This window comes from Aeromonas sp. 61P (assembly GCF_051919545.1).
In the GTDB taxonomy this organism is placed as follows: Bacteria; Pseudomonadota; Gammaproteobacteria; order Enterobacterales; family Aeromonadaceae; genus Aeromonas; species Aeromonas veronii.
In genome coordinates this window covers 1,772,844-1,888,186 of the sequence record NZ_JBQBEL010000001.1, presented here as the reverse complement: position 1 = coordinate 1,888,186, position 115,343 = coordinate 1,772,844, and the positions used below count along the sequence as shown (strand labels likewise).

Genomic DNA, 115,343 nt, shown 5'->3' with positions numbered 1-115,343 from the left:
ATGGCCAGTGCCAGATGCTGGTGGATTTCAAGGATCGTCGGGTGCAGCCGCCCAAGGGGCCGGTACGGGGCCAGATTGCCCGCGCCTACCTCTACATGAGCCAGCAGTATGGGCTGCGTCTGGCAGCGCAACAGCGTAAACTGTTTGAAGCCTGGGATCGCCAGTACCCGGCAGAGGGCTGGGAGTGCGAGCGCAATCGCCGCATCGGCAAACTGCAGGGCAATACCAATCCCTTTATTGAAAAGCAGTGCCAATAACCCCATTTGACCAGGGAGGGGGATCGCCCCTCCTATCATGAGGCCCTTCCCCACTGCCGCGTGAGCCTTGCTCGCAGCAGGATATGAAGGGTTTCCAAGCAAGAGACTGACAAGCAGCCATGCGCATTCCACGTATCTATGAACCGGCCACCCTGCAAGTTGGCCAGACCATCGCCCTGTCGGAAGACGGCGCCAACCATATCGGCCGGGTACTGCGCATGCAGCCGGGCAAGCAGCTCGAGCTGTTCAACGGCGATGGCAATCAATATCCCGCCACCATCGCCAGCGTCGGCAAGAAGTCGGTGGAAGTGACCATCGACAGCTGCGACGTCCAATCGGTGGAGTCACCGCTGGCCATTCATCTGGGTCAGGTGATCAGCCGTGGCGACAAGATGGACTTCACCATCCAGAAATCGGTTGAGCTGGGCGTCACCTGCATCACCCCGCTCTTCTCCGAGCGCTGCGGCGTCAAGCTGCCGGCAGACCGGCTGGAGAAGAAGCGCGAACAGTGGCAGAAGGTGGTGATCAGCGCCTGCGAACAGTGCGGCCGCAACGTGGTGCCAGAGGTGCGCATGCCGATGGAGCTGGACGCCTGGCTGGCGGAAGAGACTAAAGAGCTCAAGCTCAACCTGCACCCGCGCGCCGAGTACAGCATCAACACCCTGCCCGTTCCCGAGCACGGTGTGCGCCTGCTGATTGGCCCGGAAGGGGGCTTGTCGAGCGACGAGATCGCCCGTACCGTGCAGGAAGATTTCAAAGAGATGCTGCTGGGGCCGCGGGTGCTGCGCACCGAAACTGCCGCCCTGACCGCGATTACTGCGCTGCAGTGCCGCTTTGGCGATCTCGCTTGATAAAATAGGCTGCATCGACGCAGCCTCAAGCGGACGATTACGCTGCGCTAATCGCCCCTACAACCCTATCGAGCCATTAAAAAGGAACAGCGGATGACCATTAAACTCGGCATCGTGATGGACCCCATCTCGGCCATCAACATCAAGAAAGATTCCAGCTTTGCCATGCTCGAAGAGGCGCAAAAGCGCGGCTATGAACTCTTCTATCTGGAGATGAAGGATCTCTACATGGAAGCCGGTCGCGCCTTTGGCACCATGCGCCCGCTAACCGTCAAATATGACTATGCCGACTGGTACACCCTGGGCGAGGTGGTCGATCTGCCCCTCTCCAACCTCGATGTGATCCTGATGCGCAAGGATCCGCCGTTCGACACCGAATTTATCTACGCCACCTACATGCTGGAGCGGGCCGAGGATGAGGGTTGCCTCATCGTCAACAAGCCGCAGAGCCTGCGTGACGCCAACGAGAAGCTCTACACCGCCTGGTTTGCCGAGCACACCCCGACCACGCTGGTCACCCGCCGCGCCGACAAACTACGCGCCTTCCACGCGAAGCACAAAGACGTGATCTTGAAGCCCTTGGACGGCATGGGCGGCGCCTCCATCTTCCGCATGAAGGAAGATGACGCCAACGTCGGCGTGATTATCGAGACCCTGACCGCCCACGGCAGCCAGTACTGCATGGCGCAGACCTATCTGCCCGCTATCAAGGATGGCGACAAGCGGGTACTGGTAGTGGACGGCGAACCGGTACCCTACTGCCTGGCACGCATTCCGGCGCAAGGTGAGACCCGTGGCAACCTGGCGGCCGGTGGCCGTGGCGAGGCCCGCCCCCTGAGCGAAGCCGACTGGGCTATCGCCCGCGCGGTGGGCCCGACGTTGAAAGAGAAGGGCCTCATCTTCGTCGGTCTCGACATCATCGGCGATCGGCTGACCGAGATTAACGTCACCAGCCCGACCTGCATTCGCGAGATTGAAGCCGCCTTCGATGTGCACATCACCGGCATGCTGATGGATGCCATCGAGCGTCGGCTGGGCAAATAATCACCAGGAAGGCTAACCGGCCTGTTGAGGGGTAACCGCCCCCGACAAGCCCGGAAAAAGAGAGGGTGGCCCGGCGCCACCCTCTCTGTTTCAAGACAATCCGGAAAGGGGCGGGATCTCGCCCAGCCCAAAAAGCGGTTTTTCCCATGGGGATCAACTGCCATAATTGACCTCAAATACCTTTGCACTATTTGGCCTCTATGCAAACACTGCAAAATCACTTCCTGCTTGCCATGCCAAGCCTGACGGATCCCTACTTCGAGCGCTCGCTGGTCTATCTGTGCGAGCACAACGAAGAGGGCGCCATGGGACTGGTCGTCAACATTCCGGTGGAGATGTCGCTGGAAACCATGCTGACCCAGCTCCAGCTCAATCCGCCCAACAACCCGGAACTCAAGCAGCCGGTGCTGCAAGGGGGGCCGGTTCACGCCGATCGCGGCTTCGTGCTGCACAGCTTCCGACCCGGTTTCAACTCCACCCTGCAGGTGGGGGATGAGATGATGGTGACCACCTCCAAGGATATTCTGGAAACTCTGGGTACGAGCGAGGCTCCTGCCCATTGGCTGGTGGCCCTTGGCTATGCCGGCTGGAGCGCCGGGCAGCTGGAGCAGGAGCTGGTGGATGGCGCCTGGCTGGTGATCCCCCCCAATCCGGCTCTGGTGTTCAAGACCCCCATTCACAAACGTTGGCAGCAAGCTGCCGCCAGCATAGGGGTGAACCCGGTTCACCTCTCCAGCGATATCGGCCACAGCTGATCGGCTGGCCCGCTCCGCTCTCTATTTCGAGGATTTATCAGTTATGTCATCACGCAGCATCATGGGCTTTGACTATGGCACCAAGAGCATTGGCGTCGCCATCGGTCAGGAGCTGACTGGCACAGCCCAGCCTCTGCGCGCCCTCAAGGCCAACGACGGCATCCCCAACTGGGACGAGATTGAGAAGCTGCTCAAGGAGTGGCAACCGGACCTGCTGGTGGTCGGTCTGCCGCTGAACATGGATGGCACCGATCAGGAGATCACGGTACGGGCCCGCAAATTCGGCAACCGGCTGCATGGCCGTTTCGGCAAGCCGGTGGAGTTCAAGGATGAACGACTCACCACCACCGATGCCCGCGCCCGGCTGTTTGAGCGAGGCGGCTATCGCGCACTGGAAAAAGGCAGTGTGGACGGGGTATCGGCGCAGCTGATCGTCGAAGCCTGGATGGAAGAGCAGTACAACTAAGCCATCAACAGCAAGGCAAGGGTCGCCGCCCTTGCCTAGTCTCGCACAATCCCCTCATTACGCCTGTGATTGTCCCGCTACCAGCCCTTCGGCCTCTGTCGGGTTCGCATTCATCATCCGGTTGAGCCAGGGCACCATCAGCCCCATCACCACCGCAATCAGCAGGGTCGCCATCCCGATCTTGCCAAATACGCCGGTGTAAATGGGCAAAGTTTGCAGCGGATCCGTCATCCCTTGCGGCACGGCGGTAAAGGTCGCCACATAGCCCCCCAGCAGGGACGCCATCGCCTGAGTCAGGAACCACATTCCGAGAATGAAGCCCATCAGGCGTTGCGGCACCAGCGCGGCGACCATCGCCAGCCCCAGCGCACTGATCATCAGCTCGCCCAGACTCTGGAACAGGTAGATAAGCACCATAAACCAGGGGGAGGTCAGCCCCTGCTCATCGGCAAACCACCAGCCGGATGCTGCCGCCGTCAAAAACCCCAGCGAGCAGAAGAACATCCCGAGGGTGAACTTGAGCGGCATAGTGAGATCCCGCCCCTTACTGCCCATCCGGGTATAGATCATCGCGAGTACCGGGCTGCCCACCACCACCCAGAAGGGGTTGAGCGCCTGGAAGCTGATGGGGTTGACGCTCATGCCCAGCATTTCGTGGTGCATGTTGTTGATGGCAAAGAAGTTCAGAGACGTCGGCATCTGGGCATACAGCACATAGAAGAGCACCGCCTCCAGCATCAGCACGAAGGCCACATACATCTTGTTGCGGCCCACGGTGTCGAGCCTGAACGCCTCGCGAAAGAAGAAGATCACCACGGCGATGGTTACCGTCATCAGCACCATGTTGGCGATCACCACGTGGTGCATCAGCCAGGCGCAGAAGAAGACCATGGCTACCGAACCCAATATAACCAGCAGCAACTTGCTGTAATTAAGTGGCAGGTGATCCGGCTCGGAGCCAATATCCTTGACCATATTGCGGCAGGCAAAGAAGGTGAGCAGCGCAATAATCAGCCCCACCCCGCACAGGTTATAGGTCACGGTATAGCCGTAGTGATCGGCAATCACCGGCGCGAGCGAGAGGGAAATAAGGGAGCCGATATTGATCGACATATAGAACAGGGTAAACGCCCCATCCAGCCGCGGATCTTTTGGCTGGTAGCATTTTGACAGCAGGCTGGCCGGATTGGCCTTGAACAGACAGTTACCGACCGCGATGGTGCCTAGCGCATAGAAAATCAGGTCGGGATTGTAGATAGAGAGGCCGGTCATAAAGTAGCCTATCACCAGCACCACGGCCCCCAGCACCATGGTGCGCTTGGTGCCAAGCACATGGTCGCCGACATAGCCACCGACCGAGATCAGACCATATACCAGCGCCGAGAAGGCACCGAAGGTAATAAAGGATTGCTCTTGGGAAAACCCCAGTTGCTGCACAAAGAAAACCGCCAGGATCCCCTGCACGCCGTAATAACCGAAGCGCTCCCAGAGTTCGACGAAAAATATCATAAAGAAGGGTTTTGGTTGTTGTAACAACCCGGTGGGTGCTGTTGCTGGACGCATATCAACCTGCCTTTGCTGAGATTTATTTTTATTAATCTGGTGGTGGCTGCCGCACTATTTTTTGCCCGCCATTGCCATAACGGGGAGCACAGTCAGCCTGCCAATCTGGCTATTTTGGGTGCACGCGCCCCGTTCGATGAAAGGTGTTTTTCATCTAGCCAGTTTCAATTAGGGGTTATCGGGGGATGGTGAGTGGCGTCTCCCAGTACAGTTACCGGCTCCGGGTTCTACCTTTGCTGCATCCCTTCACTCAAGCCGGTTTATCAACCTTGATGCTTATTCCCCTCTGCTCCGTCACTCATGGCTGGTGGCCAGATAGCCGGGGCATGATATGGCCACAGACGACCTGTGGGGCTGGCTCACTCCGCGCTCTACTGGCTATCACACTACACAGGCGCTATCTAACCCCGCCATTCCAAGGGGTGTCATGCTATATCACTGCAAATACAGGAACTTAATGGTCGATCACACTTTAAAAGTGACCATCAGTGAAGTTTTCTAATGAAACCACATGAATTTTTTTCGTGAAAAGAGCTTCACTCGAGACGTGCAACCAAGGCCAATATGTGCATAAAGATAGTTGAATGGCACACAGCTTGAACCCGAACTCGGCACTTAAGTCGTGCCAAAGCCCACTCATCAGGGCGATGCGACAACAAAAAGCCGAAGCTGATGGCTCCGGCTGATCGATGGGCACCGTCACGCTCACATTAGCGTGGTGATTCGTCGTTGTAGAGCCGCCGGATCTCGTTGCGCAGCCACATCACCTTGGCATCCTGATTGTGCCGCTTGTGCCACAGCAGGATGAAGGCGATCTCCAGCTGGGCGTAGAGCTTCTCCGGTAACGGCAGCGGCATGGCGATCAGATTGCCATGATGCCGACTGGCATAACCACCGCAGTAGGAAGGGGCCACCGCAATCAGCTCATGGCTCGACTGGGAGGCAATATGCAGCGCCTGCTCGAAGCTGGAGACCATGATGGGCACCTCCCGCTTCAGCCCCTCGTCCTCCAGCAGACTGTCGAGGGCCCAGGTATCGTTCGCTTCCCACACCATGCTGATCTGGGGGCAGGCCAGAAAGTTCTCCAGCGACCACTTCTGCCCGAGCAATGGGTGATCCTTGCGCAGGAACACCACCGGGCGATCGGTGAACAGCACCTCGTGATCGATGTAGTAGGGCAAGCGGTTGACCTTGGCTTGGGAGCGGCCATGGGTCTCGCGGGCGCAGAAGCCGAGATCCGCATCGCCATTGACGATGTCGTTGAGGGAGTGGTGATCCCACCCCAGCATCCTGACCACCGAGTTGGGGTACTTCTGGTAGATGGTCATGGGCAGATCGCTCAGGAAGCTGATGTAGAAGGGGGACTCCATCACCAGGGTGAAGCGGGCACCGTCGGGGATCGCCTCGCTATTGAGCGAGGTGATGCTGTCGGTGAGCTGGAACCAGACCTTCAGCTCCTCCTCCAGGGTCAGGGAGAGGTTGGTGGGCTGCAACCCCTGCCGCACCCGCACAAACAGGGGATCGTCAAACCACTCCCGCAATTTGGCCAGAGATTTGCTCACCGCCGACGGAGTGACACAGAGCTTTTTGGCCGCCCCTGCCACACTGCGCTCCTGCATCAGGTACTTGAAGACCACCAGCAGGTTCAAATCGAGTTCACCCAGATTGCGCATATTCCCTCTCATCTTCCATCAGCCCTGCGACCGCGCTTCACGAAGCGCGAGCCATGGTAACAGCCCTTTGACAGCCAGGTAACTGAGCAATGCCAGCAGCAGGGCGCAGATCAGCATCTCGGACGGAGTAAAGCCAAGTTGACCCAGCAGCCAGATATAGAGGCCGGAGAGGCTGATCTGCATGATGCAGAGCACCGCGCTGGCAAAGGCCACGTTATGCTGACAACCATCGAGCGCCTCCCCCATCGCCACCCCGAAGCCACAGGAGAAGCCGACACAGACCAGCGCAAACCCCGGCAGCAGCAGATGGATATCGCCCCCCGTCTGCCAACTGCCGATCAGTGAGCACGCCGCCAGCAGATAGGAGAGATGAGACACCGCCAGCACCTTCTGTTTGCCCAGCCAGCGCAACAGCAACGGCGTCAGGAAGGAGGTGGACATACTCACGCCAGCCATCACCATCATCACGATGGAGTACTGCTCGGTAGTGAAGCCAAACTCCTTCATCAGGATCAGCGGCGAGACGCTGACATAGACCAGAATGGCGGTCACGCTGGCACTGGTCAGCAGGGAGAGCAGCATAAAGCGCGGCGAGCGCAGCAGGGCAAAAGGCAGCGCCGCGCCACTGCCCGGTTGCCGCGCCGGGCGGGTCTCCTTGAGCAGAAGCAAGTTCACCAGACCGCTAACGGCCGCCACCAGCGCCATCGCCACGAAGATCCCGCGCCAATCAAAATGTGACAGGATGAGGTAACCGAGCACCGGCGCCAGCACCGGGATCACGCAGATGACCCCGTTGATCATCGAGAGCGCCATCGCCAGCCGCTCCTGACACAGCACGTCCCGCAGCACGGTAAAGGTCATGATATAGAGCGCACCGGCCCCAACCCCCTGCCAGAAACGACCGAAATAGAACTGACTTATCCCCTCTGCGCTGCCTGCCACCAGCGAGGCGAGGACAAAAATCAGGGCGCCCCCGAGCACCACCCAGCGCCGCCCGAAGCGATCGGCAATCATCCCGCCCAGCAGCACGGTGGCCGCCATGCCGAACAGATAGATGGAGAAGGCGGTGTGGATCTGCGCCTCGCTCGCCTGCAGGGCATCGGCAATCTGGGGCACCGCCACCAGATAGAGATCGATCCCGACCGGATAGAGAATGATCATCAGAAAAGTGCACAACAGGAATACAGGCATGGATGCTCCATAACAGATTGGCGTGCCGATGCCTGCCAGATCACAGCGACAGGCGAACAATGGCGGGGCAAGGTGGTGACAAAGGTAGCAACGCAGCGCGTCGCAATGGGGCAACTATATGGGTGCCCACCGCCCTCACCTAGTGAAGAGATGGCGATCGGTACATTCCAATCAGGAAATATCATATTAAGTTGCGTGCCTAAGCGGCCATATTGAATCGAGCAGACTCACTAATAAACCGCGTCACCTCCCGCTCATAACCATCCCTGCACTGCACTTTTACCACCCGTCTGTTATCCGCCTTCGCCCTTGCGGGCGTATAAGCTGTAGGTGCGACGCAATACAGGAAATGTGTATGAAGGGAATGAAGAGAGAAGAGCAGATTGCCGGGCTGCTGGCGGCACTGGAGCAAGTCATTCTGGGCAAGCCGCTGCAACTGAAAATCGCGCTGGTGACCCTGCTGGCGCGCGGTCATCTGCTGATCGAGGATCTGCCCGGCATGGGCAAAACCACCCTGGCCCACGCGCTGGCGCAGGTGCTGGGGCTGGCATGCAGGCGGATGCAGTTCACCGCAGATCTGCTCCCCGCCGACCTGCTGGGGTTGCAGATCTTTGACCCCCAGCAGCAAACATTTCACTTTCACCCCGGCCCCATCTTCACCCAGGTGTTGCTGGCGGACGAGATCAATCGCGCCAGCCCCAAAGTACAGAGCGCCCTGCTGGAGGCGATGGCCGAGGGCAAGGTGAGCATTGAGGGGAATACGCATCCCCTCCCCGATCCGTTTTTCGTCATCGCCACCCAGAATCCGGCGGATCAGGCGGGCACCTATCCACTGCCGGAGTCCCAACTCGACCGCTTCGCCGTGCGACTCTCGCTGGGTTTTCCGCCGCGAGAGGCGGAGCGCCAGCTACTGCGGGGCAACCAACCGACTGACCCGTTGCCCGCCATGCTAAATGACGCCGAGCTGGCTGCCCTGCAAGCGGAAGGTGATGCTATCCATGTTTCCGATGCCACCCTCGACTACCTGCTGGCGCTGGTGCACCAGAGCCGCTTTGATGGGGATCTGCCACAGCCCCTCTCCCCCCGTGCAGCCCAGACCTTGCTGGCGGTGAGCCGGGCCTGGGCGCTGGTGGCGGGGCGGCACTTTGTCACGGTAGAGGATGTGCAGGCAGTCTTCCCCTATGTGGCCGAGCATCGGCTGCGGGGCAGCTTTGGCGTACAGCACGGCGAAGCCTGCCCCCTGAGCCAGCGATTGCTGGCCAAGGTCGATCCGGACAATCCCTGATGAGAAAATGGCTAAACCGTTGGCAGCAGTGGCGAGCCCGCTGGCAACGACGCTGGCTCGACCGTCGCATTCCCCCGGCCCGCCAGATCACGCTGGCTACCCGCAGCCTCTTTATCCTCCCCACCCGCATGGGGCTGCTCTATCTGCTGGTGCTGCTCGCCATCTATCTGCTCGGCACCAACTACCAGAACAATCTGGTGCTGCTGGTGGCCTACTGCCTCGGCAGCCTGTTTATGGCCGCCATGTGGCTCACCCACCGCAACCTGTTGGGGCTGGAACTGCTGGGTGGGCCGCTGGTGCTGGGGAAGCGGGTAGCCAGCTACCTATCCGTATCTTGGTGCAGAGCCCGCGCCCGGTGCAGGCGCTCCGGTTTAGCCTCAACGAAGGCACCCTCTGGCTGGCACAGGCCGACGCTGTGCCCAGCACAGTTATCCTGCCAGTATCGGGCTCGCGCCGTGGGCCACTGCACCTTGGTCGATTGCGGGTTGAGAGCCGCTACCCTCTCGGCCTGTTTCGCTGCTGGTCTCTGCTGGACTTGCAACTGGAGGGCTGGCTCGCCCCCAAACCGGCGTTCGGGGCGCTAAGAGGGGAACATGCGACCGAAAGCGAAGGGCATCAGGGCCAGCCCGCGCCAGCTCCCCTCGGTGACTTTGATACCCTGCGGACACATCAGGCCGGTGAGCCACTGAGCCGAGTCGCCTGGAAGCAACTTGCCCAAGGGCGCGGCCTGCTGACCAAACAGTTCCATGAACCTCAGCAGGATGACACTCACCTCACATTGCCGCGGGTCGCAGGCGGGGATCTGGAGCAGCGGCTGGCGGTGCTGGCCTGGTGGTGCGCCGATTACGGCAAGCGGGGCATCCCCTTCACCCTGACGCTGGCAAACCAGACGCTGGGGCCCGATAGTGGCGCCACCTTTGTGCAGCGCTGCCTGCTGGCACTAGCCCAGTTCGATGCCACACCACCGAAGAGCACGCCCGATGCTGCTCGATAACCGCCGCCTGCTGCCACTCATCGCCCTGCAACAGCTGCTGCTGGTCGCTGCGCTCTGGCCCCAGTTGCAACTCTGGGTAGTGACAGTGGGCGCCATCACCCTCGGCGTCCGGGCCATGATGCTGTGGCGCGGCTGGCAGCCCCTGCCTGCCCGCGGGTTGGCGCTGCTGGCCATCACTACTGTGCTGTTGCTGGGACTACAGTGGCGTGGCTTGGGCACCCTGCCCGCCCTGATCAATCTGCTCTGGCTCGGTTATAGCCTCAAGATGATCGAGGTACGGCGCGAGCAGGATATCGAGCTGGTGCTGCTGCTCACCTTCTTTCTTATCGCGCTGGCGCTGGTGCAGCGACAGAGCATCGGCTGGACGGCCGGAATGACAGTAGCACTCTGGCTGGCAGTAACCGCGCTGGTGACCGCCGTCGCCCCCGAACAGAAACGGCCTTGGCGCAGTGCGGGTGGTACCCTGCTGCAGGCGCTTCCACTGCTTATCACCCTGTTTTTGCTGCTGCCAAGGCTCCCGCCCCTCTGGCAGATGCCCACCACCAGCCGTGCCCTGTCGGGCCTCTCGGAAGAGCTGGCACCCGGCGATATCAGCGAACTGGTCAACTCCTCGGAACTGGCCTTTCGGGTCACCTTTGCCGATGGCCCGCCCCCGGCCCGCGAGCGCTACTTTCCGGTAATGCGCCAAGAGGTTTTCGATGGCCAACGCTGGTTGCTGAGCCCCGAGGTAAAAACGTGGCAACGGACAGTGCCGGTGCAAACCGGGCTCACCCTTCTGGCATCATCTTCACGGGCAAGCAATCAGCTGGCAGATAGTCCGTTACCCGCCGGGAGCTACGAGGTGATCGCCGAGCCCCAGCGCCACCGCTGGGCCTTTGCCATGAGTGAACCGACTATTCTGACTGGACCAGTGCTGATCACCCCCATCGACACCCTCTATCGTCAGGGGAGCGGTGAGGTGGCGATCCGCTATCGCATTGGCCGCGGCGAAGCGCAGCCAGAGGACGATAGCCAAGCCGCCCAGCGCAACCAGCAACTGCCAGCCGGAGGCAACCCAAGAGCGCGAGCCTATGGCAAAGAGCTTGCGGCACGCTATCCGGATCGCAGCGCGCTGGTCGCCGCCCTGCTCGCGCAGTTTCGCAGCCAATCCTATTACTACACTCTGACCCCGCCACGGCTTGGCAGTGACGGGGTGGATGAGTTCCTGTTCGATACCAAGCGCGGCTTTTGCGGCCACTACGCCATGGCGACCGCTTTCGTACTGCGCGCTTCCGGTATTCCGGCACGGCTGGTCACCGGTTATCTCGGCGGTGAGTGGAATCCAAGGGGCAACTATCTGGCGGTACACCAGTTCGATGCTCACGCCTGGGTAGAGTATCTCGATGAAGAGGGATCATGGCGGCGAATCGACCCCACTGCGGCAGTGGCACCGGAGCGTATTGAAGGCGGCGTGAGGGAAGCGCTGAGCGACGAGTTTACCGCTGCCGACCCGCTTGCTTTGCAGCGTTATCGCAACTGGGCCCTGCTCAATAAACTACGCTGGTGGGGCAACAATATCGACTACCAGTGGAGTCGCTGGGTGATTGGTTACGATGCGGGTCAGCTCTGGCAACAAATCGGCCTGCGCTGGCCCGCACTGGCGGGACACACTCCCTGGTTGATCCTCGCCAGCCTGATGCTGGTCGCCCTGCTGGTGAGCCTGCCCCTGCTGTTGCCCGCCCGCCTGCCGTCAGAGCGGCGTATCTGGCAGCCCCTGCTCAAACGGGGCAAACGCAGTGGCTACCCACCCCAGCCAGCCGAGAGCATGGGACATGGTGCGAGCGGCTGGCACGGCTGCGTCCCGACCTTGCCCACTCCCTGCTAAAGAGTGCGTGGCTCTATCGACTCTGGCGTTATGCCCCCCTCAGCGAACGGCAACAAGGGCGCTGCTGGCGCCAGTTGCGACGGCGTGTCAGACAGCTCGTCCAGCACTGGGATCAGCCGCCGAAGAGCGGCTCATAAAAGAAGGGGGAGCCACCGGCTCCCCCTTCAGGTTTTAATCAAGAGGTTTGATTTACCGCTTGTTACTTTTTGGTCGGATTGTCCCAGATCCCCTCTTCCAGCTGGGAGCGGATCTCGGGGTATTTGTTGGCATCGAAGGTGGGCACCTTGCCCAGCCGGAGCTGGTCGTTGTAATCCTTCGCCAGCTTGATGGCAACGCTGGAGAGCAGCAGGATCGCCACCAGGTTGACTATGGCCATCAGTCCCATGGAGACATCTGCCATCGCCCACACAATCGGCAACTCACCCACGGCACCGAACATCACCATCCCCAGCACGAACACCCGGAACAGCATCAGGCCACCCTTGTGGTTGTGCTCGAGGAACACCAGATTGGTCTCGGCATAGGAGTAGTTCGCCACGATAGAGGTGAAGGCGAAGAAGAAGATGGCCGCCGCAATGAAGATGTTGCCACCGCTGCCAATCTGGGAGGAGAGCGCCCGCTGGGTCAGCTCGACACCGGTCACGCCGGAGCCCGGCTCAAACTGACCGGACATCAGGATGATGGCGGCGGTACAGCTGCAGATGACGATGGTGTCCATAAAGACCCCCAGCATCTGCACATAACCCTGAGAGGCCGGGTGCGGCGGATAGGGAGTGGCAGTCGCCGCAGCGTTGGGCGCAGAGCCCATCCCCGCTTCGTTGGAGAAGAGACCGCGCTTGATACCGTTGATCATCGCCTGGGAGATGGCATAACCGAGCGCACCCGAGCCTGCCTGCTCAATCCCGAAGGCGGACTTGATGATCAGCATGAAGACATGGGGCAACTCGGTGATGTTCATCGCCACGATCACCAGCGCCAGCAGGATGTAGGCCAGCGCCATAAAGGGCACCACCAGCTCGGCAAAACGGGCAATGCCACGAATGCCGCCGAAGATAATCAGGCCGGAGAGCGCCACCAGCGCCAGACCGCTGACCCAGTCAGGAATGCCAAACGCCACCTTCATCGCCAGACTGATGGAGTTGGCCTGCACCGCGTTGAACACCAGACCAAATGCCAGGATCAGGCAGAGCGAAAACACCACCCCCATCCAGCGCATGCCAAGGCCTTTCTCCATGTAGTAGGCCGGGCCACCACGGTAGTTGCCATCCTCATCCTTGACCTTGTAGAGCTGGGCCAGAGTGCTTTCGACGAATGCGGTCGCCATGCCGATAAAGGCAATCAGCCACATCCAGAAGATGGCGCCGGGGCCACCCAGATAGATGGCGACAGCCACACCGGCCAGGTTGCCGGTGCCGACACGGGCGGCAAGGCTGGTACAGAGGGCCTGGAAGGAGGAGATGCCTGCGTTGTCCGATTTACGGCTGTTTTTCAGCACGGAAAACATGTGGCCAAAGTGACGGATCTGGATAAAACCCAGGCGGAAGGTGAAAAAGATACCGACCCCGATGAGCAGGTAGATGAGCACGGCTCCCCACATCAGGTCGTTTAGCATCGCAATCAAGGTGTCCATAATTCTCTCGTTGTTATTCACATCCATGGTCAGTCTGCGCTGACCGTTTTCTGTCTGTCGTTTAATTAGCGTTTCGCTAAAGGGGCGGAATCTAGCACAGCGGGAGAGCCCGGAATAGTGATCCCGGTCACGCGAGACACAAAAAACGAACGGTAAAAGCCCATAAAGCTCCATTTAAATCGCAAACTTTCAACAAACTCAATAATTCAATCAGACAGGCCACCATTAAGCCCCATAAGAGAACCATTTTGATATATCCCTGATGAGCTATCCGAAAACGCAAACGCTTGCATGAAATGGCTTTCAAACGGAAACATTTCGCCAAACGTTTTCGCTGTAATTAAATTTCAAGTACGTAGTGAGATAATTTATGTGATCGACGACACAAATATGGATATTGGCTAAAAAAGTTCAGCTGAAAGCAAACCGGAGCGAGGTCAGGATGAAATGTAAAAAACCTTACTAATCATATAGTTTCACGCCATAAAGCGGGATAACTCAACAGCCTGAATGTTTAACAACCAAGCGCCCCTATTGCAGGATGCAGCACATCAGTATTAATTAGGCAGGCAATGACGATGGGCCGCCCCCATCGCGCTTTTCTGAGCCTGAGGCACCAAGATCCTGTAATTTTATTTCAGAACCACCGTCTCAAGCCCGCAACCCAGGGATTACTCCCTCATTAAGAGATGATATTCGCTATGGCCGATAAATTAACCCAGCTGAAAGCCCTGACCACTGTTGTTGCCGACACCGGTGATATCGAAGCCATCAAACGCTATCAGCCCATCGATGCCACCACCAACCCCTCTCTGGTTCTGAAGGCTTCCGAGATCCCCGAGTACGCTCCGCTGATCGAAGACGCCATCAAGTGGGCCAAAGCCCAGAGCCAGGACAAGGCACAGCAAATCATCGACGCGGGCGACAAGCTGGCCGTCAACATCGGTCTGGAAGTGCTGAAGATCGTTCCGGGCCGTATCTCTACCGAAGTGGACGCCCGTCTCTCCTTCGATACCGAAGCCAGCATCGCCAAGGCCCGCAAGCTGATCCGTCTTTACAACGAAGCGGGTATCAGCAACGACCGCATTCTGATCAAGCTGGCCTCCACCTGGGAAGGGATCCGTGCCGCCGAGGTTCTGGAGAAAGAGGGTATCCAGTGCAACCTGACCCTGCTGTTCTCCTTCGCCCAGGCCCGTGCCTGTGCCGAAGCCGGTGCCTTCCTGATCTCCCCGTTCGTGGGTCGTATCCTCGACTGGTACAAGGCCAAAAATGGCCGTGATTACACCGCCAGCGAAGATCCGGGCGTGGTCTCCGTCACCTCCATCTACAACTACTACAAGCAGCACGACTACCCGACCGTGGTGATGGGCGCCAGCTTCCGCAACACCGGCGAGATCCTGGAACTGGCCGGTTGCGACCGCCTGACCATTGGCCCGGCCCTGCTGGAAGAGCTGAGCAAGACCGAAGGCGCCGTGGTACGCAAACTGGACTACACCGGTGAGCGCAAGGCCAAACCGACTCCGATGACCGAAACCGAATTCCGCTGGGAACTGAACCAGGATGCCATGGCTCACGAGAAGCTGGGCGAAGGCATCCGCATGTTCGCCATCGACCAGGGCAAGCTGGAAACCATGCTGGCAAGCCGTCTGTAATCAGTTCTTTTTTCTGATAAAAACCGGGCCCCTACCAAGGGGCCCGGTTTTTTTCATGGGCTTTTTTAGCGCTGTCATAGAGTCGTCACGAAAACGTTTTAATTTCAGATTCGTTATGTTATACGGGTGGTGAAAACGATAAAAACCAAGGAGGGAGCCATGGAAATGTTCAACTTCGATTATGACGAGGTGGTTGAACTCGGTTCGCGTAGCCGCGGGACAACGGGAAAAAAACGTAAATGGCGTGAAATCGAGGCGTTGAAAGACAAACATCGCCTGCAGAAGGAGCTGCAATCCATCGATATCGCCTATGAAGGTCTTACAGACGAGATTGAACTGTAATACTGCCAGACACCTGTAAAAGCGCTCCGCACAGTCGGGGCGCTTTTTTCTGCCGCAATCGGATGATCACGTGGCTTGTCATGCCATCGCCAGCGATGCCAAAGGATGCTGTAGGCTACTGACAGCCATCACCAACGGCATGGCATAAAGACCATGCACCTCACCCGCGAAGACTGAACTGCGCCGTTTCAGGGCGCGTTGGGGCAATCACCGCAAGACATGTCATCAGCAATAAAAAGCCCCCGTCGCTGACGGGGGCCTGAATACTCGGGGCTGTCGGCTGCGCTTAGCAGTAGCCGTAGCCCAGCAGACGCTGGTAACGCTGCTCCAGCAGCTGCTCGGTATCGAGCGGACGCAGTGCGTCCAGATCCTGCTTGATGCGGGCCTTGAGGTTTTTGGCCATCTTCTCCACATCGCGGTGGGCACCACCGAGGGGCTCGTCGATCACGTGGTCGATCAGCTTGAGCTCTTTCAGACGCTGGGCAGTGATACCCATCGCTTCGGCAGCCACAGAAGCCTTGTCTGCGCTCTTCCACAGGATGGAGGCACACCCTTCCGGCGAGATGACGGAGTAGGTGGAGTACTGCAGCATGTTGACGCGGTCACCCACACCGATTGCCAACGCGCCACCGGAGCCACCCTCACCGATCACGGTGCAGACCACCGGCACGGTCAGACCGGCCATCACTTTCAGGTTGCGGGCAATCGCTTCGGACTGACCACGCTCTTCGGCACCGACGCCGGGGTAAGCGCCCGGGGTGTCGATAAAGGTGATGATCGGCATCTTGAAGCGCTCGGCCATCTCCATCAGACGCAGCGCCTTGCGGTACCCTTCCGGACGCGGCATGCCGAAGTTGCGCTTGATCTTCTCTTTGGTCTCGCGACCCTTCTGGTGACCAATCACCATCACCGGCTCACCGTCGAGACGGGCGATGCCACCGACGATAGCCTTGTCATCGGCATAGGCGCGATCGCCAGCCAACTCGTCGAAATCGGTGAAGATATGCTCGATATAGTCAAAGGTGTAGGGGCGCTGGGGATGACGCGCCATCTGGGATACCTGCCAGGCACCCAGATCACCGAAGATCTTCTTGGTCAGCTCTTCGTTTTTCTTCTCCAGCCGGCGGATCTCGTCTTTCAGATCCACGGCGTGATTGCCTTCACTCACATGTTTGAGTTCATCAATCTGCGCCTGCAACTCGGCAATCGGCTGTTCAAAATCCAGAAAAAGACTCATAGGGCCTTAGAACCTCTAATCAAAAACCAATTCAACCCGCTCTCGTCCAAGCAGGACTCGCAAGTCATCTATCAGTTGATCGGTGGGCGTCACCCGCCACTCGGTACCGAGCGTCAATCGCACCCGGGAGCCGGGGCGACGATAGTTTACCTGAACCGGACAGACTCCGGCACGGGCGGGCTCCAAAATCTCGCACAAACGCGGGAAAAAGCGATCATCAATCCGCTGTTCATCGAGGGAGATGCGGATTGCTCTGGCAAAACGCTCCCTCGCATCGTTGATATCCAGTAATTCTCGAGCCGACATTTTAAGGCCACCGGAGAAGTCATCAAAGCTGACCTGTCCAGAAACCACCAAAATGCGGTCTTTTTGCATCAATTCTTCATATTTTTCCAGCGCTTCACTGAACAGGGTCACATCGAGGCGACCGGAACGGTCGTCCAGGGTGAAGATCCCCATCTTGTTGCCACGCTTGGTCACCATGCTGCGGGCCGCAATCACCAGCCCCGCCGCCGTGGTTACGGTATCGCGGGAGGTGGGATGCAGATCGCACAGGCGACCCGAGGTATAACGACGCAATTCGCTGCTGTACTGGTTGATGGGGTGGCCGGTGAGATAGAGTCCGAGGGTCTCGCGCTCCCCTTCCAGCCATACCTTGTCAGGCCAGTGCGGCACGTTGGCAAACGCCTTCTTGACGTCGTCAATCTCTTCGGTGAGCACGCCGAACATGTCGACCTGCCCCACCGCCTGCGCCTTGGCGTGCTGCTCGGCGGCACGCATCGCCTCCTCCAGCGTCGCCATCAGGGCGGCGCGGTGGGGGCCGAGCCGATCCATGGCGCCGGAGAGGATCAGCTTCTCCATCACCCGCTTGTTGAGCTTCTTGATGTCGACCCGGTTACAGAAGTCGAACAGATCGCGGAACGGGCCGTCCTGATCCCGGGCGCTCAAGATCGCATCGATGGGGCCTTCACCGACTCCTTTCACCGCCCCGATCCCGTAGACGATATGGCCATCTTCGTTGACCGAGAAGCGATAGCGGCCGGTGTTCACATCCGGCGGGATCACGGTGAGCCCCATCCGCTGGCACTCATCCACCAGGGTCACGATCTTGTCGGTGTTGTCCATATCGGCGGTCATCACCGCCGCCATGAACTCGGCCGGGAAGTGGGTCTTGAGCCAGAGGGTCTGGTAGGAGACCAGCGCGTAGGCGGCGGAGTGGGATTTGTTGAAGCCGTAGCCCGCAAACTTCTCCACCAGATCGAAGATCTTCATCGCCAGTTCGCCGTCGACGCCATTCTTGACGGCGCCCTCCTCGAAACCGGCCCGCTGCTTGGCCATCTCCTCGGGCTTTTTCTTGCCCATCGCCCGGCGCAGCATATCCGCGCCACCCAGCGTATAACCCGCCAGGGTCTGGGCAATCTGCATCACCTGCTCCTGATAGAGGATGATACCGTAGGTCGGTTCCAGAATCGGTTTCAGGCTCTCGTGCTGCCACTTCTCGTCCGGATAGGAGATCGCTTCATTACCGTGCTTGCGGTCGATGAAGTTATCCACCATGCCAGACTGGAGCGGGCCCGGTCGGAACAGGGCCACCAGTGCGATCATGTCTTCGAAACAGTCGGGGCGCAGCCGCTTGATGAGATCCTTCATGCCGCGAGATTCCAGCTGGAATACCGCTGTTGTCTCGTAGCGCTGCAGCAGGTCGAACGACTTCTTGTCATCGATGGGGATGGCGGCGATATCGACCGGCGGCTTGCCCTCTTTGGCAAGACGCGGGTTTATCATACCGAGCGCCCAGTCGATGATGGTGAGGGTCCGCAGACCCAGGAAGTCGAACTTCACCAGACCGGCGTACTCCACGTCGTTCTTGTCGAACTGGGTGACCGGGTGATGGCCTTCGTCATCGCAGTAGAGCGGCGCAAAGTCGGTGATCTTGGTGGGTGCGATCACCACGCCACCGGCATGTTTACCGGCGTTGCGCACCACCCCTTCCAGGCGACGTGCCATGTCGATGAGGTCTTTGACCTCCTCATCCTGCTCGTAGAGCTCGGGCAGCTTGGGCTCGGCCTCGAATGCCTTGGCAAGCGTCATGCCCGGATCCGGCGGGATCAGCTTGGAGATGCGATCCACAAAGCCGTAAGCGTGGCCCAGCACCCGGCCTACGTCCCGCACCACCGCCTTGGCCGCCATGCTACCGAAGGTGATGATCTGGGAGACCGCGTCCCGGCCGTACATGTCGGAGACGTGCTCGATCACCTCATCGCGTCGGTCCATGCAGAAGTCGACGTCGAAGTCGGGCATGGATACCCGCTCGGGGTTCAGGAAACGTTCGAACAGCAGGTCAAATTCCAGTGGGTCGAGGTCGGTGATCTTGAGGGCGTAAGCCACCAGAGAGCCCGCCCCCGAGCCCCGGCCCGGGCCAACGGGAATGCCGTTGTCCTTGGACCACTGGATAAACTCCATCACGATGAGGAAGTAACCCGGGAACCCCATCTGGTTGATCACTTTCAACTCGATGTCGAGACGCTCGTCATACTCGGGCCGGCGCTCGGCCCGCACTTGCGGATCCGGGAACAGGAACTCGAGACGCTCCTCCAGACCCTCTTTCGACTTGGCCACCAGAAAATCTTCGGTAGTCATGTCGCCAGTCGGGAAGTTGGGCAGGAAGTATTCGCCGAGACGCACCGTCACGTTGCAGCGTTTGGCGATCTCCACCGTGTTTTCCAGCGCTTCGGGAATGTCGGCAAACAGCTCCGCCATCTCCTCCTGACTACGCAGGTACTGCTGCGGGCTGTAGCGACGGGGGCGGCGTTTGTCCATCAGGGTATAGCCATCGTGGATGGCAACCCGGATCTCGTGGGCGTCGAAGTCATCGGCGTTGAGGAACACCACCTCGTTGGTGGCGACCACAGGCAGCTCGAACTCGGTGGCGATGGCCACCGCCATGTGCAAGTAGACCTCTTCGTCGGGTCGACCGGTACGCAGCAGTTCGAGGTAGTAGGCATCCGGGAAGTGGGTCTGATAGAAGGCGACACACTGCTCGGTCATCTGCCGGTTGCCCTTGAGCAGGAACTTGCCCACATCCCCCTCGCGCCCGCCAGAGAGGACTATCACCCCCTTGGCATGCTCGGCGAGCCAGCTCTTGTCAATAACCGGACGCCCCTGCACGTGGCCGCGCTGGTAACCGCGGGAAATAAGCAGGGTGATGTTCTGGTAGCCGTCGTTATCCATGGCGAGCAGGGTGAGACGGAACTGCTCGTCGCCGAGCTCATCGCTCTGCACCCAGAAGTCGGCCCCGACGATGGGTTTGATCCCCTTGCCGTGAGCTGCGCCATAGAAGCGCACCAGACCGCACATGTTCATCTGGTCGGTCAGCGCCAGCGCCGGCATGTTGTTGGCCGCCGCCGCCCCGACGATGGGATTGATCTTCTGCAGGCCATCGACCATGGAGAAGTCGGAGTGGACTCGCAGGTGGATAAAACGGGGTTCAGCCATCGTCATCTCCTCTCGCTGCTCAAACTAAATGGCATGGTCTACTCGATCCCCAGTGCGCGGCGCACCGGTTTGAAGCTCTTGCGATATTCGGGCAACGGGCCCCGTTCGGCCAGAATGGCGAGGTGCTCAGCGGTCGGATAACCCTTGTGGCGGGCAAAACCATACTCGGGATGACGGCTGTCCAGCTCGGTCATCTCCGCATCTCGTGTCACCTTGGCGAGGATAGAAGCGGCGCTGATGGCGGCCACCAGGCTATCGCCCTTGACCACGGCACGCGCTTCCATCGGCAATGCCGGGCAGCGGTTGCCATCGATAAAGACCAGCTCGGGGGTAACCTTCAACCCCGCCACGGCGCGCTGCATCGCCAGCATGGTGGCATGCAGGATGTTGAGCTCGTCGATCTCCTCCGGAGTGGCGCGACCGATGGCCCAGGCGAGCGCTTTTTCTTTGATCTCGTCAAACAGGGCGAGGCGCTTCTTCTCGGAGAGCTTCTTGGAGTCGTTGAGCCCCGCGATCGGATTGGCGGGATCGAGAATGACCGCAGCGGTGACCACGTCACCCACCAGGGGGCCACGACCCACTTCGTCCACACCGGCAACCAGCTTGTCGTCAGGAATATCGATCATCATCTTGTAGCCTTGAATCAAAACAGGCCCCGTGGGGCCTGACAAGGGTCGACTGGCGCGGCATTACCGCTCGAAAACGAATGAACGGGTAGCGCGGCGCAATCGACGGTCCGAAATAGCGTTATCTGCCGAGCAGATCCGCCACCGCATCGGCGGCCTGCGAGTCGGCATTGCAGCGGATCAGCTGGTGCAGCTCGGTGAAGGTGTTGACCAGCGCACTGTTGTCGTGCTCGAAGTACTTGCTCACCTCTTCCACCAGATTCTCCGGGGTGCACTCGTGCTGGATGAGTTCCGGCACCAGCATGCGACCGGCCAGCAGGTTGGGCAGAGAGACAAATTCGGTCTTCACCAGTCGCTGGGCCAGCCAGTAGCTGAAGGGCTTGAGCTTGTAACCCACCACCATCGGCTTTTTCACCAGCATGGCTTCGAGCGCTGCGGTGCCGGAGGCCAGCATCACCACGTCAGCGGCGATCATCGCCTCGCGGCCCTGCCCTTCCAGCAGCACCATGTCGAGACCCGGCGCTACCTCGGCCTTGATGGCCATAAACTGCTCACGCCGTTTCTGGTTGACCAGCGGCACGATGAAGCCGAGATCCGGATAGCGCACCGTCAGGTGTTTGCACGCCTCGAGAAACAGGGGGGACATAAAGCCCACTTCTGCGGTGCGGCTGCCCGGCAGCACCGCCAGCCAGCGGCGATTGGCATCGATACCGAGATTGCGACGCACGGCGGCCTGATCCGGCACCAGCGGAATATCATCCGCCATGGTGTGACCGACAAAACGGCAAGGGGCGTCGAAGCGGTCGTAGAAGGCTTTCTCGAATGGCAGGAAGGCGAGCACCATGTCGGTGGCGGCCTTGATCTTGTGAATGCGGTTCTGGCGCCAGGCCCACACAGAGGGGCTGACATAGTGAACCGTCTTGATACCGGCGCGGCGCAGTTTCAGCTCCACTCCGATATTGAAATCCGGTGCATCCACGCCGATGAAGATATCGGGCGGATTGGCAATAAAGTGGCGCAGCAGTTCGCGACGGACCTTGAGGATGCGCGGCAGACGGCCCAGCACCTCGGTGATCCCCATGACGGAGAGCTCTTCCATCTCGAACAGCGCCTTGACGCCGAGGGCCTGCATCCGCGGCCCTGCGATCCCTTCGAACTGCGCATCCGGGTAGCGGGCTTGCAGCTCGCGCACCAGACCGGCAGCCAGAATGTCGCCGGAGACCTCTCCGGCGACGATACCGATACGAACCTGATCAGGCACGGATGATCCCGCGCTCGTTATCTTTGAGGAAGTCCACATAGAGCTGGATGGCCGGTTCGGCTTGCGCCATCTCGATCAGCACCGGCAGCACCTCTTCGATGGTCTTGCCGGAACGGAAGATCTCTTTGTAGGCACGCTTGACGGCAGAGATGGCCTCGGCGCTGAAACCGCGGCGACGCAGACCTTCAGAGTTGACCCCGAACGGCTTGGCGTAGTTGCCGGCGGCCATTACGTAAGGCGGCACGTCCTTGTTCAGGGCGGCGCAGCCACCGACGAAGGCGTGGGAGCCGACGCGGCCAAACTGGTGAATGGCGGAGAGACCACCAAAGATCACGAAGTCACCGATCACCACGTGGCCCGCCAGGGTCGCGTTGTTGGCGAAGATACAGTTGTCACCGATGATGCAGTCATGGGCAACGTGAACGTTGACCATGAACAGGTTACCGCTGCCCACTTTGGTCAGGCTCTGATCCTGAATGGTGCCACGGTGGAAGGTGCAGTTCTCGCGAATGACGTTGTTGTCGCCGATCTCGAGGAAGGTGCGCTCACCGGCATACTTCTTGTCCTGGCAATCCTCACCGATGGAGGTGTGCTGGAAGATCTTGTTGCCGCAACCAATCTTGGTCGGGCCCTTGATCACCACATGGGAACCTACCCAGGTGTTGTCACCGATTTCCACCTCGGCGCCGATGACAGAAAAGGGGCCGATTTCAACCCCTTTACCGATCACGGCAGACTCATGGACGATGGCAGTATCGTGAATGATGGCAGTCTGGTCGATCACGTGTGTTAAACCTCGCGTTTGGCGCACATCAGCTCGGCGGTACAGACCACTTCACCGTCGACGGTGGCGACACCGGTGAACTTGGCAATACCGCGACGCTCTTTCAGGAACTCCACGTCCAGCACCAGTTGGTCACCGGGGCCGACTGGGCGCTTGAAACGAGCGTTGTCGATTGAGGCAAAATAGTAGAGTTCGTTGGGAGACGGCTTGCCCACCATGGTAAAGGCCAGGATACCGGTGGCCTGTGCCATCGCTTCCAGGATCAGTACGCCCGGGAACACCGGCTTGGCCGGGAAGTGCCCCTGGAAGATCGGCTCGTTGAACGAGACGTTCTTGATGGCGCGCAGGGTTTTGCGCTCATCGCTGATCTCGTAGTCGTCTACACGATCCACCATCAGAAACGGATAACGGTGGGGCAGCAGATCCATGATTTCCTGGATACCCAGGCTCTTCTTTTCAGTAGTCAAAACAGTACCCTATACCAATCGTGATTATTCTTGATCCAGCTTCTTCTCAAGCTTGCTTAACCGCTTGTGCATCTCTTCGATACGCATCACCCGGGCGGCGGTCTTGCGCCACTCTTTATTGGTTTGCAGAGGGATGCCGGAAGAGTAGACACCGGGCTCGGTAATGGGTCGCATCACCATGGCCATACCGGTAACGGTGGCCTGGTCGCAGATCTCCATATGCCCGTTAAAGACGGAAGCGCCGCCAATGATACAGTATTTGCCGACCTTGAGACTACCAGCCATCACGGTAGAGCCCGCTACGGCGGTGCCGTAGCCGATCTCCACGTTGTGGGCGATCTGGCACTGGTTGTCGATGATGACGTTGTCAGCGATGCGGGTATCTTCCAGCGCACCGCGGTCAATGGTGGTACAGGCACCGATCTCGACCCGGTTGCCAATGGTCACACCGCCGAGCTGGGGGATCTTGATCCACTCGCCACGCTCGTTGGCATAACCGAAACCATCGGCGCCGATCACTGTGCCGGATTGAACCAGACAGTCGGTACCCATGGTCACATTGTGATAGAGGGTGACGTTGGCCCAGAGCCGGGAGCGTGCTCCCAGCCGGGTATTTTTGCCAATAAAACAGCCCGGGCCAATGCGTACATCGTCACCCAGCACGACGCCGGATTCGATCACTGCATTGGCGCCGATGGCCACTCTCTCGCCCAGTTGCACGTCAGCCGCGATAACGGCGCTCGGATGAATATCCGTGGCCGGCTGCGGGGTAGTGTCCAGCAGTTGGGCTACCCGGGCAAAGCCCACATAGGGGTCTTTGAGCACCAGGGCATTGGTGGGACAAAATGGCAGATCCGCTTCGGTAATGAGCACGGCGGTCGCCTTGCTCTGCTCCAGATAGTGCCGGTACTTCTTGTTGGACAGGAAGGTGATATCCCCCTCCCCGGCCTTTTCCAGTGTCGCTACCTTGCGGATTTCCAGGGTTCCGTCGCCATGGACCTGGGCCCCCAGTTGCTGGGCCAGCTGTGCGAGAGTGAATGCCATCAATTAGTTGCTCTTGCTTACCTGAGAAATAACCTGGCCGGAGATGTCCAGCTTGCTGGCGGCATACGGGGCGGCATTGCGCTCCAGCACCAGATCGTAACCATTGCTCTTGGCGATGGAATCGATGGCAGCCTGTACCTTGGTCAGGATCTTGTTACGCTCTTCGGACTGACGGCGACCGTTGTCCTGCTCAAAGGCTTGACGCTTCTGGTTGAACTCCATCTGCAGCTTGGCCAGCTTCTCCTGGTTCTGCTTCTTCTGCTCGGCGCTCATGAAGGCTTCATCCTTGCGGAACTTCTCGACCAGCTTCTGGCCTTCCTGTTCCAACTTCTGCAGCTCACGCATGCGCGGCTCGAATTCACCTTTCAGCTTGGCTGCAACGGCTTCACGCTGGGGCAGCTTTTGGAAGACTTCGCCCATATCCACCACGGCGATCTTGGTCTCAGCGAAGGCAGAACCCATGCCGGCAGCCATCAGTGCAAAGCTCAAACCAGCTACTTTCAACGCTTTATTCACACTTACTCCTTGTTCCCTCATGGCGAGGGCTACCTGATTTACCCGATTATGCAAGCGGCGTTAGGACCGTCTTGTTACCTGGTGAGGCACGCATACCGCGCGTCCCATCATTGAAGCCCCCCACCGCATGGGTGGGGGCGAAACTCTGCTTAGAAAGTACGACCGATGTTGAAGGAGAAGACTTCGGTGCGATCCCCTTCGTATTTCTTGATCGGCTTGGCCAAGGCAAACACCAGCGGGCCCATCGGCGAGAGCCACTGCAGGGAGACACCGGCAGAGACCCGGATATTGCCCGGGTTGGAGTAGTCCTGGCTCAGATAGTTGCAATCAGAACCGGCGGCGCAAGGATATGCCCCGTTGGCAAAATCAGTGCTCCATACGGTACCTGCGTCCATAAAGACGGTTGAACGGATCTGCGGACGATAGGTCTCGGAGACGAACGGGGTCGGGAAGACAAGCTCCAGTGAGGCGACGGCCAGAGCGTTACCGCCCACCGAGGTGTCGGAACCTTCGTAGTAGCCAGTTTCACACGGCTGAGAACCCGTGCAACTGCCAGCACCCGGCTTGTTGTAGGTCTTGTAGATCGCCTTGGGACCAATGGTATTGCTCTTGAAGCCACGTACCGTATCGAAACCACCGGCATAGTAGTTCTCGAAGAACGGCAGCATGGAGTCATCGCCATAGCCGTTACCGTAGGAGACACGACCCTTGCCGATCATTACCCAACTGTGATCCGCATCGAGCGGGAAGTAGTGGGCATCTTCGGCAGAGAGCTTGTAGTACTGCAGCTCCATGCCCGGTACGGTCACCTTGGCGTTGATACGCTGACGATCGCCAGAAGTCGGGAACATCCCCTTGTTCAGGGTAGAGCGGGTCCAGCCAGCGGTGACATCGACGGTCACAAAGTCGAGGTTGGAACCATCCTGTGAATAGGCATTCCAGAACTGATCCATCTGTACCGACTGGCGGTTATCATTCCACTGATCCCAGCAGTAGGTATTGCCATCAGTATCCGGATTGTCCTTCAGACACTCCTGATAGTTCTGGGCATTGAATGACGGACGGCTCAGCTTGGTGCTCTCGATACCGGTACTGAAGTCGAGACGGTTGAACTCGTTGACCGGGAAGCCGCTGGAGAGACGGAAACCGATGGTTTCGTTCTCGTAATCGACAATATCGGCATCATCGGCGCGGAACTGGTTGTAGTAGACCCGACCACCCAGGCTGACACCATCCACGGTGAAGTAGGGGTCGTTATAGCTCAGGTCAACGTTCTTGGAGTAGTCGTTGGTGCTGGCGTTGATGGAGACCTTCTTACCGGTACCCATAAAGTTGTCCTGAGAGATCCCCGCCTGCAGGCTCAGACCCGATTCGGTGCCGTAACCGATACCGGCGTTGATGGAGCCAGCAGGCTGCTCCTTGACCTTGAAGTCGAGGTCAACCAGATCATCGTTGCCCGGCACCCGTTTGGTGTCCACTTCGACGCTCTCAAAGTAGCCAAGGCGGTTGAGACGGCTCTTGGACTGCTCGATGTTGTCGGAGGAGAGCCAGGTGCCCTCCATCTGGCGCATCTCGCGACGCAGTACCTGATCTTCGGTGGTGGCGTTACCGCTGAAGTTGATATTGCGTACATAGACACGGGGGCCCGGCTCAACGTTGACGATCAGCTCCACTTCCTTGGTCTTGTCATTGATCTGCGGGAAAGTGACCACTTTCGGATAGGCGTAGCCGTAACGGCCGAGGAACTTGGAGAGCACCTCTTCGGTATGAGTCACCTGACTGGCAGAGTAGGTGCTGCCGGCAGCAATCGGGATCAATCCCTTCATCTCGCCACCGCGATCGATCAGGTCCCCCTTGAGCTGGACACCGGAGACCTTGTACTGATCCCCTTCCTTGATGTTGAGGGTGACGTAGACGCCCTTCTTGTCGGGGGTCATGGAGACCTGGGTAGACTCCTGCTGGAAGCGGATATAGCCGCGGTCCATGTAGTAGGAGCGCAGGGTCTCGATATCACCCGCCAATTTTTGCTTCTGATAGCGCTGATCGGCGGTGAAATTCCACCAGGGCACTTCGTCGCGCAGGGAGAGCTGGGCAATCAGCTTATCTTCAGGGAAGACGCTGTTGCCGACGATGTTGATCTGCTGGATCTTGGCCGCTTCCCCTTCCACGAAGGTGAACTTGAGATCGACCCGGTTGCGCGGCAACGGGGTGACGATCGCCTTGACCTTGGCGGAGTATTTACCCACGCCATAGTAGAAATCTTCCAGTCCCTTCTCGAGGGAAGTGAGCACGGTGCGATCCAGCGGATCGCCCACACGGATACCGGAGGACTCCAGACTCTGGGTCAGTTGCTCCTCTTTGATATCCTTGTTGCCAGCAAACTCGATGCTGGAGATGGTCGGACGCTCCTTGACCATCACCTGCAGCACCTGGCCGTCACGGTAAACCTTCACATCCTCGAAGTTACCCGAGGCATAGAGCTTTTTGATGGCGCTGGCCAGAGCCACGGAGTCGACGGTATCACCGACCCGGATCGGCAGGTTCAACAGTGCGGCACCCAGGGTCACCCGTTGCAGACCTTCGACCTGGATATCTTGCACCACAAAAGAGGCAGGGGCCGCCTGGGCCAGGAAACTGGCACCCAGCAGGCAACTCAACACCAATGCTTTTTTAACAGCCATTTTGTTCTTATGTGTCCTTGTTGATGCTCTGGCCTCAGAGGCGAGCGAAATCGTTAAACAGCGCAATGCCCATCAATAACATCAGAATGGCGGCGCCGATCCTGAAACCCACTTCCTGTATTTTCTCTGATACCGGCTTGCCGGTGACCGCTTCGATAAGGAAATAGACCAGATGGCCACCATCGAGCACCGGCAGGGGGAACAGATTGATAATCCCCAGGTTGACACTGATCAGCGCCAGAAAACTCAAGAAATAGACCAGACCATAGTCGGCACTGCTGCCGGCGCCCTTGGCAATGGAGATGGGGCCACTCAGGTTGTCCAGCGACACGATGCCACCGATCAACTTGCCAATCATGTCAAAGGTGAGCGTGATCAGGCTCCAGGTCTTGTCCGCGCCATGCCACAGCGCCTGCAAAGGCCCATACTGTAACAGAATTCGATATTCATCCGGTAATGGAACCAGTTGTGGCGATAGACCGACGAATCCTACCAGCTTGCCCTGCACCTTGCGGCTATCCGGGGTCAGGGTCACGTTGAGATCACTGTTGTTGCGCTCAACCACCACTTGCAGGGGTTCGCCCGGTGCCTGCTGCACCAGCTCGACAAACTGGGCCCACGCGGTAATAGGCTGATCGCCGACCTGTTTGATACGGTCACCAACCTGCAGCCCCGCCTTTTCACTGGCACTCTTGGCCACCACGGCAGCCACGACGGGCAGCACTTTGCCACTCAGGGGGACGATCCCCAAGCTGCCGATGGGCGACTCTTTATCCGGATCGAAGGTCCAGCCGGTCAGCGACAAGGTTTTATCGGTGGCATAGCTGGTATTGGGTGCCTGCACCTTGAGAGTCACAGCATCGTCACCCAGATGGCTGATAAGGGCGTAAGTGACGCTCTCCCAGTCACCGGTCTGCTCATCGCCGACCCCGACAATCTCCATCCCCGGCAGCACACCCGCCTCGGCAACTATGGATGCCGGACGCACCTCACCGATCACCGGCTTGACGCTCGGCACCCCGATGATAAACATCAGCCAGAGGGCAAACAGGGCAAAGACGAAGTTGGCCATGGGACCTGCGGCGACAATCGCCATCCGCGCCCAGACACTCTTGTGGTTGAAGGCATACTGCTCGTCACCGGGCTTGAGTTCATCGACCCGGCCATCGAGCATCTTGACGTAACCACCGAGCGGGATCAGCGCCAGCACATATTCGGTGCCATCTTTACCCATCCGGCGCCAGATCGCCTTGCCAAAACCGATAGAGAAGCGCTCAACCTTGACGCCACAACGACGGGCCACCCAGAAGTGACCAAACTCGTGCACCGCGACCAGCAGGCCCAGCGCAACAACAAAGGCACCGATATTCCACAACACACCGCCCATCAGCCAAGCTCCTCAATCAAAGTGTGAGCACGGGCTCTTGCCGCACCGTCCAGGGCAAACAGATCATCGAGCGAGCCGACGGCGCTGCTCTCCAGCGCCAGCATCACTGCCTCGTTGATCCGGGCAATATCCATAAAGCCGATGCGCCCGGCCAGGAAGGCGGCAACCGCCTCCTCGTTGGCCGCATTGAGCGCAGTGGTCGCCGCTTGTCCCTTCTGGCAGGCATTGATGGCCAGCGCCAGACAGGGATAGCGATCATAATCAGGCCGGATAAAGCTGAACTCTCCGACACTGAAGAAATCCAAAGGTTCCACACTGGAGGGGATGCGATTGGGATAAGCCAGCGCATGGGCAATGGGGGTACACATATCCGGATTGCCAAGCTGAGCCAGCACGGAGCCATCCTTGTACTGCACCATGGAGTGGATCACCGACTGCGGGTGGATCACCACCTGGATCTGCTCGGGCGCCGCATTGAACAGCCAGCGCGCCTCGATGTACTCCAGCCCCTTGTTGATCATGGTGGCGGAATCGACCGAAATCTTGGCCCCCATCGACCAGTTGGGATGAGCGATGGCCTGCGCCGGCGTCACCTTCGCCAGCTCGCTGATCTCGGTGTAACGGAACGGGCCGCCGGAGCCGGTCAGCAAAATCTTGCTGATCCCCGCCGCCGCCAGATCGCAAAAACCGGGCTGGCGCTGCACGGCGGTCGGCAGACACTGGAAGATGGCATTGTGTTCGCTGTCGATGGGCAGCAGCTCGGCGCCATGTTCGCGCACGGCTTCCATGAAGAAAGCACCGGACATCACCAGCGCCTCCTTGTTGGCCAGCAAAATACGCTTGCCGGCACGTACCGCGGCCATGGTCGGGGCCAGTCCGGCCGCGCCCACAATGGCGGCCATCACGCTATGGGCGTCGGGGTGAGCGGCAACCTCGCAAAGGGCTGCTGCACCAGACATGACCCGGGTCGCACTGCCGTGCGCTTTCAGACGGGCAGCCAGTTCACGGGCGGCATCCTCATCGACCATCACGGCAAAACGGGGGGAGAATTCGAGGCAGTCCCGCAACATGGCATCCACGTTGCGGGCGGCGGTCAACGCCAACACTTGCCAACTGCCCGGGTTATGGCGCAGCACTTTCAAGGTACTCTGACCGATGGAGCCGGAGGCCCCCAGAATAACCAGTGACTTGTGCATCAAAACTCCTGACTGAGTAGCAGATAACTGAGCAGAAACACCGGCAGGGCGGCGGTCAGGCTGTCGATCCGGTCGAGAATGCCGCCATGACCCGGCAACAGGGTGCCGGAGTCCTTGATGCCCGCTTCGCGCTTGAACATGCTCTCGGTCAGATCGCCGAGTACGGAGGCAAGCACCGCCAGCAGGGAGCAAAACAGCACGGTGATCATCTTGGCAGGAACAAATCCCATCGACCAGGTAACGCCGATGGCCAGCAGGCTGGCGGTAAAGAGGCCGCCACACATCCCTTCGATGGTTTTGCCCGGACTCACAGCCGGTGCCAGCTTGTGCTTACCGAACGCCTTGCCGAAAAAATACGCGCCAGAATCTGCCGCCCAGACCAGTCCCATCACGAACAACAGGATCCAGGCGCCCATCATGGGGTCATGGTAAAAGTTGTAACCACGGATGGCGACCAGCGACCAGAAGAAGGGAACCAGGGTCACCAGACCAAACAGCGACTTGAGCCAGATAGACTCTTTCCACAGCTTGGCGCTTTGGGGATAACGCAGCACCAGCAGCAGACCCAGCAACCACCAGCTTACCGCGGTCCAGAGCACGCCCATCACGAGGGGGTGCAGGTGGGGCGTCCAGAGTTGCTCCACCGGCAGCCAAAAGAGGCTGGCACCGAGCAACAGACAAAATACGATGGGTAACCATTGCTGCGGAGCAGCAGAGACAAACCCACTCCATTCGCGACTGGCCAACAAAAACACCAGCGCAGCCAACAGGGCAAAAAATTTCAATGGCAGAAAGAAGAGCGCCCCCAACACCAGGGGGATCAACATCAAAGCAGTAATAATTCGTTGTTTTAGCAAAAGAAACCTCTCTCTTGGGAGCGGGGTTTAGCCGGTCTGCTGCTCGGCGATCAATTCCCGTATCTGTTCACCCGTGCAACCGAAGCGACGCTCGCGGGCAACGAAAGAGGCAACCGCCTCACTGAACTCGGCCTCGTTGAAATCGGGCCACAATACCGGGGTAAAATAGAGCTCGGCATAGGCGAGCTGCCATAACACAAAGTTGCTGATGCGATGATCGCCACCGGTGCGGATCAACAGGTCCACGGGTGGCAGATCGGCCATGCAAACCTCACGGGTCAACATGGATTCATCAATGTCGTCAGCGGCCAGTTCACCGGCCGCCACTGCTTTAGCCAGCTTGCGGGCCGCCTGGGCGATATCCCACTGGCCGCCATAGTTGGCCGCAATGTTCAGGGTCAACCCCTTGTTATTGGCGGTCAAGGCTTCCGCCTTGGCGATTTTGGCCTGCAACCGCTCACTAAAGCGAGCAGTATCGCCAATCACCTTGAGCCGGATCCCGTTGTTGTGCAGTTTCTGCACCTCACGACCCAGCACTGTGATGAACAGTTCCATCAAGGCACTGACCTCCCCTTCCGGGCGGCGCCAGTTCTCGCTGGAGAATGCAAACAGGGTCAATGCCTCGATCTTGGCACGCGCAGCAAAGGTAACGGCCTCGCGCACTGACTTGACGCCCGCCTTGTGGCCATAAACCCGCATCTTGCCTCGGTTCTGGGCCCAGCGACCGTTACCATCCATGATGATGGCGACGTGACGGGGTAAAGACGAGTTGGCACAATCACCCAACGCAGCCAAAAGCGACATGTAATTCTCCCACAAAGACAAAAGCGCCGTGCAGGGGCACTACACGGCGCTCGTAATATACCTTTCAGACGGTTAGATTTCCATTAGCTCCTTTTCCTTTACGGCAAGGGCCTCATCGACCAGCTTGATGTAGGAGTCGGTCAGTTTCTGGATCTCTTCCTGGGCGCGACGGTCGTCGTCTTCGGAGATCTCTTTGTCCTTCAGCAGCGCTTTCAGATCGGCGTTGGCGTCACGACGGATGTTGCGCACGGCAACACGGGCATTTTCCGCTTCGGCACGGACGATCTTGGTCAGGTCGCGACGACGCTCTTCGGTCAGCGGCGGCAGTGGCACGCGCAGGGTCTGGCCATTGCTGGACGGGTTCAGGCCCAGATCGGAGGTCAGGATCGCCTTCTCTACCGCCTGGATCATGGAGCGGTCAAAAATGGAGATGGAGAGGGTGCGAGCATCTTCTGCCACGACGTTGGCCAACTGTTTCAGCGGAGTGGCAGCACCGTAATACTCAACCTGGATGCCGTCGAGCAGGCTCGGGTGAGCGCGGCCGGTACGGATCTTGGACATTTGAGTCTTGAGCGCTTCTACGCTCTTGCCCATACGGTCCTTGGCGTCGTTTTTAATCTCGTTGATCACAGTGGTTTTCCTTTTGGCGAACGAGCCGCTACACGGCCCGTGTCTATCTTATTTACTGACGTGATGGATAGGATAAGAGCGCCAGGTGGCTCACTTTTATCTTATTTACCAACGTGGTGGATCAGAGTGCCTTCCGGTTCACCCATGACAACCCGGCGCAGGGCACCCGGTTTGTTCATGTTGAACACGCGGATCGGCAGATCATGGTCACGTGCCAGGGTAAAGGCAGCAAGATCCATCACCTTGAGCTCTTTTTCAAGAACTTCATCATAACTCAGTTCATGATACAGCACGGCATCCGGATTCTTGACCGGATCTTCGTTGTATACACCATCAACCTTGGTGGCTTTGAGCACCACGTCAGCTTCGATCTCGATCCCGCGCAGGCAAGCCGCAGAATCGGTAGTGAAGAAGGGGTTGCCGGTACCGGCAGAGAAGATAACGACTTTGCCAGCACGCAGCTGGCTGATTGCCTCGGCCCAGCTGTAGGAGTCGCAGACGCCTTGCAGAGAGATGGCAGACATCAGACGGGCATTCACATAAGCACGATGCAGGGCATCACGCATGGCCAGACCGTTCATCACGGTTGCCAGCATACCCATGTGGTCGCCCACCACGCGGTTCATGCCCGCTTTGGCAAGACCGGCACCACGGAACAGGTTGCCGCCACCGATGACCAGACCGACCTGAACACCCAACTCAACCAGTTCTTTGATCTCTTGGGCCATCCGCTCCAGCACCGCCGGATCAATGCCGAAACCCTCGGATCCTTGCAGGGCTTCACCACTCAACTTCAGAAGAACACGTCTGTATGCAGGTTTGGGATTGGTACTCATGTCACTGATTCCTGGTCATATAAAGACCGCGACATAAGTCGCGGTCTGGGGAAACGGAAAAACCGGTTCGATTAGGCCTTTTGAGCGGCCGCGATTTGGGCTGCAACTTCAGCAGCGAAATCGGTCTCTTGCTTCTCGATGCCTTCGCCCACTTCGAAACGGGTGAAGGAGACAACGTCAGCGCCTTCTTTCTTCAGCAGCTCGGCAACGGTCATGGAAGGATCTTTCACGAACGGTTGACCAGTCAGGGAAACCTCACCGGTGAACTTCTTCATGCGGCCTTCAACCATCTTCTCGGCGATCTCTTTCGGCTTGCCGGAGTTGATGGCGATGTCGATCTGGATTTCGCGCTCTTTGGCAACGACTTCAGCAGACACGTCTTCAGGCTTGACGAATTGCGGGCTGTTGGCAGCAACGTGCATGGCCAGATCTTTGGCCAGCTCGGCAGAACCACCGGTCAGCTTGGTGATAACACCAATGCGGGAACCGTGAACGTAGTACCCAGGTTGTCACCTTCAACCAGCATCACGCGACGCAGGTTCATGTTCTCACCGATCTTGGCGATCAGGTTGGTGATGGTCAGCTCGACGGATTCGCCGTTACCGAAGTCAGCGGCTTTCAGCGCGTCAACGTCAGCAATTTTCTGGGTCGCAGCGATGTCAGCGATCTTCTGGCCCATTGCCATGAAGCTGGCATCTTTGGCGACGAAGTCGGTTTCGCTGTTCAGCTCGATCATGACGGCAACGTTGCCTTCGGTACGAGCAAAGATAACGCCTTCAGCGGCGATACGGCCAGCTTTCTTGGCGGCTTTGGCCTGACCGGATTTGCGCATGTTCTCAATTGCCAGCTCGATATCACCAGCAGCTTCTTCCAGTGCTTTTTTGCAATCCATCATGCCAGCGGCAGTGCGCTCGCGCAGTTCTTTTACCAGGGCGGCAGTAACGTTAGCCATGTCCAGTATCCTCGGTCTTGAATTGACAAGAAACAGGGGCCACAGGGCCCCTGCTAACCAATTACATCAGCTTGGTTAATAAGGGCTTTACAGTCCTTATCAATTACTCAGCTTCAACGAAGCCATCTTGTTCGGCTTGAACAACGATGTCCTGAGCGCGAGCTTCCAGTACGGTGTCAGCAGCAGCATTCAGGTACAGCTGTACGGCACGGATAGCGTCGTCGTTACCCGGGATGACATAGTCAACGCCGTCCGGGTTGGAGTTGGTATCAACGATGGAAACTACCGGGATACCCAGGTTGTTGGCTTCTTTGATAGCGATGTGCTCGTGGTCGGCATCGACAACGAACAGAACGTCAGGCAGGCCGCCCATGTTCTTGATACCACCCAGGCTCTTCTCCAGCTTTTCCATTTCGCGAGTACGCATCAGCGCCTCTTTCTTGGTCAGCTTGTCGAAGGTACCGTCCTGGCTCTGGGTTTCCAGATCTTTCAGGCGCTTGATGGACTGACGAACGGTTTTCCAGTTGGTCAGCATGCCGCCCAGCCAGCGGTGGTTAACATAGAACTGGTCGCAACGCTCAGCGGCTTCTTTTACGGCTTCAGACGCGGCACGCTTGGTACCTACGAACAGTACCTTGCCTTTCTTGGCAGCTACGGAGCTGATGAAGTTCATGGCATCGTCAAACATCGGAACGGTTTTTTCCAGGTTGATGATGTGAACTTTGCTGCGAGCACCGAAGATGTAGGATTTCATTTTCGGGTTCCAGTAACGAGTCTGGTGACCGAAGTGAACGCCGGCTTGCAGCATGTCGCGCATAGAAACTTTAGCCATTTTATACCTCTGTATTGGGGTTAGGCCTCCACACATCCCATATAACCGACCCGTTAAGGCACCCCGGCATATGTGTCGATGTGTGTGTGTTGTTTAAGTAAGGGTGATGAAATCGGGACGCAAGTTCCCCATTCCGGCGCGCTTTATACCATAACTTTGTTCAGGACACCACCGGCCGACACCCTAAACAGGTGTAAATATGAATCCCGCCAGAGGATGCTGCGACGCCGATTTGACGTTGTGATGACAATCACACTGGAAGTACGCGGGGGTTGCGGATAAAATTTTGCCCTGATTGCAAACGCATCTATTTTTCATTACCTGTCCTGTCTGCCCTCGCAGGCCCAGCGGCAGGCCGCAAGAGAGATCCCATGTCCATTAAAATCAAGACACCGGAAGAGATTGAAAAGATGCGCGTTGCCGGCCAATTGGCCGCCGATGTGCTGGTCATGATTGCGCCCCATGTCAAAGCTGGCGTCACCACTGACGAACTGAACACCCTCTGCCACGACTATATTGTTGACGTACAACAGGCGGTTCCAGCTCCGCTCAACTACCACGGCTTCCCCAAATCCATCTGCACCTCGGTAAACGATGTGATCTGCCACGGCATCCCGAATCACAAGAAGCTGCGTGATGGCGACATCATCAACCTGGATATCACCGTCATCAAGGATGGCTACCACGGCGATACCTCGGCCATGTTCATCGTGGGGGAAACCACCCCGCTGCGCCGCCAGCTCTGCAAGGTTGCGCAAGAGAGCCTCTACGCCGCCATCAAGAAGGTGCGTCCGGGTGCCTGTATCACCGAAATCGGCGCAGTGATCCAGCCCATCGTCGAGAAGGCCGGCTTCTCCGTGGTGCGTGACTACTGCGGTCACGGTATCGGTGCCGAGTTCCACGAAGAGCCGCAGATCCTCCACTACCGCAACAGCGGCAAGCTGGAGCTGAAAGCGGGCATGTGCTTCACCATCGAGCCCATGGTCAACAGCAAGAAGTATCACTGCAAGGTCAATCCGAAGGATGGCTGGACCGTGACCACCAAGGATGGCGGCGACTCCGCCCAGTGGGAACACACCCTGCTGGTGACCGAGGATGGCTGCGAGGTGCTCACCTTGCGCCCCGATGACACTATCGACCGCTTCATCAAACACAGCTAACATCGAACCCCGGCCCTGAACTTCCAAAGCGCCGGGGTTTTTACTTGTTGTTTCAGCCGTTTGCCTGCCACTGTGTGTGAGATGCCATGGACGCCAGCCTGCTTTCCCCCCATTTGTTACCCGATGACCAGCTCACTCGCGACAACTGCAAAGAGTACCTGAGCCGCTTTCTCGGCTGGCTGCACGCCCGTTTTGATGCCGGCGACAACATCATCGAGCTGGTCGCCACCCGCTCCGAGTACATGGATCAGCTGCTCTGCCGGCTGTGGCAGAAGTTCGGCTTCGACAAGAGCGACCTCACCCTGATCGCGGTGGGGGGGTATGGTCGCGGCGAGCTGCACCCCCACTCCGATATCGACCTGCTGATCCTCTATGACGGCGACGAGCTGGACGAGGTGCTGGGGCTGCGGATCGGCGAGTTCATCACCTTGCTGTGGGATCTCAAGCTGGAGGTGGGTCAGGCGGTGCGCAACGTGGCGGAGTGTCTCGAGCAGGGGCGCGCCGATATTACGGTCGCCACCAACCTGATCGAAGCGCGCTACATCACAGGTCGCCAGGAGGGATTCAAGCAGCTCAAAGAGGCCACCGGCCCCCAGCACTTCTGGCCAAGCGAAGCCTTCTTTCGCGCCAAGCGCCAGGAGCAGGCGGAGCGTCATCAGCAGTTTCTCGGCACCGCCTACAAGCTGGAGCCCGATCTCAAGAGCAATCCGGGTGGCCTGCGGGATATTCAAACCCTCGCCTGGGTCGCCCGCCGCCACTTTGGCGCCACCACCTTGTTCGAGATGACCAGCCACGGCTTTCTCAACCGCGCCGAGTATCGTGAGCTGCTCGACTGCCAGAATTTTCTCTGGAAGGTGCGCTTTGCCCTGCATATGGCCATCAACAAGGGAGATAACCGCCTGCTGTTCGATCGCCAGCGCACCGTGGCCCAGATGCTGGGGTTCGAGGGGGAAGGCAACACTCCGGTCGAGCAGATGATGAAGCGCTTCTACCAGACGGTACGGCGGGTCTCCGAGCTCAACGAGATGCTGCTGCAGCTGTTTGACGAGGCGATCCTCGGCAACACCGCCATGGATGTGCGCCGCCTCTCCGACGAGTTCCAGCTCCGTGGCCGCCTCATCGATGCGGTGGATGCGGAGCTGTTTAGCCGTGAACCGGCCGCTATCCTGCGCCTTTTCTATCAAATGGCCCAGCATCCCGAGATTGCGGGCATCCACTCGGCCACCCTGCGCCAGCTGCGCGAGGCACGCCGCAAACTCAACTGCTGGTTGCAGGACTTGCCTGACTGCCGTCGCCTCTTTATGGCGCTGCTGCGCCACCCCAACGGCATCGGCCTGCCGCTCACCCTGATGCACAAGTACGGCATCCTCGCCGCCTATCTGCCGCAATGGAACCTGATCGTCGGCCAGATGCAGTTCGACATGTTCCACGCCTACACGGTGGATGAGCACACCCACCGGCTGCTCAAGAACATCCACCAGTTCCCCAATCCGGCCAGTCGCCAGAGCCACCCGCTCTGCCACGAGGTGTTCACCCGGCTGCGCAAACCGGAGCTGCTCAGCATCGCCGCCCTGTTCCACGACATCGCCAAGGGACGGCGCGGCGATCACTCGGAACTCGGCGCCGTCGATGCGCTGGAGTTCTGCCAGCTGCACGGTCTGGATCGCTACGAGAGCCGACTGGTCGCCTGGCTGGTGCGCCACCATCTGCTGATGTCGGTCACCGCCCAGCGCCGCGATATCTACGATCCCGACGTGGTCACCGACTTTGCCCAGAAGGTGCGCGACGAGCAGCATCTCGACCTGCTCTACTGCCTTACCGTGGCCGATATCTGCGCCACCAACGATACCCTGTGGAACGACTGGAAGGGCACCCTGCTGCGGGAGCTCTACTTCGCCACCCAGAAGGCGCTGCGCCAGGGGTTGGAGAACCCGCCCGACATGCGGCTGCGCATTCGCGAAAACCAGCGTCAGGCCAAGCAACTGCTGGCGCAACGGGATGTATCGGAAGAGGCAATCAATCAGCTCTGGGCCGATTTCAAGGCTGACTACTTCCTGCGTCACAGCCCGGAGCAGATCGCCTGGCACTGCCGCCACATCATTGAGCATGGTGACAATCCGGCTCCGCTGGTGATCATCGGCAAACACCCTACCCGTGGCGGCAGCGAGGTGTTTATCTACTGCCGCGATACCCCGAATCTGTTTGCCACCGTCGCCTCGGCACTGGATCAGAAGAACCTCAACATCCACGATGCCCAGATCATGAACTCGCGCAGCAACTTCGTGCTCGATACCTTTGTGGTGCTGGAGCCCAACGGCGAACCCATCAGTCCCAACCGCACCACCACCATCAAGAAGGCGCTGGAGAAGGCGCTGCAGGAGCCGGGCAAGCTGGTGCTGCGCAACAAGCCGCTGTCACGGCGCCACCGCCAGTTCAGCGTGCCGACCCGGGTCGTTTTTCTGCCGCACAAAGGGGAAAGCCGCCACACCCTGATGGAGCTGACCGCCCTCGATACTCCCGGCCTGCTGGCGCGGATCGGCGCCGTGTTCCAGCAGTGCGGCCTGTCGCTGCACGCCGCCAAGATCGCCACCTTCGGCGAACGGGTCGAGGACTTTTTCAGTCTGACCAGCCTCGATGGCGAGCCATTGACGGCAGAGCAGCAACTGCAGCTGGAAGAGCGGCTGGTGCATCAGCTCAATCCGCAGCAATTTGCCATGGAGTGAGTGCAATCTGATTCGAAAGAGGCTGTTTTCACCTCCGTTTTCCCATACCAAACAAATGGTTGGCTGGGAAATATGAAAGAAATGGTCGCTGGCCGGAAGAATTCCGGTCAGCCACTTAAAAACAGTCGGAAAAGTGTGATACAACAAACAGAATTTTTTAAAGGAAACCTGTCATGACCGAGTTGCAACAGATCATTGAAGCGGCCTTCGAGCGCCGCGACACCATTACCCCGAGCACTGTGGACAGCGCTACCAAATCCGCCATCCTGCAAGTCATCGAGCTGCTGGACTCCGGCAAGGCCCGGGTTGCCGAGAAGATCGCCGGTGAGTGGGTTGTTCATCAGTGGCTGAAGAAGGCGGTACTGCTCTCGTTCCGTATCAACGACAACGGCATCATCAAGGGCGACGACGCCCAGTACTACGACAAGGTTCCCCTCAAGTTCTCCAACTACACCGAAGAGCAGTTCAAGGCTGCCGGTGTACGCGTGGTGCCGCCGGCGACCGCCCGCAAAGGCTCCTTTATCGCCCCCAATACCGTGCTGATGCCCTCCTATGTCAACATCGGCGCTTTCGTTGACGAAGGTACCATGGTCGATACCTGGGCTACTGTCGGCTCTTGCGCCCAGATCGGTAAGAACGTCCACCTCTCCGGCGGCGTCGGCATCGGCGGCGTACTGGAACCGCTGCAGGCCAACCCGACCATCATCGAAGACAACTGCTTTATCGGTGCCCGATCCGAAGTGGTTGAAGGGGTGATCGTCGAGGAAGGTTCCGTCATCTCCATGGGCGTCTTCATCGGCCAGTCCACCCGCATCTATGACCGCGAAACCGGCGAGATCCACTACGGCCGCGTACCGGCTGGCTCCGTGGTCGTCTCCGGCTCCCTGCCCTCCAAATGCGGCAAGTACAGCCTCTACGCGGCGGTGATCGTCAAGAAGGTGGATGCCAAGACCCGCGCCAAAGTCGGCATCAACGCCCTGCTGCGCTCCATCGACGAGTAATCAGCATTGCTGTGATGAAAAGGGCGCCTGATGGCGCCCTTTTGATTTTGGCGCCCCTGTCACAGGCAAGCCATGAGGCATCGGTTAAGATGGATGGGACAGGATCGTTTCAAACCGAGGAAGCCTGATGTACGAGAATCTGAAGAGCCTGGGGATCCAGGATCCCGCCTCCGTCGACAGCTACACCCTGCGCCAGGAGGCCAACCACGACATCCTCAAGATCTACTTCAAGAAGCAGAAGGGCGAGTTCTTCGCCAAGAGTGTCAAATTCAAGTATCCCCGCCAGCGCAAGACCATGCTGGTCGACTCCGGTACCCATGAGTACAAGGATGTCACCGAGATCAACGCCAACCTCAAGTATGTGGTGGATGAGCTGGACAACCTGACCCAGGGCGTTCATCAACAGGCCGACCCGGACATCAAGCAGAAGATCCTGCGCGACCTGCGCCATCTGGAAAAAGTGGTGCAGAACAAGATCAGCGAAATCGAGCGGGATCTGGAGAAACTCTAATCCCCCCGACTCGACAAAAGAGCGCCCAGGTGGCGCTCTTTTTATTGGCTGATTACTGGATGACTTTATCTGGCTATAAGGTTGATCTGGTGATGGTGTGCGATAAGGCTAGCGAGGCACAACGCCAACATAGGGCATCCCGTTACATATCGCCCCTTGGGCAACGAGACTCCTGCCGAGATCGATCTACAGCGACTCGCACGCTCCATAACCACAAATAGCAAGAGGGAGGCTTTCGCCTCCCTCTTCAAACACGCTGATATTCAGGCAACAGGATTAGTTGCTCTTCATCCAGATGTCCATGTCGGTTTTCAGGTTGTCGGACTTGGTACCGAAGATGGCTTGAACGCCGGAACCAGCCACTACCACACCGGCAGCACCCAGCTTCTTCAGACCAGCCTGGTCAACCTTGGCAACATCTTTCACGCCAACACGCAGACGGGTGATGCAGGCATCCAGAGAAGCGATGTTCTCTTTACCACCGAAGGCGGCAACCAGAGCAGCAGACATCTCGTCTTTGCCTTGGCCAACGGCCTCTTCAGCAGTCTCGTCTTCACGACCCGGGGTTTTCAGGTTCATGGCACGGATAACGAAGCTGAATACCACGTAGTAGATAGCAGCGTAAACCAGACCCAGACCAACCAGCAGCAGCATGTTGTCGGCACGCGGTGATTGCACCACGAAGTCGATGAAGCCGTTGGAGAAGGTGTGACCGTGTACGATACCCAGAGAGTTGGTCAGCACATAAGCCAGACCAGCCAGTACAGCGTGTATTGCGTACAGAACAGGAGCGATGAACAGGAAGGAGAATTCAATCGGCTCGGTGATACCGGTCAGGAAAGAGGTCAGGGCAGCAGAGGCCATGATACCAACGATCTTGGCGCGGTTTTCCGGCTTGGCAGCGTGAGCGATGGCGAACGCAGCAGCAGGCAGACCGAACATTTTGAACAGATAGCCACCAGCCAGTTGACCGAAGCCGTTACCGGCAGCGCGGGACGCGTCATCAGCAGTCAGGAAGCAGGTCATGATACCGTGAACAGTTTCACCGGCACCGTTGACACAGGTACCCGCCTGATAGAAGAACGGTACGTTCCAGATGTGGTGCAGACCGAACGGGATCAGGGAGCGCTCAACCACGCCGTAGATACCGAAGGCCAGTACCGGGTTCTGGTTGGCAGCCCAGTCAGAGAAGGCACCGATGGCGCCACCCACTGGCGGCCAAATCACGGACAGGATCACACCCAGACCGATGGAGAGGAAACCGGTGATGATGGGTACGGCACGTTTGCCCGCGAAGAAGCCCAGGTACTCTGGCAGCTGGATCTTGTAGAAACGGTTGAAGGCCCAGGCAGCGATACCACCGGCCAGGATACCACCCAGCACGCCGGTTTCGATGGTTTCAACACCCATCACAGGTGCCATGACCTTCAGGGTTGCGACCATGATGCCGTAGCCAACGATGGCTGACAGACCGGATACACCGTCGTTATTGGTAAAGCCCAGAGCAACACCCACTGCGAACAGCAGGGCCATCTGGCCAAATACAGAACCACCGGCTTGCTCCATCAATTGGGAGACAATTTCCGGCATCCAGCTGAAGTGGGCAGCACCCACCCCCAGCAGAATACCTGCGACTGGCAAGACTGATACTGGCAGCATCAGCGCCTTACCAACCTTTTGCAGATTAGAGAAAGCATTTTTGAACATTGTGTGCGCTCCTGAATGGATTGTCGTCCCTGAACGATCTATCTGGATGAAATAAGCACTGATTCATTCAGATATCTTCGAGTCGGGCTTGTTTATTTTGACCATCAGAATATAACCCAGCGGGTCATAAATTGCTGCTTTCGAAGGCGGGGGAATATTGAATTTGGAGGGAAGATCACAACTTGTTTAGCGGCTAAAAAACGCATCTAATATAAGTTAAAAATGTGCATTATCACTCTATTACAAAAACATATAAATAGCAGTTTCACTTTGTATTTTAATAATACAATTCACATCAAACGGCAACTCATTGTAACCAAATGTAACGGTGTTATTTTTACTTATTACAGTCTACCGATTAAAAAGGCCTCCAACAAGGGAGGCCTCAATAAATATATCTGACCAGTAAATGGTCGTATTACTCTATTTTTGCGACCGCTTGACCGCATCAATAAACACGCTTTTTGCTTTGGTTGAACCAGCCCGTTCAGCCTCGTTCACCAGCTTCATCGCCTTGTCGATATCCCCCGCCTTGACCGCTTTTTCGATCTGACTCTGATAGAAGGTTTCAGTTTCACTCAACATGGCAGGAGCAGGTTTGGCAACTACCGAGGCACTGGTTGCGACAACCGCAGTTGCAGCAGGGACGACCAGCTTATTAGGAACCACTTCCACAGTTGAGCGTCTCGCTTGCTCTTTTATCTCATCAGTACCAATTGCATACGCTGGTTTGTACACATTTCCACCTCCTTTTCCTGCGCTAAGGTCTACAACAGAGAAACGGATAACCCCCCAAGGCGAATGTGGAATAACTGGGTCCTTGATGCCGTAATCATTGACAACCTTTGCTTTGGCCATCAACTTGGCATCACTGGGGATCGTTAGGGTCTCACTCAATCGCGATTCATCTGTATAGATAAGCAGGTAGCTCTCATTGTTCGGATTACCGATGTGACTACGGTCGACGGTAAAGGTTCCACTAACAGCATTCCCACTGATCAATCTCGCTGGGTCATACCTAAAAACGTTCCGACCCATCGTTCGGGTGACCTGAAAACGCGAGTCCAACATAACCACGACTGGCTCAAACATAGTCTGATCGATGATCCCTTCGACAGTGATACTGAGGTCACCAGAATGAGTAGGGAGACGATAAGCAGCAAAATAACTCTTGCCTTCAGAAAACGCATACACGGGAGAATTTGCATCAATGGCGGCTAGCTGAGATGTCCCAGGCACCATATCAACATACGGGATATTCGCAAAATCCTTGCAACACGCTTTAGCCAAATCCAGAGATTGCATGGCACGTTCTCGATCCGTAACGGCTGCTTTGAACCCTTTGGTTGGAGAGAGCTGTGCTTCGAGCGAGGCACACCCGCCCAACAACAAAGAGCCTAGCAAAACGACTGCGAGCTTGGTGTTATACATGATTCGACGCATCCATTAACAGAATAAACAAAGAAGCCCCCGACAAGCGGGGGCGTGACTATACAAGCATTTAATACACCTATTACCACCAAGCTTCTGCTTGCACACCGACGGTGAAAGCATCATCTTGCGGAACTCCATTGGAGTCTTTTTCAAGTGCACCGTCTTGCTGCAGGTAGCTAGCAAAAACCCGAATTTCCGGACGAGCCCAGTAGCCACGGCCAGCAGACCATGCCTGCGCGATAGTGTATTTACTACCTTCGGTAGACTTTTCTGCACTATTTTTAATCTTCTCATTATCCTTGAAGTAACCCAGCTCAAGGTAGGTCTTCATGGTATCAGTCCAGTTATAGGCAGGACGAACAACTACAGAGAAGGTATCAATGTCTGCGAGTTTTTTGTTAACGTAAACGTCATTGGCTTCACCATAGACCAGTTGATGGCCAACTTCGAAGTTACTTGCGCCCAAAGCGATGACACCGTGGTTGATTGCACGGAAACCTTTCCCATCACCTTGTTCGATAACCAAACCGTTTCCGTTACCAGCACCGTAACCAGCAGCTTGATTGGCCAAACCGCCACTCATGTACTGCAGAACTGTCTTATTAAAGCCGCCAGACAGACCCCAAGTCAGCTCTGCCGTACCCATTTGCCCATCTTCTGCATCATAACCAAGTCGAGCTTTCTGATCGTCAGTGACATTTGCTTGCGCAAAATCGTAACCCAGTTCCAAGCTGGCGTCTTTCCACAACGGGATACCAGCATAACGAACATCCAAAGTGTTGGTATCAACACGCTCTTTACCTGCTTTGAACTCAGCACTGGTATCAGATTGAATCAACGCAACAGATGCCTTACCAGGGCCAATGTTCACATTTTCCAGACCACCACCGATACCAGACACATCCCAGTAGTAGAAGTCACTAAGATGAATATCGTGGCGCTGATAGTAGCGCTGACCAGCCCAAAGGGTCTCGCCACCACCAAACAGATTCTTGGCCTGAACGTTAAATTGGCGACCTGCAATGTTGTCATTCCATGTGCTCTTGGCTGAATCGTCATCACCAAAAGCAATCATTGAGTCAACATAAAATGAAATATCATTTTTATTGTATACTTCTTGGCCAAGCTGAATTTCGCCGAAAACGTTTTTCTCGTTACCAAGACGACCAACTTTTTGCTGGCTCAGGGTCTGCTGACCGCCATTGTCAGAAACACCAAAACCACCACGCATATAACCGTGGAAATCTACGGCAAAGGCGGCTTGGGAAGCCAGGGCGGCAGTAACAGCTGCTGCAATCGGGAGCCACTTCATTTTCATTGTCATATTCCTTATTTCCCGCAGTGAGGAGTGTGATCCTGAATATTCAACTTCTTATCACCATGTAATCCTGTTGGTGATAACCGAGGTTGATTATAGGGAGCGTATTTCACGACAAATATGAAGCGACTCACAAAATGGCGACAAATCGCTCGGCAAACGATCTCTACAACACCAGAAAGCAAAAAACCGACCTGATAAGCAATAGAAAACCAATAAAACCACAAGACAAGCAATTATAGCAAACCTGAAAGCGTTACCAGCAATTAATTTGCGACTGAACCAAAGTCATTATTTTACGATCGAATGACAAAAACATGACTGAGATCGCTTTCAAGATTGAACTTTTATTTGGACGACGGGTCTGCGGTACGCTTGAAACCATTACGCCGATGGAATGCCAAAAGGGGAAAATATCCCTCCGCCACTATCGACAATAAGAGTGGAAAATATGCTTGCTGAGTGAGATGACATTTGTGCAAATAACAATCCCCTGCCGGTTAAGGAGCAGGGGATTGATATGGCTCTATTTCAGAGAATATTCAGGGCTGAATATCCCACTTTTTCAGCCAGCTGAGTGCCACCTGTTCGGGTTCATCGTGCACGGTGGCATCCAGCTCCAGCGGGGGCATCACTCGCGTGGCGCCCAGCTCTTGCAGCAATCCGTCCAGCCGACGGCCCGCGCCACAAAAATGGTCATAGCTGCTGTCGCCCATGGCAATCAAGGCATACCGCAGCCCCTTGAGCCAGGGCGCCTTGTCAGCCAGCTCGCTGGCAAAGGGCTGCAGATTGGGAGGAATGTCCCCCTGTCCGGTGGTGGCACTGACCAGCAATAAAAAACGGCCGGGGTCGATGTCCGCCAGCCGTGCTTCTTCGTGCAGAGAACAGTGATGCCCCTTGCGTTCCAGCTCATCTGCCAAGGTCTCGGCCACCAGCATGGCTGCGCCATAGACAGTTCCTACCACGATATCAATCTGCGCCATTTTCCTCTCCCTGCTTGAGTCACTCTTTTGAGCAACTCTATCAGCAAGCTGGCGTCAGATGCCACCGGTTCAAGGCTGAGGCTCAGGCGCTTAGTAGTCGCTCTCGCTGGCGGGCCAGCCCAGCTCGGCAAACAGGCGCAGCACATCCTGACCGAGTGGCGCCTGGATCCGCATCGGCACCTTGAGCACCGGATGGGTAAAGCTCAGGGTGCGGGCCACCAGCAGCAGCCGTTCGCAGCCAAAGTGCTCGCGAAAGAAACGGTTGTGACGACCATCCCCATGGGTGGTATCCCCGACGATGGGGTGGAACAGGTGATCCATATGGCGGCGCAGCTGATGCTTGCGGCCGGTCTTCGGGAACAATCTGACCAGACTGTAACGACTGGTGGGGTGCTTCTTGGAGACTGCATGGGGCAGCTCGACCTGATGCAAGCGCCGGAAGGTAGTGACGGCATCCTGCGCCGGGCGATCCGGGTTGCTCATGGCATCGGCAATCTTGTCCAGCTGCTCCTTGAGGGGATAGTCGATCACCCCCTGCTCGGGTGCCCAACCGCGCACCAATGCCAGATACTCCTTGTGCACCTGACGCTGGGTAAAGGCTTCGGTCAGCGCGCGGGCAATCACCGGATCGAGCGCAAACAGCAGCACCCCGGAGGTGGGCCGATCGAGGCGATGCACCGGATAGACATGGCGACCGCCGATGAGATCCCGGGTCATCTGCATGGCAAAACGGGTCTCGCCCTTGTCGAGCCAACTGCGATGCACCAGCAGACCGGACGGCTTGTTGACCGCCACCAGCCACTCATCCTGATAGAGCAGAGTCAGCTTCAGGTCACTCTCTTCTCGAGTTTGCGCAGGCATCATTGTTCGATCACTTTGCCGGAAAGCAGCAGATCGAAGCGGGCGATCAGGCGCAGCAGCGCTTCTGCCTCGGCCAGATCCTCTTTGTAGACTTCGCTGGCCATGGGATAGAGGGAGACGCTGGTGGGCAACGGCGCCTGCAACATCACCAGCTGCTCCATGCGCGGGATCAGCACGAACTGCAGCCACTGATCAAAGCTCAGGGTATCGACACAAAAAGGCAGGGTGCTTGCCAGGGCTTCGTCACCGGGATGGTCAGCTTGCCAGCGCTCAAGGCGCTGCAACTCGGCGGTGAGTTCCCCCAACAGGCCAGCTACCAGCAAATATTGATTCATCTCGCTCTCTTCCTCATAACCACAAATTGATCCGCCGACCCGACAGGGTCAGCCAGGATGCCGATACATTCAATCGCGCAGCACCGGCGATTCAGCCGACTCATCGACATACACGGCAACCAGCGCAGCCTGCCGCCTTTAAAAAAGGGCGATACTATACACCTCCCCCCGCATGGCTGCCATGTTGATATCTGCCGCAACGTGCGTCTGCTGCCACTGGCTATCCTCGGCAAGGGCCTTATAATCGGCCCGCATCACCATTAGCCGGATCTCACCATGTCTGCGACGCCTACTGCCATCAATACCTTGACCGAATTTCTGACTCAGGCTGGCACCCAGTTCCAGCTGTTTGACATGGGCCGCCAGGTGCGGCCACTGGCAAGCGACACCTTTGTCCGCATCGAACAGCAGCAGGAGCCCTACCCCTGGCCGCTGCAGCAGCACGCCTGGCTGGGTGTGCACTTCTTCCAGCCGAGCGAGTCTCGCCACTACCTCTGGTTCCTCAAGTTTGCCCTCGATGAGCGCGGCCTGCTGATGTCAAATGGCCCCAAGCTGTTCATGGATCAGGTGGTGGAGACCCTGGGCTACAAGCTCACCGGCGATCTGGATGAAGAGAAGGCCCAGCGCTTGGCCGACAATCCCTACACCTTCCGCCCGGCGGAGGCAAAAATGGCCAGTCTGCACGCCAAGCTGGCGCGCCAGCTGGAGCAGGCCCCTTCCGCCTATTACGATGCCCTCTGCCACTATCTGGCCGCCCCCAACGACACCGGTTGGCAAACGCTGGGGCTGCAGGGCTTTGCCGATCTGGCCGAGCGACTCCATGATGAGCGCAATCTGGCGCTGATCTGCAAGGCGCTGCCCAAACTACCGCAAGAGCCGCTCTATGCCCTCTGCCAGAGCCTTGAAAACGCCCCGCTGCCGCCAGCAGTACAAGGCGCCCTGCTCGAGCGGATCGGCAAGGAGCAGGAGTGCGCCGCCCCCAACCCGGAGACCCTGGCCTACCTCTGCCGCGCCATGGCCTCCTGTCCCGGCAGCTCTTTGCGCACCAACAAGCTGCTGACCCTGCTGCAAACCCAGCCGAGCCCGGCGCTGCTGCTCGCCATTGCGGGCCGGCTCTGGCCCGACCTGAAAGATGCCAATCTGCTCAGCCACTATCTGGAACAACTGGCACTGCAACCGACCAGTTCTTCAATCAGGTTTTTGCCGAGTTGGTCACTTTACCGGCCCTGCGCAATGATATGCTGGCCAGACTGCGTGACCCCAACCGCAGCGATGCGCTGGGCAAGGCCATCGGCCGTCTGTTTGCCTCGGCCTGATCCCTCGCCTCCCCCTCACGCCACGAGGCAACACGGCGGGAAATAGAAAAGGAGATCGGGAGTGCCGAGCAGGACTCCCGGTTATCGACATCACGATAAGGAAGCCCGCCTATGGGAGAGATGCTCGGAATTTTGTTGCTGATTGCCGTAGCCGGCCTGTTCTGGCTGCAACGCCAACAGGCAGAAGTGGCCTGGCAATACATGCGCCGCTACTGCCAGCACCATGATCTGCAACTGCTGTCACTGGCCCGCAACCGGCGGGAGCTGGCCCGCAATCCCCTGCGGCTGCTGACCCACTATCAGTTTGAATTCTCCAGCGATGGCGAGAGCCACTATCAGGGCACCCTCAAGATGCAGGGGCTGCACGTCGTGGGCGTTGATCTGCCACCCCATCGCATCCCCTCTGCCTGATCCCCAATCTCGTCTCTGCGCCCGATGGCTGTGCCTGTCTATAATCTCAGGGATTAAACAAAGGGAGAGACGAGATGGAACCCCTTGTCCACGATCTGCCAGCCCTGTTTGCCCAGCTCGGGATGGCCAACGACGAGCTGAGCCTGCACCGCTTTGTGCACGACCATCACCTCGACAATGAGACCCTGCTGCCGGAGGCCGGTTTCTGGAACGCCGCCCAGGCCAGCTTTCTGCGCGACGCCCTGTGGAACGACTCCGACTGGTGTGAAGCGATCGACCAGCTCGATGTGATGCTGCGCCAGCCCCGCTAAGCCGCCCTTTCCTCCCCTGCCGGCTTTGGTTAAGATCCCGCCCCGATATCGATCCCCCCTTCTCACCCAGAGCATGCTTATGTCCGCCCACGAGATCATCCGAATTGCCAACGAGCTGGCCGCCAAGGGCCTGACGCCCACCACCGCCATGATCAAGGCCCGCCTCACCCAGCCCGTGCCGATGGCCGAGCTGTTGAAAGTGCTGAGCCAGTGGAAGCAGCAGCCCGTCGCGACCGCCGAGAGCGAAAGTCTGCCCGAAGCGGCGCCCCAACCAGCACCGGCGCTCACCCTGCAGCAACTCGCCGAGCAGCTCGCACGCATCGAACAGAAGGTGGATCGTCTGACCGACCTGCTCCTCCAGCAGGGACAAGGCTGAGCCATGTATATCGTCGAACTCTGCTTTGAGTGTTACCGCGATACCTCCCTTGGCGAAGCCGAGCGGGCCATCGTCAACTACCTCGACATGCTGCGTTATCAGGGCCAGATCCTCGGGCGGGAGTTCCCCACCAGCATGCATGAAGGCTATTTCGTCAGTCGGGTGGTCTGTCCGGAGCAGGATAGTTTGCATCCGGACAACCAGAGCGATCAGGTCAAACTGGCTGAGCAGCAGCTCAACCAGGCCGGGCTGCTGGCGGCCGAAACTGCAGCTGCAGGGGGCGGATCTACTATCCGACAGCACAGATCCTTGCGGCCAGCAGGGCGAGCGGCCGAGCTGGATGATGCTCTACACCAGCTTCCTGCACACCTGCTCGCCGCTGCGCTGTGGCGACCACTTCGCCCCCATTCCGCTCTACCAGCTGCCCGCAGTCGCCAACGGCGATCAGAAGCAGATCATCAAGTGGCAGGAGGATTGGGAGGCGTGTGATCAGTTGCAGATGAACGGCTCCATCGCCGAACATGCGGCGCTGCACGAAATCGGCGAAGTGGGCAGCCGCCTCTACCGGCGCGGCAGCGATCTGGCCAAACGGCTGGAAGTGCTGAGCGGCATCCCTACCTACTACTACCTCTACCGGGTGGGCGGGCTGAGCGCGGCCGAGGAGAAGGCGCGCCCCTGCCCCAGCTGTGGCGGTGAGTGGGCGCTGGCAGAGCCGCTGCACGAGATCTTCGACTTCAAGTGCGACAGCTGTCGCTTGGTCTCCAACCTCTCCTGGGATTTCAAGGATTAATCGCGTTCCCTGTACGCGATGCCATAAAAAAGAGCCTTGCCGCATGGCAAGGCTCTTTTCGTTCCGATGGGTAACCATGGCTCGAACAGGTGCTATTGCGGCAACGTCTCCAGCCGCTCCAGAAACGCCGGTAGGGAGGGAGCCAGCGTCAGACGGCGGCCAGAATCGAGCCACTCCAGCCACACCTGACCACTCTCGTTATCCAGCGAGATGAGCGTCATCTCGTTGCGGGTGGTGGCAATAAAGATGGAGGGGGTTCGTTTTAGCTTGCGCAGCATCAGCAAGTGGCCGATGAGGTTCTCCTTGAGCAGGTCGAGATCTGTGTCGTTCCATGGCAGGATCAGTTCAAGGCGCAGCCCCTTGAAAAGGCAGGGGATGGGGCGACTGAACCAGTGTCCGAACAGGGCGATAGCGCTGGGATGAATTGTCAGCTCGAGGGCATCGGCCATGGCTGTAAAATCGGCGGATTCGGGGCGATGGTGAGGACGCCAGGCAACCCGACCATCGGCGGGCTCACCAAGCAGGCTGGGGGAACGCCAGTCCGCCTCCCACTCGCACAGGGGCAGGCCTCGTCTGGCCTCGCCATCCCGTTGCCAGCGGGCAAAAAAGTGCTCCAGGGCAGACAAAACTTGATCCGACATCGAAAATCCCCACAATTGCTGGCAAAGTCCGCTATTGCACCACCAAACCCGGTAACAGACAAGGTTGCTAGCCGACCTAGTGACCCGGGAAACAGAACCCGGGATACAGAGAGGCCGACGCCCAAGCCAAACGGCTGCAACCATCCGGCCCAGCAATGGCCCGTTTCATTCCACTCATCATTACGTGAGCAACCCTGTGAGCAAACAAGATAGATACGCCGGGGCCAGCGCCCTGACCGGCCTGAGTCTGGGCCAGCAATCCGATTACATCAGCCAGTACACCCCCGCCCTGCTGCAGCCGGTTCCACGTAGCCTGAACCGTGATGATCTCAAGCTGGGCGATGACCTGCCCTTTAGCGGTTGCGATGTCTGGACCCTCTATGAGCTCTCCTGGCTCAACGCCAAGGGCAAGCCGATGGTGGCGGTGGGTGAAGTAGCCATTCCGGCCACCAGTGCGAACCTGATCGAATCCAAATCCTTCAAGCTCTACCTCAACTCCTTCAACCAGACCCGTTGCGACTCTATAGAGGCAGTCGCCGCCATGCTGACCAAGGATCTGAGCGCCTGTGCCGGTGAAACCGTCAAGGTGACCCTGTTCCCACTCGACAAGGCGCCGCACCAGATTGCCCAGCTGCCCGGCGAGTGCATCGACGAGCAGGATATCGAGGTAGACAATTACGAATTTGATGCGTCCCTGCTGCAAGGGGCAGCCGGTAGCGATCAGGTAGAAGAGACCCTGCACAGCCACCTGCTCAAATCCAACTGTCTGGTGACCAGCCAGCCGGACTGGGGCTCTGTGGTGATCCGCTACAAAGGGCCGAAACTCGATCGGGAGAAGCTGCTGCGCTATCTCATCTCGTTTCGCCAGCACAACGAGTTCCACGAGCAGTGCATCGAGCGGATCTTTATCGACCTCAAGCACTATTGCCAGCCTAAGCAGTTGACCGTCTATGCCCGCTATACCCGCCGCGGCGGCCTCGACATCAACCCGTTCCGCTCCGATTTCGAAGCCGTGCCCGCCAACCTGCGTCTGATCCGCCAATAAAGTCGAGTTGCGACAGAGAGGGCAGTCGCACTGCCCTCCATGACTGGCAAAAAGGTTTCAATCGATGCTTTATGCAGCTGGGATAAGGGGGCTGGATAATAAAATCCAGACGAAACCCACTTGCCGGCCACCAGCAAACCACAGTAAACGCTGGACTCGCAGGGGGGGGCTTGGATAACATGCCAACACCTCTGCGCCGTCCTTAATCCAATGAATCAACTGTTTTTTCTGGCCATGATGATGTCCTCCCTGTCAGCTCCGAATCTGGATCTGGACAAGGAGCAACTCTCATCGATCTGCAACAAGCGCAATCGATGGTACTGACCGATCCTGCCAGATGCGTCCAGATCACCACCGCCTTCCTGACGCGCGCAGCCAATAATCCCCAGCAAATCATCAGCAATCGCCAGGAGTTCGGTTATCGCGAACCCATCCTGAGTTACAGCACGGCGGCCCAGACAATAGGCGCCCATCTGCTCAAAGGGGAGTGTCTGCTGCAACTGGGTCAATATCAGGCCACCCAGCAAGCGCTCGACAAGGCGATGGCGCTGGCAGACAAAGAGCGGCAACCGGAACTCAAGGCCCACGGCCTCTATCTCAAGATCCGCAGTCAGGCCCTCAAACCGGATAACCAGAGCACCAGCCGCGCCCTGATGGATCAACTGGACGAACAGCTGGCCGTCCCCACGCTCAAGCAGAGCCAGCTGCAGATTTATGGCCGCCTGCAACGCACCAGCTACGACATCGAGAACCAGCACTTCGATGATGCCAAGGCCCACTTGGCAGATGCGCGGATCTGGGCCGCCAAGACCCCCAATCCTCTCGCCAGTGCCTGGGTCAGCGCCATCAGCGGCGATCTTTATCGCGCGCTGCAGCAGCCACAACTGGCGCTGGGGGAATATATCGATGCCCAGCAACAGGCCAAAAGCCTCAATGACCCGCTCTTTCTCGGCCTGCTGTCGAACCAGATAGTCAAACTCTACCAGCAGGAGCAGGAGCCCCAGAAAGCGCTGCAGTATGCCAATGAGGCGGCCAATTACTTCCACTCCATCGGCAACCCCTCCCTGCTGTGCGACTCCCTGATGGTGCTGGCACGACTCAACCGCGAGCAGGGCGACCTCAATATGGCGCTGGTCTACTTCTTCAATGCGCTGGACCTGCTCGATGAGGGGAGCAACCGACCACAAGCCTCCCTGCTCAAATATGAAATTGGCAAAACCTACCTGCAAAGCGGCAACCTTTCGCTGGCCAGCAACTACCTCAATGCGGCCCGTCAGTCTCACGAACTGAGCGATGCCAAAGAGCCGCTGATCGATACCCTGCTGCTGCTCGGCGAGCTCTATCTGAAGAAGCAGGAGGCCGCCATCGCCATCCTGCAGTTGGAGAACGCCCGCGCGCTGGCCAATCAGCTCGGTGATACCCGCCGTCAGTACGAGGTATTCCGCCTGTTGTCGCTGGCCTACGAGCAGAAGGGGTATCTGCGTCAGGCTCTCGACAGCTACAAGCGCTTCCACCGTCTTGGCGAAGAGGTGCGCCAGCAGGAGCAAGCCATGGAGCAGGCGGCGATCCGCGACAACTATGTCCAGGTCGAGCGGGTGCAACATATCAAGGAGCTGGAGCAGCGACTTAACAACAGCCAGCACCAGCAGGAGCGCTATCTCTGGTCGAGTATCACCACCAGCCTGCTGTTGGCGCTCTTTATCTACCTCTTCTTCACCCTCTGGCTAAAGCTGCGTACTGCCCGCCTGCAACTGAAACGGACCAATGAGGCCCTGCTGATCGAGCCACGCTCGGGGCTAGCCAACTGGCAGCGTCTGATGAACCGCTGGCCGAGGGAGATGGCAAAGCGCCAGCTGAAATCGGATCGCTGGTACCTCAGTGAACAGCCCTCCAGCGAGTTCGATGACAAGCTGCACTATCTGCTGTTCCGGGTGCCCTTTCTGGTCAACACGCTGGAGCGCCACGGCTATCAGGCCAGCAGAGAAATCGAGCAGGCCTTTGGTGCCTATATGGACACCCTGACCCCGCAAGATGGCCGTATCTATGACTTGCGTGAAGGACACATGCTCTATGTGGTGCCACAGCGCCACGTGACCAACCTGCATCAACTGGCGGGAGACCTGCTGACCGCCATCGCCGCCTTCCCTTGCAACTATCCGCTGGATCGCCGGATCAGCCTCGGGATTGTCAGTCACCCCTTCCTGCCGAAAGCGGCGACCGCGCTCGATCACAATGGCCTGTTTGACCTCTGCTATCTCGCCCTGTCGGGAGCCATTCAGCTCAGTGAAAAATGCCAGCAAAACGCCTGGTTGGAGCTGGCGGCGATCGATTGCCAACAAGCGGCATTTTTTAATGGAGATGTGTGGCAATGCGGCCTGATGGCAATTGACAAGGGACTGGTAAAAGTCAATTCTTCTCATGAAAAGCAATGGGTTAATTGGCCCAGCCTTGCAAGGAAGCCGGCAGCCGATAACCATCAGGAAATAATGTAGATAACAGGCGAGGATCGAAACCAGGTTCGACCACTGTTGCTATCCAACACCAAAAACAATAATGACAACAGGGCGACCTGATAATGAATGACATCGCTGCCGTAGCAGGACAATTGGCAAGACTCAGGGAATCCCTTCAGCAGAAACAGCTGGAACTCGACGGCGTGCTGTCGTTTTCCGATGCAGAGCGTGCTCGCGGCATCCAGTTTATCAACAAGTTGATGCTCTCCTGCCGTGGCTTCGACCGCGAGCTGGACAATCGCTTCGCCAAGCTCAAGCAGAAACTGGATAACAATCCCGCATTTACCTCGCTGGACGCCGACCTGCTGGCCATTGAAAAATTGCTGCAGCAGCACAGCAATGCGCTGGAAGAGTCGATCACCCTGACCCAGACCGCCATCGATCTTGGTTCCAAACAGCTGAAAAACATCAAGGGCTTCCCGGAAGAGACCCGCAAGTCCCTCAAGGAATTTCTGGCAAGTCCCGCCGGTTACGGCATTGCCGATCACCAAAAGAAGGTGATCAAGCTGCTGGAGTTCTACCAGCAGGCGATCAAGATCCAGCTGCTGCCAAGTCAGCCCCTGTTGGCACCGTCAGGTGCAACTCAACAAGAAAGCGATACTGCCAGCAACGATGGCCAGCCCGATGTCGACCCGTTTGATCTCAAGGATCACGCTCGCATCGCCGATGAGCTGCAGCGGCTTATCACCGAACTCGACTTTGCAGGCGCCATCGGCGAGAGCCTGAGCGATATTCGCCGCCAACTGCTGATCGGGATCAACCCTGCCCTGCTGGCGGAAACCTGCCTGCAGGTGATCGAGCTCATCATCGAAGGCACCCGTGAGGAGCGCAAAGCCTCCCGCGCCTTCCTCAGCTCCCTCAACGAGAGCCTCTCCGCGGTACATGTCGGCTTTACCGAATCCCTCGATGAGGGTCGTGCGCTGCAAAACGAAACCCGAGAGACCCGCGAGGCACTGGTCAACGAGTTGCAGGCGATCGATCACTCTCTGGCCAGCCATAACTCCATCGATGCGCTCAAGCGCGCCATCTCCGGCCATATGGGCGCCATCAACCTGCTGCTTCAAGAACGGGAAAGTACCGCAGCACGGGAACGTCACCTGCTCACCCGCCTCTCCACCATGGAGTCCAAGCTGCGCTTGATGAAGGAGGAGACCGCCGAGTACAAGAAGCGGCTGACCATTCAAAAACACAAGCTGTTCCTCGACAGCCTGACCCAGGTACACAACCGGGCTGCCCTCGATGAACGGCTGGAGCAGGAGTACAAACGTTGGCTTCGTTACCGCACTCCGCTCTGCATGGCGATCATCGACATCGATCACTTCAAGAACATCAATGACAACTACGGCCATATGGCGGGTGACAAGGCGTTGAAAGTAGTCGCCAAGGCGCTGCAGAGCGCGCTGCGTGACACTGATTTCATCGCCCGTTTTGGTGGAGAAGAGTTCGTGGTGTTGCTGCCCAACATCAACCCGGACAAGTTCCAGAAGCCGCTGGAGACCCTGCGCCAGACCATCAAGAGCATCCCGTTCCGTTTTCGCGATGCCAAGGTGGAGATCACCATTTCCATCGGTGCAACCCTGTTCAAGGATGGGGACAACCCATCAGATGTGTTCGAGCGGGCGGACAAGGCGCTCTACCACTCCAAGCACACCGGTCGGGATCAAGTGACACTGGCCTGACAAGCGGCTAAAAAAACAGCGAACAGTCATCGCCCTATTTCCCTCCACCCTCTGTTACCACTACTATCGATCTCAGGGGATGCAACATAGCGTCCCCTTTTCTCCCCAGGGAAAAACACAACGATAACAAGTGAGTAAAGGGGAACCTATGATTACGCACATCAATCCCGTTGGCAGCATGGATTTGCTGTCACAGCTCGAGGTGGATCGCCTCAAGCAGACTGCCTCCAGCGATATCTATCAACTGTTTCGCAACTGCTCGCTGGCAGTGCTCAATTCCGGTAGCCATACCGACAGCTCCAAGGAGATCCTGGAGCGCTTCAAATCGTTCGATATTCATGTGATCCGGCGCGAGCGCGGGGTCAAGCTGGAACTGTTCAATGCCCCCGAGCACGCCTTTGTGGATGGCGAGATCATTCGCGGCATTCAGGAGCACCTCTTCTCGGTGCTGCGCGACATTCTCTATGTCTCCAACCAGCTTGAATCGAACCGGCTGGTCAACCTCACCAATTCGACTCATATCTCCAACGTGGTGTTCGCCATCCTGCGCAACGCCAAGGTGATCCTGCCTGGCGCCGATCCCAACCTGATCGTCTGCTGGGGTGGCCACTCCATCAACGAGATCGAGTACCAGTACACCCGCGCAGTGGGCAGCGAGCTGGGTCTGCGCGAGCTCAACATCTGTACCGGCTGTGGCCCGGGTGCCATGGAGGGCCCGATGAAGGGGGCCGCCGTCGGCCATGCCAAACAGCGGGTGCGCAACGGGCGCTACATCGGCCTGACCGAACCCTCCATCATCGCGGCCGAACCGCCCAACCCCATCGTCAACGAGCTGGTGATCCTGCCGGATATCGAGAAACGGCTGGAAGCCTTCGTGCGTCTGGGCCATGGCATCATTATCTTCCCGGGCGGGGTCGGCACCGCCGAAGAGCTGCTCTATCTGCTCGGCATCATGATGCATCCGGCCAACGAGCGGCAGCCGATGCCCATCATTCTGACCGGCCCGAAAGAGAGTGCCGACTACTTCCGTGCCATCGACGACTTCATCAAGGCGACCCTCGGTGAACCTGCGACCAAGCTCTACCGGATCATTGTCGGCGATGCGCCGGAAGTGGCCCGGGTGATGAAAGAGGCGATGCCGAAAATCCGCGAATACCGCAAATCGGTCGGCGATGCCTACTCCTTCAACTGGTCCCTCAAGATTGAGCCGGAGTTCCAGCTCCCCTTCGAACCGGATCACGCCAGCATGGCCAGTCTGGATCTGCACCGCAACCAGCCGCCCCAGTTGCTGGCCGCCAACCTGCGTCGTGCCTTCTCCGGCATCGTGGCCGGCAACGTCAAGGAAGGGGGCATTCGCGCCATCGAGAAGAAGGGCCCCTTCAAGCTGCACGGTGACAAGGAGCTGATGCACCTGATGGACAAGCTGCTGGAGAGTTTCGTCAAGCAGCAGCGGATGAAGCTGCCGGGCAGCCAGTATGTGCCCTGCTACGAAATCGTCCGCTAGGGTACAGATACATCATCGAAAGAGGGGCGCATAGGCGCCCCTCTTTGATTGGCGCTATGCCTTCCCAACCGCCATCAATCCCCCATAAGGCGAGCGGTTTGTTACAATGGGGCGTCCCGACCGCCAAGAGTGCCCCATGTCAACTATCCGGCCACACCTGCTCATCATCGATGCCCTCAACCTCATTCGCCGTCTGCACGCGGTACAGGCCCAGCAGGCACTGACCCCTGCCCAGGCGCTGGTTGCAACCCGCGCCAACCTTATCAATACCTGCCGCAAGCTGCTGGCCAATAGCGAGCCGACCCATGTCATTGCCGTGTTTGATGGCGAGGTGCATAGCTGGCGCAAGGAGGTCTATCCGGCCTACAAGGAGGGGCGAACTCCCATGCCCCCCGAACTGCGTGAAGGGCTGGCGACCCTGCAGGATGCCTTTTGGGAGTGCGGGGTCGATGCCCTGCTCTCCGAGACAGATGAAGCGGATGACCTTATCGCCACCCTCGCCTGCGGCATCGCCAGCCACGGCCATCAGGCGACCATCATCTCCACCGACAAGGGCTTCTGCCAACTGATCTGCCCGCAGATCCGGGTGCGCGACTACTTCAACAAGCGCTGGCTGGATGCCGCCTTCGTCCAGCAGCAATATGGGGTAGCCCCTGCTCAGCTGGTCGACTTCTGGGCCCTGACCGGTATCAGCGGTTCCAATATCAAGGGGGTTCCGGGGATCGGCCCCAAGACCGCCACCCAGCTGTTGCAGCAATATGGCAATCTGGCAGCCATGCTCGGAGCCTGCCAGCAAGAGGACGCCGCCAAGCCACTGATCAAGCTGCGCCAACATCAGGATGAGGCCCTGCTGGCCCAGCGGCTGGTGCGCTTGCAGCGGGATATTCCGCTGGGATTCAACCTGCGGGACATCCGCTACCCGCCCCAGCCAGACTAAAGTGCCGAACAAAAATGCAGGCAAGGGCGTGAACCATGACGAGACTCACCCTCGCTGTTGATAAAAGTGAGTAGAATGTAAAGGAATGTGGTTGGTTTGCTGAGTAAATGCTATAAAGCAGCCCCATCCTCCCCTATACCCTGGAAGTGGAACCCTCTCATGTCCAAAAGAAAAATTACCGTGATCCCCGGCGACGGCATTGGCCCCAGCATCATTGAATCAGCCATCCAGATCCTGACCCATGCGGGCTGTGACTTTGAGTACGAATACGCTGATGCGGGTCTGGTTGCCCTCGAGAAGCATGGCGAGCTGCTGCCCCAGGCTACCCTGGATCTGATTGAGAAGAACAAGGTGAGCCTGAAAGGGCCATTGACCACCCCGGTCGGCGGCGGTTTTACCTCCATCAACGTCTCCCTGCGCAAGAAATTCAACCTCTACGCCAACGTGCGTCCGGTCATCTCCTTCAAGGGCACCAGAAGCCGTTACGACAACATCGACATCATCACGGTACGCGAAAATACCGAGGGGATGTACTCGGGAGCAGGTCAGAAGCGCAGCGATGACAACAGGAGTGCCGAGGCGATGAGCATCATCACCCGCGAAGGGGCCGAGCGCATCGTCAAGTTCGCCTTCGAGCTGGCCCGTCAGGAAGGGCGCAAGAAGGTCACCATCATCCACAAGGCGAACATCCTCAAGTCGACCTCCGGCCTGTTCCTCGAAGTGGCACGTGAAATCGCCAGCCACTACCCAGATATCCAGAGCGAAGAGATGATCGTCGATGCCGCCTGCATGAACCTGGTGATGTACCCGGAGCGTTTCGATGTCATGGTCACCACCAACCTGTTCGGCGATATCCTTTCGGATCTTTGCGCCGGTCTGGTTGGCGGCCTTGGTATGGCGCCCGGCGCCAACATCGGCGATGGCGCCGCCATCTTCGAAGCGGTGCACGGCTCGGCACCGGATATCGCAGGCAAGAATATCGCCAACCCGACCTCGGTGATCCTAGCCTCCATCCAGATGCTGGAGTACCTCGGCATGCAGGATAAAGCAGAGCGGATCCGCGAAGCAGTACGAGCCACCATCGAATCCGGTGATCGGGTCACCCGCGATCTGGGTGGCACGGCTTCCACCAGCGAATTCACCCAGGCCATCATCGATCGTCTGTGAGTTAATTCATTGATTTTAAAAGGGAGCATCTGCTCCCTTTTTTATATTTCCGAATCCTTTGCCACTCCCCGAACAGCAACTATGTTCAATAGAGAAGAAGAACAGGGAGTGTCTTTCATGAAGGGATACGGGTGCTATCTGGTTTCGGGTCTGATGCTGGTTTGTGGTACTGCCAGTGCTTTCGAGCAGGATCAACAGACCCAAACCGCCAAACTGCCACAGCAGGAAAAACGGACTGCCACCGAGGTATGGCGCTCGAGCCTGAATACCAACGACCTGCTCAAGGCACCCAAACCCCTGTCGTTTGGTATTGAAGTCTCCACCGACAACTTTGGTAATCAAAAGATCACCTCCTACCCGCAGCTTAATCTGACCCCGGAAAAGAGCGTCAGTCTGTCGGTTGAACGCTTCAGACCCAAGGTCAAGTTCAAGGCTGGCGGAATGAACACCGCCCTCAGGCTGAGAGGAGACGGGATAAAGATGCAATTCAATCCGGTCGACAAAACCATCCCGCTACAGATCGAGATCAAGGTGACCGACGACGAATCCTCTCTGCGCCTCGATTACCGTTTCTGATATTTTCCGGCAGCCGAATAGCAAAAGGCCGACAGGTTTCCCTGTCGGCCTTGGTATTTATCGTACGGGCAGAACTGCTACATCACGCCTTGGGCTCGAGTTTGGAGACCCAGTACTTGTTGTAAACATGCACGGTGATCTCTTCCCGATCGTGATAGAGCTGCTTGGCCTGGATCACGAACGCGTTGTCGATCTCCTTGAGCATCTCGCGCAATACCTCGATATTGTGCACCGACTCGGCATAACGCTTCTTCATCGGCAGCTTGAGGTTGAACATCGCCTCCTGGCAGTCACCCTCACGGAACCAGTCCGCAATCATGTGAACGACCCGCGCCGGTTTATCGACCATGTCGCACACCAGCCAGTAGGTGTTCTTCTTGCTCGGACGCCAGACGAAACCGTCATCCCGGATATGCTTGACCTGACCGGTATCCATCAGGGATTGGGCCATCATGCCGTTGTCGACCGCCGTCACCATCATGCCACGACGCACCAGCTGATAGGTCCAGCCACCCGGGCAGGCGCCCAGATCCACCGCCTTCATGCCTGAGCAGAGACGCACATCCCACTCTTCCCGCGGCACGAACACGTAAAACGCCTCCTCCAGCTTGAGGCTGGAGCGGCTCGGTGCATCGGCCGGGAAGCGCAGGCGCGGGATCCCCATGTGGAATCCGGAGTTGTTGAACGAGTAGGAGTAACCCAGCAAGACATGATCATTGGCCATGAAGAAGGCGTGGAACACCGGACGGTTCGGCGTTTCCTTCTTGGTCAGGATCTCGTTGCTGCGCAGCGCCTGACGCAGCGGCACGGTGAACTTGCGGCAAAAGGCCGACAGCTCTTTCGCTTCGTTGGTGTCCGCGGTTTCGACCCGCAGATCGCCGCAAATGGTGTAGTCACTCACCGCCTCAAGGATGGGGGAGATCCTGTCCGCGACATCCAGATCCTTCAGCTCATGGGTCACCACCAGCATCTGACGGATGAAGATGAGCTCCCGGAATGGCAGCTTGCGAGCCAGCAGGTCCGCCTGCTCCTCGTCATACAGTTCGAAGATCACATAACCGCTGTCGTCCTTGACCCGGGCGAAACCGTAGCACTGCATGTTACCGGCACGCTCGGTGATCTCTGCAGCCGCCTCTTTCTCAAAACCGGGGCGGCAATAAAGCAGCAGATTATTCATTTTTTCCTCCAAGACGACAGCCAGCCCAGCAGAGGGCCGCCCATCCCAACATAAAACAGAGGCCACCGGCCGGGGTAATCAACCCCAGCCCCTTGCTGCCAAGCAGCACCATGGCGTAAACACTGCCGGAGAATCCGATGATCCCCAGCACAAAAGCGGTGCCAGCCAGGTGGATCACCTTGCTGCGCACACCACACCAGCCCAGAACCAGCAGGGCCAATGCGTGAAAAAACTGATATTGCACGGCGGTATTGAATGCCGCCAGACGCTCGGGCGTAATGCCGGTCGCCGCCAATCCATGGGCGCCATAAGCCCCCAGCATGGTGGCCGTCAACCCGAAGAGACCGGCCAGTATCAGCCAATGTCGATGGATACTCATCCTGACTCTCCTTCTGTAATTCCCCGATACGTCAAACCGGCACCGGCACAACACCAACGAATTGCCGTATCCGGCTGGCGGCCTGTTGCAGATTATCCTGCTCGCAAAGACCACTGCTCTTTCTCGGCTTGAAACCATGATCACCATCGGTCAGCCAGTGGACCGATACGGCGGATGAGAAAGGAAAATCGGCCAGTTCGACGCGAGAACCGAAAGTGTCGCGCTCCCCTTGCAGCAGCAGGGTCGGCGTCTTGATCTGCTTGAGAACCTCGCCCCGCCAACGGTCGGGCCGAGCCGGGGGGTGGAAAGGATACCCGAGAATGAGCAAACCTGCAGCATTCATCTCGCAATAGATCTCGTCACTGATCTCGGCCGCCATCCGCCCGCCCATCGACTTGCCCGCCAGAAACAGCCGTGGATGGGCAAACTCGCGGATCATGTCGCGCCAATGGGCTAGCAGCACAGGTGCTCTGTCCGGCGGGCGGCGCTTGCCATCCTGTGCACGCTTTGTCATGTAGGGAAAGTTGAAGCGCACCACTTCGATGTCGGGGCCAGCCAGCAGACGTGACAACTCGGTAAGAAAGGCATGATCCATCCCCGCGCCTGCCCCGTGGGCCAGCAAAATGCGAACGGGGGCATCAATTGCCCCCTCGCGGATTACATCAGGCATCGGCGAGCCTTGCCCTGCGACGCGCCTCTTCCTGCTCCACCAGCTCCAGCATCCAGTCGCGGAAGGCAACGATCTTGCCCTGATCCGACTGTTGCTCCTGACACACCAGATAGAAAGCATTTTTGCTCACCAGCACCTGCTCGAATGGGCAGATAAGGCGGCCGGCCTCAATCTCGGGTTGTGCCAGCACGCTGTGGCCAAGCGCCACCCCCTGGCCGTGGATCGCCGCCTGGATCACCATGGTGGAGTGGCTGAAGATGGGCCCCTGATTGACGTTGGGTGCATCGATATCGAGCTGGCGGAACCAGGCCTTCCAGTCGCGGCGGGAGGTATCGTGCAGCAGGGTATGAAGAGTCAAATCTTGCGGCGTACGCAACGGTTTGGGCCCGGTCAGCAGCAAAGGGGAACAGACCGGGATCAGGTATTCGGTATGCAGCTTGTCCGAGCGCAGACCCGGCCAGTTGCCGCGGCCGTAGTAGATGGCGACATCCACATCGTCGGTAAGCGACCCTTCATCGAGGTCAACCGCCTTGATCCGTACATCGATATCAGGGTGGCGCTCGCTGAACTTGACCAACCGCGGCACCAGCCACTGGATGGCGAAACTCGGCTGCAAACTGACAGTCAACGCCCCCTTGGCACTGCGGGCCAGCAGCTTGTCGGTCGCCTCAGAGATGGAGGCAAAGATGTCCTTGATATCCAGGAAATAGCCCTGCCCCTCTTCGGTCAGCAACAAGGAGCGATTTTTGCGGCGGAACAGCTTGATGCCAAGATACTCCTCCAGCGCCTTGATCTGGTGACTGATGGCAGCCTGAGTCACAAACAACTCTTCTGCTGCGCGGGTAAAGCTTAAGTGACGAGCCGCTGCTTCAAAGGCCTTGAGGGCATTGAGCGGGGGTAAACGACGAGACATGACACCAGCCGACGATGAGTTTTTCTAATGGGGCGCATTATAATTTGTCGGTTGCAGGTCGACCAGTGAATAAACATAATTCGCCCAGCAATCAGTCGTCATATGGCTCACATTTTCTACTACGTGTTGGTTTACATGTGTTTTTAGTGAGTCTTTCGACTGCGATTGTGGTGTTGTGTTTCTTCCTCTGCGGGAAGAGGGGCTCAAATCTCACCGGTTTGACCCAGTCTGTCATCTGAATGTGTTTGGCGCCTCCAGCTGGATGGCGCCTTTTTTCATCCCTTCTATACCTTGAACTGCCCCACCAGCTGCTGCTGCTTGTCCGCCAGCGCAGAGAGCTCGCGACCATTTTCGGCGGAGGTCGCCGCCTCGGCCCGAATGGTGTGGCTCACATCGCGAATGTTGCTGACGTTGCGGTTGATCTCGTCCGCCACCCGGCTCTGCTCCTGCGCCGCCCGGGCAATCTGCTCGTTCATCTGATGGATGGTGGAGACCGACTGGATAATCTGCTCCAGCACCTGTACCGAGAGATCTACCTTGGCAAGCGTCTCGTCAGCCTGACCATGACCATCTCGGATCGCCTTGACCACGGCGCCGGTACCGGATTGCAGTTGGCTGATCAGAGTCTGGATCTCGACGATGGCATTCTGGGTGCGACCGGCCAGATTACGCACCTCATCGGCCACCACGGCAAAGCCACGACCCTGTTCACCGGCCCGCGCAGCCTCGATGGCCGCATTGAGCGCCAGCAAGTTGGTCTGCTCGGCAATACCCTGAATCACGGTGAGAATATCGTTGATGTTGTCGCTGTTGGCCGAGAGCCGCTCCACCACCGGCTGGGCATCGTTGATGATGGTCATCAGCTTGCGCATCGCCTCCTGGGTGTCGGCAACGACATATTTGCCCTCTTGCGCTGCAGCGTCAGTGGTGTTGGCGGCCGCCACCGCCGAGCCGGCATTACCGGAGACCTGCAACGCCGTGGCGCTCAGCTCCTCAAATGCCGTCGCCACCAGATCGATCTCCTGATACTGGGCCTGCATGCCACTGCTGGTGCGCTCGGCCACTTGCGCGGCTCGCTCGGCACTGTTGCGCGTACCGGAGACGGTATCAATCACCTGACTGATGGTGGATTGCAACTTGTTGAGGAAGCTGTTGAACCACTTGGCCAGCTCGCCGATCTCGTCTTGCCGCTGGATCTCGATACGCTGGGTCAAATCCCCCTCACCACTGGCGATATCCTTGAGGCGGGCAACTACAGCGCGGATGGGCGCCACAATCTGGCGCGCCATCAACCAGATAAAACTCAGGGCCACCAGCGAGATCAGCACCCCGATTGACAACTGCGAAACCACGCTGCGATTGGCCTCACTGGCCAGCTCATCTTGCAGTTGCTGGGCCGAGGCCAGCACTACGGCCCGTGGCAATTCAATGTAGATGCCCCATTTACGGTCGGTGCCACGCATGGATACCGGGACAAAGGTCTGCAACAGGGTGCCATCGCTGCTCCAACGAGTCAGCTCCTGACCCTGACTGAGCCAGCCTTTCAGCTCGCTGGCCAGCCCCTGATACTTCTGATCCAGCCCACGCCCCATGGTCACATCGAACTCATCGGCTCCCGCCACGCGCCCCTCGTGACTGACCAGCAAGATTCTGCCCTTGCCCTCATAGAGCTCCTTGTCCATGGTGCTGACCAGACTCTGCAAAGTGGCCAGCGAGATATCGACCCCGACCATCCCCAGCAAGGTCTCCTGCTCCAGTAGCGGGACCGTCACCGAGGTCATCAATATCTGTTTATCGCCCACATCGTCCAGATAGGGCTCCAGCAGGCAGAGGGCACGGGTGCGAATGCTGCAGCGATACCACTCGTTTTCGATTCCACCTGCCTCGGTCGGGCTCTCATCGGCCAGTACATCCTCATTCTGCACTTCCGGCTCTATCTTGCCGTTGTCATAGGCCCAGTAACTGGAAAAACGCCCCTTGTCGTTGGAACCCAGCGCCGTTGAGCCCTGATAATTGCTGTCTTCCCCATCCAGCTGGTCAGGCTCGAACACCGCATAGACACCAAGCAGATTGGTCGATGAGGCAACGGCATCGTGCAGCTGCTGATTGACGGCGCTGCGCAGCGCCTCCGAATGGACAAAGTTCTCGGCCGCATTCTTGCGCTGGAACAACACGCTCTCTGCCAGCAAACTGGCGCGGAAATAGGCCTCATCGAGATAGCTGGTTACCTTGGCCGCCTGCTCCGAGCCCATCGCCTTCATCCAGTTTTCGGCAGACTGCTGCGCCTCGTGCATGGTGGCTTGCCGCACCTGCTGTTGCATCTTGTTCGCGTTGTAAATCGAAGAGGCAACCAGAGCGGCGGCTGTCACCAACAGACAGCAACCGGCGATCAGGGTAATCCGACCCTGGACAGAAAGAGCGCTCATGCCAATATTCCTACGTCATACAGATATGGATAGATTATCGACTTTATAAACAAAAACTTAACTCCCTCACAGCAAATCCAGCGAGAGTTGATTAACTTCACCCTCTTTTGGCAAACCCACCACCAAGCCCAGCAGGCGAACCGAACGCCCTTGTGCCCGCTGTAGCCCCTCTTTGAGCAGGGGAACGAACAAGGCTGGCTGATAGCCACCCTGACTGCGATAGACGGTGGTCTGGTGGAAGTCGGCAAACTTGAGTTTAATCCCCTGCCCCATCACCTGCTCGGCAGGGCACGCCAGCTGAAATCGCCGCTCAAGCTCCGGCAACAGTTGCTGCAATACCGTCAGGCAGGCGGCTTCGTCACAAACATCGCTCGCCAGGGTGGTCTCCACCCCGATGGTTTTGCGGATCCGGTGCGCCTGCACCGGCTGTTCATCCAGCCCCCAGATCCGGGTCGTCAACATCTCCCCCAGCTTGCCAAAACGGCTGCACAGCTCTTGTGCCGACAAGGCCCGCGCATCCTCACAGGTGTAAAGCCCCTGAGCCTCCAGCCGCTCGGCAGTCTTGCGCCCCACCCCGGGCAGTTTGCCGAGGGGCAACTGGCAGACAAATTCGGCCACTTCGTCGGGACGAATGACAAACAGACCATCAGGCTTGCGCTGCTCCGAGGCAAGCTTGGCGAGAAACTTGTTGGGAGCCACTCCGGCCGAGGCGGTCAATCCCAGTTCGGTGACGATGGCTTGCCGGATCTCTTGCGCCATCAGGGTGGCGCTACCGCCACAACAGCGACTGTGGGTCACGTCGAGGTAAGCCTCGTCCAGCGACAGTGGTTCAACCTGATCGGTATAGCGGAGGAAAATGGACCTGAGCTGACGGGAGATATCCTTGTACACCGCCATTCGCCCAGGGATCAGTACCAACGGCGGGCAGAGTTTTTTCGCCAGTGCGCTCGGCATGGCGGAGCGCACCCCGAATCGGCGCGCCACATAGTTGCAGGTCGAGATGACGCCGCGCCGCTCGGAGGCCCCACCGATGGCGAGCGGCACCTCCCGCAACGCCGGATTGTCCCGCATCTCCACCGCGGCAAAAAAGCAGTCCATGTCGATATGGATGATCTTGCGCATACTACTGTATAAATAAACAGACATGGCACCATCTTACCCCAAGGATAACCCCAGCTCTATCTCTCTCGTTGCGGCTAAAATAGTAGACTCCAAGGAGACCTTTACTACCACAATGACAAGGAGCGTTCGGGATGAAATATCTTTGGTTGGGACTCTGTTTGCTACCGTTGACCGGCATCGGCAAGAACAACCCGACGGCAGAGTGCCGCTGGCTGTACGACCGGATTGAGATACTGGAACAGGCTATCAAGAAAGGAGACAAGCTAGGCACAGAGCAAGAATTGGCACGCTGGAAAACTGAGTACAACAAAAAACAGTGCTCACAGTACGACTACTGAGCCGGACAAGATGGCGTGACCGACAACGGCAGATAACAAGCGGGCCCCGATCAAGATGACCGGGGCCCGTTTTCAAAGCATGGCCAGCTTGATTCTGCAGCAGAGTGCGCTCAAGGCAGCACCATAGGGCCAGCGACAGTGGCCGCCACCTCATCCCCACGCAGCACCCGGACCAGTTCAAGCGCAAACTCGATGGCGCTGCCCGGCCCCTGACTGGTGATAAGGCGATGAGCCTCATCCCTGACGACCCGCTCACGTGACAGCTGCGATGTCGGTAGTCGGGACTGAAAGCCGGGATGACAGGTGACGATGGCACCATCCAGCAGCGCGTGATGTTGCAAGAGCACCACAGGGGCGGCGCATATGGCAGCGCGCCAGCGGCCAAGAGCGGCCTGCTCTTTGAGCAGATCGATGGCCAGCGGGGTATCGCGGATCACTTCGCTGCCGGGCAGACCACCGGGTACCACGATGGCTTCAAAGTCCCGACGGGTCAGCTCGTCGATATGACAATCGGCCACCAGCTGTACCCCGCGCGACGCTTTTACCTGCCGGGATCCGGCAGGGCAGCAAGAGGCCAGCACCACCTCGATGCTGGCGCGCACCAGGGTATCGACAATGGCGACCGTCTCTATCTCTTCCGACCCGGGGGCCACCAGCACCAGTACACTCACGTTCGCCTCCTTGCAGCTTGCTCTGCCATGTAGAAGATCAGACGGCCTGACTCTTCTCTTTGATCGCCTGATAGAGACCCTGATTGACCGGTACGGCGATGCCATGCCGGGCTGCCTTGGCCAGCAGGAAGCCGGTGATGGCCTCAATCTCGGTCTCGCGTCCCAGCTCCATATCCTGATGCATGGAGGAGTAATTGTCAGCGGTCAGTTCCACCACTGTCATCACCCGACGTTGCAACTCCTCTGCCGTGGTCGCAACTCCTTCGGCACACATCACATCCGCCACTTCCACGCAGATCTGCTGCAGGGCATCGGCAAAACGGGGGCCAGCCAGCTCGCCATTTTTCAGCTTGTAGAGGGCCGTCAGGGGATTGATGGCACAGTTGATGGCCAGCTTTTGCCACTGGCGCGTCAATACCTGCTCATCCCAACCAGCCTGACCCAGTGCCAGCGCCAGCTCGTCCGCGAGCGCGGCATGGGCCTTGGCGGCATCGTTGATCGGGCCAAGCCAAGTTTCCCCCTTGCCAGTATGACGGAAGACAAAATGGCCGCACTGCATGGCGCCATGGCTGGTGACACCGGCAATCACCGGATTGTGCGGGAACATCTCGACCACCTGCTCGGCAATGCCCATCCCGTTGTGCAGCAGCACGATTGGCACGCTGGCATCGAGCTTACCCACCAGCGGCGTCAGTGCGGCAATCACCTGACTGGCCTTGGTCATCACCAGCAGACGCTGGATCTTGCCGGGTTTGCTGACAAACCCGCGCTCGATATTGAGCAGCTGAACATGCCCCTCCAGCGAGGTGAAATCGATCCCCGGATGGAGCGTGGACTTATGATGTTCGCGCAACAAGACACGGGTGGATTGACCACTCAGGGTCAACAGGGAGGCAAAAACGCCGCCGAGGGCGCCACAACCCAACAGTGACCACTTCGGAGTAACGGGTGGAATAACGGGCTGTCGGGAATTTTTTAATCCGCTTGGCATGGTGTGACTCTGTCAGGGTAAGGGTTGCAATCCTCTCAACCTGTTACCGGGGATAAGTGAAGATGTCGCTGGTGGACACTAACGGGTCCACCCGTCCTGTGCGCAGGGGATTCTAGCAGAGCAACCCCATCAAAATCAGCAAATTTGCCCGTTTTCTGGTAGATTTGCCCCCCGATAACGCAACATGAGGAGCTCCGGCTATGCCGTCATTCGATATTGTCTCTGAAGTCAAAATGAACGAGGTGTTGAACGCAGTCGACAACGCCAATCGTGAACTGGCCACCCGTTTCGATTTTCGTGGGGTAGAAGCCAGCTTCGAGTTGAACAAGGAAGAGGTAAAGCTGGAAGCCGATGCTGATTTCCAGCTCAAGCAGATGGTCGAAATCCTGCGCGGTGCCCTGCTCAAACGCAACATCGAAAACAGCTCCATGGAAGTGGGTGACTCCGTTCACTCCGGCAAACGCTTCCACCTGACCGTCAAGTTCAAACAGGGGATCGAGAAAGAGATCGCCAAGAAGCTGGTCAAGCTGATCAAGGACTCCAAGATCAAGGTACAGGTCGCCATCCAGGGTGATGAAGTACGTGTCACCGGCAAGAAGCGTGACGATCTGCAAGAGACCATGGCACTGGTCCGTGGCGCCGAACTGGGTCAACCGATGCAGTTCCAGAACTTCCGCGACTGATTTATCCACTCAGCCGTGGCGCACTTGATTACTCGCGCCACGCTATCTAAATCGCGGCCATAAAAAAACCGGAGCAAACGCTCCGGTTTTTTTGTACCCCAAGTTTTATTAGAACTTGTAGGTAGCGGCAAAATAATGGCCAATACCGGAAGTATCAGTCATCGGGTTATTAGATTCGTTATCACGAATCAAAGCCATATTGTTGAATACTTTCAAACCATATCCAACAGAATAGCGGTCAGAGTGCCAATAGATACCATTGAACCACTCGAGAGAATTGGATGCATTGAAGCCGTTATCAGCAATCTTATCGGCGCCAAATTTGTAGTCGAGATAACCTTGGTAGGAGATAAAAGAACCGTTGCTAAATGTATAGAATGGCTTAAACCAGTTAGTGGATACCATGTAGCCATCCCACTCACGCTCATTCTCTGCACCGTAGTTTTCGCGCACATAGCGGGCATAAGTGTTGAAACCCACTTTACCAAACCAAGGCACTTCAACATCAGAGCCCAAACCAATGTAGTGCTCAAACAGACCTTTGTCGCCTACGTTAGTTACAGTGGCAATATACAGCTCTTTAACTGGGCCAAAAGAAAGATCTGCACCAGTAAGGGCGTCCAAAGACATACGCGGAGCAAACTTGATGAACATATTGTCACCATTGTGACGGTCATCATGAGTACGATCCAGCAAGTCGAATACGTCAACGTAACCATACAAATCAAACAGACCTGAACGGCCACCAAACTCCATTTCGAAATAAGTAGTGTTCTGATTGTTGAAAGGAATGCGAGCATCAACGCTCTGCATTACGTTGAACTGCATCCACTTGTAGTCATTCTTGTGGATATCACCGCTGTAGTCAGCAGCGAAGGCCGGGGTAGCGGCAGCAGCCAGCAGACCGGCAGCGATCAGAGTCTTGGTAAATTTGGCCATTTTATTGGTCTCTTGTGCGTTAGTTGAGGTTTTCCGTAGCCTGCCCACAAGGAGCGAGAGGGATTCTAATCAAATAAAATTGGGGGTGAAACAACTTCTCGGGAACTTTATCCGGAAGTGTGAATCTAATCACCCCCGATTCTACGCAAACGCTTGCTATTTGTCAGCCGTTGAGAGCAACTCACTCCCTTTTCTGGCGACCAGCACAATCAACAACAACACGGGCAAGCCCAATAAACTGGTTCCGACAAAGAAGGCACTGTAGCCAATCTGCTCCACAACCTGTCCGGAAAAACCGGCCAGCAACTTGGGTAGCAGCAACATTACCGAGCTGAACAGGGCGTACTGAGTGGCCGAAAATGCCACATTGGTCAGGCTGGAGAGATAGGTCACGAAGGCCGCAGTAGCGATACCGGCGCTGAGGTTATCCAGCGAGATGATCAGCGTCAGCAGTTCCAGGTTGTGACCGACCTGATTGAGTAGGGCAAACAGCAGGTTGGTGCTGGCGGTGAGCAGCGCCCCCAAGAACAGGATGCGCAGCGTACCGAAGCGCATCACCAGCACGCCCCCCAGCGCAGCCCCCACTAGCGTCATAATGACGCCAAACACCTTGGTAATAGTCGCAACCTCGGTCTTGCTGAACTGCATATCCACATAGAAGCTGTTGGACATCACCCCCATCACCACATCGGCAACCCGATAGCAGGCGATCAGAGCCAGGATCAGCAGCGCCGAGCTGCCATAGCGACGAAAGAAGTCGGCAAACGGACACCAGACGGCCTCATAGCCCCAGGCCCCCGCACTCGCCAGCAGCGCAGGCCACCCTTTTTCCAGGAGCTGCGCCTTGCGTTCGGCCTGTTGTTTGCCCTGCTCGGCCAGATCGATATCCGGCTCGTGGCAAAACAGCGTGGTGATAACCCCGAGTGACATCAGACCCGCCATCACCAGATAGGTAATCTGCCAGCCACGATAGTCATAGCCGCTGTTGCTGCCAAACCACGCCGCCAGCGCCAGCGCACCGGCGCCCGCCATGATCATCGCCAGTCGGTAGCCGGTCATGTAAGAAGCAGCCATCGCCGCCTGTAGCCGCTCGGGGGCGGATTGATGCGATAGGCGTCGATGACGATATCCTGAGTCGCCGAGGCAAAGGCCACCAGCAGGGCAAACATCGCCAGCTGGGCCAGCTCGGTCTTGGGATCGCAGAACGCCATGCCGACCAGCGCGGCGGCAATCAGCAGCTGGGAGAAGAACATCCAGCTACGGCGACGCCCCAGCAGCGTGGAGAGCAACGGCAGCGGCATGCGATCCACCAGCGGCGACCACAGCCATTTAAAGCCATAGGCGAGCGCCACCCAGCTCATATAGCCGATATCGGTCAGGCTGACATCGGCCTCGCGCAACCAGAATGAGAGGGTACCGAACACCAGCAGCAGCGGCAGACCCGATGAAAACCCCATGGCAAAGAGAATAAACACCCGAAATTCGAGATAGACGGCGAGGGACTCTCTCCAGCTTGGTTTGCGGATCATGTTCAACTACCTGACGAATTTGGAAAAGTGCGTCATTTTGGCAGGTTGATGGCAGATAGCCAAGGCAAGCAAAGAGATAGGCAAAAGAAGCCCAGATAGAGAAAAGGCCCATCCCGAACGGGATGAGCCTTGTATTGTGGCCTGACGAGGACGAGGTGACGAACCGCGTCCGGCGAGAGTTACTTGCCCGCTTTCTTGTCGACTTTCTTGTCTGCCGGAGTTTCTGCCAGCAAGACCACCTTCTTCAGAATGATGGGACTGGTCGGCACATCGTTGGCGCGCAGAATGGGGCTGTAACCGGTCTGTACCTGAGCCAGTTTGTCCAACACCTCCATCCCCTGAACCACCTGACCGAACACGGTATAACCCGCAGAGCCACCGGCGTTGAGGTTATTGTTGTCGACCAGATTGAAGTAGAACTGGCGAGTAGCGCTGTCGACCGCCTGGGTGCGAGCCATGGCGATGGAGCCACGCTTGTTGGGCAGACCGCCACGCGACTCGTTGACCACAGGCTCATAAGTCGGCAGCTGCTGGAACTGCTGGTTGTAGCCCCCACCCTGCACCACGAAATCCTGGATCACCCGGTGGAAGATGCTGCCGTCATAGCTGCCATCAGCCACGTAACGCAGGAAGTTCTTCACCGTCTGGGGCGCCTGCTTGGACGCCAGCTCCACCACGATATTGCCGTGGTTGGTCTCCATTCTGACTTTCGGGCCCGCGAACGCCAGCGGGGCGATCAGCATGGCCAGCAACCAGAGTTTTTTCATCATCAGACCCCTGCACCGTTCGGTTGACCTTTCAGGTAACCGCGCAGCGCATCATCCGCCATGATCTGCTGCAGCACGCTACCCAGTTGCAGGTTCAGTGTAGACTCCAGATCGGCCATGCTTGGCTCGCTCGGGCTCTCCTTGCTGGAAGACATGTTGAACTGCTTGGTCAGACGGTTACCCTGGAAATCAGCGATCACCTGCAGGCTGACGCGGGACTTGGTGACATAGGTAAAGGTCTTCTCTTCCACATTGACTGCGGCGTTGGAGATCACCAGCGTCAGGTTGGTGGTGCCACTGTTGCCCACTTCGAGACCCTGGCTGCGCAGACCTTCGGCCAGCCGCTCGGCCATCAGCAGGTTGAGCGGACGCTCGCTGTTGACCAGCACGGGCGCTTTCTCTTTATGTTTGATGGAGAAGACGTAGGCAGCCTCACGCTTGTCTACCCCTTCCATGGTGATGCGATTGCCAGAGTAGTATTGCTGGTTGGCGGGGATCACCTGCGGATTGAGCAGCGCTGTCTCCGGCCAATGAGTGGCACACCCGCCCAGCATCAGGGCGGCCAGCAGCAAGAGTGACTTTTTCATCATGGTTTCCTTTGGCTTTAGCGTTTGATGGCTTTCAAAATAACGAATTTGCTGTTCGACGCAACGACTTGTGCGTTGGCAAACAAGCGCTTGAGTTTGTTGTGATAGTCCAGATGACGGTTGCCTACTATCCAGAGTTCCCCCCCCTGAGGCAACACCCGGTGCGCATCGCTGAACATCTGCCAGGCGATATGATCGGTGATCGCCTGCAACTGATGGAAAGGAGGGTTGCAGAGGATCCGATCCGCCGAGCCGACCGCCACCCCGTCGAGACAGTTATTGACCATAAAGCGGGCACGCGGCAGTGCATCAGGCAGATTGTGCTCGACGTTGAGCTGTGCCGAGGCGACTGCCATATAGGATTCATCGATAAAGGTCACCTCCACCTCGCTGTCTTTGGCGAGCAGCGACAGACCCAGCACCCCGTTGCCACAGCCCAGATCGATCACCTTGCGGGCACTGTGGATGGGCAGGTTGTCCAGCATAAAGCGGGCACCGATATCGAGACTGGTGCGCGAGAAGACGTTGGCATGGTTGTGGATGAGCATGCCACTCCCCTCCAGCGGCCAGACAGTCGGGAAGGGGTTGGCCAGCGCGGGACATTCAGCCTGCGGCTCGCAGTGAATGAGGCGCGCCTTCTTCCAGGCCAGCGAGGTACGGGTAGGCCCCAGATACTTCTCGAATAACTTGAGAGTTGAGGTATGAATATCCTTCGCCTTGCCGGCTGCGATAACGCGGGTTGCCGGTGTCACCACCGCACGCAATGCCAGCAGTTGCTGCTCCAATAGAGCCTGATATTTGGAGACCTTGATCACTACCAGCGCAGGGGCATCGGGCAGCGGCGCCAGCGCATCCTGCAAGCGGATCCCGCCTGCATCCAGCCCGTTTTCGGCCAGATTGGCCAGGGTCGCCCGCTCACTGATGTAGGAGTCGGTGACGCAGCAGGGGGAGTGCGGATGCAGATAGGCGGCCAGCGCGCCAAAACCGTCATTCATGATGATGACGGGGCCCGCCTGCTCGAGGGGAGACTCCGCCAGGGTATTGATCAGATATTCGTCAGCCGCATCCCAGGCTTGCAGGGTCTCCTGACTCTGGCGCGGATAGCGGTAGAGCGTGAGCTGGCAATGGGGAGTGTCGAGAAGGGTTTGCATAGGAAGAGTCCAACCTCGGCTTGATTCGTGTATACAGGCGCCAGGGGCGACGCAAAGTGGCGCTATTCTAGCGAGGAGCAGGAATTTCACCAGTTCGATGCGCATCAAGAGAGCAACTGGCGGGTGATTTCCCTCTTACGGGGGCTTATTCCATCCCGCGACTGCCGATAGAATGGCCCGACATTCACTCTGGAAGCCGATCCGATGACCATCCAACAACTGATTGAAGCCAAGCTGACCGCCGCCCTCTCCCCCACCGTGCTGGAGGTGATCAACGAGAGCCACATGCACCGTGTGGAACCGGGATCTGAGAGCCACTTCAAGGTGGTGATCGTCAGCGAGCAATTTACAGGGCAGCGGCTGCTGGCCCGTCATCGTCAGGTCAATGCTGTGCTGGCCGACGAGCTGGCCGGTGCCGTTCATGCACTGGCACTGCATACCTACACAGAGACCGAGTGGCGGGAAAAAGGCCACGCCCCGCGCACCCCGAGCTGCGTTGGCAAACCGTCACTCTCCTGAAACCGGTTGTACCACAGGATTTCCCTCAAGAACCTGCCAACAAAAATTAAACAAATTTCCCCCATTGGCCCCGAAAAGGCTACATCCAAGGGGGTATATTTCGGCATCAAGGCGTTTTTGCTGATAGTGGAGGCAACGGCAAATACCCCCATCGAGGTATCGAAATAAAAAAACCTTTAAAACCACTACTTACAAGGTGTCAGGGGCTTATTCATTGCAGGTTAATTTTGTGATGGCACGGGGATTTTGCCCATTTGGCATGGCAGAAAATGCACCTTAAGTGGTAAACTCAAGCGCTTTTGAGTGAGCCTGCATGTTGAATAATTGTTGAGCCTGCCCACCTGGCGCAACCACAACATCGACTCATTCAACCACCCGTCGTGATGTATTTCTCGGCGCTAACCAACCTCTCCCGTAACGGTAGTGCAAGTAAGTATGATTACAATCAAAAGAGGACTGGACATCCCCGTGCTGGGTGCGCCAGAGCAAGTAATCTACGATGGCCCCGCCATCACCCGTGTTGCGACACTGGGCGAGGAGTTTGTGGGGATGCGACCTACTATGTTCGTCAAAGTAGGTGATCGCGTCATCAAAGGTCAGGATCTTTTTGAAGACAAGAAGAATCCGGGCGTTAAATTCACAGCTCCTGCCACCGGTGTGGTTTCAGAGATCAACCGTGGTGCCAAACGTGTTCTCCAGTCTGTGGTCATCGACCTGGACGGTTCCGATGAACAGGTGACGTTTGAGCATTTTGCCTCTGCCGAGCTGGCCAAGCTCGAGCGCAGCAAGGTGCAAGAGATCCTGGTCGCATCAGGTCAGTGGACTGCGTTGCGTACCCGTCCGTTCAGCAAAGTCCCCGCGGTAGCGTCTGCCCCGCGCGCCATCTTTGTGACTGCAATGGACACCAACCCGCTGGCAGCCGATGCCGAGCTGATTATCAAGGAACAGCCGCAGGCCTTCCTCGATGGTCTGGCCGTATTGACCCGCCTGACCGACGGCGCCGTCTACGTCTGTAAAGGCGAAGGCAGTCTGCCCCACTCTCCGCTGGCTCAGGTCAAGGAAGAGATCTTCGTTGGTCCGCACCCTGCCGGTCTGCCGGGTACCCATATCCACTTCCTGGATCCGGTCAGCAGCACCAAGGTGCAGTGGCACATCAACTATCAGGATGTGATTGCATTCGGCAAGCTGTTCACCACCGGTCAGATCTTCACTGACAAGGTGATCGCCCTGGCTGGCCCGAACGTGCTCAAGCCGCGTCTGCTGCGTACCCGTCTGGGCGCCTGCATCAGCCAGCTCACCAACAATGAGCTGCGTGCCGACGAAAACCGTATCATCTCCGGTTCTATCCTGAGTGGTGCCAAAGCCGAAGGTGTTCACGACTACCTGGGCCGCTACCACAATCAGGTTTGCGTGCTGGGTGAAGGTCGCGAGAAAGAGTTCCTGGGCTGGATCAACCCCAGCGCCAACAAGTTCTCTATCACCCGTACCACCCTCTCTCATCTGATGAAGGGCAAGCTGATCAACTTCACCACCACTACCAACGGTAGTGACCGTTCCATGGTGCCTATCGGCAACTATGAGCGGGTGATGCCACTCGACATCCTGCCGACCCTGCTGCTGCGGGACATGGTCTCCGGCGATACCGACGGTGCGCAAGCACTGGGCTGCCTGGAGCTGGATGAGGAAGATTTGGCGCTCTGTACCTTTGTCTGCCCCGGCAAGACAGAGTACGGCCCGATCTTGCGTGAGTGCCTGACCAAGATTGAACTGGAAGGTTAAGCGATGAGTTTCAAGCAACTTCTTGAAAATATGGAACACCACTTCGAACCGGGTGGAAAGTACGCCAAGTACTATGCCCTGTTCGAAGCGGCGTACACCCTGTTCTATACCCCGGGTAGCGTTACCCGCAACGCCTCCCACGTTCGTGATGCGCTCGATCTGAAGCGCATGATGATCATGGTGTGGCTAGCCGTGTTCCCGGCCATGTTCTGGGGCATGTACAACGTTGGTAACCAGGCGATTGCCGCCATTGCCCACATGGGCTCGGCTGCTGGTGCCAGCAGCTGGCAATATGCCCTGGCTACCATGCTGGGCGCCTCCCTCGATCCGGCTGTTGCCGGTATCGGCAGCAAGATGCTGATTGGCGCCACCCACTTCTTCCCGATCTACATCACCGTCTTCTTTGTCGGTGGTTTCTGGGAAGTGCTGTTCGCCATGGTGCGTAAACACGAGATCAACGAAGGCTTCTTCGTAACCTCCATCCTGTTTGCCCTGATCGTGCCGCCCGAGCTGCCCCTGTGGCAAGCTGCACTGGGTATCACCTTCGGTGTGGTGATGGCCAAAGAGGTGTTCGGTGGTACCGGCAAGAACTTCCTGAACCCGGCGCTTGCTGGCCGTGCGTTCCTGTTCTTCGCCTACCCGGGCCAGATCTCCGGTGACGCCGTATGGGTTGCCGTTGACGGCTTCTCCGGCGCGACTGCCCTGAGCCAGTGGGCCCAAGGCGGCCAGATGGCGCTGATCAACGGTGCAACCGGCCAGGCTATCAGCTGGATGGACGCTTTCCTGGGTAACCTGCCTGGTTCCATCGGTGAAGTCTCTACCCTGATGATTCTGCTGGGTGCCGCCATGATCGTCTACATGCGCATCGCCTCCTGGCGCATCATCGCCGGCGTGATGATCGGTATGATCGCCACCTCCCTGCTGTTCAACGTCATCGGTTCCGATACCAACCCCATGTTCAACATGCCGTGGCACTGGCATCTGGTACTGGGTGGCTTCGCCTTCGGTATGGCCTTCATGGCGACCGACCCTGTCTCCGCAGCCTTTACCAACAAAGGCAAGTGGTGGTATGGCGCCCTGATCGGCGTAATGGTCGTGCTGGTTCGCGTGGTCAACCCTGCGTTCCCGGAAGGCATGATGCTGGCCATTCTGTTTGCGAACCTGTTTGCTCCCCTGTTTGACCACTTCGTCGCTCAGGCAAACATCAAGCGGAGGATTGCTCGTGGCGTTTAATAAAGATTCAACCCTCGGCACCGTCAGCGTGGTCACCGGCCTCTGTCTGGCCTGTTCCATCGTGGTATCCGTTGCCGCTGTGGGCCTGCGTTCTACCCAGCAGGAAAACAAGGCGCTGGACAAGCAAAGCAACATTCTCGCCGTAGCCGGTGTGGATGTGAGCGAAGTGGCCAAGCGCGACCTGGCCAAACTGTACGGCGAGAAGATCGAAGCGCGTCTGGTGGATCTGGCGACCGGTGACTTTGTTGACGGCGATGCCGACAACTTCGACACCAAGCAGGCAGCCAAAGATCCGGCCCGCAGCATCCGTCTTGCCGCCGCTGACGACAAGGCCAGCCTGCGTCAGATCTCCAAGCAGATCCCGGTGTTCTTCGCCAAGGATGCCGAAGGCAAGATCGACAGCATCATCCTGCCCATCTACGGTCAGGGTCTGTGGTCGACCATGTATGCCTTCGTGGCCGTTGCCGCTGATGGCCAGACCATCAAGGGCATCACCTACTATGACCACGGTGAAACCCCGGGTCTGGGTGGCGAGATCGAAAACCCGGCCTGGCAGGCGCTGTTCAAGGACAAGAAACTGTTCGACCAGAATGGCATGCCGGCGCTGCGCGTCATCAAGGGCCATGCTCCGGCGGGCTCCGAGCACGAGATCGATGGTCTCTCCGGTGCCACTCTGACCGGTAACGGCGTACAGCATACCTTCGACTTCTGGATGGGTCCCAAGGGCTTCGGTCCTTTCCTGGCCAAGGTTCGTGCAGGAGAAATCAACAATGGCTGACAAGAGCGAAATGAAGAAGTTGCTGTTGACGCCTGTGCTGGGCAACAACCCCATCGCCTTGCAGGTGCTGGGCGTCTGTTCTGCACTGGCGGTTACCAGCCAGATGAAAACTGCGTTTGTAATGACCCTCGCGGTCATGGCGGTCACCGCCTTCTCAAACCTGTTCATCTCCCTGATCCGCAACCAGATCCCGAACAGCGTCCGGATCATCGTGCAGATGGCGATCATCGCCTCACTGGTTATCGTGGTTGACCAGGTGCTCAAGGCTTACGCCTATGACATCTCCAAGCAACTGTCGGTCTTCGTGGGTCTGATCATCACCAACTGTATCGTAATGGGCCGCGCTGAAGCGTACGCCATGAAGAGTGCCCCGCTGCCCTCCTTCCTGGATGGTATCGGCAACGGTCTGGGCTATGGCGCCATTCTGCTGAGCGTCGCGACCGTGCGTGAACTGCTGGGCTCCGGCACCTGGTTCGGCATCGAGTTGCTGCCGCTGGTGAACAACGGTGGCTGGTATGTGCCCAACGGCCTGCTGCTGCTGCCGCCGAGTGCATTCTTCATCATTGGTCTGATCATTTGGGGCGTACGCACCAAGGATCCCAAGCAGGTGGAGGCGAAGGATTAAGGTATGGAACACTATCTGAGTCTGTTGATTAAATCGATCTTCATCGAAAACCTGGCACTCTCCTTCTTCCTGGGGATGTGTACCTTCCTGGCGGTGTCCAAGAAGGTAAAGACCTCCATGGGTCTGGGTATTGCCGTTATTGTGGTGCAGACCATCGCGGTTCCTGCCAACAACCTGATCTACAACTACGTGCTTAAAGATGGCGCTCTGGTATCCGGTCTGGATCTGAGCTTCCTGAGCTTCATCACCTTCATCGGTGTGATTGCAGCACTGGTACAGATCCTGGAGATGGCGCTGGACAAGTACTTCCCGGCACTCTACAACGCGCTGGGTATCTTCCTGCCGCTCATCACCGTGAACTGCGCCATCTTCGGTGGCGTCTCTTTCATGGTGCAGCGTGACTACAACTTCATGGAGTCTGTGGTCTACGGTGTGGGTTCAGGGGCAGGCTGGATGCTGGCGATCGTTGCGCTGGCTGGTATCCGCGAGAAGATGAAGTATTCCGATGTTCCGGAAGGCCTGCGCGGTCTGGGCATCACCTTCATCACCGCCGGTCTGATGGCGCTGGGCTTCATGTCCTTCTCTGGTATCTCCCTGTAATCGGCTTTCCTGCAATCAGAAAGGAACGATAGATGGAAATTATTTTGGGTGTGGTCATGTTTACCGTGATCCTGCTGGCACTGGTGGCAGTCATTCTGTTCGCCAAGTCCAAGCTGGTGACCGCGGGCGACGTGACAATCAGCATCAATGGTGACCCGGCCAAGGCTGTGACCAGCCCGGCCGGTGGCAAGCTGCTCGGCGTGCTGGCTGGCAGCGGTATCTTCGTCTCCTCCGCCTGTGGCGGCGGTGGCTCCTGCGGCCAGTGCAAGGTACGGGTGAAATCCGGTGGCGGCGACATTCTGCCGACCGAACTGGATCACATCAGCAAGGGCGAAGCCCGTCATGGTGAGCGTCTGGCCTGTCAGGTTACCGTTCGCTCCGACATGGATATCGAACTGCCGGAAGAGATCTTCGGGGTGAAGAAGTGGGAATGTACTGTTATCTCCAACGATAACAAGGCCACCTTCATCAAGGAGCTCAAGCTGCAGATCCCCGATGGCGAGAGCGTACCGTTCCGCGCCGGTGGTTATATCCAGATTGAAGCCCCGGCTCACCACGTGCACTACAAGAACTTCGATATTCCCGAGGAGTATCGCGGTGACTGGGATCGCTTCAAGATCTTTGAGCTGGAGTCCAAGGTCGATGAGCCGATCATCCGTGCCTACTCCATGGCCAACTATCCGGAAGAGTTCGGCATCATCATGCTGAACGTGCGTATCGCGACCCCGCCCCCGAGCAACTGGACTGCCCCTCCGGGACAGATGTCCTCCTACATCTTCAGCCTGAAGGCTGGCGACAAGGTGACTATCTCCGGTCCGTTCGGTGAGTTCTTCGCCAAAGACACCGATGCCGAAATGGTATTCATCGGTGGTGGTGCGGGTATGGCACCGATGCGTTCCCATATCTTCGACCAGCTGCGTCGCCTGAAGTCCAAGCGCAAGATGAGCTTCTGGTACGGTGCCCGTTCCAAGCGCGAAATGTTCTATGTCGAAGACTTTGACATGCTCGCCGCCGAGAACGAGAACTTCACCTGGAACGTCGCGCTGTCTGATCCGCAACCGGAAGACAACTGGGACGGCTACACCGGCTTCATCCACAACGTGCTCTACGAGAACTATCTCAAGAACCACGAAGCACCGGAAGATTGCGAGTTCTACATGTGTGGACCTCCGGTGATGAACGCTGCCGTCATCAACATGCTCAAAGACTTGGGCGTTGAAGACGAAAACATCCTGTTGGATGACTTTGGTGGTTAATCCATGCACAGTGTTGTAAAGACCTGGCTAGCCTTCGGGCTAGCCTTTTTCTTGACTGGGTGCGGTCAGGAGACGGTCCAATCCAAGCCGGAGATCCACATCACCGGTAGCACCATGGGCACTTACTACTCCATCAAGGTGGCGGACAGCGCCATCAGCGATCCGGCCAAGCTTCAAGCTGAGGTGGATGTGTTGCTGGAGCGGGTCAACGACCAGATGTCGACCTATCGCCCCGATTCCGAACTGTCGCGCTTCAACCAGAGCCGTGACAACAAACCGGTAGTGGTCTCCCGCGATACTGCACGGGTCGTCACAGAGGCCATTCACATTGGCCGTGAGAGCCAGGGGGCGCTGGACGTCACCGTTGGCCCCTTGGTCAATCTGTGGGGCTTTGGCCCGGACAAGAAGCCGACCAAGGTCCCCTCCGACGAGCTGATCACCCAGACTCGCCAGAAGACCGGTCTGGGCAACCTGCACGTCATCACCTCGGTGGATGCCGATACCCTGCAAAAAGATATTCCGGACCTCTACGTCGATCTCTCCGCCATCGCCAAGGGCTTTGGTGTGGACAAGGTAGCCGAGTATCTGGAGTCACTGGGTGCGCGCAACTATCTGGTGGAGATTGGCGGCGAGCTGCGGATCAATGGCGTCAACGGCAAGGGTCACCCCTGGCGCGTGGCCATCGAGAAGCCCACCGCAGGCACCGGCACGGTGCAAGAGGTGATCGTGCCCGGTGACAACGGGGTGGCCACCTCCGGCGATTACCGCAACTACTATGAACTGGATGGTCAGCGCTTCTCCCACACCATAGATCCGCGCAGCGGCAAGCCGATCCAGCACCGTCTGGTGTCGGTCACCGTGATCCACCCCTCCTGCATGACCGCAGACGGGCTGGCCACCGTGTTTATGGTGATGGGGACCGAGAAAAGCCTGGCCTATGCCAACGAGCGCGGCCTGGCGATCTTCGTGATCACCAAGACGGACAACGGCTTTGAAGAGGCTTACTCCGATGCCTTCAAGCCCTATCTGGTCAAGAAGTAAGAGGTAGAGATGCAGATTTTTCTGATCACCTTCGGGGTATTCATGCTGGTGATAGCCGCCATGGCTATCGGTTACATCTTCCAGAAGAAGACCATCTCCGGCTCCTGTGGCGGTCTGGGTAGCGTCGGCATCGAGAAAGAGTGCGATTGCCCGGAACCCTGCGACAACCGCAAGAAGAAGATGGCCAAGGAAGAGGCCCGTCGCAAGATGCTGGAAGAGAACCGCATCATCTGATGACTCTGGTTTTTCGGTAAACAAAAGCGCGCCATCGGCGCGCTTTTTACTGGCCGTTATCTTGCGTTAACGGTCAGGGCTGACGTTCGATATAGAGGATCACCTCGCCAAGATGGATACCGAACTTGCTGATCTCGGCACGATTGATCAGACGATCTTCGTCCAGCAGGTACATCCAGTCATCGAAGCTCACCCGCACCACCTCGCCATCCGGTAGCGCCAGATCGAGCTGATAACGCCAGTTGAGGGCGAACCCTTGGCTTTTACCCACCGCCTCTCCCACCACATCGGAAGCAGTACCTCGCCAGTGACCGTCAACCCCCTTGCTCAGATACCAGGTACGGGTCTGCTGGCGGCCATCATCAAAGTAAAACTGTTCGAACAGCTCTCCCTTGCCATCCTTCCAACGACCCACCATCTCGACCCGAAAGCGACTGGTCACTTCGCCGCTGCGGTCGGTCACCAGGCCGTGAGCCACCAGTTTGCCGTTGAAGAAACGGGCGAGATCCCAGTTTGGCCCCTGCCCCCGATAGTCATCGAGACTGGCACCACAGCCACTCAGCAGCAAAAAGGGGAGCAACAGCAACCAGCGGTATGCACGATAGAAAGACATCAGAGACTCCATGTTCAGGGTTGGCCACGCAGGCGGCGGGTCAGGGCGGGATCGCGGCTGTTGTCAGCCAGCCAGATGGCGAGAAAAGCGGCCGAGAATTGCGGATCGGCCAGAGTGCCGAGGGGTTTTTCCTGCCACCAGAAGTGGCCTGCCCCGCCCTTGTCGACATAGAATGTGAGCTTGTCGCCTGCCTGCACATCGGGCCAGAGTGCTGCGAGCTGGCCGAGCCAGCGCTGACGCTCGGCATCAGAGCCAAGACCGAGTCGCTGCCACTCGGCGGCAGTGGCGCTCAGCAGATCTTCCCGCTCGATGGCTCTGGCATAGGTGAGGGTCAGTGCCTGCGGATAGTGACCGGGCTGATAGCGCCCGCTCGCACTGTAGAGGGTGGCATCGTAGAGCTTGAACCAGAGCCAGTTCATCTCCCCCTGCCCGACCGGGCGCAACTGCTGCCAGGGGGCTGCAGAAGCCTGCACCGCGGTTGCAGCAAAGAGCGTAAACGCCAGCAGTAGCGGGTTAATTCCACCCCATATGCCAGTGGTTGGGGTCTTCCAGTTCATGCCAGTCCATCTCCTGTTCTTGCAGGGTGTTGATATCCTGCATCACCACCTGCACCAACTGCCCCTGCGCATCCCGCTGGCAGGCAACCACCAGATAGAAGCGATCAGTCAGCTCATGCTGGCTCTCTTTGGTCCATTTGGAAAAAAGCAACGAGTCGGTCGAAAAGGTGTTTGTCATGACTCACCCTCCAGCTTGACCATTACCCACAGGAGTACGGGTAACCACCACATCCAGATCACTGCCAGCAGCGCCGTGCTGATCCAGATGCCCCAGGGTAAGTTTACTGCCCCCATGGCGGCCCCCGCCACATAGGAGGAGGCACCGCCAAATACGCCAAACAGCGCCTGCTGCCAGCGAGGCAAGCGCAGCAGCCAGCGCATACCGTGGGCCAGCGTCAGGGCAAAACCGAGCCAGAGCAGCACCAGCCAGAGGGGAAAACCGGACGGGAAACGGAACAAGCCGAGCTGCCAGAGCAGCACATCCAGCAGACAACCGGCCACCGCGATGGGGAGCAGCCGCCAGTCACGCCGGCGGCTGGGCGAGAAGAGAAAGTGCAGCAGCAACATTGCCAGCAGCGGGCCCGGCTGCTGCCACTTCACCGCCAGCAACCAGTAGAGGTTGAACCCCAGCAGGTGAGCCCACTGCCACATGGTCAGTGACCGCTTACTGGCACATCACCCGACCAGCCAGCGGGCCCCGGCTTGGCGGCCTCCAGCTGCACCAGACTGATGGTGCGCTCCCAGAATCCCCCCTCGCAATAGGCGAAGTAGAAGTGCCACAGCCGGATGAAATCCTGGCTGTAACCGAGCTTGGGCAGCTCGGGCGCCAGCGCCAGAAACCGCTCGCACCAGTGAGCCAGGGTGCGGGCATAGTGATGGCCGTGATCGTGCAACCGCACCAGCTGCATGTCAGTCTCCCGCGCCAGCAACCCCGCCATCTGGGAGACGCTGGGCAGGCAGCCACCGGGGAAGATATAACGCTGGATAAAATCGACCCCGCGCAGATACTGGGCGTGGCGCTGATCGGCGATGGTGATGGCCTGAATGAGCAGACGGCCACCGGGTTTGAGCAGCCGCGACAGCTGGCGGAAATAGTCGGGCAGGAAGGCGTGGCCCACCGCCTCGATCATCTCGATGGAGACCAGCTTGTCATAGGTCCCCTCCAACTTGCGGTAATCCTCCAGCAGCAAGGTGATGCGATCCCCCAGCCCCTCCCGTGCAATCCACTCCTTGGCATAGTCATGCTGGGCCCGGGAGATAGTCGTGGTGGTCACCCGGCAGCCATAGTGGCGGGCGGCATAGACGGCGAGGCCGCCCCAGCCGGTGCCGATCTCCAGCAGATGATCGTCAGGCCCCAGCGCCAACCGCTCGCAGATGGTGCGCAACTTGGCCTGCTGCCCCTCTTCCAAAGTGGCCTCGGCGCTCGGATAGATGGCGCTCGAGTACTGCATATGGCTGTCGAGAAACCCCTGATAGAGGGTATTGCCGAGATCGTAGTGGGCGGCGATGTTGGAGCGCGAACCGGTCAGAGTATTGCGGTTTAGCCAGTGGCGCACCTTGTTGAAGGGGAAGCTGAGCCAGCCGAGGCGCCGTTCGAGGGAATCGAGCAGGGTCAGATTGCGGGCCAGCAGCCGCACCAGCGCCACCGGATCCGGGCTGGTCCAGAGCCCCTCCACCCAGGTTTCCCCAGCGGCAATGCTGCCCCCCAGCAACAGGCGACGATAGAAGGCAGGATCCTGCACCACCAGTTCGGCATGCAGATCGGTACCCGCGACGCCAAAGCTGTGGCGCTCACCGCCATCCCGCAGCAGCAGCTGGCCATGTTCGAGGCGACCCAGCAGATTGAGCAGCAGTTGCCTTGCCCCCTTGTCGATGAAAGAGGCAGAGAGGGTTGATTGAGCAAGTTCCATTAGCGGCTCTCCGGATGGGTAAATATCGGGGTTCGTTTGATAAATAGACGCAGGGCCTGCCAGTAGATCCCGAGCAGCACCTTCATGGTCATCCAGGGCCAGCGGGCCAGCAGGGCCACCAGCCCCTTGCGCGACAAGGGTTCGCGAGTGAGCGCCAGGGTGGCGTCAAACAGCTTGGCTTCACCGGATACGGGATGACTCTCGATGTGGATCAGTGTCTCCTGCGCGGGCGGCCTGATCCGCCAGTGATAACGCATCGCCAGCCCCATAAAGGGGGAGACGTGAAAATCCTTGTCATGGGGCACCAACGCCGCCAGATCCAGCAGGTAGTAGTGACGCTCGTTCCAGGGGGTGTTCGACACCTCTGCCAGCAGATAGCGCGCCTCGCCCTGCCGGTAGCAGAAGTAGAAGTTGACCGGGCTGAAGTAGAACCCCAGACAGCGCACATTGCCGAGCAGCAGCACCCGCCCCTCAGGCTCGGCATCGCCACCCAGCTCGCTCACCTTCTGCCACACCGCCTGCTTGAGGCTTCCCTCACTCCCCTTGAGATAGTCATGGCGGTAAAATGAGAGCAGCCCTGAGCGCTCCACACCGAACCAGCGCCCCTGATCGAGCTGCGGCAGCTCGTCGAGATCCAGTCCCAGCATAAAGAGGCTGTAGGAGAAGGCGTGAGCCCGCGGTGCAAAACGGCGGTGGCGCACCGAGCCCTGCCAGATGGCGCTGGTGACGCCAGCCAGTTCGTCTGTGCGCTCATGTTCAGTGGCCACGGTGGCGCCGTTCATAGCTCGGCTCCGAAGCGCCTGGCGACATCCAGCGCGCTGCGCACCCCATCCTCGTGGAAGCCGTTGTACCAGTAGGCGCCACAGAAGTGGGTGTGCTGCTGGCCGCAGATCTCTGCGCGGCGATGCTGGGCGGCGATGGAGGTCTGATTGAACACCGGATGGTGGTAAACGAAGCGGCGCAGCACCTTGCTCTCATCCACCTTGCCCTTGGGGTTGAGGCTGACGCAGAAAGGCTCTGGCGAGTTCACCCCCTGCAGGATGTTCATGTTGTAGCTCACCAGCGGCCGCGCCTCGTCGTTGCCATCGAGCTGATAGTTCCAGCTGGCCCATGCCTTGCGACGGGTGGGCAGGCAGCTAGCATCGGTGTGGAGCCAGACATCGTTGGCCTGATAGGGCATGTCGCCGAGGATGGCCTGCTCCCGCTCGCCGAGATCCGCCAGCAGCGCCAGCGCCTGATCGCTGTGACAGGCGAAGATCACCTCGTCAAACTGCTCCTCGCCGTAACTGCTCTGGATCACCACGCCGTCCGCGTCCCGCCGTACGCTCTGCACCGGACAGGCGAGGCGGATCTGCGACTGCCATCCGGCGGTAAGGGGGCCGATATATTCCCGCGAGCCGCCCGGGATCACGTACCACTGGGGGCGATTGGCCACATCCAGCAGGCCATGGTTGGCAAAAAAGCGCAGGAAGAAGCCAAGGGGAAAGGCGCGCATATCGGCCAGGGTCGATGACCAGATCGCCGCTCCCATCGGCAAGATGTAGTGGCGGGCGAAGTAGTCGCTAAACTCCCCCGCCAGCAGAAAGTCTCCCAGCGTCAGCTCGGGGCCAGCCCCCTGATGTTGCCCATCTGACAGCCAGGCCCGTGCCTCCCGGTTGAACCGCAAAATCTCGGCGACAAAGCCGTAGAAGCGCGGACTCAGCAGATTGCTGCGCTGGGCAAACAGGGTGTCGAGGTTGTGACCGTTATACTCCAGTCCCTCCGGGCTCTTTACCGAGAAGCTCATCTCGGCCGGTTGGCGCGCCATGCCGATCCGTGCCAACAACTTCAAGAAGTTGGGGTAGGTGCGATCGTTGAAGACGATAAAGCCGGTGTCGATGGCATAGCTGCGGCCAGCCTGATTCACATCGACAGTGGCTGTGTGCCCCCCCAGAGTCGGCGCCGCCTCGAACAGGGTAATGTCATGGAGTTTGTGGAGCAGAAAACCGGCGGTGAGCCCCGAGATCCCTGAACCGACGATGGCGATCTTTTTCTTCATGAATGGCTTCCTTTCGATACGAGTGCGCGACCAAGGCGCAGCCAGAGCCCCACCGGCAGCGCACCAAGCAGGCGCAGCAACCAGATGAAACGGCGGGGAAAGTGGATCTGGTGACGACCAGCGGTCAGCCCGTCCATGATGGCGCGGGAGGCCTGCTCCACCGTCACCAGACAGGGCATGGGAAAATCATTTTTGGCGGTGAGCGGCGTCTGGACAAAGCCGGGGCGGATCAGGGTCACCCCGATCCCTTTGCTGGCCAAATCGAGGCGCAAGGTATCCGCCAGATAGTCGAGGGCCGCCTTGGAGGCGCCATATGCCTCGGCTCGCGGCAGCGGCAGCCAGCTCACCGACGAGCTGACGATGGCCAGCCGTGACCCAGCCCCGAGCAACGGCAAGAAGGCGGCCAAAGCATGGCCGGTAGCGGTCAGATTGGTGTCGATGACACGGGCAAACAGCTCGCTGTCAAACCCATCGCCGACATCCATGTACTCGCAGTTGCCTGCGTTGAGGATCAGCAGATCGAGGAATGGCAGCGTAGCAGCCACCCCGTTCATAGCGGCCAGATCCCGGGCATCGAACTGCAGCGGCGTGACGCCATCCAGCCCCAGCGCCTGCAGCCGTTCGCCATCGCGGCCACAACCCCACACCTGCCAGCCTGCCCGCAGGTAATCGAGCGCCAGTTGACGGCCGATGCCGGAGGTCGCGCCTGTAATAAGCACTCGGCCGCTCATGCGCCAAGCCTCATCTTGATAGTGCGCACCACGGGCCCGAGCAGCGGCAACTGCTCGTAGAGCATGGCGCCCAGGTCAAAATAGTCCCTGTGCTGGCACACCTTGCCCGCCTCGTCGAATTCGAGGCAGGTGGCCCCCTCCACCGTCACCGGCTCACCACCACGCAATCTGGGGTGAGAGAAGGTCATGGTCCAGCCGAGCCAGGCCTGCGGCCCTTGCTGCTGCTGACTGGTGATGACGAAGCGACAGTAGGCGAGGCGCTGATAGAGGGCGGCAAAATAGTCGCCAAGGGCCGCCAGCCCCTCGATACGGTGGGCCGGATCGGTAAAGACCACCTGTTCGGCATAGACCTCGGGCAAGCGGTGCAACTGCTGTTTGTCCAGTTGCTGATAGAGGCCAATAAAGCGGGCCAGCGGCTCGTTCATCCTATTTCTCCAGAGAGCGAAACATCTCGATGGCTCTCACCCGGGCAACGGCGTGATCCACCATGGGTGCCGGATAATCCTGTCGCCCCTTGAGTCGTAGCCAGTCGTGGGGCTGATGCACATAAGCGGCAGGAATATCGGCCAGTTCAGTTACCCAAGTACGGATAAACTCCCCTTGTGGATCAAATCGTTGCCCCTGAGTGGTGGGGTTGAAGACCCGAAAGTAGGGGGCCGCATCGGCACCGGTGCCTGCAGCCCACTGCCAGCCGCCATTGTTGGCTGCCAGATCCCCGTCGATGAGTCGACTCATGAAGTAATCCTCCCCGAGCCGCCAGTGGATATGGAGATCCTTGGTGAGAAAGCTCGCCACTATCATTCGCAGCCGGTTGTGCATCCAGCCGGTGGCGTTGAGACAACGCATCGCCGCATCGACGATGGGGTAGCCGGTGCGCCCCTCGCACCAGGCGGCGAAGGCATCCGGATCCCAGCTCCACGGCAAGGCCGCCGTCTCGGGCTTGAAGGGGCGATTCATCGAAAGAGTCGGGATCAGCACCAGCAGGTGGCGATAGAACTCGCGCCAGATAAGTTCGTTTAGCCAGACAAAGCCGGGCTGAGCCTTGGACTGGGGCCGATAGCCGAGCCGCTGCTGGAGCGCCGCCACACACTGGCGCGGGCTGATGATGCCCGCCGCCAGATAGGGGGAGAGCACAGAGGTGCCCGCGATGGCAGGAAAATCGCGGGTCTCGCCATAGTCGAGCACCGCCTGCTCCAGAAAAATGTTCAAACGACGCTGAGCTTCCGCCTCCCCCACTGGCCAGCGGGGATCCGCCGTCAGCTCGCCGAGCGCCTCATCAACCCACGCACGTTCGGCCAGCGGCTGCCACGGCAACGACTCGCCACGGGGCGCTGGGGCGCGATGAATGACAAACCCCTCTTCATCGAGGGCCTTGAGCCAGGCACGGCTGAAGGGGGTGAACACCTTGAACATCTCACCCGAGCCGGTCAGCACCCGCCCCGGCGGCAATACGCAACAGCCGTTGAACCAGTGACAGCTCACCGCCTGATCAGCCAGCGCGGCGCTGACGGCATGGTCGCGACGCTGCTCATCGATCTCGATAGCCTGATTGGCATAGAGCTGGGTCACACCCTGCTCGCGGCAGAGGTTTGCCAACGCAGCGGGCACCTCGGCAAAGGTCTCCACTCGCAGCAGATGGAGCGGGATGCCGAGCGCCGCCAGCTCGCGGCCCAACTCATCCACCTGCGCCAACATAAAGCGCTGACGGATGGGGGCCATTTTGTGCTGCCGCCACTGGGTAGGAGAGATGATAAAGAGCGCAGCGACCGGTCCATCACCGGCGCAGGCATGCCGCAGCGCCGGGTTGTCGGCAAGGCGCAGATCGTTGCGAAACCAGACCAGTTTCATGATTTTTTCCTCCCGCGTCCGCTGGCGCCAGCCGCAGCAGGTGCGTTCGCCATCAGCTCGGCAAGGCTCGCCTGCCAGCCGTGTGCTTTCAGCCACTCATCGTCGTAGAGACGACCCAGTTCGCCAAACAGGCGCGTGCCTGCGGGCCACTCGGCGGCCAGCTCCTGTTTGCCAAGCCCTGCCCCCAGCAATACCAGCCAGGGGGTAACGGCACGCCCCTCCAGCAAGCTGGCATGGCGCGGCTCGACCGCCCCCAGCAGTTGCACCTCATAACCCTGACCGATCAACTCGTAGGCGGCCCAGACCAGATCGAGGGGGCCGACTTGCCCCCAACTCGCCAGCGTGATCGGCACGCCCTTCTCCTGCTCGATCAGGTGGCGGGCGAAGCGGGTATGGAGCCAGCCCAGCCACACCTGTTGCAGCAGCTCGCCATCCGGCCGCTCGCGCCACAGCCCCAGCAGCCGCTCCACCAGCGGTTGCAGTATCCGGCTGCGCACCAGCTCGAACGGGTAGCTAGCCAGCAAATCGTTGAGCTCAGCCTCCGCCTTGCGCTGGTTGAAGGCGAGCAGTGCCTGACTGAACAGCTCCAGGGTCTGCTGCCAGTGATCGCTCACCGGCTCTGAATGGGGTTCGCTCAAGAGCCCCTTCACCTGCCCGATACTCACTCCCCGCTCCAGCCAGCTCAGGATCTCGCCGATTTGGCGGATATCCTGCTCGCTGTAGAGGCGGTGGCCCTTTTCGGTGCGGGCCGGTTGCACCAGACCGTAGCGGCGCTGCCAGGCGCGCAGGGTCACGGCGTTGACGCCGGTGAGACGGGAGACCTCGCGAATGGGGTAGATCCCCTCATCAGCCAGAGGAGCAACTTCTTGCGATAAATCAGACATGACAACGTCCATCAAACAAAGGAGTAAGGCTACCCGGCGCAAACCATGCGCCGGGGCAACAGAACGGATTCAGAGCCCGTAACGCAATTTCAGCGTATCGGGGTGCGGATTGAGATAAACCTGCTCGGCGAGATAGGGATTGGGGTACTCGCGCAGGTAGTGACGGATCAGGGTGAGCGGCACCAGCAAGGGGAAGATACCGGTGCGGTACTTGTCGATGGTATCGGCAAGCTCCTGCTTCTGGGCCGGGGTCAGCACCCGCTTGAAGTAGCCCTGCAGGTGCATCAGCACATTGGTGTGGCTGCGACGGTTGGCCCGCAGGGTCAGCGCCGTCATCAATCCCTTGATGTAGTTGTCGGCCACCTCCTGCAAATTGGTGGACTTGCCCAGATTGCCGAGCAGCTTGCCAAGCGCCCGGTAGTGGGTGGTGGCGTGGGAGAGCACCAGATACTTGTAGCGGGAGTGGAAGCGGATTAGCGCAGAGGCGGTAATGCCGCGGGCGCAGAGTTGCTGCCAGTCATGGTAGGCGAAGACCCGCAGCACGAAGTTCTCCCGCAGGATGGGGTCGCACAGGCGGCCATCCTCTTCCACCGGCAGCAGGGGGTTGGCCTCCATCAACGCCTTGGCAAACAGGCCGATCCCCTCCTTGGCGCTCCCCTCGTTGTTGGCGCCATAGACCTTGACCCGCTCCATACCGCAGCTGGGTGATTTGGCACAGAGGATATAACCGGAGATGAAGTCGAGCTGGCGTGTCTTCTGCTCGCTGAAGGCAATCAGCTTTTCGGTGACATCGAAACTACCGTTGCTCGCCTCGGCACGGATCTCGCCGTTGCGCTTGACCAGCCGGATGGCGGCGCGAGGCGCCCCTAGACCAATGGCCATCTCGGGACAGACGGGGTGATAGTCAAAGTGAGCGCCAAGATCCCGTTCGCAGAAGCTGGAGCGCTTGTGGCCCCCATCGAAACGTACCTCTTGTCCCAGCAGGCAGGCACTGATACCGACTTTAATCTTGTACATGATGACACTCCTTGTATAAGCATTGATTCAGTTATAGCAGTTATACAAAAAAATGAAAGTTGTATAACTATTTGCGACTGATACGACACAAGGAGAAAAAGAGGATCACCGGAAAAAGAAAAAACCCATGGCGAACGCCATGGGTAAAAATCAAGACACTACGGACTACGGGAAGGGGGATTAGAAGCTGTACTTCACACCCAGGCTGGAGATGGAACCTTTTTGCAGATCCCAGTTGCGATAGGTGTAATCGGCAGTCAGCGCCCAGTTCTGGTTGAGCTTGTAGGCACCGCCCACCTTGAAGTCGTGCATATCGTCGGTCATGTTGGCGTAGCGATAAGCGGTGGAGAGCTCGACATTGCCGATGTCGTAGCGCAGACCCACTTCACCGTACATGCTGCCGCTATCTTTTGCGAGCAACAGCATCCCACCCTTTGTTAGCGATATCGCTGGCAAGTTCACGCTCCAGCATGTAGCCGGTCACACCGGTTTCACCATAGAGGTTCAGACCCGTGCTCAGCGGAGTAAAGACACCAACACCGATGCTGGAGATCGACATGCTGTCGTTGCCGTTGCTGCGAGAGGTGTATTCAGTGCTGCCGCGACCATAGAAATTGGAGCCGAAGCTCTTGGAGAGATCCAGGCTCAGACCGCCAAAATCACGGGTTCCTTTGCTGTCATTGCTGAAGGTACCGCTGAGATAGTCGGACTTGGTGTGAGCCCAGGTGGCGGAACCCTTGGCGTAGCTGAAGGCATCCTGCGCCATGACGGAAGTAGAGGCAAACCCGGCCAGAACCAGAAGAGAGACAGTTGCTTTTTTCATGATGATAACTCCATGTGATTGGGCCCGTTGCTAGCGAGCTGGTATGGAGTCATTGTGCGATCAGGCTCCCGACTTGCCGAGCTGCAAGCTGTTGCAGAACCATGTCAGATGTAAGCAGATATTGCAGGGGGTGTCAGCGGCAACAAGTTGCCGGCCCACACGGTTTGCATGGGCCGGAACAACGCCAAATCAGCGGAAGACCACCTCGTCAATTTCGACACGCACCAGCGGCTGACCGGTCAATCCGGCAGGACGGGGGATCTCGAGGGCCAGCGACGGACGGGCTTGCCCCTTGCGCAGATAGGTCTCCGGCAGGCGGTTCTCGGCAACCCAGAAGCGGGCCTCCTGACGGCTCAGCTGCACCCCGTCAGCACTGAACAGGGTCACCATGCCACGTACCCCGACCACATTGCGGGTGCCGGTATTGCTCACCATAAAGGTCAGCACCAGCGGGTCAGATCCCTCGATCTTGTCCAGCTTGACCACCACACCGTCACGCGCCATCTGGGCAAGCAGTTCCGGATTGGCCTTGGCCTGATCGGTCAGCACCGGAGCAGCGACGGCCACCACGGGCTCAGCCTTCCCATCAGCAGCCACGCCCTGTACGGGCTCGGCCGGTTTGACCACCAGATACTCCCAGGTGAAGTCGTCGTTGAGCTGAACCTGCCGACCATCGGGCAGCGTCACCTGAGAAAGAGGGGCAGCCTGCGCCAGTACGGGGGAGAGGCACAGGGCAATCAGCAGACGGGAGAAGGGTTTCATAGGGCGAAGCTCGGCAACGGGTGAAAGGGCGACAGTATAAACAGTCCCGTCGCCCCTTGCCTATGACAGCACTCACGTTCTGGCACCCGCATCGCTTGCCCGCAGGCTAGATGGCGAGATCGTGCCGCTCTTTCTGTGCCATATCCAGGGTCACCAGATCGAACTTGCTCCCCTTGAGGGCGGACAAAATATCCGATTGCATATCAAAGGCCTGCGCACGCTGATGCTCGGGCAGACGCACCCGGGCCAGGGTGGTGGAGCAGTCGCACAGGGTATGGAAAAAGACCTGTGCCTCGTCCAGCCCCATGTCGGCCAGCATCTGCTCGGCCTGATCCACCATTCGCAGATAACGCTGCTCAAGCTGCCGTGGATTGGTGAAGCGATTGCTGAGGCAACCGTTGCTCCCCTTGCCCCAACGACCGAGCTGACGCTTGTTGAAGCCGTAACGATAATCGCGGCGCATCAATCCGTTGTCGGCAAAAAACCAGATTGAGTTGGCAGGCAGAGACCCGAACTGAGCAAGATAATCATCACGCTCCTCCACCGCTGCCGGAACCAGCAACGGCAGATGAGTCCACTCCGGACGAGTCTGCACATACTCACCAATGCGGCGAACCGGGTCGATCAGCCCTTCAATATTTGGCAGGCGATCGCAAAAGACGATCTCGTCACTCTTGATGACCCAGTGATCGATGCCATAACGCTGGCAATAACGGCGGGCTCGGGCCACTTCGCTGCGACTGCGGGTCGGATTATCGAGGGTAATTGCGTGGATTTTCACACCAGCAGCGCGGCACAGCTCGATGCTGTAGCAGGATTCCAACCGTCCCGAAAAAGAGACAACCAGCTCGTCAAAACTTGCCAGTCGCTCAATCAGCAGCTGTTCCCTGGCTTGAAAAGAGTGATCATATCCCTGATTCAGTACAACTACATTGGCACCCATTAAACAGCTCCGGATGATGAACAGGTGCAGTATTGTGCGGCAAACAAACTGAATAGACCCTTAAAGAGTCTGGTTAAAATTAAAACTTGATGATTATTTCCTGTGATTCTGCTGCTAAATCTTCATTTTGGGCGTCATAAATTCGTAATCTTGCTTGGTGAACCCGATGGGCTCGCAAGAAACCCTGCGCCTGATCCAGCGAGGTGAAGGTCAGGCGCCCTCCCTCACTGTCGGTCAGGCAGAGGCACTCCCCTTCTGCCTCAACACAGAGCTGATAACCGCTGCCATCCTTGCAGGCGATGATCAGGGTCGCCTCGGGATAGTGACTGAGCCAATTGCGAAACCGGCCATGCTCCATAGTGCTCCTAGAGGGGCATCATCCCCTGCCGGTGGCGGGCAAACAGCCCAGCTCACCCAGTTGCTGGCGGCAACTCGCCGCGTCGGTAAAAACGATCCCCCTGATACCGAGGGCCTCGGCGGCCGCGATGTTGGCAGGACTGTCATCGATGAAGATGCACTCTGCCGGTTTCAGATCGAACGACACCAGCAGATAGCGGTAGATATCCGGCTCCGGCTTCATCATCCGCACCCGAGCCGAGACCACCTTGCCGCTGAAGAAGCGCCAGAAATCCTGATGCTGCTCCAACCAGTCGATGCTGGCATGACCCATGTTGGAGAGGGCATACAGAGTGTGCCCCGCCCCGTGCAGCTCGGCTATCAGGGTTAGCATAGCGGGATCTGGCAGCAGGGAAGCGGGAACTGCCTGTAAAATGGCCAGATTCTCCGCCATCGAGAGGCCGGTGCGCGCTTGCGCTTCCCGGGCCATGGTGTGGAGCGACATGGTGCCTCTGTCTACCTCCAGCCAATCTGGGTGGTTAAAGAGCAGCTCGGCCAACTGTTCGGCCCCTTGCGGACCACGCACGGAACGCACTATGCCTACCGGATCCCAGCTCACCACCACCCGTCCCAGATCGAAAATAATCGCCATCGTCTTTACCTCCCCCACTGGGTGTCAGTCATCAAAACAGAGTCAATAGAACATCGCTCATACGCCATTTTCTTAACCGGATACCCTGCCCCCATCCCCGCCTGCGGGCAAGTTTTACTTGCATCAGACCGGCAAATCCCTTAATGGTTATGACGTTACTTCAAGGACACACCTATGCACGCACCATTCTTCTTTGCTTTCTCGTTTATCCGGCCCGCTTGAGGGAAGGCCTGTCGTCGTGTGAACAGAAAGCAAAGACGAATCGAGCCTCCCCTAGCGGAGGCTTTTTTTTGCATTAATATCAATCGATTACTTGGATAGGGAACAATCATGGCAACGCTCGACGAGATCAGACAAGACATCACCCGGTTGGATCAGGAGCTGCTTGCCCTGCTGGCGAAACGCAAGACCCTCAGCATCGAGGTCGCCCGTGCCAAGCAAGCCAACCCGCGCCCCATTCGTGACCACCAGCGGGAGCAGGAGCTGCTGGTCGCCCTGATCCAGAAAGGGCGCGTGCTGGGGTTGGATGCCCAGTACATCACCCGCATCTATCACACCATCATCGAAGACTCTGTGCTCTCCCAGCAGGCCTATCTGCAGAGCCTGCTCAACCCGGAGCAGCAGGAGCCGATGACCAGCGTCGCCTATCTGGGACCTCGCGGTTCCTACTCCAGCCTGGCCGCCCGCAAATATCTGGCGCGCTACAAGGATCAGGTGATCGAGGTGAACTGCCAGAACTTCCGCGAAGTGCTGGATGCGGTGGAGTCAGGCCGCGCCGCCTTCGGCGTGCTGCCCATCGAGAACACCAGCTCGGGCTCCATCAACGAAGTCTATGACGTGATGCAGCATACCAGCCTCTCCATCGTCGGCGAGCTCACCTACCCCATCGAGCACTGTATCCTCACCGCCGTACCGACCGAGCTGAGTCGCATCAAAACCTTCTATGCCCACCCGCAGGTGTTCCAGCAGTGCTCCCACTATCTGAGCAAGCTGGAAGGGGCGCGTCACGAGATCTGCGACTCCTCCTCCAGTGCCATGATGAAGGTGAAAGAACTGGCCAGCCCGGAGGCCGCCGCCATCGGCAGCGCCGCCGGTGGCGAACTGTATGGTCTGGATGTGCTGGCCGAGCAGCTTGCCAACCAGAAAGAGAACTACAGCCGCTTCATCGTGGTGGCGCGCAAACCAATCGACGTGGCACCGCAGATCCCGGCCAAAACCACCCTCATAATGTCCACCTCCCAGAAGCCGGGTTCGCTGGTCGAGGCGTTGCTGGTGCTGCGCAACCACGAGATCAACATGACCAAGCTCGAATCCCGTCCGGTACAGGGCAACCCGTGGGAAGAGATGTTCTACCTCGATGTCTCCGCCAACCTGCAAACCCCGGCGATGCAGGCCGCACTGGTGGAGCTGACCAAGATCACCCGCTATATCAAGGTGCTTGGCTGCTACCCGAGCGAGGATGTGAAACCCACCGCAGTGCCGCCGGTGCTGATGGGGAGCTAACCAGCCCACAACGACAAAAGGCGAGCACCCTGCTCGCCTTTTGTTTTGATGCCGATTTTCACGGTAAGCCCATCAACTCAGAACTGACCGGCCATCAGCTGGTTGATGTTGTAGAGGGCACGGGTATCGAGCTCCATCTCGGTGGCATAGGTATTGCCGCGCGGATAAGAGGCAACCACCCGGGCACCACGCACCACACCGGCGACCGACACATCAAGCGAGTTGGAGGTCTGGGTCAGGTCACGATAGCTGCTCTGGCCGCGCACCTGCTGACCATTGAGCTGCTCTGCCAGCTCGCGATAAGCATCCATCTTGGAAGCGCGAATGGCTTGCAGCATCTTCTCCGACTGGGAGGGGCCAGGCTGGATGTCGATCACCGCATAGCCCACCGCCTTGAGCACCGGAAAATCATCGGGCTTGCCACCCTGGGTGTAATCCACCACCCGGTTGTAGCTGCAACCGGTGAGCAAGAGTGCCAACAGGCAACCAAACAGGATCTTCATTACTCGCTCCTCACGGGGTCAGGTTGACCAGATGACCGCCCGGCCGGGCCTGACTGTCACGCATCAGATAACCGCGATTGATCGATGCCCGACCAAACGAGTTGTTGGCACCGAACAGATATTTTTGCGGGATCAGGCTCTGGGCCGTGGTCTCCACCATCTTGGTGCGCATGTCGATAACACGGGCGTTGACCAGGATCCCCTTGCTGTTGCGGCTGAAGGTGCCGACCAGAATGCGGGAGATCGGCAAACGGGAAGAGAGCTCCTTGTAGTTGCGGCTCAGCACGAAGTCCCCCTGCGGCGTCACCTTGATACTGCCGGTCAGCTTGAAGTCCACCACCACCTCGCCGCGGCGGTTGAGCTCGTAGATAAAGCTCTCCTCAATCTGCTGCCCCATCCAGTTGGTATCCTGCAGGGTGTCGAGATCGACGAAAGAGGCCACCGCGATGGGTTCGGTCAGAGTGGTCAGCGATTTGCGCTCCATCAGCTGATCGGTCATGCGCGCCACCAGCCAGTTGAGCTCCATCCCCTGCGCCGCCTGGCGGGGGTCACCCTGATCCCGATTGATAGGGTCGGAGCCACACCCGGTCAATGCCAGGGCAAGCGCCAACGCCGTGATGAGTTTGTTCATGGATACCTTTCCTGTATCTGCACCTGACTTATTATCGGACGCGCCGGACAAAGCTTGAGCCGGGAATGAGGCATGATTCTTGCTTTTTAATGGACATCGTCAGCGCCAACGTGCGCTGCCACTTGGAACGTGTTGTGATCCATGTCGGCCAGCAAGCGCCATTTCCTCAAAATGGCTCGGCTGCCCGCCAACTCAAGGTATCTGCTATGAAATTACCGCTGCTGTTGACCCTGCTGCTGGCCAGCCTGAGCGCCCGAGCCGAGCTTATAGAAGCGCAGGGCAGCGCCGCCATTCTGGGGGGCGATGAGGTCTATGCCCGCGAGCAGGCGACCCGCGACGCCCTGCGTCAGGCGCTGCTGGCCAGCGGCGCGGCCGTTTCCAGCGTCCAGCGTCTGGAAAATGGCAGCCTTCGCTCCGAGCAGATCCAGATCCGCTCCGGCGGCGACATTCGCCAGTACCGGCTCAAGCGGGAAGAGGTGCGCAACGGCCGCATGTATATCACGCTAGTGGCCGACATTCAGGCCGAGCGCCAGATCTGCCAGACCCAGCACTTCGCCAAGGATTTGACACTGGTGAGGCTGCGGATGCGCTATCCGGACCAAGCCAGCTACGGCGCCATGGACGACATGCCGGAAAACCTCTCGCGACGACTGTTCGAGACTCTCGCCAACGCGCCGCAAGGGGTCGCGGTGCGCCAGTGGCTGGATGAAAACCTGCGCATCGACCCGCTTCACCTGCAACAGGGGGATCGCAGTGCCCTCGAAGAGATCAAGGCGCTCAGCCTGCGTACCGACAGCCAGTATCTGGTGCTCGGCAGCATCGACGATCTCTCCATAGAGCCGCAAGGCAACCAGCTGACCAGCTGGTATGAGGATCCCGTACGCAACTTTCGCATGCAGCTCTACCTGTTCGATGGCATCAACGGCAGTCTGGTCAACCGCAAGGTCTACGAAGGGCGTGCCACCTGGACCTTTGGCAAGCGGGAACAGGTGGGCAGCAGCAGCGGCCAGTTCTGGCAGTCAAGCTATGGCCAGGAGGTCAACTACCAGTTGCAGCAGGCGGCTCAGGATCTGGTAGCCCAGCTCACCTGCGCCCCGGTCACCGCCCGGGTGGTTGGCCAGAACGAACGAGGCCCCTACATCAATCTGGGGCGGCGCAACGGTGTCAAGCTTGGCGATCAGTTCCGCATCCAGCACAACGCCGACTTTATCGACCCCTACGGCAAGTCGCGCATGATGCGCAACCCAGCCGACGGCCTGTTTGAGGTAGTACAGGTATTCGACGATGGCGCCATCATCAGCAGCCAGAACAAATATTCGCCGTTTAACATCCAGAATGGGGATTTGGCAGTATTGGAATAAGAATCAAGGGTTTAAAAGGGAATTGCTTCTTGTATAATGCCCGCCACACAGCTCCCGTAGCTCAGCAGGATAGAGCGGTCCCCTCCTAAGGGACAGGTCACTGGTTCGACTCCAGTCGGGAGCGCCATATAAAACAAGGGGTTGGCATCATCATGGAGCCAACCCCTTGGTTGTTTTTGGCCCTGGCGTGCTTGTGAGCGTCGTATTACCCCATCATGCGCTCAAAACCCAGGGGCTATGGGATAACACTGTGGCCCTTAAGGGCCACTTGCCTGTCAAGCTATCAGCCTTTTTGCCAGATAGTGGCGATCTTGCCAAACCAGTGCTCAGAGAGCTTTTGCGCCTGTTTGACTTCCGGCTTGGTCATCGCTGCTTCCAGCTCATCACGAGCCAGCACGGCTTCTGGCATCCCTTCTGTTGCCGCCATAGATAACCAGGCATAGGCATGTACCCGGTTGCGCGGAGCCCCCAGTCCCTCTTCACGCATGGTCCCCATACGGTATTGAGCCATCCGGTCACCCTGCTGGGCAGCCAGACGATACTGCTTGAGTGCCAACACATAGTCCTCTTTACCGCCCAAACCCTGCCGCAGCATCTCGCCATAAGCATATTGAGCCTGGGTATGACCTTGTCCAGCAGCTTTGGCATAGCTGGCTCTGGCTTGCTCCAACTCACCCTGCTCTTGCTGCAACTGCGCCAGCTCGAAACTGGCCTTGGTGATCCCGCCTTCCGCAGCCAGAGTCAACCAATGTTGCCTGGCTACGCCATCTGTTTGTTGCAAGCTCAGTTGGTACTCCGCCTCATGCGAGCCATGAGTCACCGCCAACTCCAACCAATATCTGCCCAACGCAGGATCAGCTTGCACTTGCTCTCCCGCCAGATAAGCAACACCCAGCCATAGTTCAGCTTCGGCAGAACCCGCATTGGCAGCCCGCTGATAAGCCGCGAAAGCATCAGTTGGTGTAGCCTGACGAGCCAGCAACAACAAGGCATCCGGCTGCTGCTGGGCGGCCGCCTTCTCAAACCAGCGCAGGGCAATATCCGGGCGTTTGATCACCCCTTTCCCCTGCTCATAGCGCTTGCCCAGCTGATACTGAGCGTCACGATTGCCCAGCTCTGCCGCTTTTTCCAACCACTTGACGGCATCCTCATCCGCCCCCTGCTGCTTGGCATACCACTGCCCAAGGATCAATTGCGCCTCTGCATGATCCTGTTTGGCGGCTTTCTCGAACCAGTCGAGGCATTCACTGACCAGCTTGCCCTGATGCTGCTCCTGACACATCAGGCCCAGCTGATAGCTGGCATTGCTGTTGCCAAGGCGAGCAGAGCGCTGCCACCACTGAGTAGCAAGTGCTGGATTCTTTGGCTCACCGAGTCCAGCCTGATACCACTCCCCTACCTGCCAGGCAGCATTGGCACGGACCTGCTGATCGGCAGCCAAAGGGCCCGACTGCTCAGCGGCCTGCTGCATCCAGTGCATGGCGTTGGGGTAATCAGGTTGGCTGGCCAGACGTTTGGCCAGCTCATATTGGGCTCGGCCATCCCCCTGCTTTGCGGCTTGGGATAACTCGGCGTCAGTGAGTGAAGTTGTGGAAGAGCAGGCTGCGAGCAGGCCGGTAGCCAGCGCCAGCCATAAAGCGTTAAATTTCATGGAAAAATCTACTCAGAGTGAAAATGTTACGGATAAATCGCGCCTATCTTGCCAACAGGCCCGTTGTACTACACAACCATCTGATGGCCATCAAGTGAATGCGAATCCTCCCTGATCATTAGCCTTTCCTGCCTAGTGCTCTCGACCAATTCGGCGGTCATAATATGGTCATTATCACGATGAAAAAGCAGATGCAGGGCAAACAGGTTTTGGTACAGCTTCATTGATACCTCTTAAACCGCAATCCAAATCAATTGACCGGATCGGTATCCGTCTTGGGCGGTGCTGCGCGATAAGCGTCCATGATCGGGGCCCAGTCCATGCCATTGGGAATTGGGTATTGTTTGAATAGCTCACCATATTTCTTGTCAAAATCATCCATTCCATATTGGCGTACTACCGGTACTTTCTTGTCATACCAATCATCGGTTACCTCTTCGGCTATGCCGCGGACAAGCAGTAGGTCAGGACTGAGCTGCAATCCTCCTCCGGTTAATATGACCTCGAAATAACCACCAGGAGCCAAACCAAAATAGAGGCGATTTCGTCTATCATAACGCCCTTCAACCAAATACACCTGACGCATTTTCTGCTCTAGATCGATCGGTAAATCTACCTTGATGCGGTATCGTTTTCGATCATGGAACGAAACCATCTCAATCACGGCTTTATCGGGTACCGGTACACCGTCTGTCGGCAGTCCTCCACCACCAGCCCAGTAATACTTTTTATTGATAAGTTTACTCTGAAGAATGCCAGCGTTGCAGCCCCCTCCTGGATAACCCACCACCTTCTTACCTTGCCAGTAAAACTCTGCTTTGGTTGTACAAAAACTGTCAACATTAGAGCCTGTACCATAACGCCAAGAAAAAGGTTTGATCTTTGTATTCGCAGCACAAGCCAACAGAGGAAAAAGCAGGCCAAGCACTAATATCCATCGTTTTAACATCATGACACCTTGTTCCCTATCAGTTCGCGCCTCTCTTTACTAATACTCGTTTCGTCTTTATTGGTATGGGCCGGATTTGCAATGCCCTTGTTGCTGGCACTGTGGTGGAGATAGTCACGACGCAAGGCGCGGTAAACATCAGGTGATAATTGATGAGCCAAGTTCTTGGCGACCTTCAGTTCGATAGCAGATAAGGCCCAAAGTTTATCCAGCGCATACAAGTCATCACTGCACTGGGTCAGTATCTGTCTTGGGTTGGGCAGCGCGATAGGCGTCCATGATGGGGGCCCAATCCATGCCAAGAGGGACAGGGTTCTGTTGGTAACTCGCTCCATAGCTATCATCAAACGATTTAAAAGGATTATGGAACTGTTTAGTAAGTGGAACTTTAGTGTCTTGCCAAGGATGTACTTCTGTAGCAAGGCCTCTTGTGAGCAATACATCAGGTTTGACATTGAATTTAGTTAGAAACACTTCAACATAACCTCCTGGCGCTAGCCCAAGAGCGATAATATTTCTCCGTGCTTTTTGGCGTTTCTCTGCATTGACAATCAAGTAGTTTTGAGCGAGTTGTGTATTCAAATCCTGTGGAAGGGTTAAAGTAATGCCATAGCGTTTTTTGTCATGAAATGAAATCCACTCAATATCCACTTTATCTGGAATTGGTTTGTTATATAGCTTTCGTCCTCCACCTATACGCCACCGATAATCTTTTCGTTGTAATGCCTCTACTCCAACATACCCTGCATCACCATTTGAAGAACCATGAATCAGACTCCCCTCACGATAAAAATTAGCCTTGGCATGCCAAATTTCATCAGCATTGGACCCTACCATATATGACCAGTCCATGGATTTGGGGCCATCGTCATCGCACAATGCAGACTTTGATAGCAGGAACGTCAGTATAAAAATCCAGCGTGTTAATATCATCATTGAACCGGAGTTATATCAGTCTTAGGCTGTGCTGCGCGGTAAGCATCCATGATAGGCGCCCAGGCCATGCCATTGGGAACTGGGTATTGCTTGAATAACGCGCCATATTTCTTGTCAAAATCATCCATTCCATATTGGCGATCTATCGCTACTTTCTTGTCATACCAATCATCAGTCACAACTTCGGCAATACCACGAGCAAGCAGAATATCTGGCTTAACATTTAACCTATCTCCCTTGAGCAACACCTCAAAATAGCCGCCTGGCGCTAGGCCAAAATAGAGCCAGCTACGGCGGTCATAACGCCCCTCAACAGAGTAGACCTGGCGCATCTGTTGCTCCAGATTGGCAGGCAAGTCCACCTTTATACGGTAGCGCTTGCGATCATGGAAGGAAACCATCTCAATCACAGCTTTATCGGGGATGGGAACACCGTCGGTAGGCAGGCCACCACCACCCGCCCAATAATAACGTTGCACCTTGATTCTATCGGCAAGTAGACCTCCAGCTCCGCCACCGGCCAAACGGTCGGCATAAACTTGTTTCCCTCTAAGATAGAACTCGGTCTTGGTGTTCTTAGTAAGATCTATATTACTGCCTGTACCATAATCCCAAGCAAATTGAGGCAAAGGTTGTGGCGCCGCGCAGGCCATCAATGAAAGGCAAAAAACCGATAATGCGACGATAGATTTCATCTCTGCGTTGGTACATCCTGCTCTAGATGGGAGAGATCCATGGTCTCAAGCGCCTTCATATTATCAATGTATCGGCGGCGCATATCTTGGCGCAGAGCTGTAATTGCCTCTAGCGTGAGCTGCCGCGGGAGGATATTTGGTGATGTTGGTTTGGAACCCTTAGCCGGCACTTTCAAGCTCCATGGTGTTACCTTACTGGGTCAGTATCTGTCTTGGGTTGGGCGGCGCGGTAAGCGTCCATGATCGGAGCCCAAGCCATACCACTGGGGGTGGGGTACTGTTGATAGGCATCACCGTATGCTTTATCAAAATCGTCGAACCACTCTTTGTATACTTTGGTGACAGGATTTTCCTTGTCTTGCGAGGTTTGAATTTCCTTAGCAATCCCCCTGGCCAGCAGGATATCAGGTGTCACTCTGACACTGGTTAAAAATGCTTCCACATATCCACCAGTGGCCATGCCTAAGCCAATGTTATCTCGACGCTCTTCGCGCCAATCATCTTTCACCTTGATGCGATAAGGTTGTGCAATCATGCTTTCCAGCTCTGCTGGCAATGCCAGGCTAATGCGATAGCGTTTTTTGTCGTGGAATGAAATCCACTCTAGTTCCACCCGATCTGGAATTGGTCGTGTGGTGTGGCTCCCTTTTGAAATACTCCAGCGATAGTCTTTTTCTTTTAACCCTTCAGCCCCAAAAAATCCGGCGGAACCATTCGTCGAGGCATCAACCAATTTGCCCTGGCGATAAAAGAGTACCTCGGTCACCCATAGTTCATCTGAGTTAGAACCGACCATATGCCACCACTCCAAATTTTGGGATGGGGAAGACGCGGCCTGACAAGCAGTGACTAGTGGCAACAAAACCAGTAAGAGTATCCAGCGCATTAATAACCTCCCTTTTGATTACCCGTCAGCTTGCGGATCTCTTTGTCACCAACCCTATTGGGCTTGTTGACTAGCCCGGTATCTGCGCTGTAGTGCAAATAACTCAGCCGCAACTTTTGGTACACCTCATCAGGTAAGCTACGAGCCAAGTTGATCACCTCTCCGCGCCGTTGGGCCACATCAACCCATAGCTCATCGAGTTTGGCTAAGTTCACAGTGGGATACGAGAGCGCACTATCTAGGCGGTAGGCATTGTCACCTTGTGATACCCACTTCTTAAAAGGCACTCCAGCATCCCGCGCCGCTTCCACCATCATGTGCAGCGGTATACGTGAATATTCCCCCTCCACCACCCGGTGCAGTACCACATCTACGCTGATGTTTCTAAGCCCCCCAGATTGACTGCCCGTGATCGGACCCAGTGACCTAGGGCGCACATTGAGATAGCCAAGCCGAGTTGCATCACTATAGCTAGCCAGAGACACGGCACCTTTGCCCCAGCCTTGTCCAGCACGCATTTTTGCATAGGCACTGGCATCCCGATATGCCTGTGCATCAGCTGGATGGACATGCGGCAACTCATTGGAGCTGAAGGTTGCGATCACACTGTTTTCAGTGATCAGCGGTGACGCATAATTGGGGTCACGCAAACTCCAGCGGCTGTAATAGCCGCCACCGATGTCGGAGTGGGCGCCGGGAATAATCACTTCGGTAAAATTCTCCGCGAGTGCAGTGCCTGCGGCATCGTCGGTGATACGGGTCAAGTCAAAGTGATAGCGCCACTCGTCAGCCGCCACGATATGCACTACTCGTTCGGCACAATCAGGGGCCAGCGCCACATTACGCTTACCCCACAGATAGGAGCTGACCACGGTATCAAACAGCCCGACAAACTGGATCCGCACATCATCACGACTGGCCCAGTCAAAGCCCTTCTTCAGAGGGATATCGGGGTCGGCGGCCATGGCTTCCACCAGAGGGTGATCGCCCTTCTGGTCGATACGGTTTACAAACTGGCGGGCAGCAGAAGCGCCCCGGCTAAAGCCAAAAACATCGAACTCGACCTTATGAATACATTCGATTGTGGGCAGTATTCGCTCCAGTTGTTTTTTGACCTCTGCCACAATTTGGGTTTGACAGGCCTGTTCAACCCGAACAGCACTAGAGGTATCACCCTTGTCTGCGGCTAGACCGGCTTTTGCATCGTTCTGCCCTTCGGTGGTGCCAATACCTTCAACATAAACAGCTACATTCAATTCGGATTTTGTCGGCAGCTTATATATAGCTCCCTAGCCTTGCCAATATTGGTGATATCGTTCTTCTCGCTGTTATTGAGATCATCAGGCAACGCCCCTTCAAAACACTGCTCCAGCAATACCTGCTGCTCTTCCAGGCTACATTGCGCCAAGGCGGTCTCCAATGCACTTTTCCCTTCCCTGTGCTTGAAGGTGTTGTTGGCAGTGCCATCAAAGAACACCCCGATACGCAGGGTGGTGAGCTGATAGCCCTTCACCTCAATCACGTAGGAGTGCTTGGTGATAAAGCGCGGCGGTTGGGCTTGCCCGGCTTTATGTCCTTCCGATAGCGGTTGTTCTGGGTCAGTGAGGCAAAGGTCGCCAGTAGTTACTTTGACATGCTCGCGCTTTACATCGTCGTGACCGAAAAGTTTGTCGGTATAAGCGGGAACCTGGCTGGTTTCGCCCTCTTTCAGGGCTTCACGAGATTGGGCTGCTTTAAGCCAGGGTTGGGTCTCCAGCTTGATCGTCACCGGCCCCACCGCAAAGCCTTGTACCAGGGTTGGTCCATCTTTTAGGGTCACGGTTTTGCTGGTGCCCGTGGCATCGGTCAAGGTGGCCTTTTGCCCCTTGAACGAGCGGTTCTGTTCGTCGCGAACGTCTATCTCAATCCAGCAGTTGTTCTTTTCACAGGGGATGCAGTGGGCGCTGATAGCCATTACACAGCTCCTATCAAATCAGGGTGTTTGTTCAGCCAGTTATTCACCTGAGCCATTTCATCATCGGTCAGCATCAACGGCGCTCTGATGGCATCCAGCGTCATGCTTGCCTGCAGCGTGAGAGCGCCAGCTACCACGCCATCAAGGACGTCACCTGTCAGCCCAGCTTGATTAGCCTGCTTGAGGGCGGTGGTAATGGCGGCTTCCGGATTGGGATGACGCGCCATCATATCCTCCATCCGTTGCCAGAAGTGGCGAGAGAGGATGTAGGCGTGACGGCTTTCGTCATACAGCGGTATCAGGTGGTGAGGCTGAATGCGAAACCAAGGCGCTTGGCGGTGCGTGAATTCAGCATCAGACGTTCGCTGCCACACACTATCGTTGGCCCAGAGGCTTGAGCAGGGGCCGAGCACATCATCGAGCTCCTGTTGACTCATGGTGTCCAGCATCTTGGGAAAGACCCGATTATCGGCATAGCGCAGCCACATCACCTCTCCTTCGAAGGCCACTTCTATCAGGCTTTGCCAGTGCTGCTGGATTGTATCTACAGAGGCATCACTTGAGACGTAGACGCCGCCCAGTTGCGGGTGAGCCGCGATAAACTCGGGAGCTGGGTTGGGCAGTAGCCAAGGGCCTTGTTCGGCTTGGTCCGCATACGCCGTACCGGCAAACAAGGGGATGGCATTGGCACCGCCCTGGTTGCAGTAGTCCGCCACAGCGGTGGTATCGAGCGCAGCATCGACGACGGCAAACAACTGGCCGGGATATTGGCTGCGCCACTCTTGAAAAGTCATGCCTTACCTCCCTGGGCAAAGGGGCAGGGTTTCACCAGCGGGGCCATTGACTCCATGCTCTTTTGAATGGCAATCGCTGGGATAGTGGCTGGTGGCGCGGGTGGCACCTTGACCACACCCGGCAGGCCGGGCATCTGACCCGCCCACCCAGAGCCAGAACCCGGACTACCGCCAGAGTTCATCTTGATGGAGCCGCCAAAGAGGGTGACACCACCGGCATCAATCTTCACAAAGCTGCCGCCGACTTTCAGGGTCAGTTCGGCGCCCGCCTCCATCACGATTTTCATCCCCGCTTTGTGGTGCACTTCACTGCCTGCATCAACCAGCAGTGACTGCCCCAGCTTCTGGTGCATGGAGGCATCCACCGTCAGCGAATAGTCCGCCTTGATGTGGTCGCGTTTTTCACCCTCAACTGTCAGGTGGTCATTACCGAGGCTGGGCGGAGCGCCATCCTTGCCCGGCACCTTTCTGATGCGAGTGACCCGCTCATTGTCGATATCGGTGTGCTGGTCGTGCTTGATATGCCACGCTGCATCGTTTTCAATCAGCACATTCAGGTCTTTCTGACCGTGGATATAAATCTCTTCCTGCCCCGCCTGGTCTTCAAAACGCAGCTCGTTGAAACCCTCGCCCTGGTGAGTTTCGGTGCGCAGCACGGTGCGAGTCTTGTTGGCTGGCAGCTCATACGGCGGCCGGTTGGTGGCGTGGTAGGTGCGACCGGTGACGATGGGCTGGTCGGGGTCACCTTCGAGGAATGAGACGATAACCTCATGGCCAATGCGCGGAATCGCCATCATGCCGTACTGGCCACCGGCCCAGCCCTGACTCACCCGCACCCAGCAGGAGCTCTGGTCGTTGGAGCTGCCATATCTGTCCCACGGGAACTGCAGCTTCACCCTGCCATGTTCGTCGCAGTAAATCTCCTCCCCCTCGGGGCCGACCACTATCGCGATTTGCGGGCCGTCCACCATCGGCTTGTGAGGTGCTTCGGGGCTGCCGATACGGGCGCGCCAGGTGGTACTCGCCTTCACTACGCCAAATTCGTTGTGGTAGACGGTCGGGCCGCTGCCGCCTTCTTCTTCCAAGGCTTGTGGCTGCTCACCGGTGTGGCGGATATGAACGATTTGCCAGTCAGTGTTGAGGCTACCATTGGGATGTTCGGTCAATGAAAAGTGCTGGCCCGGCAACAAGGCGGCACTGCTGGACTTGCCACTGCCCGCCACCGCGTCATTGCGCAGGGCATCGAGCCGATGCTGGACAAACGCCTTGCCGCTCGGGTCCTGCTTGTAGCGACCCGGATAGTCGAAGTGCTGGTAGGTATCCCGTTGGTGCTCGAGCTCTGCACCCTGCTTTTTGTGGGAGAGGCCATAAGCTGGCGTCTTGAAGCTGTAATCTTTCAGCTCTACATCCGAGGGGCGCACCGCCTCGCGGTAGTGGAACTGGCGCACGTAGGGACCTTGTTCCAGCGAGCGGTTGCCGAGGTTGAAAAATAGCTCGGGGCCCGCGGTCAGGGCTGCCGCATCGTCAGCAAAGACGATGCGGTGCTTGCCTGCTTCAAACTCGTGGAAGTAGAACAAGCCCTCTTCGGCAGCGAGGCGATTCACGAAATCGAGGTCGGTCTCGCGATACTGAACGCAATATTCCCGCTGGGCGTGCTCATTCTTGAGCGCAAAGGCGTAATCGGTGATGCCGTGCTCTTGCAGCAGGATACTGAGGATTTCGTCGGGCTTTTGCGCCTGAAAGATGCGGGAGTTCTGGCGAAGACCCAACCGCCACAGGGCAGGTTTGACTTGCAACTGATAGCGGGTACGACGAAAACCGCTATCCCCTTGCGCAAACTCGCTCACTACCCCGCAGACGCGGCGTTGCAGCTCACCGTTGTACCACACTATCAGCTCGCATGGCTGGTCCAGCACGGCGCCAAAGTCAACATCAGGCTGGCTACTTGCCACCTCCAGCTGCAGGTTGAACGGCCGATTCAGCCCCTCATCCAGCTGGAAACTGGCCACCACGAAGGTGCTCTCGGGCAACGCCCCCACCTTGACGGTAAATTGCAATCCGGTTTGATTAGCCATGGCTTTCCCCTCTTGTCACGGCCAAGCAGTGCCTGAGCCATTGCCAACTCTCGCGCCCATACAATCCCTCACCGCGCAGCCACGCTACCGCCCTCTCCGGTGCCGCAAGGGCCACCAAAGATAAAGGGGTTAACAGGTTACGAGCGGTTCGGGTCTGCATCACAGGACACCCTTTAGTGCTTTGCCATCCCTCCGCACTCACCGGCAGGGCATCAAACCCCGGCAGGGGGATGGCAAAACAGAAAAGCTCCAGCCAACCCGTTGGCCAGGCTGGAGAAAATGCACAGTACAAGAAGCCGGTTGAACAACCGGCTCAAAGACACATTACTACTTACAAGGAATACCAAAGTACCGAAGCAAGGCTTACGCCTCGATGGGCGCGCGCCAGTCGTCCGCACCGGAAGTACCGGCAACGGTGTGCTCCCAGTCAATCTTGCGGTAAGCCATGGAGACCTGGATAAGCTGGGTGAAGTCAGACTTCGCCGGGTCCTGGCAGTGCGGCATCTGGCAGTCGATGTCAACGATGGTGGCATCGGTCAGCACGGTAGAGAAGAAGTGCTCCTGCTTGCCCTCAACGGAGGTGCGGTACCACTTCAGGGTCACTTTCGGCAGCATCTCGCCGGAAGCCAGAGAGTTGTACATCAGCGGCACGGCTTTGTTCAGTGCAACGGTGAACTTGAACGGCTTGTGGACACGCTGACCGGCAGGCTGACCGGATTGCGGGTCGGTCGGGACGGTGACAACGTGCTGGAACTCTTGTACCAGCATCTCGTCTTCGTGACCTTGTACGAAGATGTTGCCGACGGAATCGGAGGTGAAGGCACCGGCGGTGATATTGCCCTGGGTTTTACCTTCGATGCTGATATAACATGGAGTTGGCATGTGTATGCTCCTAAATAGGTTGGTTAAACGAGATAGCACTCGACCAACCTTTAGCAGCGTCCATGCCATTTTTTTATTCCTTATTTATCAAACAATTACCATCCACCAGTTCTCGCCCAACGCACATGGGTGCAATAAGTTGCGCAATATCATCACACTCACTGGCAAAACTGACCTTTTCAGTAATTTCATCTACGTAATGAGCAAGCTTTTGCGTTGGGCAGCATCATGCACTGTTATCATCCACATTTTCGATTTGTGCCGTGTCAATGTTCAGCCTGACAATCCCCTGCATCAGTGCCCAGGATATCGCCTGATTTTTGCTGCTTGCCCCCAGCTTCTCCGCGATCCGCTCAAGATGGAAAGTGACGGTTCTGGGCTTGATCCCCAGGATCTGGGCAATATCGCTCACTTGCTTGCCTTCGGCGGCCCATTGGCACACCTCCAGCTCCCGTAGCGTCAGATCTTCCTGAGGAAACTTCACGGCAAGACAAACACGGGTCACCGCCTCGAAGACATGCACCGCCAGCCAGCTCAAAAAGGGAATAGTCGTCAGCCACTGATGTTCGGTTCGTGACGTACGAGTGATCAATGACAGCAAGCCAACATGGCCATTCGCCCCGTGCCAGGGAATCGTGATCCCGTCGCGCAGCCCCATCTCTTGTGCCTGCAGCATCACTTCCAACCCAGCGATGTCCTGCTGATCGCAACACTCGGTGATCAGATTGGCCCAGAGGATTGGGGTGCTCTGCTTCATTCCTTTGCGCACAACGGGATCTACCGCAAAGAAACGCTGTTTGTCATAGGCCTGCACCCACTCGGCAGGACAGCCGTTGAAAATCCTCACATCAGGACGTTGAATCGAACTGGGAAAGATGAATCCCAGCCGGAAGTGGTCAAATCCCATCTGCTGACTCAGAGTTCGCAACAGAGTCACTATGGTCTGCTCGTCAGGGGCCTCATTGAAGCGGGTAATCAGCTCAAGTGCATCGGCGGTGTCGAGAAAATAGTTCGATGTCGAAGTCAAAGGCGAGTCGCACCCATTGTAAAGAATTACTAAATATCATTAACAATGAACCAAGTAGCATAATATCTCGCCAACATAAAGAAAAGGCGAATCCAACGAATAACATGGCGTGAGCGGGTCACCTCACGCCTGGCTACATGTATAAAAAATCCCCGCCTGTCAGGGCGGGGATCCGGTGCGGGCAACTGCCCGCGATCACTGCGTGTGTTGTCTTTTTAGAATACGTATTTGACCCGTGCACTCAGGTTGCGGCCCGGTTCGGTAAAGGTACTGACATCTGCAGCAGCATCTTTCCCTGCGAGACGATTATATGTGGTGTATTCCCGATCAAACAGATTGAAGACCCCGACGTTGAGTTGCAACTCAGACCAAGGATTAAACTGGGCATACATATCCACCGCCACCCAACCAGCTGACTTCATAAACTCCTTACCGTTTTCATCCTTACCGACCTTATCCATATCATCAGCAAAGCGAAGCGCGGTATTGAAATTCCAGAGCGCTTGTTCAAAACGCACACCGATATTTCCACTCAAAGGGTTCAGAGAGCTAATGTAGTTCCCATTTTGATCTTTTCCGTTGATGTATGACAGAGCACCCCAAGTATATATATCATCATCGAACCAGTAACCAAGTTTCAACTCAGCTCCATTGATATTAACTTTATCCTTGTTGACATACTTAGTCACCATTGTCATACCTGTACGACCAAAGGATGATGTGTTTTCTGTATCAATAAAATCTTTATATTTTGCCCTGAACACAGAAATATCATAGTCAATTGTATCTGACTGGCCGCGAGCACCGAGATCAATACCATCACTACTTTCTGGACGTAAGTCAGAGTTAGGGATAAAGACATGAGTAAAACCTGGCACACTATAACTATCAGATGCTAAAGACTCACTATATGTAGGAGCCCTGAAACCATGGCTATATTGCGCATATATATTTGCCAGCTCATGGGCCTTATATACAAGGCCAAGCTTTGGAGATAGTTCACCTTCCTTGATCTCTCCAAATGATGATTTACCGTTACTGGAAGTAGCTTGCAATTCATAATGATCATACCGCATGCCCGGAGTTAGCTGCCATTTATCATTAATCGCGATATTATCAAAGAACCACACTGCAGCACGCCGCGTATCGCTATCCGGGAATGGGCTTCGGTTCGCTATTGCGCCACTCGGGTAACTGGTTTTCGTCTTCTCACGTTCTGTGGTTGATTTCTCATACTCAAGACCCCAAACAATGCTGTTTGCCCCCAAACGCTTGTCAAACTGTAACTGTGCCCCCAAGGCGTCTTGTAAAAACGTATTATGTTCTGAACTTCCTTTGGTTGTATTACCAGTATTTTTATTATTACTCTGGTCAAATTTACTGATATAAACCTTCGAAGATACTCGATCTGTTAGCACCGAGCTTACTTTAAGCTGGTGATCCAGCATGATGCGATAGTTTTCACTTTTCTCATCTTTCAGCCTCAAATCTTTAGCGTTATCAAACGGATCGGATTCTTTATCCTGATCGTAATAATCAAATGTCAGCTGCGCCTGCTGTACTGCTGATATATGCCATTTGCTTTTGAGCAGAACGGAACGGTCAACAATATCAAAGTCATACAAACTTGATTTATAGTTCTGTTTGACGCCGCCATTACGCTCTGTATAGCGTAATAGATGCTCAAAATCACCGGTACGCAATGCGGTTGTAAAACCGCCCATCCATTGACCGTTTTCGGATGCATAACCACTGGTCACATCAACATAGCTGTTTTTATTACGCAAAAAATCCGATGCATCTTTGGTCGTAATTGCAATAACCCCACCAATAGCATCTGAGCCATACGCAGTTGAAGCAGGTCCTTTAACAATTTCAACCTGCTTGATCATGTCAGTATCGAAGTAGTTCTGTCCTACACCACCTTCGCTATAAGCATCGTTTTGACGAACACCATCGCTCACCACTTTGACGCGATTTCCACCCATACCACGCAATGAGAAGGTTTGACCATCAGTAGCATTATGGCTACCTCCATTCACAGTCACACCGGGTTCGTAGCGGAACAGGTCGGCGACATTGGTGACAACCTGCTCTTCAATCTGCTTGGCGGTGATCACCGAGATGGGGCCGGAGACATCTTCCAGTTTTTGCTCCATCCGTGAGCCGCTGACGACCACGACTTCATCCGCCTTCTGGGTGGCAGCAAAGACCTGGGAGGAGAGACCGGCCGCCACGGCGAGGGCAACCAGAGAGAGTGCGTTATGATGGGTCACAGCGAATCCTTATTGAGAACTGTTATCAAACAGGCCGCATATTACCCGGCTCTCGACAAAGATCAACAAGAAACGAAATCATTCTCATTTGTTTTGAACCAAATTGGTTTTACACTGTCGCCCTGTGTTGCCCTTATTCTCTATTAGCCCCCCGAGATGCACCGGCATCCGGGCATATCAGCCGTGAGATCCCATGATTAGACGACTTCCCCTGCTCGCCCTGCCGCTGCTACTGGCAGCCTGTGCCACCCCCACCCAACCGACCCAGTCATCACAGTTGCAGACGCTCTATGACTACCGACTAAGCAGCGAGGGAGACGCAGACCTGACGCAGGAGCAGGCGATCGCGCGCATTGCCGACGCCGACATCATTCTGGTGGGTGAGCTGCACAGCCATCCCGCCGTGCATCTGTTGCAATCGCGCCTGCTGAGCGGGCTTTACACCGCTGGCCAGCAGCACGGGCGGCCACTGGCCCTCTCCATGGAGCAGTTCAGCCGCGCCGATCAGAAGACGCTGGATGCCTATCTGGCGAACCAGATTGGTGAAGCGGCCTTGATCCGCAAAAGCAACGCCTGGCCCAACTATCCGAGCGACTACCGCCCACTGGTAGAGTTTGCCAAGGCTCACCGGATGCCGGTGATCGCCGCCAACGCCCCCAAGCCGCTGGTGAGCTGTGTCGGTCAGGAGGGGGCTGAGTGGCTCGACAAACTGCCCGCGTCGCGTCGCAGCCAGCTGGCCCGCCAGCTGACGCTGGGGGATGATCCCTATCGCCAGAAATTTATGGCCTCCATGCACCACGGCGATGCCGACAGCAACGCCCGCCGCTTCGCCGCCCAGACCAGTTGGGATGACACCATGGCCGAGAGCATGGTGGATTATCTCGCCAAGCACCCGGGCCAGCAGATCATGCATATCGCCGGCAATTTCCACGTCGAGGGGGGGCTTGGGCTCGCCAGTCGCATCGCCAGCCGCAATCCTGCCCTCAAGGTGGCGCTGGTCGTGCCCCGCACAGATGAGACCTCTGTTGCAGATCCCGCAGCCGATGTGCAGGTAACCATCATGCCGCTGCCTAAGCGCTGGCAAAACAGTGACGAGATGAAGCAAGATATGGGCGCGCTGCATCAATCCCGCAGTCGTGACTGCAGCCAGTGGCTGCAACCCTAATCTTCCAGGAAACGGCGGGTAAAATATGGATGTGTTACTGATCATCGATGTGCAGCAAGGCT

The 115,343-nt window shown here is 57.6% G+C and carries 104 protein-coding genes, 1 tRNA gene, 9 pseudogenes and 1 other annotated feature (2 of these 115 cut by a window edge); of the genes and pseudogenes, 42 read left to right on the top strand and 72 right to left on the bottom strand.

Annotated features, from left to right (window positions below; genetic code table 11):
• The 5 genes from ACTG2O_RS09140 to ruvX all read left to right on the top strand — a co-directional run.
• Positions 1-257, top strand: the final stretch of a protein-coding gene (locus ACTG2O_RS09140; protein ID WP_021229195.1) for an endonuclease. The gene continues 448 nt to the left of window position 1, outside the view; the window shows 257 of its 705 coding nt (coding positions 449-705); the start codon falls outside the window, past its left edge; the stop codon is at positions 255-257.
• Between the two features lie 119 nt (positions 258-376).
• Entirely contained in the window at positions 377-1,108 is a 732-nt protein-coding gene (gene rsmE / locus ACTG2O_RS09135; protein ID WP_439975628.1) for a 16S rRNA (uracil(1498)-N(3))-methyltransferase, read from the top strand.
• 93 nt (positions 1,109-1,201) lie between these two features.
• Positions 1,202-2,152 (top strand): glutathione synthase, encoded by a 951-nt coding sequence (gene gshB, locus ACTG2O_RS09130; RefSeq protein ID WP_181269117.1) that lies wholly within the window; start codon positions 1,202-1,204, stop codon positions 2,150-2,152.
• 200 nt (positions 2,153-2,352) lie between these two features.
• On the top strand, positions 2,353-2,907 hold the full coding sequence (locus tag ACTG2O_RS09125; protein WP_005349793.1) for a YqgE/AlgH family protein: 555 nt from the start codon (positions 2,353-2,355) through the stop codon (positions 2,905-2,907).
• Positions 2,908-2,950: 43 nt separating this feature from the next.
• Complete coding sequence (gene ruvX / locus ACTG2O_RS09120) at positions 2,951-3,373, top strand: Holliday junction resolvase RuvX (protein ID WP_005343821.1); 423 nt, start codon at positions 2,951-2,953, stop codon at positions 3,371-3,373.
• A 57-nt stretch (positions 3,374-3,430) separates the two neighbouring features.
• Here the strand turns inward: ruvX and dtpB are convergent, their stop codons facing one another.
• The 3 genes from dtpB to ACTG2O_RS09105 form a co-directional block, all read right to left on the bottom strand.
• On the bottom strand, positions 3,431-4,936 hold the full coding sequence (gene dtpB, locus ACTG2O_RS09115; protein ID WP_236292011.1) for a dipeptide/tripeptide permease DtpB: 1,506 nt from the start codon (positions 4,934-4,936) through the stop codon (positions 3,431-3,433).
• Between the two features lie 710 nt (positions 4,937-5,646).
• Entirely contained in the window at positions 5,647-6,609 is a 963-nt protein-coding gene (gene yidZ / locus ACTG2O_RS09110) for an HTH-type transcriptional regulator YidZ (protein ID WP_139493771.1), read from the bottom strand.
• Between the two features lie 18 nt (positions 6,610-6,627).
• Complete coding sequence (locus ACTG2O_RS09105; RefSeq protein WP_429189617.1) at positions 6,628-7,800, bottom strand: MFS transporter; 1,173 nt, start codon at positions 7,798-7,800, stop codon at positions 6,628-6,630.
• Between the two features lie 355 nt (positions 7,801-8,155).
• On the opposite strand from ACTG2O_RS09105, the gene ACTG2O_RS09100 reads away from it, so the two are divergent.
• The 3 genes and pseudogenes from ACTG2O_RS09100 to ACTG2O_RS09090 all read left to right on the top strand — a co-directional run bounded on the left by ACTG2O_RS09100 (position 8,156) and on the right by ACTG2O_RS09090 (position 12,080).
• Positions 8,156-9,085, top strand: coding sequence for an AAA family ATPase (locus ACTG2O_RS09100; RefSeq protein ID WP_019445229.1), 930 nt, complete (start codon positions 8,156-8,158; stop codon positions 9,083-9,085).
• Positions 9,085-10,079: pseudogene (locus tag ACTG2O_RS09095) on the top strand (DUF58 domain-containing protein). The gene ACTG2O_RS09100 and the pseudogene ACTG2O_RS09095 overlap by 1 nt, the downstream one beginning before the upstream one ends.
• A pseudogene (locus ACTG2O_RS09090) lies at positions 10,066-12,080 on the top strand (transglutaminase family protein). Before ACTG2O_RS09095 ends, ACTG2O_RS09090 begins: the two co-directional pseudogenes overlap by 14 nt.
• A 62-nt stretch (positions 12,081-12,142) precedes the next feature.
• On the opposite strand, the gene ACTG2O_RS09085 reads toward ACTG2O_RS09090, so the two are convergent.
• On the bottom strand, positions 12,143-13,573 hold the full coding sequence (locus ACTG2O_RS09085) for an alanine/glycine:cation symporter family protein (RefSeq protein ID WP_013724018.1): 1,431 nt from the start codon (positions 13,571-13,573) through the stop codon (positions 12,143-12,145).
• Between the two features lie 701 nt (positions 13,574-14,274).
• Between ACTG2O_RS09085 and tal the strand changes: the two genes are divergently transcribed.
• Positions 14,275-15,225: a transaldolase gene (tal, locus tag ACTG2O_RS09080; protein WP_019445226.1), complete on the top strand. Its 951-nt coding sequence runs from the start codon at positions 14,275-14,277 to the stop codon at positions 15,223-15,225.
• A gap of 159 nt (positions 15,226-15,384) precedes the next feature.
• Positions 15,385-15,567, top strand: a complete 183-nt coding sequence (locus tag ACTG2O_RS09075) for a DUF3545 family protein (RefSeq protein ID WP_005338547.1) — start codon at positions 15,385-15,387, stop codon at positions 15,565-15,567.
• 286 nt (positions 15,568-15,853) lie between these two features.
• Here the strand turns inward: ACTG2O_RS09075 and accA are convergent, their stop codons facing one another.
• From accA to rpsB, 17 genes and pseudogenes are all read right to left on the bottom strand, one after another.
• Positions 15,854-16,804 (bottom strand): acetyl-CoA carboxylase carboxyl transferase subunit alpha, encoded by a 951-nt coding sequence (accA, locus tag ACTG2O_RS09070; protein WP_005338549.1) that lies wholly within the window; start codon positions 16,802-16,804, stop codon positions 15,854-15,856.
• Between the two features lie 15 nt (positions 16,805-16,819).
• Complete coding sequence (gene dnaE / locus ACTG2O_RS09065; RefSeq protein ID WP_043818966.1) at positions 16,820-20,299, bottom strand: DNA polymerase III subunit alpha; 3,480 nt, start codon at positions 20,297-20,299, stop codon at positions 16,820-16,822.
• 38 nt (positions 20,300-20,337) lie between these two features.
• Complete coding sequence (gene rnhB / locus ACTG2O_RS09060) at positions 20,338-20,928, bottom strand: ribonuclease HII (RefSeq protein ID WP_043818967.1); 591 nt, start codon at positions 20,926-20,928, stop codon at positions 20,338-20,340.
• Positions 20,929-21,046: 118 nt separating this feature from the next.
• The gene (gene lpxB, locus ACTG2O_RS09055) at positions 21,047-22,186 is read right to left on the bottom strand and encodes a lipid-A-disaccharide synthase (protein WP_439975627.1); all 1,140 of its coding nucleotides are present in this window, start codon (positions 22,184-22,186) and stop codon (positions 21,047-21,049) included.
• Positions 22,179-22,970, bottom strand: a complete 792-nt coding sequence (gene lpxA, locus ACTG2O_RS09050) for an acyl-ACP--UDP-N-acetylglucosamine O-acyltransferase (RefSeq protein WP_439975626.1) — start codon at positions 22,968-22,970, stop codon at positions 22,179-22,181. Before lpxA ends, lpxB begins: the two co-directional genes overlap by 8 nt.
• 5 nt (positions 22,971-22,975) lie before the next feature.
• Complete coding sequence (gene fabZ, locus ACTG2O_RS09045; protein WP_005338559.1) at positions 22,976-23,437, bottom strand: 3-hydroxyacyl-ACP dehydratase FabZ; 462 nt, start codon at positions 23,435-23,437, stop codon at positions 22,976-22,978.
• Between the two features lie 24 nt (positions 23,438-23,461).
• On the bottom strand, positions 23,462-24,481 hold the full coding sequence (lpxD, locus tag ACTG2O_RS09040) for a UDP-3-O-(3-hydroxymyristoyl)glucosamine N-acyltransferase (RefSeq protein ID WP_088869967.1): 1,020 nt from the start codon (positions 24,479-24,481) through the stop codon (positions 23,462-23,464).
• A gap of 3 nt (positions 24,482-24,484) precedes the next feature.
• Positions 24,485-24,997 carry an OmpH family outer membrane protein gene (locus ACTG2O_RS09035; RefSeq protein ID WP_005338563.1) on the bottom strand — a complete coding sequence of 171 codons (513 nt, stop codon included), beginning with the start codon at positions 24,995-24,997 and terminating at the stop codon, positions 24,485-24,487.
• Positions 24,998-25,146: 149 nt separating this feature from the next.
• Positions 25,147-27,678 carry an outer membrane protein assembly factor BamA gene (bamA, locus tag ACTG2O_RS09030; RefSeq protein WP_019445221.1) on the bottom strand — a complete coding sequence of 844 codons (2,532 nt, stop codon included), beginning with the start codon at positions 27,676-27,678 and terminating at the stop codon, positions 25,147-25,149.
• A gap of 34 nt (positions 27,679-27,712) precedes the next feature.
• A complete protein-coding gene (gene rseP, locus ACTG2O_RS09025) occupies positions 27,713-29,065 on the bottom strand; it encodes a sigma E protease regulator RseP (RefSeq protein WP_005338567.1) in 1,353 nt (450 codons plus the stop codon).
• Positions 29,065-30,261, bottom strand: coding sequence for a 1-deoxy-D-xylulose-5-phosphate reductoisomerase (ispC, locus tag ACTG2O_RS09020; protein WP_005338569.1), 1,197 nt, complete (start codon positions 30,259-30,261; stop codon positions 29,065-29,067). Before ispC ends, rseP begins: the two co-directional genes overlap by 1 nt.
• A complete protein-coding gene (locus ACTG2O_RS09015; protein WP_026034918.1) occupies positions 30,261-31,118 on the bottom strand; it encodes a phosphatidate cytidylyltransferase in 858 nt (285 codons plus the stop codon). Before ACTG2O_RS09015 ends, ispC begins: the two co-directional genes overlap by 1 nt.
• Before the next feature lie 27 nt (positions 31,119-31,145).
• Positions 31,146-31,922 (bottom strand): polyprenyl diphosphate synthase, encoded by a 777-nt coding sequence (gene uppS / locus ACTG2O_RS09010; RefSeq protein WP_005338574.1) that lies wholly within the window; start codon positions 31,920-31,922, stop codon positions 31,146-31,148.
• 72 nt (positions 31,923-31,994) lie between these two features.
• Positions 31,995-32,552, bottom strand: coding sequence for a ribosome recycling factor (frr, locus tag ACTG2O_RS09005; RefSeq protein ID WP_005338576.1), 558 nt, complete (start codon positions 32,550-32,552; stop codon positions 31,995-31,997).
• 101 nt (positions 32,553-32,653) lie between these two features.
• The gene (pyrH, locus tag ACTG2O_RS09000; RefSeq protein WP_005338577.1) at positions 32,654-33,388 is read right to left on the bottom strand and encodes a UMP kinase; all 735 of its coding nucleotides are present in this window, start codon (positions 33,386-33,388) and stop codon (positions 32,654-32,656) included.
• Positions 33,389-33,459: 71 nt separating this feature from the next.
• Positions 33,460-34,340, bottom strand: a pseudogene (gene tsf, locus ACTG2O_RS08995) (translation elongation factor Ts).
• A gap of 103 nt (positions 34,341-34,443) precedes the next feature.
• Positions 34,444-35,172, bottom strand: coding sequence for a 30S ribosomal protein S2 (gene rpsB, locus ACTG2O_RS08990; protein WP_005303470.1), 729 nt, complete (start codon positions 35,170-35,172; stop codon positions 34,444-34,446).
• A gap of 371 nt (positions 35,173-35,543) precedes the next feature.
• Between rpsB and map the strand changes: the two genes are divergently transcribed.
• The 4 genes from map to ACTG2O_RS08970 all read left to right on the top strand — a co-directional run bounded on the left by map (position 35,544) and on the right by ACTG2O_RS08970 (position 40,567).
• Positions 35,544-36,332 (top strand): type I methionyl aminopeptidase, encoded by a 789-nt coding sequence (map, locus tag ACTG2O_RS08985; protein ID WP_005338579.1) that lies wholly within the window; start codon positions 35,544-35,546, stop codon positions 36,330-36,332.
• Positions 36,333-36,418: 86 nt separating this feature from the next.
• Entirely contained in the window at positions 36,419-39,055 is a 2,637-nt protein-coding gene (gene glnD / locus ACTG2O_RS08980) for a bifunctional uridylyltransferase/uridylyl-removing protein GlnD (protein WP_439975625.1), read from the top strand.
• Positions 39,056-39,228: 173 nt separating this feature from the next.
• The gene (gene dapD / locus ACTG2O_RS08975) at positions 39,229-40,056 is read left to right on the top strand and encodes a 2,3,4,5-tetrahydropyridine-2,6-dicarboxylate N-succinyltransferase (RefSeq protein WP_108570428.1); all 828 of its coding nucleotides are present in this window, start codon (positions 39,229-39,231) and stop codon (positions 40,054-40,056) included.
• Positions 40,057-40,183: 127 nt separating this feature from the next.
• Positions 40,184-40,567, top strand: coding sequence for a DUF3461 family protein (locus ACTG2O_RS08970; protein ID WP_005338583.1), 384 nt, complete (start codon positions 40,184-40,186; stop codon positions 40,565-40,567).
• A 276-nt stretch (positions 40,568-40,843) separates the two neighbouring features.
• Here ACTG2O_RS08970 and ptsG read toward each other — a convergent pair whose 3' ends face one another.
• The 6 genes from ptsG to ACTG2O_RS08940 form a co-directional block, all read right to left on the bottom strand.
• Complete coding sequence (gene ptsG, locus ACTG2O_RS08965; protein WP_005338586.1) at positions 40,844-42,274, bottom strand: PTS glucose transporter subunit IIBC; 1,431 nt, start codon at positions 42,272-42,274, stop codon at positions 40,844-40,846.
• Positions 42,275-42,697: 423 nt separating this feature from the next.
• Positions 42,698-43,705 carry a MalM family protein gene (locus tag ACTG2O_RS08960; RefSeq protein ID WP_019445216.1) on the bottom strand — a complete coding sequence of 336 codons (1,008 nt, stop codon included), beginning with the start codon at positions 43,703-43,705 and terminating at the stop codon, positions 42,698-42,700.
• A gap of 82 nt (positions 43,706-43,787) precedes the next feature.
• On the bottom strand, positions 43,788-45,026 hold the full coding sequence (lamB, locus tag ACTG2O_RS08955; RefSeq protein WP_019445215.1) for a maltoporin LamB: 1,239 nt from the start codon (positions 45,024-45,026) through the stop codon (positions 43,788-43,790).
• 542 nt (positions 45,027-45,568) lie between these two features.
• A complete protein-coding gene (locus tag ACTG2O_RS08950; RefSeq protein ID WP_019445214.1) occupies positions 45,569-46,009 on the bottom strand; it encodes a flavodoxin in 441 nt (146 codons plus the stop codon).
• 90 nt (positions 46,010-46,099) lie between these two features.
• Positions 46,100-46,873 (bottom strand): tRNA pseudouridine(65) synthase TruC, encoded by a 774-nt coding sequence (truC, locus tag ACTG2O_RS08945; protein WP_019445213.1) that lies wholly within the window; start codon positions 46,871-46,873, stop codon positions 46,100-46,102.
• Complete coding sequence (locus ACTG2O_RS08940) at positions 46,870-47,205, bottom strand: YqcC family protein (RefSeq protein WP_005338596.1); 336 nt, start codon at positions 47,203-47,205, stop codon at positions 46,870-46,872. The genes truC and ACTG2O_RS08940 overlap by 4 nt, the downstream gene beginning before the upstream one ends.
• 276 nt (positions 47,206-47,481) lie before the next feature.
• Here ACTG2O_RS08940 and ACTG2O_RS08935 point away from each other — a divergent pair.
• The 5 genes and pseudogenes from ACTG2O_RS08935 to ACTG2O_RS08915 all read left to right on the top strand — a co-directional run bounded on the left by ACTG2O_RS08935 (position 47,482) and on the right by ACTG2O_RS08915 (position 50,409).
• A pseudogene (locus tag ACTG2O_RS08935) lies at positions 47,482-48,521 on the top strand (DUF3549 family protein).
• 111 nt (positions 48,522-48,632) lie between these two features.
• On the top strand, positions 48,633-48,932 hold the full coding sequence (locus tag ACTG2O_RS08930; RefSeq protein WP_019445210.1) for a DUF3301 domain-containing protein: 300 nt from the start codon (positions 48,633-48,635) through the stop codon (positions 48,930-48,932).
• Between the two features lie 74 nt (positions 48,933-49,006).
• On the top strand, positions 49,007-49,243 hold the full coding sequence (locus ACTG2O_RS08925) for a DUF2789 family protein (protein WP_005338602.1): 237 nt from the start codon (positions 49,007-49,009) through the stop codon (positions 49,241-49,243).
• A 79-nt stretch (positions 49,244-49,322) separates the two neighbouring features.
• A complete protein-coding gene (locus tag ACTG2O_RS08920) occupies positions 49,323-49,619 on the top strand; it encodes a DNA-binding protein (protein ID WP_005338604.1) in 297 nt (98 codons plus the stop codon).
• A 3-nt stretch (positions 49,620-49,622) separates the two neighbouring features.
• Positions 49,623-50,409: pseudogene (locus ACTG2O_RS08915) on the top strand (Zn-ribbon-containing protein).
• A gap of 92 nt (positions 50,410-50,501) precedes the next feature.
• Here the strand turns inward: ACTG2O_RS08915 and ACTG2O_RS08910 are convergent.
• Positions 50,502-51,050: a SecY-interacting protein Syd gene (locus ACTG2O_RS08910; RefSeq protein WP_439975624.1), complete on the bottom strand. Its 549-nt coding sequence runs from the start codon at positions 51,048-51,050 to the stop codon at positions 50,502-50,504.
• A gap of 196 nt (positions 51,051-51,246) precedes the next feature.
• Here ACTG2O_RS08910 and queF point away from each other — a divergent pair, with 196 nt between their 5' ends.
• From queF to ACTG2O_RS08875, 7 genes and pseudogenes are all read left to right on the top strand, one after another.
• Positions 51,247-52,095, top strand: a complete 849-nt coding sequence (gene queF / locus ACTG2O_RS08905; protein ID WP_236315790.1) for an NADPH-dependent 7-cyano-7-deazaguanine reductase QueF — start codon at positions 51,247-51,249, stop codon at positions 52,093-52,095.
• 210 nt (positions 52,096-52,305) lie between these two features.
• Positions 52,306-54,587: pseudogene (locus ACTG2O_RS08900) on the top strand (tetratricopeptide repeat protein).
• An 83-nt stretch (positions 54,588-54,670) separates the two neighbouring features.
• Complete coding sequence (locus ACTG2O_RS08895) at positions 54,671-56,287, top strand: GGDEF domain-containing protein (RefSeq protein WP_019445907.1); 1,617 nt, start codon at positions 54,671-54,673, stop codon at positions 56,285-56,287.
• A gap of 148 nt (positions 56,288-56,435) precedes the next feature.
• Positions 56,436-57,791 (top strand): nucleotide 5'-monophosphate nucleosidase PpnN, encoded by a 1,356-nt coding sequence (ppnN, locus tag ACTG2O_RS08890; protein ID WP_019445906.1) that lies wholly within the window; start codon positions 56,436-56,438, stop codon positions 57,789-57,791.
• Between the two features lie 136 nt (positions 57,792-57,927).
• The gene (gene xni / locus ACTG2O_RS08885; protein ID WP_439975623.1) at positions 57,928-58,728 is read left to right on the top strand and encodes a flap endonuclease Xni; all 801 of its coding nucleotides are present in this window, start codon (positions 57,928-57,930) and stop codon (positions 58,726-58,728) included.
• Positions 58,729-58,887: 159 nt separating this feature from the next.
• Entirely contained in the window at positions 58,888-59,895 is a 1,008-nt protein-coding gene (locus ACTG2O_RS08880; protein ID WP_439975622.1) for an isocitrate dehydrogenase, read from the top strand.
• 117 nt (positions 59,896-60,012) lie between these two features.
• The gene (locus tag ACTG2O_RS08875; RefSeq protein WP_005349721.1) at positions 60,013-60,471 is read left to right on the top strand and encodes a hypothetical protein; all 459 of its coding nucleotides are present in this window, start codon (positions 60,013-60,015) and stop codon (positions 60,469-60,471) included.
• 82 nt (positions 60,472-60,553) lie between these two features.
• On the opposite strand, the gene rlmM is transcribed toward ACTG2O_RS08875, so the two are convergent.
• From rlmM to dinB, 6 genes are all read right to left on the bottom strand, one after another.
• Positions 60,554-61,648, bottom strand: a complete 1,095-nt coding sequence (gene rlmM, locus ACTG2O_RS08870) for a 23S rRNA (cytidine(2498)-2'-O)-methyltransferase RlmM (protein ID WP_005338617.1) — start codon at positions 61,646-61,648, stop codon at positions 60,554-60,556.
• Positions 61,641-62,027: a DUF423 domain-containing protein gene (locus ACTG2O_RS08865; protein WP_439975621.1), complete on the bottom strand. Its 387-nt coding sequence runs from the start codon at positions 62,025-62,027 to the stop codon at positions 61,641-61,643. Before ACTG2O_RS08865 ends, rlmM begins: the two co-directional genes overlap by 8 nt.
• Before the next feature lie 31 nt (positions 62,028-62,058).
• Positions 62,059-62,697, bottom strand: a complete 639-nt coding sequence (locus ACTG2O_RS08860; protein ID WP_439975620.1) for an alpha/beta fold hydrolase — start codon at positions 62,695-62,697, stop codon at positions 62,059-62,061.
• Positions 62,690-63,610, bottom strand: a complete 921-nt coding sequence (locus ACTG2O_RS08855) for a transcriptional regulator GcvA (protein ID WP_005338622.1) — start codon at positions 63,608-63,610, stop codon at positions 62,690-62,692. The genes ACTG2O_RS08860 and ACTG2O_RS08855 overlap by 8 nt, the downstream gene beginning before the upstream one ends.
• A 284-nt stretch (positions 63,611-63,894) precedes the next feature.
• Entirely contained in the window at positions 63,895-66,036 is a 2,142-nt protein-coding gene (locus tag ACTG2O_RS08850; protein ID WP_181269140.1) for a methyl-accepting chemotaxis protein, read from the bottom strand.
• A gap of 66 nt (positions 66,037-66,102) precedes the next feature.
• Positions 66,103-67,158 (bottom strand): DNA polymerase IV, encoded by a 1,056-nt coding sequence (gene dinB / locus ACTG2O_RS08845; protein ID WP_107682458.1) that lies wholly within the window; start codon positions 67,156-67,158, stop codon positions 66,103-66,105.
• A gap of 131 nt (positions 67,159-67,289) precedes the next feature.
• Between dinB and ACTG2O_RS08840 the strand changes: the two genes are divergently transcribed.
• Positions 67,290-67,496 carry a hypothetical protein gene (locus ACTG2O_RS08840; RefSeq protein WP_005338629.1) on the top strand — a complete coding sequence of 69 codons (207 nt, stop codon included), beginning with the start codon at positions 67,290-67,292 and terminating at the stop codon, positions 67,494-67,496.
• Positions 67,497-67,606: 110 nt separating this feature from the next.
• Here the strand turns inward: ACTG2O_RS08840 and ACTG2O_RS08835 are convergent, their stop codons facing one another.
• Together ACTG2O_RS08835 and ACTG2O_RS08830 are read right to left on the bottom strand one after the other, a co-directional pair.
• Entirely contained in the window at positions 67,607-68,167 is a 561-nt protein-coding gene (locus ACTG2O_RS08835) for a DJ-1 family glyoxalase III (protein ID WP_439975619.1), read from the bottom strand.
• Positions 68,168-68,204: 37 nt separating this feature from the next.
• A complete protein-coding gene (locus tag ACTG2O_RS08830; RefSeq protein WP_026034994.1) occupies positions 68,205-69,158 on the bottom strand; it encodes a ketopantoate reductase family protein in 954 nt (317 codons plus the stop codon).
• Positions 69,159-69,358: 200 nt separating this feature from the next.
• Here ACTG2O_RS08830 and ACTG2O_RS08825 point away from each other — a divergent pair, with 200 nt between their 5' ends.
• A complete protein-coding gene (locus ACTG2O_RS08825; protein ID WP_005338634.1) occupies positions 69,359-69,841 on the top strand; it encodes a YajQ family cyclic di-GMP-binding protein in 483 nt (160 codons plus the stop codon).
• A 108-nt stretch (positions 69,842-69,949) separates the two neighbouring features.
• Here the strand turns inward: ACTG2O_RS08825 and ACTG2O_RS08820 are convergent, their stop codons facing one another.
• The 5 genes and pseudogenes from ACTG2O_RS08820 to ACTG2O_RS08800 form a co-directional block, all read right to left on the bottom strand.
• Complete coding sequence (locus ACTG2O_RS08820) at positions 69,950-70,780, bottom strand: nucleoside-specific channel-forming Tsx family protein (RefSeq protein WP_019445895.1); 831 nt, start codon at positions 70,778-70,780, stop codon at positions 69,950-69,952.
• A 156-nt stretch (positions 70,781-70,936) separates the two neighbouring features.
• A pseudogene (locus tag ACTG2O_RS08815) lies at positions 70,937-72,315 on the bottom strand (AmpG family muropeptide MFS transporter).
• A gap of 173 nt (positions 72,316-72,488) precedes the next feature.
• Positions 72,489-73,076, bottom strand: a complete 588-nt coding sequence (locus ACTG2O_RS08810) for a peptidylprolyl isomerase (RefSeq protein WP_042053243.1) — start codon at positions 73,074-73,076, stop codon at positions 72,489-72,491.
• 2 nt (positions 73,077-73,078) lie between these two features.
• Complete coding sequence (locus ACTG2O_RS08805; RefSeq protein WP_005349692.1) at positions 73,079-73,663, bottom strand: YajG family lipoprotein; 585 nt, start codon at positions 73,661-73,663, stop codon at positions 73,079-73,081.
• A gap of 17 nt (positions 73,664-73,680) precedes the next feature.
• Positions 73,681-74,814 (bottom strand): methyltransferase, encoded by a 1,134-nt coding sequence (locus tag ACTG2O_RS08800; RefSeq protein ID WP_368173699.1) that lies wholly within the window; start codon positions 74,812-74,814, stop codon positions 73,681-73,683.
• Between the two features lie 204 nt (positions 74,815-75,018).
• Here ACTG2O_RS08800 and ACTG2O_RS08795 point away from each other — a divergent pair, with 204 nt between their 5' ends.
• From ACTG2O_RS08795 to nqrM, 9 genes are all read left to right on the top strand, one after another.
• Positions 75,019-75,333: a BolA family protein gene (locus ACTG2O_RS08795; RefSeq protein ID WP_042080732.1), complete on the top strand. Its 315-nt coding sequence runs from the start codon at positions 75,019-75,021 to the stop codon at positions 75,331-75,333.
• Between the two features lie 435 nt (positions 75,334-75,768).
• A complete protein-coding gene (locus tag ACTG2O_RS08790) occupies positions 75,769-77,112 on the top strand; it encodes a Na(+)-translocating NADH-quinone reductase subunit A (protein ID WP_005349684.1) in 1,344 nt (447 codons plus the stop codon).
• 3 nt (positions 77,113-77,115) lie between these two features.
• Positions 77,116-78,345, top strand: a complete 1,230-nt coding sequence (locus tag ACTG2O_RS08785; RefSeq protein ID WP_005338642.1) for an NADH:ubiquinone reductase (Na(+)-transporting) subunit B — start codon at positions 77,116-77,118, stop codon at positions 78,343-78,345.
• Complete coding sequence (locus ACTG2O_RS08780; RefSeq protein WP_005338643.1) at positions 78,335-79,123, top strand: Na(+)-translocating NADH-quinone reductase subunit C; 789 nt, start codon at positions 78,335-78,337, stop codon at positions 79,121-79,123. The genes ACTG2O_RS08785 and ACTG2O_RS08780 overlap by 11 nt, the downstream gene beginning before the upstream one ends.
• Entirely contained in the window at positions 79,116-79,748 is a 633-nt protein-coding gene (locus ACTG2O_RS08775) for an NADH:ubiquinone reductase (Na(+)-transporting) subunit D (RefSeq protein ID WP_005338644.1), read from the top strand. The genes ACTG2O_RS08780 and ACTG2O_RS08775 overlap by 8 nt, the downstream gene beginning before the upstream one ends.
• A 3-nt stretch (positions 79,749-79,751) precedes the next feature.
• Positions 79,752-80,348 (top strand): NADH:ubiquinone reductase (Na(+)-transporting) subunit E, encoded by a 597-nt coding sequence (gene nqrE / locus ACTG2O_RS08770; protein ID WP_005338645.1) that lies wholly within the window; start codon positions 79,752-79,754, stop codon positions 80,346-80,348.
• A 32-nt stretch (positions 80,349-80,380) separates the two neighbouring features.
• A complete protein-coding gene (gene nqrF, locus ACTG2O_RS08765) occupies positions 80,381-81,604 on the top strand; it encodes an NADH:ubiquinone reductase (Na(+)-transporting) subunit F (protein WP_005338656.1) in 1,224 nt (407 codons plus the stop codon).
• Positions 81,605-81,607: 3 nt separating this feature from the next.
• On the top strand, positions 81,608-82,645 hold the full coding sequence (locus ACTG2O_RS08760) for an FAD:protein FMN transferase ApbE (RefSeq protein ID WP_005338666.1): 1,038 nt from the start codon (positions 81,608-81,610) through the stop codon (positions 82,643-82,645).
• Between the two features lie 9 nt (positions 82,646-82,654).
• The gene (nqrM, locus tag ACTG2O_RS08755; RefSeq protein ID WP_005338668.1) at positions 82,655-82,879 is read left to right on the top strand and encodes a (Na+)-NQR maturation NqrM; all 225 of its coding nucleotides are present in this window, start codon (positions 82,655-82,657) and stop codon (positions 82,877-82,879) included.
• A 73-nt stretch (positions 82,880-82,952) separates the two neighbouring features.
• On the opposite strand, the gene ACTG2O_RS08750 is transcribed toward nqrM, so the two are convergent.
• The 17 genes and pseudogenes from ACTG2O_RS08750 to ACTG2O_RS08670 form a co-directional block, all read right to left on the bottom strand.
• Complete coding sequence (locus tag ACTG2O_RS08750; RefSeq protein WP_128816319.1) at positions 82,953-83,492, bottom strand: DUF3833 domain-containing protein; 540 nt, start codon at positions 83,490-83,492, stop codon at positions 82,953-82,955.
• Positions 83,493-83,506: 14 nt separating this feature from the next.
• Entirely contained in the window at positions 83,507-84,049 is a 543-nt protein-coding gene (locus tag ACTG2O_RS08745; RefSeq protein WP_216956165.1) for a chalcone isomerase family protein, read from the bottom strand.
• The gene (locus tag ACTG2O_RS08740; RefSeq protein ID WP_005338671.1) at positions 84,006-84,227 is read right to left on the bottom strand and encodes a TIGR02450 family Trp-rich protein; all 222 of its coding nucleotides are present in this window, start codon (positions 84,225-84,227) and stop codon (positions 84,006-84,008) included. Before ACTG2O_RS08740 ends, ACTG2O_RS08745 begins: the two co-directional genes overlap by 44 nt.
• Entirely contained in the window at positions 84,224-84,700 is a 477-nt protein-coding gene (locus tag ACTG2O_RS08735) for a DUF2878 domain-containing protein (RefSeq protein WP_216956168.1), read from the bottom strand. The genes ACTG2O_RS08740 and ACTG2O_RS08735 overlap by 4 nt, the downstream gene beginning before the upstream one ends.
• A 2-nt stretch (positions 84,701-84,702) precedes the next feature.
• Positions 84,703-85,959: an SAM-dependent methyltransferase gene (locus ACTG2O_RS08730; RefSeq protein WP_201945724.1), complete on the bottom strand. Its 1,257-nt coding sequence runs from the start codon at positions 85,957-85,959 to the stop codon at positions 84,703-84,705.
• Positions 85,959-86,741, bottom strand: coding sequence for a DUF1365 domain-containing protein (locus ACTG2O_RS08725; protein WP_439845050.1), 783 nt, complete (start codon positions 86,739-86,741; stop codon positions 85,959-85,961). The genes ACTG2O_RS08730 and ACTG2O_RS08725 overlap by 1 nt, the downstream gene beginning before the upstream one ends.
• Complete coding sequence (locus tag ACTG2O_RS08720; protein ID WP_439975618.1) at positions 86,738-87,997, bottom strand: NAD(P)/FAD-dependent oxidoreductase; 1,260 nt, start codon at positions 87,995-87,997, stop codon at positions 86,738-86,740. The genes ACTG2O_RS08725 and ACTG2O_RS08720 overlap by 4 nt, the downstream gene beginning before the upstream one ends.
• A complete protein-coding gene (locus ACTG2O_RS08715; protein ID WP_439975617.1) occupies positions 87,994-88,728 on the bottom strand; it encodes an SDR family NAD(P)-dependent oxidoreductase in 735 nt (244 codons plus the stop codon). The genes ACTG2O_RS08720 and ACTG2O_RS08715 overlap by 4 nt, the downstream gene beginning before the upstream one ends.
• Positions 88,725-89,153 (bottom strand): nuclear transport factor 2 family protein, encoded by a 429-nt coding sequence (locus ACTG2O_RS08710; protein WP_439975616.1) that lies wholly within the window; start codon positions 89,151-89,153, stop codon positions 88,725-88,727. Before ACTG2O_RS08710 ends, ACTG2O_RS08715 begins: the two co-directional genes overlap by 4 nt.
• Position 89,154: 1 nt before the next feature.
• On the bottom strand, positions 89,155-90,576 hold the full coding sequence (phrB, locus tag ACTG2O_RS08705; RefSeq protein WP_421255618.1) for a deoxyribodipyrimidine photo-lyase: 1,422 nt from the start codon (positions 90,574-90,576) through the stop codon (positions 89,155-89,157).
• The gene (locus tag ACTG2O_RS08700; RefSeq protein WP_439975615.1) at positions 90,573-91,460 is read right to left on the bottom strand and encodes a MerR family transcriptional regulator; all 888 of its coding nucleotides are present in this window, start codon (positions 91,458-91,460) and stop codon (positions 90,573-90,575) included. The genes phrB and ACTG2O_RS08700 overlap by 4 nt, the downstream gene beginning before the upstream one ends.
• A gap of 69 nt (positions 91,461-91,529) precedes the next feature.
• Complete coding sequence (locus ACTG2O_RS08695; protein ID WP_439975614.1) at positions 91,530-92,477, bottom strand: YbgA family protein; 948 nt, start codon at positions 92,475-92,477, stop codon at positions 91,530-91,532.
• Positions 92,478-92,657: 180 nt separating this feature from the next.
• Positions 92,658-93,300, bottom strand: a pseudogene (locus ACTG2O_RS08690) (autotransporter).
• A 189-nt stretch (positions 93,301-93,489) separates the two neighbouring features.
• Positions 93,490-94,062: a DUF3157 family protein gene (locus ACTG2O_RS08685; RefSeq protein ID WP_167570420.1), complete on the bottom strand. Its 573-nt coding sequence runs from the start codon at positions 94,060-94,062 to the stop codon at positions 93,490-93,492.
• 106 nt (positions 94,063-94,168) lie between these two features.
• Positions 94,169-95,005, bottom strand: coding sequence for a hypothetical protein (locus ACTG2O_RS08680; RefSeq protein WP_042080710.1), 837 nt, complete (start codon positions 95,003-95,005; stop codon positions 94,169-94,171).
• A 79-nt stretch (positions 95,006-95,084) separates the two neighbouring features.
• Positions 95,085-95,363 carry a DUF6482 family protein gene (locus ACTG2O_RS08675; RefSeq protein WP_005338699.1) on the bottom strand — a complete coding sequence of 93 codons (279 nt, stop codon included), beginning with the start codon at positions 95,361-95,363 and terminating at the stop codon, positions 95,085-95,087.
• A gap of 18 nt (positions 95,364-95,381) precedes the next feature.
• The gene (locus ACTG2O_RS08670) at positions 95,382-95,993 is read right to left on the bottom strand and encodes an HAD family hydrolase (RefSeq protein ID WP_263084492.1); all 612 of its coding nucleotides are present in this window, start codon (positions 95,991-95,993) and stop codon (positions 95,382-95,384) included.
• Positions 95,994-96,163: 170 nt separating this feature from the next.
• Positions 96,164-96,285, top strand: a sequence feature (Phe leader region).
• A 38-nt stretch (positions 96,286-96,323) separates the two neighbouring features.
• Here ACTG2O_RS08670 and pheA point away from each other — a divergent pair.
• Positions 96,324-97,496 carry a prephenate dehydratase gene (gene pheA, locus ACTG2O_RS08665; RefSeq protein WP_021230338.1) on the top strand — a complete coding sequence of 391 codons (1,173 nt, stop codon included), beginning with the start codon at positions 96,324-96,326 and terminating at the stop codon, positions 97,494-97,496.
• A 77-nt stretch (positions 97,497-97,573) separates the two neighbouring features.
• Here the strand turns inward: pheA and ACTG2O_RS08660 are convergent, their stop codons facing one another.
• Both ACTG2O_RS08660 and ACTG2O_RS08655 read right to left on the bottom strand, forming a co-directional pair.
• Positions 97,574-97,999: an LPP20 family lipoprotein gene (locus ACTG2O_RS08660; protein ID WP_005349622.1), complete on the bottom strand. Its 426-nt coding sequence runs from the start codon at positions 97,997-97,999 to the stop codon at positions 97,574-97,576.
• Positions 98,000-98,009: 10 nt separating this feature from the next.
• Positions 98,010-98,630, bottom strand: coding sequence for a FlgO family outer membrane protein (locus ACTG2O_RS08655; protein ID WP_005338718.1), 621 nt, complete (start codon positions 98,628-98,630; stop codon positions 98,010-98,012).
• Between the two features lie 206 nt (positions 98,631-98,836).
• Between ACTG2O_RS08655 and ACTG2O_RS08650 the strand changes: the two genes are divergently transcribed.
• Together ACTG2O_RS08650 and ACTG2O_RS08645 are read left to right on the top strand one after the other, a co-directional pair.
• Complete coding sequence (locus tag ACTG2O_RS08650) at positions 98,837-99,991, top strand: flagellar assembly protein FlgT (protein ID WP_019446850.1); 1,155 nt, start codon at positions 98,837-98,839, stop codon at positions 99,989-99,991.
• Positions 99,992-100,041: 50 nt separating this feature from the next.
• Positions 100,042-100,118: transfer RNA gene (locus tag ACTG2O_RS08645), tRNA-Arg, on the top strand.
• Between the two features lie 156 nt (positions 100,119-100,274).
• Here the strand turns inward: ACTG2O_RS08645 and ACTG2O_RS08640 are convergent.
• The 12 genes and pseudogenes from ACTG2O_RS08640 to ACTG2O_RS08585 all read right to left on the bottom strand — a co-directional run bounded on the left by ACTG2O_RS08640 (position 100,275) and on the right by ACTG2O_RS08585 (position 114,116).
• Positions 100,275-101,642: a tetratricopeptide repeat protein gene (locus tag ACTG2O_RS08640; protein WP_019446849.1), complete on the bottom strand. Its 1,368-nt coding sequence runs from the start codon at positions 101,640-101,642 to the stop codon at positions 100,275-100,277.
• A gap of 250 nt (positions 101,643-101,892) precedes the next feature.
• Entirely contained in the window at positions 101,893-102,591 is a 699-nt protein-coding gene (locus tag ACTG2O_RS08635; RefSeq protein WP_019446847.1) for a DUF2931 family protein, read from the bottom strand.
• Entirely contained in the window at positions 102,591-102,812 is a 222-nt protein-coding gene (locus tag ACTG2O_RS08630) for a hypothetical protein (RefSeq protein ID WP_152564571.1), read from the bottom strand. Before ACTG2O_RS08630 ends, ACTG2O_RS08635 begins: the two co-directional genes overlap by 1 nt.
• 4 nt (positions 102,813-102,816) lie before the next feature.
• On the bottom strand, positions 102,817-103,527 hold the full coding sequence (locus tag ACTG2O_RS08625; protein ID WP_083851957.1) for a DUF2931 family protein: 711 nt from the start codon (positions 103,525-103,527) through the stop codon (positions 102,817-102,819).
• The gene (locus ACTG2O_RS08620) at positions 103,524-104,222 is read right to left on the bottom strand and encodes a DUF2931 family protein (protein ID WP_019446845.1); all 699 of its coding nucleotides are present in this window, start codon (positions 104,220-104,222) and stop codon (positions 103,524-103,526) included. Before ACTG2O_RS08620 ends, ACTG2O_RS08625 begins: the two co-directional genes overlap by 4 nt.
• A 187-nt stretch (positions 104,223-104,409) precedes the next feature.
• Positions 104,410-105,108, bottom strand: coding sequence for a DUF2931 family protein (locus ACTG2O_RS08615; protein ID WP_019446844.1), 699 nt, complete (start codon positions 105,106-105,108; stop codon positions 104,410-104,412).
• Positions 105,108-107,062: pseudogene (locus ACTG2O_RS08610) on the bottom strand (T6SS phospholipase effector Tle1-like catalytic domain-containing protein). The gene ACTG2O_RS08615 and the pseudogene ACTG2O_RS08610 overlap by 1 nt, the downstream one beginning before the upstream one ends.
• The gene (locus ACTG2O_RS08605) at positions 107,062-107,856 is read right to left on the bottom strand and encodes a DUF4123 domain-containing protein (protein ID WP_439975613.1); all 795 of its coding nucleotides are present in this window, start codon (positions 107,854-107,856) and stop codon (positions 107,062-107,064) included. The pseudogene ACTG2O_RS08610 and the gene ACTG2O_RS08605 overlap by 1 nt, the downstream one beginning before the upstream one ends.
• Entirely contained in the window at positions 107,853-109,931 is a 2,079-nt protein-coding gene (locus ACTG2O_RS08600; protein ID WP_439975612.1) for a type VI secretion system Vgr family protein, read from the bottom strand. Before ACTG2O_RS08600 ends, ACTG2O_RS08605 begins: the two co-directional genes overlap by 4 nt.
• 363 nt (positions 109,932-110,294) lie before the next feature.
• A complete protein-coding gene (gene hcp1 / locus ACTG2O_RS08595) occupies positions 110,295-110,813 on the bottom strand; it encodes a type VI secretion system effector Hcp1 (RefSeq protein ID WP_005332563.1) in 519 nt (172 codons plus the stop codon).
• 226 nt (positions 110,814-111,039) lie between these two features.
• Positions 111,040-111,840 carry a LuxR family transcriptional regulator gene (locus tag ACTG2O_RS08590; RefSeq protein ID WP_019445701.1) on the bottom strand — a complete coding sequence of 267 codons (801 nt, stop codon included), beginning with the start codon at positions 111,838-111,840 and terminating at the stop codon, positions 111,040-111,042.
• A 215-nt stretch (positions 111,841-112,055) separates the two neighbouring features.
• Positions 112,056-114,116: a TonB-dependent hemoglobin/transferrin/lactoferrin family receptor gene (locus tag ACTG2O_RS08585; RefSeq protein WP_019445700.1), complete on the bottom strand. Its 2,061-nt coding sequence runs from the start codon at positions 114,114-114,116 to the stop codon at positions 112,056-112,058.
• Positions 114,117-114,309: 193 nt separating this feature from the next.
• Here ACTG2O_RS08585 and ACTG2O_RS08580 point away from each other — a divergent pair, with 193 nt between their 5' ends.
• A complete protein-coding gene (locus ACTG2O_RS08580; protein WP_019445699.1) occupies positions 114,310-115,281 on the top strand; it encodes a ChaN family lipoprotein in 972 nt (323 codons plus the stop codon).
• Between the two features lie 25 nt (positions 115,282-115,306).
• Positions 115,307-115,343 carry the beginning of a cysteine hydrolase family protein gene (locus ACTG2O_RS08575; protein WP_019445698.1) on the top strand. Its footprint extends 518 nt past the window's final position, so the window shows 37 of its 555 coding nt (coding positions 1-37); it begins with the start codon at positions 115,307-115,309; its stop codon lies off the right edge, out of view.

Excerpts from the sequence above, each read along its gene's own strand:
- rsmE (WP_439975628.1), top strand. The coding sequence starts at position 377 with ATGCGCATTCCACGTATCTATGAACCGGCCACCCTGCAAGTTGGCCAG.
- gshB (WP_181269117.1), top strand. The coding sequence starts at position 1,202 with ATGACCATTAAACTCGGCATCGTGATGGACCCCATCTCGGCCATCAAC.
- ACTG2O_RS09125 (WP_005349793.1), top strand. The coding sequence starts at position 2,353 with ATGCAAACACTGCAAAATCACTTCCTGCTTGCCATGCCAAGCCTGACG.
- ruvX (WP_005343821.1), top strand. The coding sequence starts at position 2,951 with ATGTCATCACGCAGCATCATGGGCTTTGACTATGGCACCAAGAGCATT.
- dtpB (WP_236292011.1), bottom strand. The coding sequence starts at position 4,936 with ATGCGTCCAGCAACAGCACCCACCGGGTTGTTACAACAACCAAAACCC.
- yidZ (WP_139493771.1), bottom strand. The coding sequence starts at position 6,609 with ATGCGCAATCTGGGTGAACTCGATTTGAACCTGCTGGTGGTCTTCAAG.
- ACTG2O_RS09105 (WP_429189617.1), bottom strand. The coding sequence starts at position 7,800 with ATGCCTGTATTCCTGTTGTGCACTTTTCTGATGATCATTCTCTATCCG.
- ACTG2O_RS09100 (WP_019445229.1), top strand. The coding sequence starts at position 8,156 with ATGAAGGGAATGAAGAGAGAAGAGCAGATTGCCGGGCTGCTGGCGGCA.
- ACTG2O_RS09085 (WP_013724018.1), bottom strand. The coding sequence starts at position 13,573 with ATGGACACCTTGATTGCGATGCTAAACGACCTGATGTGGGGAGCCGTG.
- tal (WP_019445226.1), top strand. The coding sequence starts at position 14,275 with ATGGCCGATAAATTAACCCAGCTGAAAGCCCTGACCACTGTTGTTGCC.
- ACTG2O_RS09075 (WP_005338547.1), top strand. The coding sequence starts at position 15,385 with ATGGAAATGTTCAACTTCGATTATGACGAGGTGGTTGAACTCGGTTCG.
- accA (WP_005338549.1), bottom strand. The coding sequence starts at position 16,804 with ATGAGTCTTTTTCTGGATTTTGAACAGCCGATTGCCGAGTTGCAGGCG.
- dnaE (WP_043818966.1), bottom strand. The coding sequence starts at position 20,299 with ATGGCTGAACCCCGTTTTATCCACCTGCGAGTCCACTCCGACTTCTCC.
- rnhB (WP_043818967.1), bottom strand. The coding sequence starts at position 20,928 with ATGATGATCGATATTCCTGACGACAAGCTGGTTGCCGGTGTGGACGAA.
- lpxD (WP_088869967.1), bottom strand. The coding sequence starts at position 24,481 with ATGGCATTCACTCTCGCACAGCTGGCCCAGCAACTGGGGGCCCAGGTC.
- bamA (WP_019445221.1), bottom strand. The coding sequence starts at position 27,678 with ATGGCTGTTAAAAAAGCATTGGTGTTGAGTTGCCTGCTGGGTGCCAGT.
- rseP (WP_005338567.1), bottom strand. The coding sequence starts at position 29,065 with ATGGGCGGTGTGTTGTGGAATATCGGTGCCTTTGTTGTTGCGCTGGGC.
- ispC (WP_005338569.1), bottom strand. The coding sequence starts at position 30,261 with ATGCACAAGTCACTGGTTATTCTGGGGGCCTCCGGCTCCATCGGTCAG.
- uppS (WP_005338574.1), bottom strand. The coding sequence starts at position 31,922 with ATGTCGCTTTTGGCTGCGTTGGGTGATTGTGCCAACTCGTCTTTACCC.
- pyrH (WP_005338577.1), bottom strand. The coding sequence starts at position 33,388 with ATGAGTACCAATCCCAAACCTGCATACAGACGTGTTCTTCTGAAGTTG.
- rpsB (WP_005303470.1), bottom strand. The coding sequence starts at position 35,172 with ATGGCTAAAGTTTCTATGCGCGACATGCTGCAAGCCGGCGTTCACTTC.
- map (WP_005338579.1), top strand. The coding sequence starts at position 35,544 with ATGTCCATTAAAATCAAGACACCGGAAGAGATTGAAAAGATGCGCGTT.
- glnD (WP_439975625.1), top strand. The coding sequence starts at position 36,419 with ATGGACGCCAGCCTGCTTTCCCCCCATTTGTTACCCGATGACCAGCTC.
- dapD (WP_108570428.1), top strand. The coding sequence starts at position 39,229 with ATGACCGAGTTGCAACAGATCATTGAAGCGGCCTTCGAGCGCCGCGAC.
- ACTG2O_RS08970 (WP_005338583.1), top strand. The coding sequence starts at position 40,184 with ATGTACGAGAATCTGAAGAGCCTGGGGATCCAGGATCCCGCCTCCGTC.
- ptsG (WP_005338586.1), bottom strand. The coding sequence starts at position 42,274 with ATGTTCAAAAATGCTTTCTCTAATCTGCAAAAGGTTGGTAAGGCGCTG.
- ACTG2O_RS08960 (WP_019445216.1), bottom strand. The coding sequence starts at position 43,705 with ATGTATAACACCAAGCTCGCAGTCGTTTTGCTAGGCTCTTTGTTGTTG.
- lamB (WP_019445215.1), bottom strand. The coding sequence starts at position 45,026 with ATGAAAATGAAGTGGCTCCCGATTGCAGCAGCTGTTACTGCCGCCCTG.
- ACTG2O_RS08950 (WP_019445214.1), bottom strand. The coding sequence starts at position 46,009 with ATGGCGCAGATTGATATCGTGGTAGGAACTGTCTATGGCGCAGCCATG.
- truC (WP_019445213.1), bottom strand. The coding sequence starts at position 46,873 with ATGATGCCTGCGCAAACTCGAGAAGAGAGTGACCTGAAGCTGACTCTG.
- ACTG2O_RS08940 (WP_005338596.1), bottom strand. The coding sequence starts at position 47,205 with ATGAATCAATATTTGCTGGTAGCTGGCCTGTTGGGGGAACTCACCGCC.
- ACTG2O_RS08930 (WP_019445210.1), top strand. The coding sequence starts at position 48,633 with ATGGGAGAGATGCTCGGAATTTTGTTGCTGATTGCCGTAGCCGGCCTG.
- ACTG2O_RS08925 (WP_005338602.1), top strand. The coding sequence starts at position 49,007 with ATGGAACCCCTTGTCCACGATCTGCCAGCCCTGTTTGCCCAGCTCGGG.
- ACTG2O_RS08920 (WP_005338604.1), top strand. The coding sequence starts at position 49,323 with ATGTCCGCCCACGAGATCATCCGAATTGCCAACGAGCTGGCCGCCAAG.
- ACTG2O_RS08910 (WP_439975624.1), bottom strand. The coding sequence starts at position 51,050 with ATGTCGGATCAAGTTTTGTCTGCCCTGGAGCACTTTTTTGCCCGCTGG.
- ACTG2O_RS08895 (WP_019445907.1), top strand. The coding sequence starts at position 54,671 with ATGAATGACATCGCTGCCGTAGCAGGACAATTGGCAAGACTCAGGGAA.
- ppnN (WP_019445906.1), top strand. The coding sequence starts at position 56,436 with ATGATTACGCACATCAATCCCGTTGGCAGCATGGATTTGCTGTCACAG.
- xni (WP_439975623.1), top strand. The coding sequence starts at position 57,928 with ATGTCAACTATCCGGCCACACCTGCTCATCATCGATGCCCTCAACCTC.
- ACTG2O_RS08880 (WP_439975622.1), top strand. The coding sequence starts at position 58,888 with ATGTCCAAAAGAAAAATTACCGTGATCCCCGGCGACGGCATTGGCCCC.
- ACTG2O_RS08875 (WP_005349721.1), top strand. The coding sequence starts at position 60,013 with ATGAAGGGATACGGGTGCTATCTGGTTTCGGGTCTGATGCTGGTTTGT.
- rlmM (WP_005338617.1), bottom strand. The coding sequence starts at position 61,648 with ATGAATAATCTGCTGCTTTATTGCCGCCCCGGTTTTGAGAAAGAGGCG.
- ACTG2O_RS08865 (WP_439975621.1), bottom strand. The coding sequence starts at position 62,027 with ATGAGTATCCATCGACATTGGCTGATACTGGCCGGTCTCTTCGGGTTG.
- ACTG2O_RS08860 (WP_439975620.1), bottom strand. The coding sequence starts at position 62,697 with ATGCCTGATGTAATCCGCGAGGGGGCAATTGATGCCCCCGTTCGCATT.
- ACTG2O_RS08855 (WP_005338622.1), bottom strand. The coding sequence starts at position 63,610 with ATGTCTCGTCGTTTACCCCCGCTCAATGCCCTCAAGGCCTTTGAAGCA.
- ACTG2O_RS08850 (WP_181269140.1), bottom strand. The coding sequence starts at position 66,036 with ATGAGCGCTCTTTCTGTCCAGGGTCGGATTACCCTGATCGCCGGTTGC.
- dinB (WP_107682458.1), bottom strand. The coding sequence starts at position 67,158 with ATGCGCAAGATCATCCATATCGACATGGACTGCTTTTTTGCCGCGGTG.
- ACTG2O_RS08840 (WP_005338629.1), top strand. The coding sequence starts at position 67,290 with ATGAAATATCTTTGGTTGGGACTCTGTTTGCTACCGTTGACCGGCATC.
- ACTG2O_RS08830 (WP_026034994.1), bottom strand. The coding sequence starts at position 69,158 with ATGCCAAGCGGATTAAAAAATTCCCGACAGCCCGTTATTCCACCCGTT.
- ACTG2O_RS08825 (WP_005338634.1), top strand. The coding sequence starts at position 69,359 with ATGCCGTCATTCGATATTGTCTCTGAAGTCAAAATGAACGAGGTGTTG.
- ACTG2O_RS08820 (WP_019445895.1), bottom strand. The coding sequence starts at position 70,780 with ATGGCCAAATTTACCAAGACTCTGATCGCTGCCGGTCTGCTGGCTGCT.
- ACTG2O_RS08810 (WP_042053243.1), bottom strand. The coding sequence starts at position 73,076 with ATGAAAAAACTCTGGTTGCTGGCCATGCTGATCGCCCCGCTGGCGTTC.
- ACTG2O_RS08805 (WP_005349692.1), bottom strand. The coding sequence starts at position 73,663 with ATGAAAAAGTCACTCTTGCTGCTGGCCGCCCTGATGCTGGGCGGGTGT.
- ACTG2O_RS08800 (WP_368173699.1), bottom strand. The coding sequence starts at position 74,814 with ATGCAAACCCTTCTCGACACTCCCCATTGCCAGCTCACGCTCTACCGC.
- ACTG2O_RS08795 (WP_042080732.1), top strand. The coding sequence starts at position 75,019 with ATGACCATCCAACAACTGATTGAAGCCAAGCTGACCGCCGCCCTCTCC.
- ACTG2O_RS08790 (WP_005349684.1), top strand. The coding sequence starts at position 75,769 with ATGATTACAATCAAAAGAGGACTGGACATCCCCGTGCTGGGTGCGCCA.
- ACTG2O_RS08785 (WP_005338642.1), top strand. The coding sequence starts at position 77,116 with ATGAGTTTCAAGCAACTTCTTGAAAATATGGAACACCACTTCGAACCG.
- ACTG2O_RS08775 (WP_005338644.1), top strand. The coding sequence starts at position 79,116 with ATGGCTGACAAGAGCGAAATGAAGAAGTTGCTGTTGACGCCTGTGCTG.
- nqrE (WP_005338645.1), top strand. The coding sequence starts at position 79,752 with ATGGAACACTATCTGAGTCTGTTGATTAAATCGATCTTCATCGAAAAC.
- nqrF (WP_005338656.1), top strand. The coding sequence starts at position 80,381 with ATGGAAATTATTTTGGGTGTGGTCATGTTTACCGTGATCCTGCTGGCA.
- ACTG2O_RS08760 (WP_005338666.1), top strand. The coding sequence starts at position 81,608 with ATGCACAGTGTTGTAAAGACCTGGCTAGCCTTCGGGCTAGCCTTTTTC.
- nqrM (WP_005338668.1), top strand. The coding sequence starts at position 82,655 with ATGCAGATTTTTCTGATCACCTTCGGGGTATTCATGCTGGTGATAGCC.
- ACTG2O_RS08750 (WP_128816319.1), bottom strand. The coding sequence starts at position 83,492 with ATGTCTTTCTATCGTGCATACCGCTGGTTGCTGTTGCTCCCCTTTTTG.
- ACTG2O_RS08745 (WP_216956165.1), bottom strand. The coding sequence starts at position 84,049 with ATGAACTGGAAGACCCCAACCACTGGCATATGGGGTGGAATTAACCCG.
- ACTG2O_RS08740 (WP_005338671.1), bottom strand. The coding sequence starts at position 84,227 with ATGACAAACACCTTTTCGACCGACTCGTTGCTTTTTTCCAAATGGACC.
- ACTG2O_RS08735 (WP_216956168.1), bottom strand. The coding sequence starts at position 84,700 with ATGTGGCAGTGGGCTCACCTGCTGGGGTTCAACCTCTACTGGTTGCTG.
- ACTG2O_RS08730 (WP_201945724.1), bottom strand. The coding sequence starts at position 85,959 with ATGGAACTTGCTCAATCAACCCTCTCTGCCTCTTTCATCGACAAGGGG.
- ACTG2O_RS08725 (WP_439845050.1), bottom strand. The coding sequence starts at position 86,741 with ATGAACGGCGCCACCGTGGCCACTGAACATGAGCGCACAGACGAACTG.
- ACTG2O_RS08720 (WP_439975618.1), bottom strand. The coding sequence starts at position 87,997 with ATGAAGAAAAAGATCGCCATCGTCGGTTCAGGGATCTCGGGGCTCACC.
- ACTG2O_RS08715 (WP_439975617.1), bottom strand. The coding sequence starts at position 88,728 with ATGAGCGGCCGAGTGCTTATTACAGGCGCGACCTCCGGCATCGGCCGT.
- ACTG2O_RS08710 (WP_439975616.1), bottom strand. The coding sequence starts at position 89,153 with ATGAACGAGCCGCTGGCCCGCTTTATTGGCCTCTATCAGCAACTGGAC.
- phrB (WP_421255618.1), bottom strand. The coding sequence starts at position 90,576 with ATGAAACTGGTCTGGTTTCGCAACGATCTGCGCCTTGCCGACAACCCG.
- ACTG2O_RS08700 (WP_439975615.1), bottom strand. The coding sequence starts at position 91,460 with ATGTCTGATTTATCGCAAGAAGTTGCTCCTCTGGCTGATGAGGGGATC.
- ACTG2O_RS08695 (WP_439975614.1), bottom strand. The coding sequence starts at position 92,477 with ATGTACAAGATTAAAGTCGGTATCAGTGCCTGCCTGCTGGGACAAGAG.
- ACTG2O_RS08685 (WP_167570420.1), bottom strand. The coding sequence starts at position 94,062 with ATGAAACCCTTCTCCCGTCTGCTGATTGCCCTGTGCCTCTCCCCCGTA.
- ACTG2O_RS08680 (WP_042080710.1), bottom strand. The coding sequence starts at position 95,005 with ATGGGTGCCAATGTAGTTGTACTGAATCAGGGATATGATCACTCTTTT.
- ACTG2O_RS08675 (WP_005338699.1), bottom strand. The coding sequence starts at position 95,363 with ATGGAGCATGGCCGGTTTCGCAATTGGCTCAGTCACTATCCCGAGGCG.
- ACTG2O_RS08670 (WP_263084492.1), bottom strand. The coding sequence starts at position 95,993 with ATGGCGATTATTTTCGATCTGGGACGGGTGGTGGTGAGCTGGGATCCG.
- pheA (WP_021230338.1), top strand. The coding sequence starts at position 96,324 with ATGGCAACGCTCGACGAGATCAGACAAGACATCACCCGGTTGGATCAG.
- ACTG2O_RS08660 (WP_005349622.1), bottom strand. The coding sequence starts at position 97,999 with ATGAAGATCCTGTTTGGTTGCCTGTTGGCACTCTTGCTCACCGGTTGC.
- ACTG2O_RS08655 (WP_005338718.1), bottom strand. The coding sequence starts at position 98,630 with ATGAACAAACTCATCACGGCGTTGGCGCTTGCCCTGGCATTGACCGGG.
- ACTG2O_RS08650 (WP_019446850.1), top strand. The coding sequence starts at position 98,837 with ATGAAATTACCGCTGCTGTTGACCCTGCTGCTGGCCAGCCTGAGCGCC.
- ACTG2O_RS08640 (WP_019446849.1), bottom strand. The coding sequence starts at position 101,642 with ATGAAATTTAACGCTTTATGGCTGGCGCTGGCTACCGGCCTGCTCGCA.
- ACTG2O_RS08635 (WP_019446847.1), bottom strand. The coding sequence starts at position 102,591 with ATGTTAAAACGATGGATATTAGTGCTTGGCCTGCTTTTTCCTCTGTTG.
- ACTG2O_RS08625 (WP_083851957.1), bottom strand. The coding sequence starts at position 103,527 with ATGATGATATTAACACGCTGGATTTTTATACTGACGTTCCTGCTATCA.
- ACTG2O_RS08620 (WP_019446845.1), bottom strand. The coding sequence starts at position 104,222 with ATGAAATCTATCGTCGCATTATCGGTTTTTTGCCTTTCATTGATGGCC.
- ACTG2O_RS08615 (WP_019446844.1), bottom strand. The coding sequence starts at position 105,108 with ATGCGCTGGATACTCTTACTGGTTTTGTTGCCACTAGTCACTGCTTGT.
- ACTG2O_RS08605 (WP_439975613.1), bottom strand. The coding sequence starts at position 107,856 with ATGACTTTTCAAGAGTGGCGCAGCCAATATCCCGGCCAGTTGTTTGCC.
- ACTG2O_RS08600 (WP_439975612.1), bottom strand. The coding sequence starts at position 109,931 with ATGGCTAATCAAACCGGATTGCAATTTACCGTCAAGGTGGGGGCGTTG.
- hcp1 (WP_005332563.1), bottom strand. The coding sequence starts at position 110,813 with ATGCCAACTCCATGTTATATCAGCATCGAAGGTAAAACCCAGGGCAAT.
- ACTG2O_RS08580 (WP_019445699.1), top strand. The coding sequence starts at position 114,310 with ATGATTAGACGACTTCCCCTGCTCGCCCTGCCGCTGCTACTGGCAGCC.